Raw genomic sequence first — 110,949 nt, forward strand, 5'->3', positions numbered from 1 at the left:
AGCTTCAACTCAACGCGATCGCGAGACAATTGAACGAGAGGCCGCGCAAGACGCTCGGCTTCCATACACCCGCTGAGATGTTCAGCGAATGTGTTGCATCGACCGGTTGAATCCGCAGTCCTTCTGAGACATTCGACCTTCTTCTAACTGAAGCATCCGACAGATTATTCGCCGGCGTCGACAGCGGCGTTGCGTCGCAGCGCGTCGCGCAGCGCCAGCGCGACCACTGGGTTTCGCACTTGCTCAGCCAGTTTGTCCATGAAGGCTCGCGTGACTCTAGTGTTCTGTGACCACTTGAACGCCAGGTCCAGCGAGCCGGAGGCAACGTCATCCCGGCCTTGAGCTGCTGCCCACGCCCCCATCACGATCCAGGTATTGGTCGATTTGGGCGCTTGCAGCAGTAGCAAAGCGGGCAGCGTCTCTATCGAGGCGTAGTCGTTGATGCGGATGGAGGCGAGCCCAAGGGCCGCGAGGTTGTCGGCGTCTGCTACGTCAGCGTAAACGGCTGCCTTGGCGGCGGCCTGGCTTTGTGCCCATTGACCCGCCGACGCCGAAGCGCGACTTTCAAGCGAGTACCAGGTTGCGGCCATTGGGTCAGCATTCGACCGTGCCGCGTGCTTCGACTGCTCGAGCCAACGCAGGTGCTCATCGATCTGTGGTGAATGCCTGGCGGCGCATCCATGACTTGCCCGAAAGTTGGCCCGCCCGAGACGGTCAGGCTCTTGGCAAAGGCATCGAGGACATCGCCGCGGCCAGCGACGTAGCTCTCGGGGCTCATGCCGGCGAGGCGCTCACCTGTCAAACGCGGCACTAGCAAGGCCTTGCTAATCCAGCCGGAGCGGCCGTCTGCCAACTCGACCTGCACGAAATCGCCAGAGCTCGTACATGGCTCGACGCCGTCGCCACGATTCAGAACGACCAGCACCTTGGACTTGTCATCGCCGCTCTGACGAAAGTTCGCCTTCAGTGCGGCGTGGGGAGGCCTTTCACCCTGGGCGTATTGAAGTAAGAGTGCGAACTTCAGAAGCTGCAACAAAAAGGCCTGCCAACTCCCTGATAGCGGGCCTTTTCATCCGAAAAACCATAACTTGGCCAAATCTGGAAAAAACCATTAACGTGTTTTTCGGTCACGTAATGCCTTGTTTCCCATGTAGCAGGCTTTTCAATGCTGGCGCGGTGATTTTGGTAGGACGTACTGGATTCGAACCAGTGACCAACGGATTAAAAGGACGGTACGCGATCACTGCGAAGCGTGCTTTCCCTCTGTGCAGGGCTCGCAGGCAACGCCCTGAAAGGCCGTTTTCGCCTGCTTTGTGCCAAATTCTCCCAACCATTCGCTCTCGGTCTTCCGCCACGGGGGAGAAGGGATGAAAGACCTATTGCCGTGCCCGTTCTGCGGTGGGAAGGCCAGCATCTGCAAGAGCAAGGGCGAATCCCTGTGGTCGCACGACATCGTGACGTGGACGCATGTTGAATGCTCGGAGTGCGAGAGCCAGACGCGCCCAACCTGTCCGGGCTGGGAGCCTGACGCGATCACGACTTGGAATCGGCGGGTGGCGCTATCTGAGGAGACGTGAGAAAATGAGGGCTCCCGATGCTGGCCTCGGGTGTGTATAGACCGGACGTGGACACCTGTTCAGGGGATTGCGGGTCGGCGGTCAGCAGGTCCATCACGCTAGCGGGTTGATGGGTTGGGGCTGTCTTCGGACGTGAAACCTCGGCCCGCAGCCTGCTAACTTGATGGTGCTTCTAGGGCATAGCCCGCGACACGGCCCCTCTTGGCGGTGGGCACTGTCAGCCTCTTGAGGCTACTTCGGCTTCGAACGCGGCTTGCGCGATGTCCGCGGCTTCCTTGGCAGCGAGCCATCGCGCCGTAGCCGCCATCTGGGCATCGCCCTTGCTGGCGCAAAGATCATTCCAGGCCGCGTCGGCGGCATCGTGGGCGGCGTTGGCTTGTGTCTGTAGATTCATGGACTCGATTGTCAAGAAATCTGCAAATTCTCCACAAGCCGATAGTTTTCTCGGTCAGTGGAACCCAACACCATCCTTGACCCGCAGCTCGACCTGCTGCGCCGCGTGCTTCAGAGCCTCCTCCTCGGTCGCGTGCACCTGGTCGAAATGCAGCGTGGTCTCGTAGGTCGAATCGCCCTCGTCCCAGCGAACCTCGGCGGTGCCAAAGAATCCCTGCTGCGCCTTGATGGCTCTGGGCGTGACGGTGTATTTGCCGATTTTCATGCCCCTAGTATCCCGCCGCTTACACTGCGCCCAATGACTGAACGCGCAGAAAAAACACTCCCGGTGCTGATCGGCGACCGGACCTTCGACGTCACCTCTGACGACATCTACCTCGACAACCTGAACGGCGTTTTCGAGCCCGACAGCGTCACCCTCTTCCGCACGCTGGTGAACCCGGATGCGCTGGCGCTGGATGTCGGCGCGAACATCGGGTGCACCGGACTGCTGCTCTCGACGTTGGCCAAGAAGGTGATCTGCTTCGAGCCGTCGCCCACAACATTCGCCCTGCTCGAAAAGAACATCCGGGCCGGCACTTCAGGAAACGTCCAGGTCGTCAACGCAGGCCTGGGCCGCACCAACGAAGATCTCGAACTCGTCTTCCATCCAAGCAATCGGTCGGGCGGCTTCGTCACCACCCAGCACTTGCCAGGGCACACGGTCGAGAAGATCAAGATTCTGCAGGGCGACACCTTCATCGCGGGCGCGGGTCTCGCCCAGCCGGTCGGGTTCATCAAGATCGATGTCGAGGGCTTCGAGCTGGACGTGGTCGCCGGCCTGGCGCAGACGATCGCGACGCACAAGCCGGTCGTGACGCTGGAACTCAATCACTGGTGCCTCAACGCCTTCCGCCGCATGAGCGTGCCGGACTTCATTGACGCGCTGCGGGCGGTCTTCCCCGTGCTCTACGCTGTCGACGCGGACGAGGCGAAGAACCTTCACGACCCGAGCGAGACCTATCACGCCATGCACGAGCACATCGTGCGCTTCAAGTTTCCAGCGATCGTCGGCGCGTTCAGCGAGGACCAGATCCCGGACTTCATGGCGCGCTATGTCCTGAAGAGTCCGCGCTACCTGCGCATGGAGCAGCAGAACGCCGAGATGGCGCGCCAGATGGCGCAACTCCGATCCGAGGCAGACTCCGCTGAACAGCGGCGCCAAACCGCCGAGGAGGCGGTGCGCTCGGCAGAAAGCGCGGTCGATGCAGCCAAGGCCTCAGTCCGCGCGACCCAAGCCGAGATCTCCGCCATAAAAGCCTCCAAGATTTGGAGGGCGACTGCGCCACTTCGCGCGCTCAGACGTCGGTTCAGCTAGGGCTTCGGCCAACCGTCATGAAGCATCATGGCGTCTGAGGCGTGCCCTGAAGCTCGTTCCGCCACCGCTGAATATTCTGTTGAGCACTGATCGAGTAGTCGACCGAGGGTAGCGGCTCGCGCAAGGACGGTGCCGGAGGTATCACCGGGCAGGCCACTTGTTGCGGCGAAGATGGCGTCGCGCAGCCGGTCGCGCTCAGAACGAGCGCCAGCAGCGGCAGCACGGAGAGTCTTTTCACGCTTTGTCGCTTCATCTTGGGCTTTCGATAGATCGGCTTGCAGCTTCTGTTCCTTCGCTCGATTCGCCTCGATGGCCTTTCTTGCCGCCTCGGCATCGACCAGTCTCTGGGCATCCCATTGGTTCCGAACGGCAGCGCGACCAGACCTGTACGCGGTGAAGTGGGTGAACCCGAGGACGATGGCCAGGAAGACAGCGCCCCACAGTCTGGGAGACATCAGAGCGACCATCGGCGCCACCAGTAGAACCACATGGCCCAAGCTATCGCCATATCGAATGTCTCCACGGACAGTTTCCGGACGTGTGACCCTGCTGCCCGCACAAGCAGCACCAGCGCGGCTCGCTCATGAATCGAAGACCTCGCGCTCTGCCTTCCGGCGCCGGCGAAGGCCGTTCTCGACGTTGCTGCCCGGGCTGATCCACGAGTCGAAGGCTTCGGACGCGCCCTGGTAGTCGCGTGCGTTGAGCTTGCGCAGGAGCGTCGAAGGACGGCCATCCTTGAGGCGGATGATTCCGTCCCTGCTCGAGGAGCCGGCGCCGACATTGAAGACGATGCTCACCAGGGCATCGAACTGGCCCTGCGTGACGGGCACCGTGACGGCGTTGTTCACCATGGTCTCGCGCAGTCCAACGTCCGACGCTAGGCGCGCGTCCGCCTGTTCCTGCGTCCAGACCGTGCCGGGTCCGATGCCGGGGCCTGTCGCGCCCCACCCCACCGTCCACGGCGCGCCGCCGGTCTTCGGGTCCGGGTAAGCCTTCAGCTCACAGGATTCGAATTCCTTGATCAGGTCGAGGCCAACGGCAGAGCACTTCATCACATCTCCGTCAGATGGCCGAAGTCAGTGCTACCGCCGCTCCTGCGCGCCTTGCGGTACTTGAACGCATAGCCGGTGCACACGATCAGGATGCCGACTCGCAAGGTCAGTCCTGAATTGAAGGCAGCCGCCAGAGGCATGTCGGCGAAAGCCACGGCGGCCGACGCCAGAAGGCTCAGGATCATCACGATCATTCCGCCCTTGATCGCGAGTCCTTCATGGATGCTCGGGTGCAGCACCACGAAGGCGAGCCCCAACGCAGCGAGCACCGAGAAGAATCCGTTGAGCAGCAACATGGTCACTCCTTGCGGCGCACCCACGGCAGCACGTCGCTGAGTTGGAGTTGCTTGATCCACGTCACCGCCGTAGCGACGAAGTTCATGCCGAACAGGCCGACGGCGAAAGCCATCGCGCTTTGCATGGCCGGTGTGCCAAGCGAGAAGAACTCGGCGAGCGCGGGGCCCACATAACCGGCCATCAGCGCGCCAGACACCACGTTGAAGATCCGGATGGGCCAGGATTCGCCGGGCGCGCCGCGGAGAGCGACCAGCGAACCCAGTGCTCCGATCAGGAAGGGACTGCGCACCAGGCGCTCTGGATCCAGATCGATCATCTGCTCAACCTCCCCAGAGCCGCGCCGTGAAACCGACCGACACACCGCCGCCCGGGTTCGCGTTCGTGGTGACGACGATCTGCGACGCCGTCACGCTGCTCACCCACCATGCCTGCGCGGTTCCCCATCCAGTGACCGGAGTCAGCGTGATGTCCTGAATCCGAGGCGTGGACGGCAGGCCGTGGTTGATCGCTGTCGTCGTGCCGCCAGCTGTCAAGGTGGCCGTCGCACTGTTGTACGTCGTGACCCCTTGGTTGCCACGGATGAAGAAGGTCTGGCCGCCCGTCGCCGGCAGCGCGCCGACTGCGATCGGACCCGACGTGTTGTTGTTGAAGTCGCAGCTTTCGATATTGAAGAAGTCGACGTTCGCCCCGAGCACCAGGCCGAAGCCGCTGTTCGGGCCAAATTGCCCCGAGGAACCCGACTTCACGCCGATGAACTTGAACTTCTGCGCGTTCGCGACTACCGACAGGCCGGTCGCGTTGGCTGCGTAGTTGCCGCCCACAACGAGCACGTCGATGTTGTTCGTGCTCGCAATGTTGAGCCCAGCGCCGGCCGTGTTGTTCACGCCCGAGCAGTTGATGAACTCGCTCTTCTGCACAGAGCCAGTGCCGGCCGCACCGATCACAAAGCCATTGGCGTTCGAGGCGCTCCAGACGTTGGTGAACTTCGCCAGTTGGATCGCCGAGCCGCTCGTGGGATTGAGCTGCACGCCGGTCGAAGAACCAGAATCGAAGAACGAGTCAGTGACGTAAAGCGCCTGCACGTTGTTGCCGCCGCCCGGGTCCACGCGCAAGCCGTTCTGGCACCAGACGGTCGAGATGCGGTTAAGCGTGAGGTCGCCTGCGATCGCGATGTGGATACCTGCCGACGGCTGCGTGGCCACGCCACCACCGATCAGGATGTTCTGGAAGACGCCGTCGATCATCGGCGTCGACGTGCTGACGTCGATGCCAACACCGCCGATCACGTTCGTGCCCAGCTGGCAGTTCAGCACACGGATGAACGCACCAACGGGGCCCGTGAAGCCGATGCCGTTGAACCAGTTCGTCATGGTCAGGCCGCTCAGCGTGACGCGGCTGCCGTTGTTGACGTTGACGAAGAAGCCGCCGGTGCGTACCACCGAGGTTTCGAATGTCAGGTTCTCGACGATATTGTTGAACGAGGTGATCCGCAGGATGTCGGCCGTGCTGTGCGAGGTGCGCAGGACCGACAGGGTGCCGACGCCGTACATGCGCGCCTGCTTGTTCATGATCACGACGTTGGACACCTGATAGGTGCCAGCGGGGAAGTACAGGTCGTTGCCGGAGCCAAGTCCCGCGATGGCTGCGGTGATCGCGGCCAGGTCGTCCGTCGCGCCGTCGCCCTTGGCGCCAAACTGGCGCACGGAGAGGACCGTCGTCCTGGTGAGCTTCCACCGGCCGCCGTCGGCCGCGACGATGATCGTGCCGCCGTTGTCCGCCGATACCACGTCCGCCGCGTCGTAGTAGTAGGCCCCGCCGCCGCCGTCGCCTGGCACGTAGTAGCCAGTCACGAAGGCGTTGGGCGTGCCGGTCTTGGGCAGCAGGCGCAGCGCGGCGATGCTGCCCACGTTCTTGTTGACGCCGGCCAGCGCCGCGCCGACGGTGCCCGCTGGGTAGACCAGTGCGCCACCGTAGCCGATCATGCCGGCGCCGTGGATGTTGTTCGCCGCGTCAGCGAGCAGGCCCTGCAGCACCATGCTGTCGGTGCCGGCGTCCGCATTTTCCAGGCCGGTCGCCGCGCTGTTCCAGCGGATGAACTTGCCTGAGCTGGGCGCCGGGAAGACAAGGTTGACCGTCGCGCCGACCGCTGCCTGAAGCGTCCGGTTCGAGATTTCCTTGAGCTGCTGCGTCAGGATGGTGACGTAGTCCAGCGCATCCTCGAGCACCTGGGGCAGGAAGCGGCCAGCGTTCGTGATGTCGGTCTGCTGCTGATAGAGCAGCCCGCCAATCATCGTCAGCGACCAGCCAACTGGCAGCGGCACCGGGCCGACCAGGATGGGATAGGTGATGCTGCCGCCCGGGTTCGCGTCCTGGTCCGGGTTGAGCGTGACGCTGTAGTCGGAGTCCAGGACCAGCGTCGCCGCGTTGCCGTTGTTGTCGGTGCGAACGATCGCGATGTCGGTGTCGTCGAAGACCTTGAACGCGAAGGGGAAGACGGTGGTAACGCCGTTGCCCGCGAAAGGCCCAGCTCTGCGGGGGGTGGCGGCAACTGTCATCGTTTTGATTCCGGGCTGGGTGTTCCTGTGACCAGCCCGCGCGCAGTGTCCACAGGACCGGTGGGCGCGATTTTGTTTTCGGAGACCCCGGTCATGTACCCCAATGGCCGTGCGATGGCGGTTGCCGGAAGCCCTGTCGTCATGCTGATCAGCGTGGACAGATCGCGCACCGCCTTGCGCGCACTCCCCTGCCCTGCGATGGCCTGATAGACCGAATGAGGCGCCTGCACGGCGCTCTCGATCATGCTGATCGCGGGAGAGGTGCTGATCCGGTCGTCGTAAGGCTTCTTGTTGAACGTGTTGATCAAGGCGTTGGCCGCCTGCCCTACGCCTGGCACCATGGCAAGACCCGCCCGGACGTTGCCCATCAGCACCACCGCAGACAGCCAATCGTCGATCGTGCTGCCGTCCTTGTCCTCGTCGTCGGGGCCGCCCTTGAAGGCCTGCGCGATCAGCTCGGCCAGCATGTTCGGCACCAGGAAGCCGAAGATGAAGACATAGAGCCCGCGGCCAGCGCCCTTGCGCACGCCGAGATCGTGGTAGGTCTTCGCGAACTCGGTGCCCAGCAGGTTGGCCTGCATGTTGAAGTAACCCGCGAACTGCGTGAACATCCGGACGAAGGCATTGCCGGTCTCGATCCGGGACACGTCCTCAGGCATCGTCGAGCCTTGCGTCTCGCGCACGGCCGAGTCGGCCAGCCTGACAGCGTCCTTCTGGCTGTGCCCTTGCTCCAGAGCCTGGTTGTAGGCACCGGTCCAGACGATCGGCCCCAGGAAGTTGTCCACTGCGGATTGCAGGAAGTAGGCGTGCTGCGCTGTCCAGGCCTGCGCTTTCTCGTAGACGTTCGGGTTCAGCAGGATCTGGTCGATCGCATCCGTCATGGCGGCGACCTCGTTGTCCATGCGCGTGGCCATGTACGTCGAGTTCTCGGCCACCGTCTTCGCGGTCTGCCGCGGCGCGATGATCATCTGGGCCGTACCCTCCAGAAGGTACTTCGGCTTCACCTTGAGCGCGGCGATCGACAGCCCGGTGATCTGCTGGGCGGTGTTCGAGACGTTGGCGAACATCGCCGCGAGGCCGGCGCGCTGGCGCAGCTTCGAGAAGAAGCGCATGGTGCCGCTGTCGCCGGGCACCTTGGTCTCCACGGTCTGGCGCGCGGCGCGGTTCAGCCAAGGAGTGAGCAATGCGTCGAAGGCCTGAGGGTCGATGCGGTGCAGCGGCTCCGACACATCACGACTCGCGAGCACCTTGCGCACGTCGCGGATCGGCTGCTCCATGTGGCTGAACAGCAGCACCTTGTCGATGTGGCTGGAGAGCGTGCGCAGGTCCAGGAGGAGCGGCTTGTTGTATTCGACGCGCTTCTTCGTGAAGCCCTTCGAGGTCGACGGGAAGGCGTAGGCCAGGGTCTGGTTCTCGTCCTCCTGCAACGACCGGGTGGCGGCGTCCTTGACGATCTCCGAATCGGTCATGGCTGGCACGTAGCCACCAGCGTAGGTGCCGAACTGGTTCGTGAAGCTGTCCGCCGACACCTCGTCGAAGTAGCGCCCGAACACGTCGCGGTGCGCCTTCTGCGCCAGCGCCTTGGTGTCCTCCAGCAGGTTCCACACGCCCTGCGCGAAGTCATAGTCGGCTTTGGTGAGGACGCCCTCCTTGATCATCCGATTGACAAAGGCATCCCAGCGGCTCGTGTCGAGCTCGCCCGTCACCTCGTTCTCGGTGGCCCAGCCGCGGCCGAGCAGGAGCTTTCGCTTGTTGCTCTCGTTGCCGGTGTGCAGGATGGCGTGCAGGATCTCCTGCTTGCCGGAGCCGCCGCGGGAGTGGCCGAAGGTGTAGCCCAGTTCGGGCGCTGCGATGCGCGCCTGGCCGAGGTCGACCGAGTCGAGCAGTTCCTTGAAGCGCTTGATGTACTTTGCTTTGTCCGCGCGATAGCGGTCGGCCGCCTCTTTCACCGGCTGCCAGATGTACTTGCGGAACGGCCCCATGGCGTTGGATCCATCCTTCACGCCCACCCAGGATTCCACCCGGCGCAGCGCGGCGCGCAGCGTCTGTAGCTTGGCGAGGCGGCGCTCCCCATCGGTGACGGCCTGACCTTCACCCGGGACGCGATCCGGGACGCCAATCTCGTGCAGCCGAGTCGACAGGTCGCCCTTGACCTTCTCGATCTCCAGCATCTGCCCGTCGACCTCGACCTGGCGGGCGCGCCGGGCCATGTGCCAGAGGCCTTGGATTTCCTCGACCAGGCCGCGGAACTCGTCGACCGTCATGTCGCCGACCGGCTTGGCGTTCGCGGTGAGCGCAGCAACCTTCTCAGCCAGCACCGCGTGCATGCCAGGATCGTCCTGCGCCATGGTCTCCAGGTAGCGCTGCGCTGGCTCGCCCTTGGTGCCGATGCCGTACTCAGCCAGGATCGCGCGCGCAGCCTGCACGGTGCCGGCGTCGCGGGTCTCGCCGATCTTCTTGATGTCGCGGCCGATGATCTTCTTGAAGAACTCGTTGGCCTTGATGACCTCGGCCTGCGCGTCATACGCGGCCTTCGTGGCGTAGTTGTTCACCAGCTGGTTGCGCTTGTGCATCGCCGCTTCCTGCGTGTCTCCGAGCGACTGCTGGGCGAGCTTCGCGCTGCGCGTCTCTGCGGCAGCGTACTGCTTGGGCCGCAGGTCCTTGATCTTCAGGCGCCCGATGACGGCGTTGGCATACTCGCGCGCCGCGCGCGCCATGACGTCGATGGTGCCGCCCCGGTACAAGCTGTCGCTCGATTCGCGCACGGTGGTGGCCTTGGTCAGCGCCTTCAGTTCCGTCGCGATCACCCGGGCGCGCACCTCGTTGTGGATCGCCTCGTCGGCCGCGCGCTCCAGCGCTGCCCTGCTCGTGATGTCGCCGTGGCGCTCCAGCATGCGCTGGTCGGTCATGGCGTCGATCACCTGGTGCGGGGACTCGGCCGCAGCCAGCGCCGCGATCAGGTCCGCGCCCGACTCGTAGCCGAAAAGCTCCGCGACGATGTCCGGGTGCATGCCCTCCTTCTCGCTGGTCATCTTGCGGCGCACCAGCGTCTCGGCGGAGAACTCGTCGATCTCCTTCACGGCCGAGGTGCGCAGGCGGCCCGATTCCTGGACCGCGTCGATGTTCTCGTTGGCGACGGTGCCGGGCTGCACCCTCTCGCCCTTGCCGGTCAGGAACTGCCACGCCTGATAGATCGGCTGCGCCATCACTTCGCGGCTGACCTCGCTGCGCACCTCGGCCCGCATCGCGGCGACTTCCTTCTGGCGAGCCTTGAGCGCCCGGGCCTTGGCGCCGCTCAGCCACTTCATGTCCTTCATGAGGCGGGCGTCGAGCTCCGCATCTGCGGTGTCGGTGGCGGTCTGGCCGAGCTGCTGGTACGCGGCGTATTCCTCCGGCGACATGCCGGCCTGCTCGGCGGACTCAAAGAGCGGGCCCATGTTGCGGGCGTCCTGCGCCTGCTGCACGGCAACGTCGGTGGCAAGCATCCGGTCCATGACGGCGCGCACGTCGTCGGACAGCTTCACGTTCAGGCCGGCGAGCGTCTTGTAGACCGAGATCAGCCACGAGCGGAAGCGCTGGAAGACATCCTGCAGCGCCTGGCTGGGCGCCTTGCCTTCCATGGCATAAGCCTCGAAGCTACGGGCGAACGTCTCGTGGTGCTCGCGCTTTTCCTCCAGGCTCATCGACTGCCAGGTGGTGAGCGGCGACTGGTCGGGCGTGCCCTGGATGCCGAAGGACTCCAGCAGCGTGTTCATGTCGTCCACGATCTGCTGCTCGGCCGGCGTCACGGTGTCACCGTCGGCGATCTTTCCCTGGATGCGTGCGGCCAGATCGGCTTGCACCTCGAGGAAGAAGTGTCCGGACTCGTGGATGAAGGTCGAGAGGTCGGCACCCTCCAGCAGATGGATGACGCTGGGCGAGGTGGTGATGTCCTCGCCGAAGTTGAGCGCGCCGCGCGCTTCCTGGTTCAGCTGGCTTCGGCTGGCCGGAACGATGACCTGGTGAGGGTCGAAGGCCACCATGTGCACGGTGCCACCGAGGTGCCTGGCGTCGACGAAGAGGCCGTCGTAGCCCTGCTGGCGCAGGTTCTCGCGCCAGGCGTGCGCTTCTGCCACCGTGTCGAAGCCGGGGAGGTCTTCGACCTTGATGACCTTCGGATTGCGGAGGTCGAGATGGAAAGATTCGGTCGACCCGTAGCGGGACGCCTCGCCCTTGCTGGGCGTGAACCAGACGCCAAGGCCAGACGACGGGTTGCCGCTGGCCTTGCCGAGGCTGCCTACATCGAAGTGGTCAGCTGTGAGAGGGGTTGCTGCGCCGCGGTGGACGACAACTGGCCGTCCGTCTCGGCCTGCGCGAGTTGCGCCAGCCCACCCTTGTGCTGCACGCCCTCCGCCAACATTTGAGAGAAGGTCTTCGGGGACGCTTCCAGATCCAGGCTCGCCATGATCTCGTCGATTTCGTCCATCATTTTCTCCAGTGGCCTGATCGTACCGCTGGCGCCCGGGGAGCGCGTCTTTCCCGGCGACGCCGAGTTGGTACTTCCGCACGAATTCGTCCAGATTGATGCCGGCGCGCGACGCTTGCGTGGCATAGAAGTTGCCCAGCAAAGTGGCGTAGGCCTTGTTCACCTCGGGTCGGAACTTGCCGACGGCGTCGAGCTGCTGCTGGAACTGGTCGCGCACCTGGTCGACCTGCGCCTGGAACTCCGCGCGGTTCACCTTCTTCGAAAGCTCGGCCTCCACCTCAGCGCGGAGGGCGTCGCCCTTCACCTTCAGGTACTCGCCGGCCTCGGCGCGGCTCATGGCCTCCGGGCTCGCGCGCAGGTGATCGACCAGCGTGGCCGTGATGTCGCTTGGTGCTGCCAGCAGTTCGGACACCGGGATGCGCAGGTCTGCGCCAGGCACGAAGTTCTCAGGCTGCATCTGCTCGGCGACGCTGGGCGCCAGGGCTTGCAGTTCGGCCATCGTCACGCCGGACTGATTCAGGGTGTTCGCCAGCGTCTCGGCATTGATGTAGAGCTCGCTCGGCGCCGGGCCGCCCTCGGCCACCTGGTCGATGAAGGCCTTGAAGGTTTCGGGATCTCTCGCGCGCACCTTGCTGGCTTCGACCAGCTTGGCCAGTTCCTCGACACGCGCGGCGTTGGCCTCGGCCGCCCTGCCCTCAGCCAGGCGCTCGCGCACGGTGTTGGTGGCGATGCCGGCGACTTCGGCCGGCGCGGTGAATGCCTCACCCACGAACTCGGCCAGGATGTTGCCAGGGTCGAGATCCTGACCGGCGGCGATCTCACCGCCCGCTTCGCCCGCCGCGCCGAGCGCGCCTTGCACCGGCACCTGCGCGGCGACGTTCGCGAGCTCGCGCGTGATCGGCTTCGTCGCCATCTTGGCCGCGAATGCCTTGGGCAGCGCCAGTTTGCTCGCCATGCCGCCGCTCACAGCGTCGACACTGCCGACCACCGCGGCGTGCGCCATGGCCTGCGCGGCGACGCTTTGCATCAGCGCCTTGTCCTGCACGGCCGCCTGGAGCGCCTCGGGACTGGACACGTCCACGCCCGCCTTCGTCAGCGCCTCCACAATGCTGGATCCGTAGTCGGTGGCGAAGGAGCCGGCGCCCATGACGCTGGCCGCGCCAGCCGGACCGGCGGCCATGCCCGCTGGGATCGCCGCGACGATGCCGGGAGCGTTGGACACCAGGCTCTCGGGCCCGATGCTGGCGATGAACTGCACAGGCGCCTGCATGAAGGCGCTGAAGGCCTCGCCGAAGGTCTTGGCCTGCATCACGTTGCCGACCACATCCGGCGACGGGATCGCCTGCTTTTCCTTCTGGGTCTGGACGATGGTGGCGATGTTGCCGCCCAGCGGTGTGGTGATCGACTCGCGGTACTTGGCGCGCTGCTCCGGCGTCATGAAGGCGACACCCAGCGGGTCGTCGTTGGCGCGGATGCTGGCGGGCTTCTCGCCGGCGTCGATGCGCGCTGCGATCGCGTCGAACTGTTCCAGGGTGTTGACGTTCGAACGCATCGCCGTGGCGCCGACCACCTGCTGCAACCCGGGGACACCGCGGCGAAAGCTGTTCGTCAGCGTCTCGATCAGCCCCATGTTCGCCGTGTCGTCGTGCGAGATCGCGGCGTTGGTGGGGTCTTGCAGGAACGTCGTCGTCACCGGGCTCAAGTCGGCCAAGGCAGCCGTGTTGATGTCCGCCAGCGCCTTCTGCTGCTTCGACCAGTCGGGCAGCGCCTGCGCGCTGTCGATGGGCACGCCGATCTTCGCGGCGGTTTGGCGCCAGCCGGCGGCCTGGTCTGGGTTCTTGGTGACCGCGTCCTGCAACGAAGCACGAAGCGTGGTCTCCTGGGTCGGTCGTGCGAGGTAGCTCTGCAGCGCGGCGTCCGCGTCGAATTCGTCCGCCATCACTGACCTCCGGCGCTGCGCGCCTTGTTGCGGGCGCCCTGGCCCTCGAAATACACGCCGAGGATCTGACCGTCGGTGGGCTTGCTGATGCCGTTGGCGGCAAACGCCTTCTTGATCTTGTCGACCGTCGCGCTCGGGATGTCGCCCACCTTGGTGGACAGAAGCGGCTGACCGGTGGTGCCGCCGGTCTCGAATCCGAGGAAGGTGTTCCGGAACTGCACGTTCTGCGAGAAGGTCTCGTCGATCACCTTGGAGGTCTCGGCGTCGGTGAGCTTCCGGCCTGCGGCTTGCTGCGCGGCCATCACGCGCTTGTCCACGTAGGAGCGCATGGCGCCGATGCGCTGTTCGGCGTCGGTGTCGCGCTTGTCCGGGTTCGTCGGCAGGCCAAGGGTCTGGAGCCGCTGGTTGAACACGCGGTTGACCGCTTGCTCGTTCAGGTCGCCGGCCGTGTTGCCGCTCTTGCCGCTCAGCAGGTCGCCGCGGATGTTGCTGAAGTGCTTGAAGTCCTCTTTCGAGAGGCCGCCCTTCAACTGGTAGAACTCGGCATCGGACATCGCCTTGAGCTGCTGCGGGTTGTTCGAGAGCCGCAGGTAGAGCCGGTCGTCCGTGATGTCGTCGCCCTTGGCGATGCGCTGGCCGTAGTTCATGACCTCGTCGACCTTGTCGGGCGCGAGTTGCGTGAGTTGGCTGCGCATCTTGGCGGGCAGTTCGCTGAAGCGGCCCCCGTTCTGGTCGAGCATCTGCATGGCCTGGGTGACGGTCTCCGTCTTGCGCTGCTCGATGGCCTTGGTCTGGGCGTCGAACTGCTGGCCGATGGTGTCCACTGCCGACTTGACAGCCAGGGGCGAGGCGTTCGGTCCAAGCTGCGCACGTGCTGCCTGCTGCAGCTGCTCCAGCGTCGGGCGCTGCGGCGTGCTCGCTGCCGGGTCGGCCATCTTCTTGGAGACGGACGCCACATAGGCGCGGGTCTCGGCCGGCATGCTGGCCAGCCACGCATCGGGTGGGACCGCCTCGCCCTTGCCGGCGTTCTGGTTTGCCGCCTTCACCGCATCGTCCACGGTGCCAGGCCCTGCGTTGTAGGCAGCGGCAGCCTTGGCCACGTTGCCGTCGTAGCGCTTCACCATGGCTGCGAGGTAGTCGCGCCCGACGCGCGCGCGCTCGGCGGGGCTGTCGTCGGCTGCCGGGCGGACACCGAAGCCCGGGTCCTTGTTGGTCTTGTCCATGACCTGCATCTCGCCCTTGGCGGTGGTGCCGTCGCGCGTCACCGGGCCTTCGAGCAGCTTGCCGTCAGTGCCGAAGCGGCGGCCATTGGACTCGACACCCATGATCACGCTGGTGAGCCGGTCGAAGTCGTTCGGGTTGATCGCGGCCTGAGCCGTCCCCATGACCTGCGTCGCGACCTGGGCGCCCTTGATCGTGTCGTAGTTGTGCTGGAGCGTGCCGTCGATCTTCAGCATGTCGGCGGCCGTGAGCTGGTCGGCGTACTGCTTGCGGTAGGCCATGGCACCGTTCACGTTGCCCGCCTCCAGCGCCGACTGGATCGCGCCCAGGTGTGCACCGCTGACGGCCTCGTTGGCCTTCTCCTCAGCCCACGAGGCAGACTTCCCTGCGAGTTGCGCCGAACCGGGAATGAAGGCCCCGGTCTGCGGGTCCTTCGCGCCCATGATCGAACCGCGAATGCGCTCGGTCTGCTGGGCGACGTTCTCCGGGTTGTTGAAGTTCAGCACCAGCGCATTGCTGGCCGTCTTCACCGACGCTTCACGCACGGACAGGTCATAGACCTGCGCCTGCTGGCCGGTGTACTGCAGAGCGCCGCCAAGGAACTGCGTGCGCAGGCCGTTCACCTGCTTGTTGAACATCTCGCGCTGGCGGTCGTTGCCGAGCGACGCGGCGATGTTGCTGATCTCGCCGTCGAGCTTGCCGGTGTACTCCTCCGCGAGCGGCATCCCGCTTTCACGGTTGAGCGCGTCGTAGCCCTTGACCGAGGTGTAGCCGTCTTTCGGATCGTGCTGCAGGCGCAGCGAGCGCTCCAGCGCCTGGTTGTATGCGTCGTCGACGCGCAGCGCGTTGGCGCGGTCCACCAGCTGGCGCTGCACCGCGTCGAAGGTCGTGCCGGCACTCACCAGCGCATCGCCGGCTTGGCTGATCTGGCGATCGTGGATGCTCAGCAGCCCGGCGTCGACCGTGTTCTGTTGGCGGAAGTCGGGCGCCGCGGCAGGCGTGACGCTCGGGCCTTGAAGTTTCGGTACGGTGGCCATCAGTCTGCAATGCCTCGGTTGCCGGAGTACACGCTGCGGCTGTAGCCGTCGGCGACCCGGCCGCCTCCGGCTGATCCGCTGCCCTGATACCACCGGCTGGCCACGCTGGTCGCGCTAGTGAGTAGCGACGTGCCGGCCGACAGCCACGGGTTGATCTGGCTCGCGCCGGCGCGGGAAGCCCGCGCGGAGTCGGCGTACTGCCGGGCCTGTTGCCGGTAGCCCCATGCCTCGCGCAGCGCGTTGTTCTCCAGCGTCGCAGCGTCGGTGGCGGTGATGTAGTCGGTCGAGTCGAGCACCGCCTGCGGGGAGCCGACGGACAGATCCACGTTGTTGGCCGCCATGGCAGCGCGCTGGCTGCTCTTGACCTGCGCGCCCTTCTGGAGAGCGTTGCTCGCAGCGATCTGCCCGCGCGTGACGGCGTCCTCGGACTGCCACGTGGCGAGCGTCTCGTTGTTCTCGGCGACCTGCGCCTGCGCCTGGAGCGCGGCCTGCTGGCTCTTCGCCTGACCGTAGGCACCGACCGCAGACATCCCAGCGCCAAACGCCGAGGTCAGGCCGCCAGCGCTCAAGCCTCCAACTTCAATTCCCATTTTGTTTCACCATCGTGTAGCCGGCCAATCGGTAGCCCATCCGCTCGTAAGCGCGGACGGTGCGGTCTGCGTGAATCTCGGTGCTGACGCCGAGCGCGAGCTGGCTGATGCCCTGCTCCTGCCCCCACTGCTCGAGCGCACGCACCAGGCGGCGGAACGCCATGCCGTCGCGGTGCTCGGGCTTCACGTACATCGTCAGGTCCGTGAGGTAGCGCTCCTCGCTGAACCAGCGATCGGCGATCAGGCCGACAGTCAGGCCGATCACCTCGCCCTCGTGCTCGGCGACGAACACGCAGCCCACCTCCGTCAGGAGCGTGCCCTTCAGGTGCTCCCAGAGCCGGCGCAGCTTTTCCGGGCTGAACGCCATGCCCTGGTAGCGCGGGCTCTCGTCGTGCAGCGCCTGCCCCATCGCCACCATGGCGTCGAGGTCTGCTTCGGTGGCGCGGCGAACCGTTGCCATGTCAGTTCCCTGTGGCGACTTCGATCGCCATGCCCAGCAGCATCAGAGACAGGGGCTCGGCCTGCTGGATGCACACCGCCCCGTCCTCGGCCCACCGCGGCGAGAGCGTCAGGGGCACCTCATCGCTCACCAGGTCGGGCGGCGAACCATAGGGCTCGGAGAAGCGCGTCGGGTATTGCCGCAGCTTGTCGAAGGTGGGGCCGGCCTCGAAGCCGTTGGATGCCAGGACCCGGAGGAACACCTTGTTGACGTTCTTGCGCATGCCCTGCCCGAAGGCCTGGGTCTGCACCGAGATGGGCAGCGTCTTGATCTGAGCGACGTAGGGCAGCCCGACCTGCACCTTGGATGCCGGGGCGTCGAGCGCAATGGAGCCATTGACGACGACCTGCGGAGGCGACACGCCGCCGTCAGCGAGGATCGCAACCGTCTTGCCCTCCAGGTGGTACAGGCCGCCGATGGTGTCCGTCTCGGGCCCGTCGTAGGTCGCGCCGCTGTCGACGAAGAACTGGTCGGCCGGCGTGTCGAAGCGCCGGGTGTGCTTGCGCTCGATGTAGCGCACCGTGCGCCCGTTGATGACGCGCAGCACCACCGCGTACAGGACGTCTTCGTCCCCTTCGGCAACGCTGCAGATCGACTCGAAGGCGCCGTCGGTCACATGCTGGTGCCAGGCCTTGATCTCGTGCTCGGGAACGTAGGTCATGCCGAGCAGCCGCCCGTCATTGCGCACCGACCACAGAGAAGGAAGTGGCGAGCGGCTGAATGCGAGTTGCACCACCAGGTGGTAGTCGAACAGGTGCGGGGCAAGAATCGACGCGTTGCTGGTCTGGTAGCCCTGCTGCTCCCATGCGAACTGCAGTTCCCGGATGGCGCCGCCGCGGTCCTGGGCGAACAGGATGGTGCGGTCGGTGGTGGCCGCCTGCACTTCGCTGGAGCCGGTGTAGCCCTGAGGCTGCAGGCTGGTGTTCGACGGCGTGATGACCCCGCTGCCGTCGCCTGATGCGCACTTCCACTCGCCTCCGGACGTGAGCAGGATCAGGTCATTCATCGGCACCATGTGCCGGATCGTGTTGGCCTCGCGCGAGACCACGCGCACCGTGATGCCGTCGTCGTCGCGGGATGGGACGCTGTAGCCGAGGTTGCGCTCGGTGCCTGAGCGCGTCGTCCACATGGTCTGCGGGTTGTTGATGCTGCCGGCGAAGACGCGGCGCTGCTGGTGATAGGTGACGGCGCGCGGGTAGTTGCCGTCGCCTTGGAACGGGTCGATCTGCAGCGGAGGCGTCAGGCCCGTGTTCGGCAGGATGTTGTTGTCCACGAACGAGCAGCCGATGTCAGCCCGGCCGACGAAGCCGAAGATGCCATTCAGCGAGCGGTACACGTTGTAGAGGCTCACACCCGGCACGGCAGGCCACTTCACGGTGTTGAAGCTGCTGGCGACGCTCAGGTCATTGTTGGCCGTGACGGCACCCGATGCGAGGGATTCCTCGGTCTCACCGGTGTTGATCGACGTGACGACGTAGGTGTAGGGGATCGCCCCCGCGCCGGTCGGCACCACGCTGACGCCCGTCGTCGCTGGAACGACGGCCGTGGCCGCCGCGGTGGGCGCCGGACTCGTGCCCGCGTAGTTGACGGTGGGGTCTGAGCCGCGCGTGATGTCGTCGTCAAAGAACGTTCCGGTCGCGGCCGACCCGATGAACAGCCAGTTTCCGCCGATCAGCTTGAAGATGTAGTAGGCGACACCGCCAGGCACGCTGGACCAGCTGACGCGGTTGAAGTGCCCGGGGATGGTGAAGTCGTTGGTGGCGGAGACCGCAGCGGACGGAATCGAGAACCCGCCATTGGTCGGCGCGAGAGCCACCACGCGATAGGTGTGCAGGACGTTGTTCGGCGAGTTCGCGTTCGTCTGCGGCGCGGCGAGTGCGGAGGTGAACTGGATCCCGGACATCGTCCAGTTGGTGGCACCCAGCCGGCGCAACTCCTGCGGCGGGTAGTACGGGCTGACCAGCGTCAGGACGTCGGCCGACTGCACATACTTGATCAAGCGCAGCTGCGCCGCGTCGTAGGGCGTGGCGATCTCGTAGACGCGTGCCACGCTGCCGCTGCCGAAGAAAGCGGGCATCGCCGCCGTGCTGATCGGATTGCCGGCCAGGTCGGTCAAGGTGAACTGGTTGGGCGCTGGCGTGCTCGAAATCTTGACCCAGCGCCCGTTGAGCGCCGGCATGCTCGTGATATTGCCAAGCTGGTTCGTCTGTCCGGTCGCGTAGCCGTGGGGCACCGACGTCGTGAACACCGGGTTGGCCGAGTTCGTGATGTTCGTGATGATCAGCGAGCCCTCCAGCAGCGTGCCGCCGAGGGTGTGGAAGCGCACGTACTGGTGGCCGAACTCCAGCGCGAAGGTCTGCTGCGTGCTGAAGCTGAACGGGATCAGGACCACCGCCTTGGTGCTGTCCTTCGCCTCCAGCACCCACTGGTAGCCGGCGCGGTTCTGCACCGGGCCCTGCGGCAGCGTCTCGCAGTTCAGGCATAGCGCGAGGCCTGTCTGGAACTTGTCGAGATCGATGCGCGAGAAGAGCTGCGGCGAGATCTCCCCGCCGGCGAATGATCGGTTGAGGGTCTTGGTGGTCATGCGTTCCAATCACCGTCCCACGGCCGATCGACGAACGGGCCGCCGCGCGCACGCTGGATGTCGGGGATTCGGCGCGAGTAGGTGCTGCGCTGGCCGGTGTTCGAATCCATGGCCTTGGCGGACGCGAGCTCTAGCCCGAACCACTTGAGCTGCGCCTGGCTGACCTGGATGCCGGTCGTTCCCTTGAGGATCGGGCCGGCCAACATGCTCGACATGAGGCGCGCGAGCGCGATCACGAAGCCTGGCGTGAACTTGGTTGGGTCCTCGACCAGACGCGTGTAGCGCAGCACGGCGTTCTCGACGTTCGTGTAGACCACGCTGTCGCCATCGGGATTCACTTCCACGATGAAGTCCTCGCCCCGGCCATCCTCCAGCGCATCGGGGCGGTACACCGCGCGCGGCTTCAGGCACTTCGCCGGCAGCGCATAAGCGAATGACCACTCGGAGGGCGCAGCCGCAGCAACCAGCGCCAGCGACACACGCACCGTGGCGAAGGTCCACGGGTGCATCTCCAGCATCTGGTCTCGCGCGACCGGGTAGAAGCGCCCACAGTGCGCCGCCTGGATCGAACCGTCCGGAGGCGTGATGGCGATGACCTCTGCCTCGTCGCCGATGTTGGACAGCGCGAGGTTGCAGACGTCGATGACGGAGGCCATGGCGACCCCTTAGAGCTGGAAGCCCTGAACCGAGACGGCGGCAACCGCGTTGCCAGCGCCGAGAGACGGCATGCTGAGCTGAATCGCAGTGTTCACCGCGCTTGCTGGCAGCGGCGGGTTGAACGTGACGGCGATCTGAGGGGTGGCGAGTTGCGCGCCGGTCGGCACGGGCACCGCGAAGTTCATCGCGCCGCCCAGAACGCCGGTCAGTGATGCGCCATTGAGAGAGCCCGCCGTGGCGCCGCCAGCCGAGACTTGCAGGCCGGTGATGTACGTGGTTTTGCCAACGGCTGCCGGCAGCGTTGCGGTCACCGTGGCGGCTGCCCCGATGCTCGACGAAGCGACCGGGACGGCGCCACCGGGGTAGCCTGCTGCACCGCCGCCAGCGGGGCCTCCGCCGACCATGACCTGTTCGGCCCAGTCGCCTCTGCCCATGTCAACGAATCGACGGACTGCGCCAGTGTCGTCTGCGGAAGGAACGAGTTTGTCAGCCATGACGGCCTCCTATAAAAGAACGGGCCGCACAGTGGCGGCCCGCGGTTTGCTTCGGCAGGGCCTGGGATCAGGCCTCGTCGGGCTCCGGCTTCTTGGCGTCTTCGAACCAGCTATGCGGGTCCGTGGGGAAGGTGTCCAGGCCGAGCGTGTTGTCGAAGGTCTCGCCTTCTTCAACCAGCAGGCCGTTGTAGTAGCCGCGCTCGCGGGCGCGCACCTTGGTGGACTTGACCTTCGCGGCCTGGGCTTTTTCTGCCATGTCGTTCTCCTGAAGTTGTGGGGATCAGGCGACCGTGAAGCCGGAAGCGCCGTATTGCAGGGCTTCGACGTCCTTGACGAAGTAGGCGTCAGCCGTGCCGCCGGTCGTGGTGCCGACCGAGCGGAACACCACGCGCAGGTAGCGGCGCAGTCCGACCGGAACACGCATCTTGGCGAGGATCGCGTTAGCCGTTGCCGAGGCCAACGGAACTGCCTTGCCTCCTTGCACGTCGGCGAAGGTGGCGTTGTCGGCGCTGTCCTGGAGCACGACCTGGAGGGACGTGCCGCCAACCAGTGCCGTGGCCATCCGGGCGAAGAGCCAGAACGGTTCGCCCGCGCCAGAGTCAGCCGCAGCGCCGGTGTCGTACACGTTGGTCGAGATGACGTCCGTGCCAGCCGAGAAAGCATTCTGGCCAGCGGCCAGTTGCAACATGGAGTCGAGATACATGGTGTGTTCTCCTGAAGTTTCTGGGCCGGTCGATCAGACGACGCGGGTTTCGGTCGAGAGGAGCCGGTCGACGGTGCGGACCGGAACGCCCAGGAAGGTCGTCGTGCCGTTGCCCAGGTGACCCGGGGCGACGGAGCCGAACTGCTGGAGTGCGGGCTGGATGGCCAGCGCGGCGTTGGACTTGTCCAGTGCGGCGATCGCAAGGAATTCCTTGATCGAGCGGTTCGCATAGAACACCGGCTTGCCCATGCCCATCATGGGGATGCGGGCCATCGCACGGACCAGCAGCTTCATGACAGCGGTGGCAGCGGTCGGCGCTTGCGTGCCGGTCTGCGCGACCAGGTCGGCCATGTTGATGTTGGCGATGCGCACAACATAGCGCCAATCCTTCACGTGCAGGCCCGGCGTCCACTTCCACCAGTCGGCGTAGGCACGATAGCGGTTGTTGTTCGCGTCGAACGCGTCGATCTCGCCCAGGTCCTTGTGCATGAGGCCGGCCTGCGAACCCTTCGGGAAGATGCCCGTGACGGTTTCCGAGCCCCACACCACCAGCCAGATCGAGCTGTTGTTCGAGCCCGTGCCGCCAGCGTCGATGATGTTGCCGCCGTTCGGTGCGGTCAGGCTCGAGTAGCGAGGCGTCAGGCCGGTGATGCGCTCCGGGTTCACCGACTGGTCGCCGTAGATCAGCGAGTCGCAGAAGGTCTGGTTCATGCCTTCGATGAAGGCCTGGGCTTCCGAGAGACGGAACGCAGCGGTGTTGCCGTTCAGGTCAGCCAGGGCGACGTCGACTTCCGAGCGCGTTTCCAGCATGCCAACCGTGTCGTCGACCTGTGCACGCACAGACTTGCTGGCCGGAACGCCTTGGTACAGCTTGCGCCAGATGGCAGTCGGCAAACCGGTGCGAACCGAAGCGCGATGGCCGGTAGGCAGGTTGCCCTCGATCCACTGCATGTCGGTCAGGATCTCGTTCGACTGGCTGAGCAGCTCGGCGACCTTCGCGACGCGGCCATCGGGGTCGATGGAGTTCGCGAAGTCCACCAAAGTCACAGCGCCGGCCTTGGAGGGCAGCGTCGCGCCGATGAAGGCGAGCGACGCCGCCACATCGGCATGACCCGTGTGGAAGAGCGCGACCGCCACGATGGCGAGAAGCACCATCTGGAAGGTGCGGGAGAGAAGAATCGATTTCATGGTGAAGTTCCTCATTTCGATTGGGGGGTTCCGTAAAGCACGCTGGCCGCGTCCTTGGACGCGCTGGAGGCGCGACCGGGGATGAAGCCGTCCTGGCTGATTGCCTGTCCCGCCTTGAAGAGCAGGCGAATCACTTCGGGGTGATTGCCGAGCCGCGACTCCTTGAGGAGCGTCTTCAGTTCAGGACTGCCGAAGGTGTCGAGAGCCTTCTTTGCGACTGCCACGTTCTCGTCGAACTTCGCGCCGCCGATTTCGGTATCGGCCTTCGCGGTGCTCGCCCATTCCTGGGCGGTCTTGTCGACCTGGGTCTGCAATGCACTGGTGAACGCCTCTGCGTTGCCGGTCTGCAGCTTGGCCTGCATGTCCACCAGCTTCTGCGCAGCTTCCTGCGTGAGGTTCAGTTCCTTGGCGAGCGACTTGAACTCGCCGAGCTGTGCATCGTCGACCTTGAACGATTCCGGCAGCGTGAACGCCGCGTACTCATCGGGCGCGCCCTTGACTTCGTCCTTCTTTGCGGTGTCGTCCTTTCCATCCTTGGGCTTGTCGCCCTCGGCGTCGGTAGGCTTCGTCGCGTCGTCGGCGGTCGTGGGTGCGTCGTCGAGCAGCGTGCTCGGTGCTGCTGGTGCGGCAGCGGGTGCAGTTGCTGCGGCAGGAGCCGACGCGGCCGCGGGCGCGCTTGCGGGCGCTGCCGTGGTCAGGACGGTGTCACTTGCTGCTGGCGCTGCCGGTGCTGCTGCTGTTGCGTCGCTCATGGCTCTTTGCTTCCTTCTGCATTTCAGTGAAGCGGCCCGGGCAGTGCTGCATGACTTGGCTCGTCAGCATCAGGGCCACTGAGCGCCGACCTTCGTTGAAGGCCGTCTGGTCGAAAGAACCAGGCACGTAGCTTTGCCGATAGACACCAAACTCACTCAACTGACGCCACATGAAGCGGCGTCCGCGCGGATCGCTCATCAGCCAGAGCAGTTCGTCGATCGCGTCACGAGCTTCGCGTTCAGAGGCTTTCGCCTTCTCTTCACGAGTCGCCTGTTGATCTGGTCCCACCGCTGACATGGCGGCGAATTTAGGAGGGGGCGCGTGTGTGATGTACCCCTGATGCCGTTCCCGTCTTTCCGCTTCCGTTGTTGCCGGCTTCCAGCGGTTTGCGCATGCCCACCTCGGAAGACTGTCCTCCGGGCCAAGGTGGGTTAGCGAGAGCGAGCGTGTTAGCCAGGTGGCGGACCCGGCCCGAAAGGTAGGAAGCCCCCGAGTTATCCGTAGAGGACGGAGGCCGCATCAGGCCCGCCACCCTTCAATTCCATGTCTGTGATCTGCATGTCGCAGCGCATCTCCTTGTCGCCGTCCTGCTGCTGGTTCACGCCGGTGGAGGTGACTACCACCTTGGCAGTCAGGGTCAACTCGGTGCCGACGGCTGGAGGCTCGGGGAAGCCCAGCTTCTTGAGCAAGCTGTCGTCCAGGCACAGCATGGTGCCGTAGCTGTACATCGGGGCATTGCCTTCCGACGGAGCACAGGAGGTGTATTCCTTCGCCTCCTCCTTGGACATCTTGGTGCTGATCATGCGGGTGCTCCTGCGAAGCCCTGCACCACGTTGGTCAGAGCGTTGTCGGTTCCCATGTCGGCCTGCGACAGGGTCTTGGCGGTGTTCGCGGCCTGCTCGGCTGCCTGCGCCTTGGCTTGGGCCTGCTGCGCCTGAGCGCGTGCCTCGCGGATCTGCGCGACCTCATCGGCACCGCGTGCCTGCTCGGGCGAGATCCCGAGATAGCCCGCTGCGTCCTGGATCACCTTGTCCGTGTCGACGTTGTCCCAGACGCTCGGGTCCTGCTTCGCCGCAGCGATGGAGGCTGCTGCGCCGATCCAGCGATCGACACCGGCCATCGCGGTCGCGCGCTGAGCCGCGGCGAGCACGCTGACGAATTCGAGCTTCAGTTCCTGGCCAGCCAACTCTTCCGGAGGCGGCGGCAGGATGCCTGCCTCCATGGCGTAGGTGAAGGTCATGTCCACCAGCGGGGCGAGCAGCTCGTTCTGCTGGCGCTCAACGACCGGGCCGAGCATCAAGAGCTTCTCTTCGTGGCGCTCCTGCACCTCGCGCGCGGTGATCGGCGCGCCGCTGATCTGGTCCATGCTGAGGAACACGTCGGCGAAGAAGGCCGAGCGGATGAGCTGGCGCACGTCTTGGATGTCGAGCAGCAGGTGCTCCAGGTCCAGTTGCACCTCGAACGCGGAGCGCACACCTGCCGCCTGGCCGCCCATCGGGTCGTAGTACGTGACACCGCCCGGCAGGAAGTCGCTGTCCTGATTCTTCAGCGAAGTCGGCACCTGAAGCGGCGGGTTCGTCTGGAAGTCGATGCCCTGGAGCTTGCGCTTGTGCTCGAACTGCAGCTGCTTGATGCCGCCCAGTGCACGCATGCCCGGGCAGGTTGAGCCGTAGATGTCGTTGCCCGTGGTCTGCCAGCGGGGAGCGAGCACCGGAAAGCGCAGGTAGCCCGACTCGTTCAGGACCACGTTGCCCGCGCCACCATCCTCGACATAGACCGAGGCCCACGGCATGTTCTTGCGGTCGAGCTTGCGCGCGTCACGGTCAAGGCGCGGCTCGATCAGCTGCGTGAGCGGGATCCACGTGTCTTCCTCGTGGTTGTCCCAAAGGTTCTTGATCTGCGGCGAGGCGGTCGTCCAGTCCCACGTGCCAGATTTCTCGCGGCGTTCGCCGGTCGGGGCCACGAACTGCTTCACGATCTGCCCGACCGTGTACTGGAAGTGGCGGCTCAGCGTGTCGATCTCGTTCTTGTCGTTCGACGCCAGGCAGTATTCACCTATCGTCAGCGGGCTGTGGTGGATGACCTTGTCGAAGTCCGGCAGCACGATGCATGCCGACGTGCCGAACGCACCGAGCTCCTCGTACATCTGGTGCAGGGAGCGGTAGGTGTTCGACCGGGCGAAGATGGACAGGATCGTGCGGGTGACCGAATCGAGCCAGCGCGAGACGTTCGCGTTGTTCATCAGGTCGTCGTCCTGCGTCTCCAGGCGGACCCATGGCCTGGCCGGGCTGGTCATGCCGGACTGCATGCCGGCGCCGAGGATCGTCAGCGCACCGGTTGCGGTGTCGTCGAGGATGTCGTTGCGGCGCTCGCCCCTGTTCGTGTCGGTGACGAAGAAGCGGCCGGAGCGCGGGAGCAAGACCTCACTAATTTCGCGCCAGTGGTTGAACCAGGTGGAGCGCTCGGTCTCCATCGCCTTGACGCGGCGCAGGATTCGGTCGCGGGTGGTGATGTCTGCCATGCGCTATTGCCCGAGCAGGGTGCTGGTGCCGAGGTTCAGGCTGCCGGAATTCACGCCGCTTGAGCCCGTCAAGAGCGTGCTGTTGTTGCCGGAGAGTTGCCCTGCGGCCGCGGCGGCCATGGCGTTCTTGTTCTTGATCGCGTTGAGGTCGACGTCCTTCGCGGCCTGGGGCTTGTCGGCCTGGGTGAGCGGAGTGACCTGCGTGGTGCTTGTGGGCTGCTTGGGGGCGAGAGCCTTGGAAGCGGCTGCGCCAAGGGCTGCGGTTCCCACCGCTGTGATCGCTGCGGACGCTGCGGCGGCCGTCGAGGCCGACAGCCCGGCGCCAATGAGCGCAGTTTCGATCCCCATGGTTTACATCTCCGGCACTTGCAAGTGGCCGGATTGTGTTGAGCCGGGATCGGCTCATGTACCCCGATGGGTCAGCGGCTCGCGAGCGGGTTGTGGTCCCGGCGGTTGGACGGCGGTTTGTGCACACCCTTCGGGCTGACCGGGTAGGCGAACGACAGCGCGAGGCCATCGCCACGTCCAGGCGACGGCAGCCCGCGCGCCTTCATGTCCTTCTTCGACTCGAGTTGGATCTTGCCGTCGGCGCGGAAGACGAGCTCGGGACCGATCAAATCCTGGTAGAGCACGTCGTCCTTCGGATCGATCGCGCCACCGGCCTTGAGCCAGTCGCGGGCGCCCTTCCACATCTCGGCGCGCTTGTTCGCGCAGCCAGGGTCTGCCGACTCGCCGGCGAAGTAGACCAGCGTCCAGTTCCTGCCGAGCGTCTTGCCGGCCGAGTAGATGCCGGTGCCATAGCCGGCATCGATGAAGACAGCGTCCGCCTTGTGCTCGTCCTCCAGCCGGGCAAGCTGGGCCGCCACGGCCATGTCGTTGTCGTTCTTCGGCATGGTCTTCAGCACGTCAAAGCGCAGGCCCTGGCGCTTGTTGATCGTGAGCTCGTCGTCGCCCATCCATGCCGGGTCACACGTCAGGATCACGGGCGCGAACTTGTACTGGCTGTCATCGAGGTGCCGCGCGCGCGCCGCGTCGACGTCCTCCGTGCCGATGAACTGCATGGCGGACATGCTCGGGAACATGCCTCGGATGCGGACCTTGACGATGTCGCTGTCCTCGCCATAGGTCTCCACCATGGCGTTCAGTACGTCCTTGTTCGTGCCCTCCACCGTGCGGCTGTCGATCTGGCGGTGGTTCCACAGGTGGCGGAACTTGCGGAAGCATTCCCGGAAGCGGCCGGTGTTCCGGGTGGGGTTGCCGAACACCAGCCACAGGATTTCCGTGTCCTCGTCGGTCAGCACGCCCTCACCCACTTCCCAGACCTTATCGGCAATCGCAGACGCCTCGTCCATGATCATGATGATCCGGCTGCCCTTGTTGTGCAGGCCGGCGAAGGCCTCGGTGTTGTTCTCGCTCCACGGCGTGGCATCGAGGCGCCATGACTTCTCCGCATCCGGGTCGCCGTGATAGATCGCCGTGGCCGGCGTCTTCCACCAGTAGGCGTTCGCGGCCATGCGGAACCACTTGACGATCTCCGGCATCGTCTTGGTCTTGAGCTGGCCGTCGGTGTTGGCTGTGACAACCACGCGCGTGTTCGGGCAGGTCGACATGCCCCACTGGCTGATCATCGCGATGAGCGCGGACTTGCCGATGCCGTGGCCGGACGCGCGCGCAATGAGCATGGGCTTGTGACGCTTGGCCGGGTTAGCCAGGTGGGCGCCGATGTCCTTGAGCACGCTGCGCTGCCAATCCCGCGGCCCTTCATCCTTCTCCAGAGGCGTGCCGCGCTCGCCCCAGGGATAGGCGGCCAGCGTGTAGCCGAGCGGGTCGTGCTGGTAGGAAAGGGCAACGTCGATGTCGTCGTCGATGTTCATTCGCGCGGATGCTTAGGGTCGTCTTCGCGCGGCTCACGCCCGCAGAACCAGATCCCCAGGACAAGGAGAACGACGCCCAACGCGTACAAAAGGAAGTCGACCATGCATAACTATTGCACGGGCCAGCATCACTGAACCACCTGCTGATCGTCAGGCCCAGCCACCTTCTGCAATTGGTACATGGCCAGCACGACCTCCGCCTCCTGCTCGTAGAGGGCTAGCCATTCGGCGAGCCCCTCACTGGCGATGCGCACCATCATCTGCGCTTCGGGCGGGAAGTCGGCGACGGCGGCGCGCAGTTCGGCCAGCTTGGCCTTGGCTCGCTGCTGAGGCGTCAGCGGCTGGAGGGTCAGGACGTGCGCACCGAGCGCGGTGGGGTTGAGTTTCATCAGGAACCTTTCCTCTGCCGCATCCGCTCGGCCATTCCGAGGATGGTGGCTTCGATTTCGATCTTGTCCTTGAGAAACCCAAGGAGCTTCGCCTTTCCGAGTGTTGCTGCGGTGGCTGCTGCAGATTGCGGAACGAGCGCTTTGAGCGCCACGCCGCGGTTCTCGTCCAGTTCGGCGACGAGATCGTCGACGGTGAGCGCATGCCGCTTTCTGGCTTCGGCTTGAAGCTGGGCCACCCTTAACGCAACGTTAGGGTCAGCCAGCAGCTTCGAGGCGCTCACGACGATGCTCGTAGGCTTCGTACCAGGCCGCACGCTGAACGCGCGCCGATAGGCTTCAGCGCCGATGCCAGTCTCGACAAATGCCTGAGCGAACTTTTCACGCTTCGGGGTGAGTTCAGGCACCGCACACCTCCAGCACCACCCGCACCGGCGCCATGCCACGCGTGCGGCCTCGGCAGATAGAGCGGACGGTCATCTTTGAAATCTCGAATTTCTCGGCGAGCCAACCGTAGGTTTTGCCCTCCTCGCGGAGTTCGAGGAGGAGGCTCACCTCATGATCGGTGAGCACGGCCTTGTGATGTGTCTCACCGATGCGGCGGCCGGATTCACCGAACTGGAGCAGGCGGCGCCGGCCCAGCCGGGCCTCGACGCGGAGCTTTGCGGACAGGACAACGGAGTTCAAGAACGCTCCGTGTACCCGAAGGGCTCGTAGCCCAGGCGCTTCGCAGCGATCACCGAGGCCGGCACCGGCAGGCTTTGGAGCTCGATCACCGGCCAGGAGGCGTCGCGCTCTTTGCGGCACTGCTCGCAGAGCATCGGCCCGCCGCACTGGGCCTTCGTGCCATCGGGCCTCGGGATGATGTGGCCGTGTTGGGGTCCTGATGTCGTCATGCTGCTTCTCCTTGCGCCGTCATGGCGACTTCCACCGCGTAGTACTTCGTTGGTCCGCGGCGCTGCTCGTAGTCCCATGTGACGCGGCTGTCTCGATCATCCAGACCAAGCCAGTCGGCCACGCCGTCGCGCACCGCTTTGAGTGCTCCTCGCAAGTTGTCATCGTCCAGGGGGCGCGGCGCAATGCGAGTGAGCAAGATCGTGCACGGCAAGACCGGTGCAGTCTTTGTCGACTGCAGAGAAACGCCTGTCGCCCAGCGGTGTTCACGTGTTCGCTCGGCGCGCCTGCGCCAGTGCTCGCGTTTATTCAAAACAGACTCCGTTCTAATTTCAATCGTGGTTTTCAAAGTTTTCCTCCAGCGATCAGGAAACATGCCGTCCAGTGCTGTCCTTCCGGAGTTCCATAGCACCAGCGGCACGCTTCAATTCGTCTCAAGCCGTCCGACGCAGCGCGCTTTGCTTCCAATTCAATTAGCCGCTTTCTAGTAGCGGACAGTTGGCCGGAAGTCGACGGGTCCCCGGACAGGGGGACGGCGGAGCCGGACACCGGACATGTCCGGGGGTCCTTACGCGCGCGAGGCGTCCGGGGGTCATGTCCGGGGTAAATGTCCGGGTTGAGGTCATTTGTCCGGGGCAGACCGGACATGACCCCGGACATCGTCATTTCTGTCATTCCGTCTCCTTTGCGACTTCTGACACCAAAAACAGATGGCCGCCAGCGCCTTCGCCGATGACGTTCGTTTTAATTGCTTCTTCCAATGCGCGCTTAAATGCTTTGCGCTTGGTATCCGAATTAGCGTCGCCCATTTCGCGATAAAACTCTTTGCGGACAATTTCCTTATCCGCGAATTCGCGCACTGCGCGAACGAGTCGAGCGAAGTGACTGTCAGCGCGTTGCTCCACGGCTTTGAGCAGGGTGTCGCCGCTGGTGTCGGCGTGCGTCGCGACCAGGCTGGTGATGAGCTCGTTGTCCTCGTCGTGGCCGAGTTGCTCGATGTCGAGCATGAACGGCATCAGGTCGAGCTTGTCGCCCTCCTTCTGCTTCTGGCACTCCATGGTCGCCAGCATGGCCGTGGGGTCGCGGAAGACGCCGAAGAGGTAGTCGACGTTGGCCAGGATGGCGCTGGCGCCGCGGGGCCGCTCCGTGGCGCTATGGCCGCTGTGGTGGACGACGAGAGCGCCGCACTGCAGCGGGTCCATGATCGACAGCTTGATGCTGCGAAAGAACGCAGCGATCTCGTCGTTGCTGTTCTCGTTGCCGTGGAAGGTCTGGGACAGCGTGTCGATCACCACCAAGGCGGGCCCAGGGCAAACGCGTTCGATGCTGGCGCGCAGGGCTTCGACGCTCTTGGGATCGTTCATAACGATCGGGCGGTCGCAGACGAAGAAGCTCTCGTGCGGGAATGCGACACCACGCCGCTTGTGCCAGGCGCTGACGCGGCGCCACAGGCCCGTTCCGCCCTCGGCGGCCACATAGACGACCTTGCCCTGCCTGGTCTTCTTGCCGAGCCACGGCTGGCCATGTGCGATGTGCAGGCAAAGGTCCAATGCGATGAACGACTTGAAGGTGCCGGACGCGCCGAAGATCATGCCGAGAGCGTTCTGCTCGATGGCGTGCTTTACCTGCCAGCGGACAGCGGCTGCGCGCGCCTCGAGTTGCGTTAGCGTCTTGACGATCTCTTCGTCGCCGGAGAGAACCGCCGGGGGTAGCAACGTGATGGTGCCGACGTTGCGCCACCCTTCCCTTTGGGCCATGGCGAAGATCGTGTTGAGGGTGGTGCCGCTGAGACCACGCCGCTTGAAACTCAACCAGACCCGGGACTGGTCCTGCGCGTCAAACTTCGGGCTGGTGGCCGACCAGTCGGACCACGCACGAAAGCCTTCCGCATCGGGCCGCTCGTTGTGGATGGCCATGCCAACTTGCAGCCACGTTTCGCGCTCGTTTGCCGGGATGGCCGGCAGCGCGGCCAGGCAGTCGAGCCAGCGCGGCGTCGGCGCCATCGGCGAGTCGGTGACCGGGACAGCCGGGACGGGTGTCCGGCTCATGTCCCGAATCCATCCGGGCAGCGTCGACGGGATGCAGCCGTCGAGCGGGTTGCAGCTCGCTTCCCACTCGTAGGTCTTGCCGTTCGGGTGGATGGACGGCTCGGCGCAGATGTAGCCGTCTGCCTTCAAGTCGATGCCGCGGCCAAGGGTGCCGGGCAGGCTTTCGACGAGTTGGCTGGAGAACACCATGTGCCACCCGCCGTCGCCAGTGATCTGGAGAACGTCGGATTCCAGCTTGCCGTGCACGGCCTGCAGGTCGTCCAGGGTAGTAAACCCGTCGTGGCGCAGATCGACGTCGACGGCGACAAGGCCGGATGCCTTGAGGGCGATGCCGATGCCTGCATTGGGTTCGCCAGACCACCATGCCTCGATCGTCTCGGGATCGCGAGTGGCATTGTGGAACCCGTTGGGAACCAGTCTTGAGAAAGGCTGCTTTCCACCGGGCACGAGGGGCAGGACATGCCAGCCGAGCCGCGCATACGCAAGCGCGTGCGCCTTCATGCTCTGGCGCTGGTTGATGGGGGTCACCGAAGCGGACATTCGTTCCTTACCGTGCGACCTGCAGAATCACATCTGCTCCCTGAGCACACGGCGGAGCGCGATCACCTCTTCGCGCAGCATCCGGTTCTCGCGCTCGGTCTCGGTCTCCAGCTTGCGAACGCTGTTCAGATCGAAGCCGCGTTGATGGAGCATCCAAAGGACCGGCGTGTCGTTGCCGCAGTAGTCCATCAGGGCTTCGAACTTGGGCCAGACGACGCCCTCGCCGCCAGACAGCCAGCGCGAGAGCTGGGCCTTGTCGAGCTTCAGGTCGCCGGTCACTTCCTTGGGGTCCTTGCCGCCAATCTCCATGCAGAGCTCGATCGCGGCGCCGAGAGATCGCTTGCGCAGGATCTCCGGACGGGGCGGGTCTACTGGGAAAGCCATCTGATTCATTGGTAGCTCCTCACAAGGTTTCGAAGGGGTTTCTCAACTGCAGACATCTTTGTTGTGCGCTGTTGTGTGGCTCAAATGGGCCAAAAAAAGGGACGATGCGTGCCATGCACACATCGCCCACTTACTCAGGCAGCTTTAGCTTCCGGCTCGGCCTGCATGCGCAGAACATCCCATGCGACGTCAGGTCGCAAAGACTCGCAACTCACCGCGCCCTGCGTCACGCGTTCGATGACCGGACACTGCTCGGCCGGAACTTGGCGAACACCAGAGACCCATTGGTTCACCGCTGCTGGCGTCACGTTGAGTTCGCGCGCGAGGGCTGCTTGGCTCCCAAGCCGCTGGCAAGCGCGAAGGATGGCGTTTGGTTCGATGCTCATGACTGGAAATATAGCATCGCTATGGATTCATCGCAAGCAGAGCTATGTTGCGGTGGATTTAGCATCGCTATATGAACAACATCGAGTTGAGAGACGAGGCGCACGCTCTTATGCAACGGTTCATCGGGATCAACCGTTCAAGGTTTGCCAGGGATCACGACATCCCTGGCGGCGCGAACATGATCTATCAGCACATCAATGCGCTTCGGCCCATTTCCTTCGAAGCCGCGGCCGCCTATGCGAAGGCGTTTGGCGTGCCGATAGGCGACATTTCAGCCCGCTTCAACTCGAGTGACCTAGCGCTTCAGGCCGGTCGGACCAAGTACGAGTTCGGGGACACGGCATTTGGCATCGACATCGCCGATGGCTTGCAAACCGCGCAAAGGTATGTCCCCGTCGTCGGAACGGCGCGCCTAGGGGACGATGGTCACTACTACGAATTGGAGTATCCGGTGGGGCACGGCGACGGCTTTCTTAAATACCCAAGCAACGACAAGAACGCCTACGCAGTCCGCTGCCGAGGCGAGTCGATGTCCCCGCGCATCCGGCACGGCGAGTTCGCCATCATCGAACCGAATCACGTGGTGGTGCCAGGCGATGAGGTTCTCGTAAAGTCGCAAGACGGTCGAGTGATGATCAAGGTGCTTGCCTATGCTCGGGATGGGCTGGTGCACCTGGACTCAATAAACAACAACCATCAGATCTTCCCGAGGATCTCGCTTGCGGAAGAGGATATTGCGGCTATGCACTACGTCGCCGCGACCGCGAAGAGCGCTTTGTGGTTCGAGGCCACGGACCAGCGCGACGAACCAGCACAGGACCAAATCAAGAGCGCGCGGAGTTCGTCGGCGCAGAAAAAGCCGTTCCACCCTGGCGCTCCAGTACCTGAACAAAAGAAGCGTAAGGAGAACTGAGATGCCTTACCGTCTGATCCCCGACAACATCAGCCACGACGTGATAGAGGCTCTGGAGACGTTGCTTGCGCTTGCCAAGCAGGGGGAAGTGACGGGAATCGCCTTCGCATGCACACTCAAGAAGATGCGGTACATCACGAACGTCGCCGGGCACTGTTATCACAACCCAACGTTCGCCCGAGGCATGGTCGCGTTCTTGTCTGATCAACTCGCCGGCTTGGTGCACGGGCGCGATCCGGAGGAGACCAGATGAAAGTTCTGTATTGGATGAGCGCTGTGGTCTGGGGGACCATCGGACTGCTGTTCGGCGCCGGGCCGATGTTCTTTGGTGCGCAACATTTCGATAAGCCCGGGGGCCTGCTCGCGCTCCTGGTGGGCGCAAGCATCGCCGGCTGCGCCTACTTGCTTCATCGGCTAACTCGCTCGGTGTTGAACCGGCCGAAGAAGCAGACAACCTAATCCGCTTCCACCCACCACATGCCCGCTAGCAGCGGGCTTTTTTTGGCCTGGCCCCAAAAAAAAGATAGCGGTGCTATTGCGCCTGCTTGATAGCACTGCTATATTTCTCTCAAGCGCTGCACTTCTGCGGCGCAAGGAGATTGGAAGTGACCGAAGCCCAGCGCCGCGCGAGCATCACCCGCCACGCGCCGTTCCTGACGCCAACGGAGCGGCAGCAGTTCATGCCAACAACGGATGAGCTGATCGCGACCGAGCGCACGAACGCAATCGCCAAGGACTACGGCTCTCCCGTCCTCTCGACGATCACTGTCTACCTGATCGCCCTGCTTGTCTGCGTGCTCGTCGGTGCCTCCTGGCTGCTCGACGGGCCCAGCGAAACCGACGCGGCCGCCTCGGTCGCACTTGATCTCAACGACGCAATTGCCGACGCCCGCGCGGCGCGAAAGGACCTCCCGTGAGCCCTGACATCCAGTCCCTGATTGACGCCCTCCGCGTCGCCAAGTCCGCCGAATCCGAGGCCAAGGACAACCGCCTGGCGATCGAAGAGCAAATCCTTGCGCTATTCCCCACGCCAGATGGCGGCGAAGGCACCGAGAAGGAAGGCGATCTGTCGATCGCCTGGAAGTTGACCCGCAAGGTCGACACCGACCCGCTGCAGGACGCATGGGTCGAGCTCACTCCCAACACGCAGAAGGTTTTCCGCTGGAAAGCCGATGTCGACCTCAAGCAGCTGCGGGCGCTGCAGGAGTTGGATGCCACGGCCTACACCGCCGCGTCCAAGTTCATCACCACCACGCCCGCCAAACCATCACTCACCTTGAAAGAGAGCGCCTGACATGGCCGTAACACTTAAATCGACACGCGATGCCGCGACTTCGCAGGGCATCAAGCTCCTCGTGCACGGCCCTGCCGGCGCGGGCAAGACTCGCCTCGCGGCTACTGCGCCGGGCAAGGCAATCATCATCAGCGCGGAGGCCGGCCTGCTCAGTCTGCGTGACGTGGACATCGCTGTCATCGAGGTCACCAGCATTGGTGATGTGCACGAGGCATACGCTTTCCTGCAGAGTGATGAGGGGAAGGTGTACGACTGGGTGTGCATCGACTCCATCAGCGAGATCGCCGAGGTCGTCCTCAATACCGAAAAGAAGGCGACCAAGGACCCGCGCCAAGCCTACGGCGCCCTCGCCGAGCAGATGACCGACCTGGTGCGCGCGTTCCGCGACTTGCCCGGACGCAACGTCCTGATGACGGCCAAGCAGGAGCGCATCAAGGACGAGCAGACCGGCGCCGTGCTGTATGGGCCGAGTGCGCCAGGCCAGCGCATGTCCCAAGCCCTCCCCTACTTTTTCGACGAAGTGTTCGCACTGCGCGTTGAGAAGGACGCCGAAGGCAACACGACCCGTTGGCTTCAAACCGGCCGCGACTTCACGCACGAAGCGAAGGACCGCAGCGGGGCACTCGAGATGTTCGAGCTGCCCGACCTCGCCGCCATCGCCCAAAAGATCACCAAACCCGTCGCCGCTGCGGTCCCAGCGGACGTTTCTTAAGGAGCCATCCATGGCCTTGCTGCAATTCAACGCCGCTCAAGTCGAGCCGCAAAAAACCAACTTTGATCCGCTGCCGCCCGGCAACTACGTCGCTCAGGTGATCGAGAGCGATCTCAAGCCGCTGGCAAGCGGCAAGGGCGATGCGCTGAACCTCACTCTCCAGATCCTGGAAGGACAGTACATCAACCGCAAGGTGTGGGCGCGGCTGAACATCCGCCACGAAAACGCGCAGGCGCAACAAATCGCCCAGTCGCAACTCTCCGCGCTGTGTCACGCCGTCGGGGTGATCAACCTCAATGACAGCGCGCAGCTGCACGGCAAGCCAGTCCGCATCCGTGTCAAGCTGCGCCCGGCCGAAGGCCAGTATGCGGCGTCCAACGACGTGAACGGCTTCGAGGCTGTCGCCGGCGGTGCTATCCCGCTCGCAGCGGCGCCGGGTCGCCCCTCGTTCGCCGCGCCGGCAGCGGCTCCCGCAGCCGCTGCGCCCGTCGCTCCCTGGGCTCGCAAGGCTGCCTGAGATGGTCGCTATCGCCTCGCTCACCAACACCACGGCCAACGTCGTGATGGACGCGATCGAGCGTGCCCAGGACAGCGGCCACCGGCCGCACCTGGGGGCGAGCCTGATCGGCCACTCGTGCGAGCGTCACCTGTGGCTCGCTTTTCGGTGGGCGAAGGCGCAGCGCTTCGAAGGACGGATGCTGCGCCTGTTCGAGATCGGCCGTCGCGCGGAACTTCGGTTCGTGGAAGAACTGCGCGCCGCCGGCATCCTGGTGCACGACGTCGACGAGCGCGGTAGTCAATTCCGCGTGAGCGACGAGGACTGCGGCCACCACTTCGGCGGCAGCATGGACGGCGCAGCGCAAGGCCTGCCTGAAGCACCGAAAGCATGGCACGTCTGCGAATTCAAGACGCACAACGACAAGTCCTTCCGAGATCTCAGGGCGAAGGGCGTGCAGAAGGCGAAGCCTATGCACTATGCCCAGATGCAGGTCTACATGGGCCTGACTGGCATGGATCGCGCTCTGTACTACGCCGAGAACAAGAACGACGCAGCGCTGCATGTCGAGCGTGTGCATTTCGACAAGGCAGAGTTCGAACGGCTGCGCGCCCGCGCGCTGCGCGTGATCAAGGCAGCCGAGCCGCCCATCCGTATCAGCAACGATCCGGCCTGGTTCGAATGCAAGTTCTGTCACTTCCACCAGCTTTGCCACGGCACCGAGGCGCCCGAAGTGAGTTGCCGGACCTGCGCTCACAGCACCGCTGAGGTGGACGGCAATGGTCGATGGACCTGCGCCCGACACGAGGCCGACATCGACGTTCCTCGCCAGCGCGCAGCATGCAGCGACCACCGGGTGATCCCCATCCTGCTGGAGCGCATCGGAACCGTTGTCGATGCAACGGATGAAGCTGTGACGTACCGCATGGCCGATGGCCAGACCTTCGTCAATGGCGACCCCGAGAAAAACGTGGCGCACCTGAGCAGCGAGGAGATCCATGCGGCCGAAGACAAACGCGCCCTTGCCATTGGCGGCGATACCGCGATCGAAGTGCTGCGCGCGACTTGGGGCGCAAGGGTGGTTGCATGAACTTGCGGCCGTACCAATCCCGCGTCCTGGAAGACCTGTGGTCATGGTTCACCACGCATGAGCACGGCGACCCGATAGTGGAAGCCAGCGTCGGAGCCGGGAAGTCCGTGATGATCGCGGCACTCTGCCAGCGCGCGCTTTCGGAGTTCCCCGGCACACGCATCGTCATGGCGGTGCACGTCAAGGAACTGCTCGAGCAGAACTACGCGAAGCTGCGGGCCGTCTGGCCGGAAGCCAATGCCGGCATGTACAGCGCGGCCGTCGGCCAGCGCCAAGTGCGCGACATCACCTTTTGCACCATCCAGACGGTGCACAGCAAGGCAGTCGAGTTCGGCCGCGTCGACCTGCTCCTGGTTGATGAGTGCCACCTGATCAGCCCGAATGCCGCGAGCATGTACCAGCGGTTCATCGCTGCTCTGCGTGTGGCCAATCCCGGAATGCGCGTGATCGGATGGACCGGCACGGCTTTCCGTGGCGATGGCGTTTGGCTGACTCATCACGGCATGTTCAGCCACGTTGCTGCGCGCGTGACCATGCGCGAGCTGCTCGACGCTGGCTTCCTGTCTCCGCTGCGAAGTGTGGCCACCGGCGCCACAATCAGCGCAGAGGGCGTCACCGTGCGGCAGGGCGACTATGCCGTCGACGAGTTGGAGGCGGTCGCAGACCAGCAGGAGCTCGTACAGGCAGCATGCGCCGAGATCGTGCGCCTCGGGGCCGACCGCAAGAAGTGGATGGTGTTCGCAGTCAGTGTGCGGCATGCCTTGCATCTGCTCGCCGGCATCCGCGCCCTGGGCATTACCGCCGCGATGGTCACCGGCGAGACCGCGAGGGCCGACCGCGAGGCGTACATCCGGCAGTTCCACGCCGGCCGCATCCGCTGCCTCGTGAACGTCGCCGTCTTGACCACTGGTTTCGACGTTCCCGAAGTGGATCTGATCGCGCTGCTTCGCCCGACGAAGAGTCCGGTGCTCTATGTGCAGATCGCTGGTCGCGGCATGCGCATCGCGGAAGGCAAGACCGATTGCCTATGGCTGGACTTCACCTCCACCACGCGAGAGCAGGGGCCCGTCGATCAGATCAAAGGCCGCATCCCGGCTCCGAAGAAGCGCTCCGGCGGCAAGGCGACGGCGCCTGTAAAGCTGTGCCCGGAGTGCGGCAATCCGAGCGGCGTGCTGGCGCTCGTCTGCGGTGAGTGCGGGTTCGAGTATCCAGAAGACCTGAAGCATGGTGCCGCATCCAGCGGCGCCCACGTGCTGGCCGTTGACCAGGCACGTAGCTACGACATCACGCGTGTTGAGTACGCGCGCCACAGCAAGCCAGGGAAGCCGCAAAGCCTGCGCGCCGACTACTACGCCGGGATGCTGCAGGTCGCCAGTGAATGGGTGTGCCTGGAGCACGAGGGCTATGCGCGCGAAAAGGCGGGAACCTGGTGGGTACAGCGCGCCGACCGCCCTATCCCTTCAACCGTCGACGAAGCGCTCGCGCGCCTTGAAGAAATCGTCGACCCCATCCGAATCAGCACCCGCCAGGCCGGGAAGTACACCGAGGTAGTTCGACATGAATTTGATCCAACTGAACGCTACGCGCGCTGCGCTGCGGCAGGAGTTGCAGTCGCTGGACAACATCAAACAGGCGTGCACCAGCTGCAAGAACTACCTCGCCCCGCGCTGCACTCTGGCGAACGAGCCGCCTCCACCTCAATGGGTCTCCGGGCCGGTGGAGTGTGAGTCCTGGGAGTACGACGGAATCCCGTTTTGACCCCCACCAAATGGGTGGAGAACAGAAGTAAAGGAAATTTGTGATGAACGAACAAGAGAAGCTGGTCGTTTTGCGCATCGGCGGCAAATACAACTGGCGCAACCAACCCGAGCGACTGGCGTACATGGGCGTCCGGCGATACCCCGGCGACCGCCGCACTTGGCATCAGTTCGAGAAGGTGGACGCCCCTGGAATCGTCTGGAGCGAAGTCCTCGACAGCGACCTGCCGCAATTCGAGGAAACCGAGCCTGCCGCCACCCATCAGGAATAGGAAAGCAGACATGAAAACAGAACGTGAAGCGTTTGAGGCGCATTTCGTCAGCAAGTTCGGCGGCTACAAGCCGTTGACTTGGCTAGAAGCTGAAGGAGGCCCATATGACGTGCCGGAAGGCATGCAGGACCACTACTACGTGCGCACCACGCAGCAAGCATGGGAAGCATGGCAAGCTCGCGCCGAACTCGCAAGTCTCTACGACCGTACCGGCGACATCAAGGACATCAACACGATGCTCGTTCCTCGCGCCGCCCTTTCCGAGCAGACCCCTCTCATCAGCCGCAGAGAAGCCGCAGAGATTGCCTACGACGCTGCAATCAGGTACGCAAACGGCCAGGTGATCGACTGGGGAGCGGAGTTCTCGACCCAGCAGGGGGAGGCGCTGACGGCTGTCATGAGCTTGGAAACCGATGCCCGAATGGCAAATGCCGCGATCGACAGGGAATCGGCCTACCGCTGTGGTTTCAACGAAGCAAAGCTTGCTGCTATTGCCGCCCTCTCCGCCCAGCAGGCCGGCACGGGGGAGCCGAGCTACACCGGAGGCGTTCTGCCGCTGCCCAAACCGGCTATCAACATCTCTGCCGGAAAGTGGGAAGTGATCGCGGATTGCCGCTACTTCACCGCCGACCAGATGCACGAATACGCGGCCCGCTGCATGCTGCACGCGATTCCAGCCCCCAAGGCAGCACCGGCAGCAGTGAGCGGCCTTGAGGCGGCGTATCGGGATTGGCGCTGGATGTCTTGCACCAACTCGCAGTGGGCCGCCTTCAAAGCTGGCGCGGAGTTCGCCCTTTCGTCCCCCCCTTCCGTGGGGGAGCCGAGCACCGATGGCGCGAAGCCTGCGGGGAAGGTGCTGACTGATGAGCACATCGAGGGCCTCTTCTACCCGATGGGCACCGCGAGCGAAGCCCAGTTGCTAATCGCTCGGGGCGTCGGTAGAGCCATCGAAGCAGCAGCCCTCGCCGCTGCCCCTGATAGCCGGTCTGAGGCGGAATTGCTGCGCCGTGGCGTGTCCAACTCGCAAGGCATGTGGCGTTCGTGCTCAGGCTGTCACGAGTCGAATGAAGGTCATCCGACTGGTCCTCACAGCACGATCTTCGGTTGCGCAATGGGCAATGGGTGCAACGAATGCGGAGGAATCGGTGTCGTCTGGACCTCGGACGATGAGTTTCAGGCCATGGCCGACTTTCTCAATGGGGACGAGAGCGCTGCCCCTGATAGCCAAGGGGCACCGAAGCCCGTGGCGTTGACGGATGAGCAAATCGCGCACCTATGGGCGTTTGAATGGAAAGGCGACAGGGTCGCATTCATCCGTGCCACCGAAGCCGCTCATGGCATCGTCGATTGCGGTGAATACGGACACGACAAGGGCGTTTGCGGCAATGCCCGGTGCTGCCCCTCATCCGGTGCGCAAGCAGCAGGGCAGGCGATAAGAGCGGATCAGATGATGGCGAACTGCCCGAAGTGCGGCATTCGTCGGGCGGCGTTCAGTGCCGGCCCTCACTGCATGCAGGCGGGATGCCCCTCGACGTGTGCTTACGCTACGTCGGCTCAGCCGGCAGCAGGGCAGGAGGATGCATCGTGAGAGTTGCACACGTAGTTTGCTGGCGCTATGGCGACGGCAGCGGAGGCGGAGCCGTGAGCGTCCACTACAGTGAGGAAGGCGCAAAGAAGATGCTGGACATACTGAACGCACAGGACGGCCTGCGCCAGTACTTCATTGACAAGGTGCCAACCGACGAGCCAAACGTCGAGGCTCAGTCTCCAGCATCGGGGGCAGCATGACCCGAGACGAAATCATCGCGCTTGCGCAGAAGTGTGGAGCCTATGTCGGTCAAGGCGTGAGTTTCTACACGCACCAATTCGAAGCCTTCGCCGCCGCTATCTCCGCCCGAGCCAGCGAGGCAGAGGATGCGTGGATCACGGTTGGCGGTGATCGCTTCCCAGAGCCAGATGTTCCAGTGCTCGCCACGAACGGGCGAACCATCGGCGTCTATGCCTTCCAAAACGACGGCGACGGATGGGCATGGGCGCAGCAGAAATGGTGCTGGAACCTTGCCGATCCTGACGGCCTTGAATGGGACGACGACTACGAAATCACCCACTGGCGACCGCTCCCCAAGCCTCCCACAGGGGACGCTGGTAGCAGGGGGGAGACGAATGGCTGATCCGTTCAAGATTGATGGTCAAGCCTGCATCAGCTTCTCGGGAGGCAGGACCAGCGCTTACATGCTCTGGCGCATCCTCCAAGCGCACGGCGGAAAACTCCCAGCCGAGGCCGTAGTCGCCTTCGCCAACACCGGCAAGGAAGACCCGCGCACCTTGGATTTCGTCCAGAAGTGCAGCGATGCATGGGGCGTAGCCATCTGGTGGGTCGAGTACTCCGACAACGAGGTTAGTTTCAGGAACGTAGAGCGCGAGTACGCCAGCGAGAACGGAGAGCCTTTCTCGGCGCTCATCGCCAAGAAGAAATACCTGCCGAACGCTGTTACGCGGTTCTGCACTAGCGATCTGAAGATCAAGCCGATCAACGCCATGCTGAAGCATTGGGGTTGGGGCGAGTACGACATGATCGTCGGCATCCGAGCAGATGAGCCCCGCCGCGTCGCAAAGATGCCGCACCTGCACAAGCCGCTCGCCATCGCTGGCGTCAGCAAGCAGGACGTTCTAGCCTTCTGGAAAGCACAGCCGTTCGACCTGATGGCAGAAGACGGCAACTGTGACCTGTGCTTCAACAAGGGATTGCACCAGATCATGAGTTCTGTCCGCAAGCGCCCGGAGAAAGCGATCTGGTGGGCGCGCGAGGAAAAGAACGTGGGCGCGACCTTCGCGAAGGACAGGCCCAGCTATGAGCAGATGTACCAAAACGCGCTCGCTCAAACCGACGCCTTTGGCTACGAAAACGAGGAGGCCATCGCATGTTTCTGCGGCGACTGACCACCCCCATCGCACTACGGAGTATGAGATGAGCCAGATGCTCACCGCGGCAGAAGCTGGGGCACGCCTCGGCATCTCCGCCCGCACCATGTACGCGATTGCCAAAGCCGGCAAGATCGCCTGCCACCGTCTTGGCGTCGGCAACGGCGCTGTACGATTCGATCCCTCTGACATTGAGGCATACAAAACATCATGCCGATCACCCGCCACCACTCCGGACGTTGGCTCTTCCAATTTGACCGCGTCATCCCCGGAGCCGGGCGGCAGCGCGCTAACCGCGTACTTCCGAAAGGCTGGTCGCGGGCAGAAGCGAACGCCTACGACCAGAAGGAAAGCGCCCGACTCTACGCGCTTGCAACTGGTGTCAAGCAGCAGCGCCACCTGATCGAGGATGCCGTTTTGGTCTACCTCCAGCAGCACGCCGTGACCCTCAAGAACCACGCGGACATCATGTCTGCGCTGGAGATCCTCCAGCCGTTCTACTTGGGCAAGGCCATGGACCAACTGGCTGACGTGGCCGACGCCTACCGGGATAAGGCGATCGGTGAGAATGGCCAGCCCCTGAAGCCGGCGACGATCAAGAATCGGCTGGCGTACCTGCGGGCAGCTTGCCGGTGGGCATGGAAGAACAAGAAGATGGGCCAGCACGACCCCGCCGAGCGGATGATCCTGCCGAAGGTGAACAACGCCCGGCACATCTACCTCAGCCGCGAGCAGGCGCTACGTGTCTTCCGGACCATGGGCCTGTGCTGGTCGCGGGATGCCGCTCGCGTGGCGTTCTACACCGGCTGGCGGATCAGCGAGGTTCTGGCCGCTACGCCGGTCGAGTCGCATCGAGGGTTGGCCCTGTCCATCCCGGACACGAAGAACAGCCTCCCCCGGATGGTGCCGGTGCATCGGAAGGTCGAGCACCTGGTGCGCCGCCATTGGCCGCCACAGGTCACCAAGTGGACTGTGAGCAAGGAACTGAAGAAGGCGCTCGTAGCGCAAGGGCTAGGGCATGCGCGCCTGCATGACCTACGGCACTCGGCGGCGTCAGAGATGATCAACGCGGATGTGGACCTGTACACCGTGGGTGCCGTCTTGGGCCACAAGAGCCAAGTGAGCACCGCTCGCTATGCGCACCTTGCTCAGGACAAGCTGCGCCGTGCGGTGGACCAGATCGGAAATCGAAAAGCGGGGTAAGCTATGGCGAAATCTCCCAACCTCACCACTCTCGACATGAGGCTAGAACTGCCTCTTTTACCTATGGTAGGACGTACTGGATTCGAACCAGTGACCAACGGATTAAAAGTCCGCTGCTCTACCAACTGAGCTAACGTCCCGGTACCAATCTTTCTCGACTCGATCTTCACCGGCGTCGAATCCGGCAAAGCCTGAAATTATAGCGTGCCGGCTCGGGCAATCCTGTCCAGCACCCACCCCGCGGCACATTGACCGAAGGTCGCCGTCACGCTCACCACCGACCCGTAACCGTGGCAGTTGAGCGAGCCGTCACCCTCCAATGCGCAGGAGGCATCGGGCGGAGCAACGCTCTCGCGGCTGAAGACGCAAGTCACGCCGATCATGCGCCCCTCGCGTGGAGCACGGTGCTCCTTGCGCAGGCGCTGACGAAGCTGCGCGAGCAGGGGATCGTGCGTGACCAGTGCAAGGTCGTCGATATCGACCTTGTGCGCCAGGCGCTTGCCGCCTGCCGCGCCGACCGTGATGAACCCTGTGCCTGCCTCGCGGGCCCATGCGGCCATGGCGACCTTGGCCTTCACCTGGTCGCATGCATCGATCACCGCGGCAGCCGGCCCGTTCGTCGACTGTGCGGTGGCGAGCAGTTGCGACCAGTTGCCCGGCTCCACGAACTCGTCGAGCGCGAGCACCTTGCAGGCGGGATTGATCTGCGCGACGCGCTCACGCATCGCTTCGACCTTCGCCTGCCCTACGGTCGCATCGAGCGCGTGGATCTGCCGGTTGATGTTGGATTCGGCGATGTGGTCGAGATCGATCAGCGTCAACCGCCCTACTCCACTGCGCGCCAATGCCTCGACGGCCCACGAGCCCACCCCGCCGATGCCGGCGACCAGCACGTGTGCGTTGCGAATCGCGGACGCACCACTGACGCCGTAGAGACGCTCGAGGCCGCCGAACCGGCGGGCCAGGTCGGCATCCACCGAATCGGCGACGGAGGAAGCGGTATTCGACAAGTTGCGAACCGAAAAATCAGCGAAGTCGCGAGAGGCGCTCGCGCCCCGCCTGCGCAGCCTCGGACTGCGGATAGGCTTTCGTCAGGTCTTCGAGCGTGCGTCGCGCTGCCTTCGTGTCCTTCAGTTCGATCTGGCAATTCGCAATGGACAACACGGCTTCGGGTGCCTTCGCATGATCAGGCGCCAGCGAAAGCATGGACCTGAAGTTCGCGATGGCCTCGTTGTAGTTGCGCGTCGCGTACTGCGCATTGCCGAGCCAGAACAGCGCTGACGCGTTGTAGCCGCTCTGCGGATAGCGCTTCACGAATTCGGCGAACGCAGTCTGCGCCTGCGCGAACTGGCCGGCCCTGAAGATCCCGAGTGCCGCATCGAAGTCGGCCTTCTCCTTTGGATCGGCATTGAACTCGCGACCATCGACCGCAACCTTGGACGGCTCGTTCTTCTTGAGCCGATCGTCGACTTCGGTCTGACGCTGCTGCATCTCCGTGACGGTGCGCGTGAGCTGCTCGTTCTGGCCGGTCAGTCGCGCGACATCACCACGCATTTGCTCGATCTGGTTCTGCAGATCGAGCAGGCTGCGTCGCAACTGCGCGTTCTCGTCGTTCTGGCGCTGCTCGCCCTGGAGACGCATGGCCTCGACACGCTGACGCAGGTCGAGGATGGCGCGGCGGGCTTCGTCGTCCTCGAACAACGCGGCCTGGGCGCCCAGAGAGGCGCACAGCAAAGCGGCTGCGAGGGCGGCCCCTCGCAAGGAAACACCGCGCATCATCAACGGTAGGTGATTTCGGCGCGGCGGTTTTGCGCCCAGACGTCTTCACCCGAACCTTGCGCAGCGGGCTTTTCCTTGCCGAAGCTCACCGCTTCGATCTGGACGTCGGTCACGCCCAGGAGCACGAGCGACTTGCGCACGGCTTCGGAGCGCTTCTGGCCCAGCGCGAGGTTGTACTCGCGACCGCCGCGCTCGTCGGTATGGCCTTCGATCGAGATGCGGCGATTCGGGTTCGCCTTGAGGAAGCGCGCGTGACCGTCGATGAGCTGCTGGAACTCAGGCTTGACGGTGTAGCTGTCGAAGTCGAAATAGATGATTCGCGCCACGCCGACCGGGCCTTGCGCGGTCTGCGCATTCGGGTCGATGGTGACCGGCGCAACACCGCTGGTCGCTCCACCGGAGCCCTGGCCTGCGTTGCGGTCGACCACCGGCGTGTCGTTGAGCTTGGTACCCGACGAGCAACCTGCGATCAGCGCCACGATGGCGAGCGAATAAATCGTACGTTTCAACATTTCGAACTCCTCAAGTTAATCATTGCTTTTGAAACGGACCCCAGTCCGGTTCGCGTATGTCTCCAGCCTGTCCCGCCAGCCGAGCTTTTATTTTTCCGTCCAGCGTCGTCGTCATCAACGCTTCACGGCCTTGCAGCTTGGTGGCGTAGACGATCAACTTGCTGTTCGGGGCGAAACTGGGACGTTCATCGGCTGTAGTGTCGGTGATTGCCTGCGCGTTGCCGGTCGCCAGTTCCATCACATGGAGTTTGAACCCGCCTCCCACGCGCGAGATGTAGGCCAACCACCGGCCATCGCCGCTGATTGCCGGAGAGATGTTGTAGGTGCCGTTGAAGGTCACGCGCGTCGGGTTGCCGCCGCTGGCGCCCATCTTGTAGATCTGCGGCGCGCCGCCGCGGTCACTCACGAAGTAGATCGAGCTGCCATCCGGCGAGTACACCTGATCGGTGTCGATGAAGCTGCTCTGCGTCAGGCGTCGCGGCTCGCCGCCGCTCGCCGGGATCGTGAAGATCTGCGACCCGCCATCGCGACTGAGCGTGACGGCCAGCGTGGAGCCATCGGGCGACCAGGCTGGCGCGCTGTTGTTGCCCTTGAAGTTGGCGACCAGGCGCCGCTGGCCGCTGGCCACGTTGTGCACGTACACGACGGGCTTGCGCGCCTCGAAGGAAACGTAGGCGAGCTGCTGGCCGTTCGGCGACCAGCGCGGGGAAATGATCGGCTCCGGACTGGCGAGTGCGGCCTGGGCGTTTTCGCCGTCCGCGTCGGCGACCCAGAGCGTGTGGCGAGTGCCGTTCTTGGTGATGTAGGCAATGCGGGTCGAGAAGATGCCCTTCTCGCCGGTCAGCTTTTCATAAACGTAGTCGGCGATGCGGTGCGAAGCGAGGCGCAGGTCGGCTTGCGGCACGGTGTAGCTCTGGCCACCGAGATCCTGGCCGCGCACCACGTCCCAGAGGCGGAAGCGCACGTCGTAACGGCCGTCGGCCAGCCGGGTGACGCTGCCGACGACGAGGGAGTCGGCGGTGCGCTGGCGCCAGAGGCTCAGGTCGGGGCGGGACGATTCGTCGAGCGACTGTCCGGAGGCGTCGACGCCGCGGAACTGGCCGCTGCGCTCGAGGTCGGCCTGCACGATCGTCGAGATCTTCTGCGGAGACCCATCCTCACCTTTGAACGGGGCCAACGCAATGGGCAGCTGCGTCAACCCGACGCCCGACACCTCGACCCGGAACTGGGCGAATGAAGGGAGCGCTGGGGAGACGGCAATGGCCGCAATCAAGGCGCGGCGAGCGAAGAACGATGAAGAAAGGGTTGGGGGAATATCTTGCAACAGCTTTTTCATGCAGTTCGGAGAGGTTGCCGAGGATTAAGTTTCTTGTCTCGGTCGGAAAGTGTGCACATGGTACACATTGCGATGGTCACGGCGTCACAAAACGTGTATGAACCGGCCCGGTCCTACACATGGCGCGCCCGTAGAATGCGCCGCCATGCAGCCCTCCCCCGCCGCCGAAGAAGCGCGCCCCCCCTTGACGCGACGACTCGCGCGCCTGATGACCTGGTTCGGTGGCTCGCGCCGCTGGTGGGCTCTCGGATTTTTCACTGCGCTCATCGCGGCGCTCACCGAACCGCTGATGCCGGCGCTCGTCAAGCCGCTACTCGACCGCGGCTTCACGCGCGGGCAACTCGCATTGTGGATCGTGCCCGTGGCGATGATCCTCCTGTTCGCGGTACGCGGGCTCGCGCAGTTCATTTCGCAATACGCACTCGCGCGCATAGCCAATGAAGGGATGCAGCGGCTTCGGCGCATGCTGTTCCAGAAGCTGCTCTCGGCCGAACTCGCCCTGTTCTCGCGCCAGTCCGCCAGCACGCTCTCGAACACCGTCGTGTACGAGGTCCAGACCGGCGGCATGCTGCTGGTGCAGGCCCTGCTGGGGCTGTCGCGCGACGGCCTGACGTTGATCGCGCTGCTGTTCTACCTGCTCTACCTGAACTGGAAGCTCACGCTGATCGTCGGCGTCCTCGTTCCCGGCGTCGGCTGGATCATGAAGGTGCTCTCCAAGCGCCTCTACCACCTCACCCGGCTGGGCCAGATCGCCACCGACGAACTCGCCTACGTGGTCGAGGAGAACGTGCTGGCGCATCGCGTGGTGCGACTGCACAACGCCGAGGCCAGCCAGACGGACCGCTTCGAGCGCCTGAGCCACAGCCTCAACCGGCTCGCGGTGAAGTCGACCATCGCGTCCGCCGCGATGACGCCGCTCACGCAACTGCTCGCCGCGGTCGCGTTGTCGGTGGTGGTGGTGATCGCCCTGTGGCAGAGCAACGAGCAGGGCCTGACCGTCGGCGGCTTCGTCGCCTACATCGCGGCGATGCTGATGCTCATCGCGCCGATTCGCCGTCTCGCCGACATGGCCAATCCGATCACGCGCGGCCTTGCGGCGCTTGAGCGCGGGCTCGAACTGGTCGACAGCGTCGGCGCCGAGCCCCAGGGGCGCCACGAGGCGGACCGCGCCAAGGGACACATCGAACTGCGCAAGGTGCGCGTCAACTACCGCGGCGAGGACGAGGCCCGGGCACTCGACGACGTCGACCTGACGATCGAACCCGGCGAGACCGTGGCCTTCGTCGGCCCATCCGGCTCGGGAAAGACCACGCTCGTCAACCTGCTGCCGCGCTTCGTGTTGCCGAGCACGGGCCGGGTACTGCTCGACGGCCACGACATCGGCGAGTGGAAGCTCCAGAGCCTGCGCGCCCAGTTCGCGATGGTGAGCCAGGACGTCGTGATGCTGAACGACACGCTCGCGGCCAATGTGGCGCTCGGTGCCCGCATCGACCGCGACCGCATCAACCAGTGCGTCGCCGCAGCCAATCTGACGGTGCATGTCGACAGCCTGCCGCAGGGCATCGACACCGTCCTCGGCCACAACGCGACCCAGCTCTCCGGCGGCCAGCGCCAGCGCCTCGCCATCGCGCGCGCCCTCTACAAGGACGCGCCGATCCTCTTGCTGGACGAGGCCACCTCCGCACTCGACACCGAATCCGAACGGCTGGTACAGGAAGCCCTTCAACGCCTGATGCAGGGCCGCACGACCCTGATCGTCGCGCACCGCCTGTCGACCATCCAGCACGCCGACCGCATCGTCGTCATGGACCACGGCCGCATCGCCGAACAAGGCAGCCACGCGCAGCTGATGGCGCTCGACGGCCTCTACGCCCGCCTGCAAAACCTGGCCGTCAGAGGCGCCAAGCCCGGCCAAGACCCCACGCTCTAGAAAACGCAGTCAGCCCCGATTCGCAGGGGCCGCCGCGCCCGGCCGCCCGAAGCGGCCGGCCCGCCCCCGGCAGGGGGTTGGCGGAGCGACACGTAGTGCGCGCAGCCTGGGGGCGAGTTGCAGACAGAAGTGCGCGCAGCCTGGGGGCGAGCTAGAGGAGAACGATGTCGTACTGGCCTTGGCCCATCGCGGGCTCCGCCTGGAGCGAAATCGGCTTGCCAATGAAGTCGCTCAGCCCGGCGAGATGCTGGCTTTCCTCGTCCAGGAACAGCTCGATCACCTGCGGCGACGACACGATGCGGAACTCGCGCGGCGTGAACTGGCGCGCCTCGCGCAGGATCTCGCGCAGCACGTCGTAGGCCACGCTGCGCGCCGTCTTGACAATCCCCTGCCCCGCGCAGGCGAGGCAAGGTTCGCACAGCATGTGCGCCAGCGATTCTCGCGTGCGCTTGCGCGTCATCTCGACCAGTCCCAGTTGCGAGAATCCGCCGGCCGTCGTCTTCACGCGGTCGCGCGCCAGTTGCTTGCGAAACTCCGCCAGCACCTGCTCGCGGTGGTCGTCGCGCGCCATGTCGATGAAGTCGACGATGATGATCCCGCCCAGGTTGCGCAGCCGAAGCTGCCGCGCAATGGCTTGTGCCGCTTCGAGATTGGTCTTGAAGATGGTGTCGTCGAAGTTGCGCGCACCCACGAAGCCGCCGGTGTTCACGTCGACCGTGGTCAGGGCCTCGGTCTGGTCGACCACCAGGTAGCCGCCCGACTTCAGGTCGACCCGGCGCCCCAAGGCTTTGGCGATTTCCTCATCGATCGAATAGAGGTCGAAGATCGGCCGCTCGCCCTTGTAGAGCTGCAGCTTGCCGGCCGCCTGCGGCATGAATTCGAGCCCGAACTTGAGCAGCGAATCAAACTGCTCGCGCGAATCGATGCGGATCGTCTGCGTGTCCTCGCTGGTCATGTCGCGCAGCACGCGTTGCAGCAGGCTCAGGTCCTGATGCAGGAGCGACATGGGCGGCATGCGCGACGAGAGTTCGCGGATGCGCGACCACATCTTGCGCAGGTAGGCAATGTCCTCGGCCAGTTCGGCGTCGCTGGAATCCTCGCCGTTGGTGCGCAGGATGAAGCCACCCGTGTTCGCAGGCACCACGCCCCCGCTGTCGGCCGCGGCTGCCGCCTCGATCAGCGCCTGCATGCGCGTGCGCAGCGCATCGCGCAGATCCGGCGGGATCTTCTGGGACACGCCGACGTGGTTGTCCTGCGGCAGGAAGACGAGCAAGCGCCCGGCTATGCTGATCTGCGTCGACAGGCGCGCGCCCTTGGTGCCGATCGGATCCTTGATCACCTGCACCAGCAGCGACTGCCCTTCGAACACTTGCTTCTCGATCGGCACCATCGCGCCGCCATTGCGGTGGTCGCGATCCGGTGCAACCGCACTCGGTCGTGATCCGGGCGTGAAAGGGGCCACGATGTCGGCCACGTGCAGGAAGGCGGTGCGGTCGAGCCCGATGTCGATGAAGGCCGACTGCATTCCCGGCAGCACGCGCGAGACCTTGCCCAGATAGATGTTGCCGACCAGCCCGCGTTCCAGCGTACGCTCGACGTGCAGCTCCTGCACGGCGCCGTGCTCGACCAGCGCCACTCGGGTCTCCTGGGGGGACCAGTTGATCAGGATGTCTTGCATCTGTTTTCTTAGAGCCTGAAGCCGGCCTGGCGCAGCAACTGGGCAGTCTCGAACATCGGGAGGCCCATGATGCCCGAATGCGAGCCGCTGATGTGTTCGATGAAGGCCGCCGCCCTGCCCTGGATCGCGTACGCGCCGGCCTTGCCGAGCGGCTCGCCGCTGGCGACGTAGTCCGCGATCCGCGGCTTGTCGACCTCGGCGAATCGGACATGCGAGACATTGAGCGCCGCGAGCCGCTTGCCGCCGTCCTGCAGCGCGATGGCGGTCATCACCCGGTGCGTACGGCCGGAGAGCATGTCGAGCATCCGCTCGGCGTCGCGCTCGTCCTCGGGCTTGCCCAGGATTTCGCGGCCGAGGGCGACGGTGGTGTCGGCGCAGAGGATGGGCGCTGCAGGCAGACCCAACCGCCCATGCCGCGCCACGGCCGCGTCGAGCTTGAGCCCGGTGACCCGCTGCACGTAGGCCGTCGGCGCTTCGCCCTGCAGCACGGCTTCCAATGCCTCGGCGTCCTCGTCGGGCGCGGCCAGCAGGAGTTCATGGCGGACGCCAAGCTGCCCCAGCAACTGCGCGCGGCGTGGGCTTTGCGACGCGAGATAGATGAATTCGGCGCTCATTCGCGGTGATACGGATGACCGGCATTGACCGACCACGCCCGATACAGCTGCTCGACCAGCAGCACCCGGGCCATCGCATGCGGCAGGGTCAGGTCGGAGAGCCGGATGCGTTCGTTGGCGGCAGCCTTGAAGGCCGGATCGAGGCCGTCGGGTCCGCCGATCACCAGGGCGACGTCGTCGCCCTCGCCCTGCCACGCTTGCAGCCGCGCGGCGAGCGCCTTGGTGGTGAGGGCGGTGCCGCGCTCGTCCAGGGCGACGATGCGCATGCCTTTCGCGATGGCGGACTCGATCCGCTCGCGTTCGGCGGCATACAGGGTTTCGAGCGTCTTCGAGCCGCGCGGCTCGGTCTTGACGGCGCGCAGTTCGAGCTTGAGTTCGGGCGGAAAGCGCTTGGCGTAATCGTCCCAGGCGGTCTGCGCCCAGTCGGGCATGCGCTGCCCGACTGCGACCACCAGGAGCTTCATGACCGGGCGGAGGCGGTCTTGCGCGCGGGCTTCCTGACCGCGGGCGCAGCCTTCTTCGATGCCGCGGTTTTCTTGGCGGGCGCCTTGTTCACCACCACCGTCTTCACCGGCTTCGGTGCTGCTACCTTCTTGGCCGGAGTCTTCCTGGCAGGCGCCTTCTGTTGCTTGGCCTCCTGCTCGGCGGCCCGGATCGCCGTCTTCGCGGCACTAGAGCGGCGCAGGGACGTGTTCTTCGCAGCCGGCGCCTTCTCTTCCGTGGCCTTGGCGACGGTGGGTTTCGTTGCGCCCAGCTTGGTGCGCACCGGCTTGTCGCCCCAGATCTCCTCGAGGTGGTAGTACTGGCGGATGGCCGGCTGCATGATGTGCGCCACCGCCGAACCGCAGTCGACGATGATCCACTCGCCGTTGGCCTCACCCTCCACCCGCGGCTTGCCGAACCCTGCCTCGCGCACCGCATCGCGCACGCTGGCGGCCAATGCCTTGGTCTGGCGGTTGGAGGTGCCCGAGGCGACGATCACACGCTCGAACAGCGGGGAGAGATGCTCGGTGTCGAATACCTGGATGTCCTGCGCCTTGACGTCCTCGAGGCCATCGATGATGGCTCTCTGGAGTTTCTGGGTGTCTTTCTTGGCGGCGGCTTCAGTGGTCATCAGGTGGAGCGGTAGAGGTGGTGTTGGTCAATATAGCGTGCAACCGCCGGCGGAACCAGACCGTCGAGGTCTTCGCCACGCGCTGCGCGCGCCCGGATGTCGGTCGCGCTGGTGTCCATCGGCGGGAGTTCGAGCTTTTCGAATCGCGCGGCAGGAGGGAGGGACGGCAGGGTGCTGGGGTCGAATGAACCGGCAGAGCCCATGGATGTTGCGCGAAATGCTACGGAAATTATAGCGGTCGAGAGAATCTCCTCCCAGCCGTGCCAGCGCGGCAATGACGATGCCTGGTCCGCGCCCATGATCAGCACCAGTTGCGCGGCAGGCTGCTCGCGTTGCAGTTCGCGCAGGGTGTCGAGGGTGTAGGTGGGCCCGGCACGCAAGATCTCGCGCGCGTCGACGACGGTCTTCGCGTTGCCATCGAAGGCCAGTCGCGCCATCGCAAGACGGTCATCGGCGGCGCTCAGCACGCGATCCTTGTGCCATGCCTGCCCCGTCGGGAAGACGCGCAACTCGGCCAGATCGAGTTGCGCCAGCGCCGCCCGGACCAGCGCCACGTGCGCGTCGTGCGGCGGATCGAAGGCCCCGCCGAAGATGCCGAGCCGTGGCTTGTTCAGAGCCATTCGCGACGCACGAGGAAATCGCTGTAGAGTGCCGCCTCCGCGCTTCCCGGCTCGGGCTCCTTGCGGTAGGCCCAGCTTGCGAGCGGCGGCATGGAGAGCAGGATCGACTCGGTACGCCCGCCCGACTGCAGGCCGAAGTGCGTGCCGCGATCCCACACCAGGTTGAACTCGACATAGCGCCCGCGCCGGTAAAGCTGGAACTCGCGCTCGCGCTCGCCATAGGGCGTGTCGCGACGTTGCGCCACGATGGGCAGGTAAGCGGGCAGGAAGGCATCGCCCACCGAGCGCAGCATCGCGAAACTCCGCTCGAAGCCGAGTTCGGAGAAATCATCGAAGAACACACCGCCGACGCCGCGCTGCTCGTTGCGGTGTTTCAGCACGAAGTACTCGTCGCACCATTGCTTGAAGCGCGGGTACTTGTCTTCCCCGAACGGCGCCAGCGCATCCCGGCATGCCCGGTGGAAATGCACCGCGTCTTCCTCGAAGCCGTAGTAGGGCGTGAGGTCCATGCCGCCGCCGAACCAGCAGACAGGGGCCGCATCCTGCGGCAACGCCGCCAGCATCCGCACGTTCATGTGAACGGTCGGCACGTAGGGATTGCGGGGGTGGAAGACCAGCGAGACACCCATGGCCTCGAAAGGCGCGCCCGCAAGTTCAGGGCGATGCTGCGTCGCCGAAGGCGGCAGCCGGGGCCCCTGCACCTGCGAGAACCCGCACCCGGCACGTTCGAACAACGAACCGCCTTCGAGAATGCAGGTCAGGCCGCTGCCCTGCAATGGCTCGTCGGGCGCCTTGCGCCACTCGTCGCGGACGCTCTGGCCGCCGTCCGCTGCCTCGACCGCCGCGACGATTTGCTGCTGCAGGCCGCGCAGGTAGGTGCCGACCTCTTGCGGGCTTGTGCCAGGCAAGCTCTGCATCAAGCCTGCGAACCGCGCGCGTGGACGGCGCGGTGCCCGATGTCCTTGCGGTATTGCGCACCGTCGAACTGGATGCGCGCCGCGACAGCGTAGGCCCGTTGCTGTGCCTGCTTGACGCTGTCGGCCAGCACGGTCACGCACAGCACGCGACCGCCGCTGGTCTTGAGTTCGCCGCCGTCGAGTGTCGTGCCCGCGTGGAACACCAGCGCGTCCGGCGCTTCGGGCGGGATGCCGGTGATGCGGTCGCCCTTGCGCGGATCGAGCGGGTAACCATGGGCCGCCATCACCACGCCGAGCGCGACGCGGCGGTCCCAGTCGAGCTCGACCTGGTCGAGCGTGCCGTCGGTCGCATGCCAGAACACCTCGAACAGGTCGGACTTGAGCCGCAGCATGATCGGCTGTGTCTCGGGGTCGCCCATGCGGCAGTTGAATTCGAGCGTCTTCGGATGGCCGGCCGCGTCGATCATGAGACCGGCATAGAGGAAGCCGGTGTAGGGGATGCCGTCCTTCTCCATGCCGCGGATCGTCGGCAGGATGATCTCACGCATGGCGCGCGCGTGCACCTCGGCCGTCACCACCGGCGCCGGCGAATAGGCGCCCATGCCGCCGGTGTTCGGACCTTCATCACCGTCGAGCAGGCGCTTGTGGTCCTGGCTGGTGGCCAGCGCGGTGACGTTCTTTCCATCGCACAGCACGATGAAGCTGGCTTCCTCGCCTTGCAGGAATTCCTCGATGACGACCCGCGCGCCGCCCTCGTTGTGGGACACGCCGAACTTGTTGTCCAGCAGCATGAAATCGATCGCCTCGTGCGCTTCGGCCAGGGTGGTCGCGACGACGACGCCCTTGCCCGCCGCAAGACCATCGGCCTTGATCACGATCGGCGCACCCTTGGCATCGACGTACGCGTGCGCCGCGGCCGCATCGGTGAACGCCTCGTACTCGGCCGTCGGGATGTTGTGCCGCTTCATGAAGGCCTTCGAGAAGGCCTTGGAGCTTTCGAGCTGCGCCGCGGCCTTGGTCGGCCCGAAGATGCGCAGGCCATGCGCGCGGAACTCGTCGACCACGCCGGCAGCCAGCGGCGCCTCGGGGCCGACCACGGTCAGCGCGATCTTTTCCTTCTGCGCCCAGGCTCGCAGCGCTGCAGGTTCCGAGATGTCGACGCACTCGTAGCGCGAATCGGCGCGCGTGCCGCCGTTGCCGGGCGCGACATAGATCCTCGATACGCGATCCGACTGCGCCAACCGCCATGCCAGTGCGTGCTCGCGGCCCCCTCCCCCGATGACCAGTACCTTCATTCGCAGTCTTTCGTTCGCGCTTCCGTCATTCGGACAGCGCTGCGTTGTGATAGACATCCTGCACGTCGTCCAGGTCTTCCAGGACGTCGAGCAGCTTCTGCATCCGGGCGGCGTCTTCGCCGGCAAGGTCGATGGTGTTCTCGGCGCGCATGGTGACTTCGGCCACCTCGGGCTTCAGGCCTGCGGCTTCGAGGGCGTTCTTGACGGTCTCGAAGTCGCCGACCGCCGTGAGCACTTCGATCGCGCCGTCGTCATCGGTGACGACGTCCTCGGCACCGGCGTCCAGCGCCACTTCCATCACCTTGTCTTCGCTCGTGCCCGGTGCGAACACGAACTGCCCGCAATGCTTGAACTGGAAGGCCACCGAGCCTTCGGTGCCCATGTTGCCGCCGTGCTTGGAGAAGGCATGGCGCACCTCGGCCACGGTACGCACGCGGTTGTCGGTCATGGTGTCGACGATGATGGCCGCGCCGCCGATGCCGTAGCCCTCGTAGCGGATTTCCTCGTAGTTGACGCCTTCGAGGTTGCCGGTGGCCTTGTCGATGTTGCGCTTGACCGTGTCGGCGGGCAGGTTGACCGCCTTGGCCTTTTCGACTGCCAGTCTCAGGCGCGGGTTGGCGCCGAGATCGCCGCCGCCGGTGCGCGCGGCGACCATGATTTCACGGATGGCGCGGGTCCAGAGCTTTCCGCGTTTTTCGTCCTGGCGGCCCTTCCGGTGCTGGATGTTTGCCCATTTGCTGTGTCCGGCCATGGCTCTGTTTCTCGCAGTCTTGTGATTTCAAAAAGCAAGCAGCGAGTTTACTGTCCGCCGCGCACAACGGCCGGGTTCGTCCGACAGGAGCGCCAGTGCCTTTTTGGGATACTCGGGGGGTCCCCCCTGATCAATCCCGCCGACGCGCATGAATATCCCTATAACTAAATCGGAAACTTCCGCGCCTGTGTCGGAGGCGTGCGACGTGCTCGTGATCGGCGGCGGACCGGCGGGCGCCACCGCGGGCGCACTGCTCGCCAGGCAAGGACGCAAGGTCGTTCTGGTGGAGAAAGCCCATCACCCCCGCTTTCACATCGGCGAGTCGCTGCTGCCGGCCAATGTGGCCCTCTTCGACAAGCTGGGGCTGCGCGACGAGATCGAACGCATCGGCATGCCCAAGTGGGGCGTCGAGTTCGTGTCGCCCGATCACGATCACGTCACCCGGCTCGAATTCGCCGAAGCCTGGGACAAGTCGATGCCCTACGCATGGCAGGTGCGGCGCTCCGAGATGGACGAGATCCTGTTCCGCCATGCCACTGCCGAGGGCGCCGAGACCCTCGAAGGCTGCCGCGTCCGCGACGTGAAGTTCGACGATGACGGCGCCACCGTGCAGGCGGTGCTCGACGATGGTGCCCAGCGCACCTGGCGCGCCCGCTTCGTGATCGACGCCTCGGGCCGCGACACCTTCCTGTCGAACAAGTTCAAGGCCAAGCAGAAGAATCCACGGCACAACAGCTCCGCGCTCTTCGGCCACTTCACCAACGCGGAGCGCCAGCCGGGCAAGCTGGAAGGCAACATCACGATCTTCTGGTTCCAGCATGGCTGGTTCTGGTACATCCCGCTGGCCGACGGCACGACCAGCATCGGCGCCGTGTGCTGGCCCTACTACCTCAAGTCGCGCACGAAGCCGTTGAAGGAATTCTTTGCCGACACCATCGCGATGTGCGAGCCGCTGGCCCAGCGCCTGAAGGACGCCACGCTGGTCGACGACGCTGTCTACGCCACCGGCAACTATTCGTACACCAGCACGCATTGCAGCGGCGAGCGCTACCTGATGCTGGGCGATGCCTTCACGTTCATCGATCCGGTGTTCTCGTCGGGCGTGTACCTCGCGATGCACAGTGCCTTCGAGGGCGCGGACGTCGTGGCGGCGGCGCTGGACCAGCCTGCGAAGGTCGCCTCGGCGGCCCGCCAGCGCTTCGAGCGCGACATGCGTAAGGGGCCGCGCGAGTTCTCGTGGTTCATCTTCCGCGTCACGAATCCGACGATGCGCGACTTTTTCATGTACCCCCAAAACCCGTTCCGGGTAAAGGAAGCTCTGATGTCACTCCTGGCCGGCGACATCCACGGCAAGACGCCCATCTGGCGCTCGCTGCGGGTGCTGAAGACCATCTACTACGCAGTGTCCGCCGGCCATCCGCGCCGGACGTGGGATGCGTGGCGGCGACGGCAACGCAACATCCGCGACCTCGGGCTCCTTGCGGGCGAGAACATCGTCGAGGCCAAGTGACAGCGCGCGTACCCCTGGGGGCGCCGCCCCTGCGCGTCGAGCGCGTGTCCCTCTCCGAAAGCCTGACCATGGCCGCCAACGGGCGCTCGCCCTTCGGCGCGCTGGGCTACGGCACACCCGACGATCTCGCATGGATGCCGACCGTGAATGCGCGGGTGCTTTCCGACGCGGGCGCGATGGCGGACGTATGGCACGCCAGCGAACACGTCGAGTCCGGCACGACCGGCGTCGTGCGCTGGCGCTGCGACGGGCACTGGATGCTCGGCGCGATCGATCTCGACGAAACGGTCGAGAAGCAGGGGCTCGCAGCGCTCGCCCAGCTGGCCTATCGCGATCTCTTCGCCGCGCTGGAACAGACGGGCTGCACGCATCTGCTGCGCGTGTGGAACTACCTGCCGCAGATCAACGGCGACGGCGGCGGACTCGAACGCTACCGGCAGTTCAATCTCGGACGCCAGGAGGCGTTTGTCCAGGCAGGTCAGGCGGCCTTCGAAGGTGCGCCTGCGGCCTGTGCACTCGGCATTCACCAGGGCGCGTTGTGCATTCGCTTCCTGGCGGGTCGCGTCGCCCCGCTGCCCATCGAGAACCCGCGGCAGGTGTCGGCCTACCGCTATCCGACCACCTATGGCCCGCGCGCGCCGACTTTCTCGCGTGCCGCGCTGGCGGAACTGGGTGGCGGCGATGTCGCGCTGTTCATTTCGGGCACGGCGAGCATCGTCGGGCACGAGACGGTGCACGTGGGCGAGGTGATCTCGCAAACCCAGGAAACGCTTCGCAATCTTGCGGCAGTGATCGCGGCGGCCAATGAGCGCACGAGCGCGCGATTCGACGTGGCGAAACTGGATTGCGTGGTCTACGTCCGCCATGTGGCCGATGCGCCGCTGGTGCGCCAAGTGCTCGAAGAGGCGCTGGGCCCTGCCGCGCACTCGGTGAGCCATGCCGTCTACCTCGAAGCCGATATCTGCCGCCAGGACCTGCTGGTGGAGATCGAAGCGCATGCCGTCGCCGGCGGCGCCTTGCATCCCTGAGGCCATGAGGGCGCGATGAACCGGCTGCTTCGTCTGGGGCTTTCCCTGCTCTTCGCGCTGCCCCTCTACGCGTTGCTGGTGCTGCTCGGGAGCATTTCGCTGGTCTGGAACCTGGTCGCGATGTTGCTCTACCCGGTCCTGCCGGTCGAGACGGGCCGTGCCCTGGGGCGTGCGGTGATCGCGCGCGCCTATCGCTTCTTCTGGGCGGCCGCGTCGGCCAGCGGGATGATGCGCATCGACGCTGCCTGCCTCGACGCGTTGAAGGAGGAGCGCGGGCTGATCGTCGTCGCGAATCATCCGACCATGCTCGATGCCTTGTTGCTGGTGGCGCGCCTTCCGCGCAGCGCCTGCATCATGAAGGCAGACTTGATGCGAAACATCTTCCTCGGCGCGGGCGCGCGTCTGGCGCGCTACATCCGCAATGATTCGGCGCGGACGATGGTGCGGCTGGCGGTGGACGATCTGAAGAAGGGTGGCCAGCTGGTGATCTTTCCGGAGGGCACGCGAACGGTGGCGCCTCCATTGAACAGGTTCAAGCCGGGTGTCACGCTGATCGCGAAGCTGGCGCAGGCGCCGATCCAGACGGTGTTCATCGACACGGATTCGCCTTATCTCGCCAAGGGCTGGCCGCTGTGGCGCGTGCCGCCCTTCCCTATCGTTTTCACGCTGAGGCTGGGCCAGCGCTTTGCACCGACGCAGGACAGCGACGCGCTGCTGCGGCAGATCGAACAATACTTTCGCCAATCCATGGAACAGCGCGCGCCCGACGCGCAGCCCGCATGCCAGACGTCTCGCGCACCCACCTTGTCTTGATCCCCAGCTACAACACGGGCGAACGCCTGTTCTCAACGGTGAGTGCGGCGCGTGCCGAATGGAACCCTGTGTGGGTGGTGGTGGACGGAAGCACTGACGGCACGGGCGAGCGCTTGCAGCAGATGGCGGCGTCGGACCCGGGTCTGCGCGTTTGGTTGTTGCCGGAAAACCAGGGCAAGGGGGCGGCGGTCCTTCACGGTCTGCGTGCTGCGCAGGAGGCTGGCTTCACGCATGCGTTGACGATGGATTCGGACGGGCAGCATCCGGCGGATCTGATTCCGGCTTTCATGCAGGCTTCGAAGGCGCGGCCGGAGACCATGGTGCTGGGACGTCCTGTGTTCGATGCGAGCGCGCCGCTGTTGCGGGTGCGGGGGCGGCGTGTCTCCAATGGATGGACTCAGCTTGAAACGCTGTTCGCGGGGATCGGCGATTCGCTCTACGGGTTTCGCGTGTATCCGGTGGCTGAACTGATCGCGGTGATGAAGCGGCAGCCGTGGATGCGGCGCTTCGACTTCGATACCGAAGCTGTGGTTCGGTTGGCATGGCGGGGGGTCAAGCCGGTCAATATCGATGCGCCGGTGAAATACCTCACTGCTGAAGAGGGCGGGGTTTCGCACTTTCGGTATGGGCGGGATAACGTGCTGCTGACCTGGATGCATGCGCGGTTGATGGTGGAGTTTGTGTTGCGGCTGCCTGGGTTGCTGTGGCGCAAGGGGCGAGGGTTGCCTCCTTTTCAGGGGTGAGTTTTCTGCTTCGTTTGGGGGGGCGCCCGGTAGGCGGTGCGGGCCGGTCGACCCCGCTACACCGGCCCTTCGGGCTGCCCTGCAGTGCTCGCTTCAGGCGGGGTCCGCGCAAACTCGCTTCGCTCAAACACGCGCGGCCCTTTTTCCGCCTGAAGCTGCGCGCTTCGGCGGCGTAGAGGGGTCGCCCAACCCGCACCGCCTACCGGGCTCTGTGAGTGGACAACGGTTGCGGGCGTCTCTAACGTTGCAGCCTGCGCGCAATCACAACGGTTGCGGCGGACAGTTCAACCACAGCGTCCCAGCGTCGTCGGGCGGTGTGCCCGGTGCCGGCCGTTGAGGCACCGCCGAGCAGCGCAGCGGTACGCGGAAAAAGGGCCGCGCGTGTCTGAACGGAACGAAGTGGAGTGAGTTTGCGCGGACCCCGCGTACCGCGAGCAGCGCAGGGAAGCCGCGAAGCGGCCGGTGACGTCGGCCGGCACCGGGCACACCGCCCGACGACGACGCCCACGAACGCTAGATCATCCCGCCATTGATCGATATCACCTGCCCAGTGATATACGCCGCCTCGTCGCTCGCCAGAAAGCCAGCAAGCGCCGCCACCTCTTCCGGCTTCCCGGCGCGTTTCACCGGCACCATCTGATTGATCATCGCCGCATCAAACACCCCATCCGCCATCGGCGAGGCAATGATGCCCGGCGCAATGGCATTGACCGTCACGCCACGCGCAGCCACTTCCAGCGACAACGCCTTCGTCGCACTGTTGAGCGCTCCCTTGGCCGCAGCGTAGTTGACTTGCCCCCGATTGCCCGTCAACGACGCCACCGAGGAGATGTTCAGAATGCGCCCCCAGCGCGTGCGAAGCATCGGCAACAACAACGGCTGCGTCACGCGGAAGAAACCGTTGAGCGACACGTCGATCACCTTGTGCCATTGTTCCGGCTGCATGCCCGGAAGCACCGCATCGTCATGCACGCCCGCGTTGTTCACGATCACCTGCACCGGCCCGCCTTCGAGCATGCGCTCGCAGGCCGCGCGCGACGCATCGTCACTGCGCAAGTCGAACACCACGCACTCGGCCTTGCCGCCCGCAGCGGCGATCGTCGCAGCCAACTGCTCGACGGATTCGGGACGAGAGTTGGCGTGCAACAGCACGGTGGCGCCGTCACGTGCAAGGCGCTGCGCGATGGCCGCGCCCAACGCGCCGCTGGCGCCCGTGATCAGTGCGCGTTTTCCTGTGAGACTCATGAAGAAGCTTTCGTGGCAAGCGGTGTGTTCAGGACGACGACCGCACGGCCTTCGGCCAGCGAGCGATCGTGTGCGTCCTTCACCGCGAATTCATAAAGGATCTGGCTGACGTCGCCGGAGATCCGCTGGGCATGCACGTGCAGCGTGCCTTCAATGTCGTCGATACGCTCCACCGAGAGCCGCACGTTGCGCGCACTCGCCAGGAAGCCCGCCGAAGGCTCGCTGCCCTCCACGGCGAGCAGCCCGCCATGCAGTGCCATCGCCTGCGCCGCGTATTCGATCAGGTTCGGCGAGAGCAAGCCGCTCGCGGTGCGCAACGGATTGTCCGCATGCGCGTGCGTAGCGGTCGTGCAGTGGATGGCATTCACATCCCATGATTCGAGGCGCTCCAGCAAGCACATCGTGCCGCTGTGGGGGATGCGCCGGGCGATGCCGGCCCGGTCGAGTGTCTGTGGCGAAGTCATTCCGTTTCCTTGAGATCGGCCACCAGCAGCACATTGGCGAAGGGCGTGCCCTTGCTCATCGGAATGCTCTGCACGGTGAAGCCGAGACGCTGCAGCAGCGCCATCCAATCCTTGAGCGGGCGCCCCCACGTCGGTGACACGCGATGCCCGCGAACACGCGTCACCGTGCGGTCGACCCACTGGCTGATCGCAAAGCCGCGGCGGCTGTCCGCATCGCCGACGCGCAGGAGCAAGCGCCCGCCCGCCTGGAGCGCATCGCGCACACGGCGCAGCACACCCTCCTGGGCTTCCAGGTCGACGTAGTGCAGCACGTCGAGGATCACCACGAGGTCGGTCGGCGGCAGTTCGGCCGTGCACATGTCGGCGCAGATGAAGCGCGGCTCGGGTTGCAGATGCCCGACCGAGGCCTCGGCCCGCGCCACGTCCTTCGGCATCAGCTCGATGCCCGTATAACGCGCGCCGGCTGGGATGATCGGCCAGTTCGAGGGCCATTCGTCCGCCCGCGACTGCATGACGCTCATGGCCGACAGGAGGCTCACGAACAGACCCTGCCCGCAACCGATGTCCACCACGCGCGCATGGCGCTCGCCGATCAGCCCGCGTTCGATGAGCCCGCGAAACACTGGATCGCGCCCCAGCTTGCCGCGCGCGAAATGCCAGGCGAACTTGCCGGCCTTCCTGTAGGGCGCGGTCGCGCGCTCGTGCAGTCGACGCCACGCGGCGTCCGTCGAGATCTGGGCGCTCATGCCGCGAACGATTCCGGGAGAGTCACGGCCCGCAGGCCTTCGGCGCGGATCTTCGCCAGCAAGGGCGGCAATACATCCAACACCACGGCGCGTCCCGCGGGGGTGCGCGCGGCATGGCCGTCGTGCAGCAACAGGATGTCGCCGGCCTGCAGTTTGTGTGTCAGGCGCGCGAGCACGGTGTCGGCATTGCCCTCGCGCGTATCGAAGCCGCGGCGCGTCCAGCTCACCAGGGAGAGGCCCAGCCGATGCAGCACCGGGCCGAGGAACGGGTTGCGCAAGCCTGCCGGCGCCCGGAAGCATGTCGCGCGCTGGCCCGTGACCTCCTGCAGCACGCGCTGTGCACGCGAGATCTCGTTCGCAAAGCCGCGCGGGCCCAGGAAGGAGAAGTTGTGACGATGTCGCGCCGTGTGGTTCTGGATGCTGTGGCCGCGCGCGACGATTTCGCGTGCCAGCGCCGGGTGTTCGAGCACGCGGTCGGCGATGCAGAAGAAGGTGGCGCGCTGGCCTTGCGCATCGAGCAGGTCCAGCACCTGCGGTGTGACTTCCGGATCGGGGCCGTCGTCGATGGTGATCGCGATTTCGCGCCGGGCCACGGCGGCCGCCGGCAGCCGCGAGACATTGGGCCCGAGCAGGCTGCTGCGCGGCGTCAGGCCGGCCGCCGTGATCAGCGCGTGGTTCAGCACGATTCCGCCAATCGCCCAGGGCGCCGCACCGGGCACCAGCACGGCGACGCCGCCGGCGAGCAGATGCCAGCCGACACTGGCACGAATCATCGGCGGCCAGGGCCAGGACGGCGGAACGGGGACGGGTGCGACTTGCGACATGCGGGGGTTGATAAAGCGCGGCTGGGCGGATTTTCCCATCAGTCCCGCTTCGGGGCCATCGGGGCCGACGCGCGCACGAATGCGGCCGACAGCAGCAGCGCAAGAAAGGCGCCGGGCGCAACCACCCGGCCGATCGATGAAAGCGCCGGAATGTTGGAAATGGCGATCAGGCCGAACGAGACGACCGTCGTCAGGTTGGCCAGCATCAGCGATGCCAGCGTGTCCTCGTCGGCGCGCCCGGTTTCACGCAACTGGTCGAAGAACAGCGCGTAGTTCGATCCGACGGCCACGATCAGCAGCAGCCCCACCAGGTGCAGGATGCCCAGCGGCACCTGCAGCGCGGCCATCCCGCCCAGCGTGAGCACCACCGCCATCACCAGCGGCTGACAGACGGCCAGCAGCCGGCGCCCGGACCGAAGGTAGACGGCGAGCAACACAACCACCGCCAGCGCGCCCAGCATGACCTGCACGAATGCCTCGTGCAGGTAGCGCGTGTAGAGGCTGGAAAGCTCCTGGCCGACATTGACGACCTGCACGTCGGGCAGGCCATCGAGCGCCGAGGCGAGTCGCGCGTCGTCGAAGCTGGCACCCGGATGCAGGGAGATCAGCGTCGACCACCCACCGCCCTGCCGCTCGAACATCAGCGCGCTGACCACCGCATCGAGCGGACCGCCGCGCAGGTCGGCGCGCTGGATCATCGGCTGCGTTTTCGCGGCCTGCACCTGGGCGATGAAAGGTTCGAGGCGCGTCGCCGGCAGCGGCAGGCCACGGGTCGCTTCGGCGAGCCGGGTATGCAGCACCTGGGCATCGGGCAGGCTCGCGATGCGTGCCGCCTGCGCCGCCTCACTGGGCAACAGGCGGGCAACGGTTTCGAATCCGGCGAGATCGCCCTTGTCCACGAGCGCATCGAGACGGGCGCCGGCGGCTTCGGTGTTGCGCAGGGCCGCCTGCAAGTCCGCGCCGCGAACCACGATCAGCGTGCCGCCGTCGCTCGCGCCGATGTCCTCGCGCAGTTCGGCGTCGAGTTGCTGGGCCGCCCTCGGCACGGGGCTCATCGCGCCGAGGTTGGCGCGCCAGAGGTGGCCGCCCTGCCAGATCACCAGCGCCAGGGCAGCAACGCCGAGCGCCGCGAACACGTAGCGCAGTCGCGGCAACGCACGCATGAGGACGCCGGCAACCTGCGCCATCTGCTTGCGCATGCCCATGCCGGTCGCGCCGTCCGGGGCGAGCACCGGCAGCACGTGCCGCGCGACGAGCGCCGCGGCGATCAGCCCGGCGAGCGAGAACACGCCGAGTTGGGCAAGCCCCGGAAATCCCGAGAACACCAGCGCCGCGAAGCCGCAGACCGAGGTCAGCAGGCCCAGCCTCACCGTGGGCCAGTGGATGTCGCGCCAACGCTGCCAGCCGGTGCCCGGCACGGCCGCGCCGCGCGCCTGGATCAGGTAGTAGATCGCGTAGTCGACGGTCTCGCCGATCAGGGTGCTGCCGAAGCCCATGGTCAGGCCGTGCACGCCGCCGAACACCAGGCTGACCGCGGCCGTGCCGGCGACCACGCCAGTGGCGACAGGCAGCAGCGCGATCACCAGCGCGCGCGGCGATGCGAAGGCCAGCAGCAGCAGCGCGCCCATGACGAAGCCGCCGACGACGGCCAGGTGGATCGCCTCGCTCTTGATCTGGTCGCGGCTCTGCACGGAGAAAACAGGCGCGCCGGTCATCTGCAGCCGCGGCCCCGCGCCTGCCAGGTTCCGCGTCGCAGCATCGAAGGCGTCCTGCACGCGCGCGATGGCCGAGGCGATCGCATCGAGGTCGCTGCCGGGCGCGTGCGTCGTCGCGAGGATGAGCGCGCGCGGCGCCGTTCGCGACGCCCAGACGCCCTCCTCGCTGCGCGGCGCGCTTGCCGGTATCAGGCCCTCGGCGATGCGTTGCGTCTCGCCGGTCGGATCGCGTTCCAGCAGCGGCTTGAGCGCGTTGCCGGCGGGGGTGCCGAGCATCGACAGGCTGTCGACGATCGCATCGCGCAGCCCCTCGGCGGTGAAGCGCTCCGGCGTCACGGCGGGAGACAGCCGGTAGCGGTGGTCGAAGACCCAGGTGCCGGCGTCCTTCCAGTCGCTGGTGTCGCCGTTCTGGACCTGGTCGAACAGCTTGCTCTCGCGCATCGACGCGGCCACGGCGCGCGACACCGCTGCGCGCTGCGCCGCATCCTTGCCGCCCTCGATGCCGATGAAGATGGTGCGCGACGCGATGCCGCTTTGCAGTTGCTCGATCAGCACGCGTTGCCGCGCATCGGGGCTCGCCGGCAGGAAGGCCGAGAGGTCTGCGCTGAAATGGGTGCGCGCGATCAGGACGATGCCGGCGAGCAGCAGCGCCAGCCAGATGCCCAGCGCCAGTGCGGCGCGGCGACGATCGAACCTGGCTGCGACGGGTGTCACGGCGCGGAACGGGCAGGCGTCCGCGCCGCCCCCCCGGCACCGCGTTCGGGCGTAATGTTCATCACTGAGCGATCGCCACCGATGAACTCCATCTCGATGCCGAGCACCTCGCCGCCCCGCCCGCTCAGCCGCATGCTGCGCACCTGGGCCGCGAGGCGTTCGTCGACCGGCTGCAGGTCGAGCGCCCAGTTGCTGGCGGAGCCCGAGAGCGTGCTTCGGAAGTAGCGCTGCAGGCCCTGCGAATTGCCGCTCAGCGTGCCGCGCATGGCCTCGACCAGGCCTTGCAGTTCCGGCATGCTGTCCAGTTGCACCGTGCGGGTCCGACCGCCGCGCGACAAGGTCAGGGTGTTGCCTTCCACGCTCATGCTCTCCGGGCGCGGCGTGAGCGTGCGGCGCACGAGCTTGTCGGGCGCAGTGAAGCTCAGCGCCCCGCTCGCCTCCAGCGGCCCCTCCAGGCCGTGCACGAAGCGCTGCTCGGTGAACTTCGCTTCGCCGCTCTTCTGCTGTGCCAGCAAGGCCATCAGTTCCTGCAGGTCGAAGGCCCAGGCCGACGAGGCCGACAAGGCGAGCGCCGCCAGCAAGGCCCTGCACCAGCGGTCAAACCGAATCTTCGAGCCAGAAGTCATGGAAGTTGAACCAGTTGTACGGGTAGGCCCGGCACAGCGCCTCGAGCCGGGCCACGTAGCTTTCCAGCGCAGCGCGGATGCGCCGTTCTCGCTCGGCAGGATCGCTCACCCTTTGGCTGAAATCGGCGAGCGGCTCGAACAGCACATCGTAGCGGGCGCCGCCTGCGTAAAGCCCCGCCATGAAGAACACTTTGCGCCGCAGCAGGGCCGCGAGCCGGAACGGTCCATCGTTGAACAGCGCCGGCTTGCCCAGAAATGGGATTTCGATGCTGCTGCCGCGCTGCTGTCCCGCTTCCTCGGGTCCGGCCAGCGTGCGATCTGCGAGCAGCCCGGCCAGTCCGCCGCCATCGAGCCAGTCGCGCAGGTCGAGCATCGAATGCGGCCGGCCCAGCGCGATGATGTGCGGCCGCAAGCCCGGAAGGCTGATCGCGTCGAGCACCGCGTTGATCTGCTGCGCGTTGTCCGGGTACATCACCATCGCGGCGCGCAGGTGGTCGGGGGCGGCGCTGTGGTTCGTGGTCGCACCCACGGCTTCGAAGCTGCCGACGTGCGCGCCGAGCATGAAGGCCCCTCGTCCGGCGTTCGTCTCGGCCTCGACCGGCTGGTTGCCATAGACGCGGATGTCGAACAGGTCCAGCCGTCCGCGCAGGAAATAAAGGCGGTCCAGCACCGTCGATGCGAACGCATGCAGCAGGCGATACCCGTCGCTCCGCCCGGCCTTCGGGCCGATGGCGCGGAACAGGTAGCGCTTGATGTGCCGCCGGGGCGTGGGCGAGAACAGCAGGAAGTAGAGCGAGATCGGATGGAGGATCAGGCGCGTCAGGGGTCGGCCGCACTGGATCGCGATCCAGCAGATCACGCGCAGCGCCAGCATGTTGCTGCGCTCCGGCGCGCGCGACCATTCGGCCCTGCGGGCTTTCAGGTCGCCGGCGTCGGGCGACCGGTCCTCTGTCACTCTGTCACCCCCGTGCTTCGCACCGCGGTGCGAACGCCTTCGGGCAGCCGCGCGGCGCTCACGGCTGCGCGCCGGCGCCGGGTGTCCATCGCCCGCTGACCGCGATCACGTCGCCGCAACGCACTTCGAAACGCAATCCCCGCGATGCGCCGGTTTCAGGGATGAGATCGATCACCAGCGTGCTGCCCGGGCGCACCGGCGCCAGGAACTTGGCGGCGGCCAGCGTGGGTTGCGAGCCGATACGCCCGGCAAGCGCCGGAACGCTGCGCACGGCTTCAAGCACCTCGGACACCAGCAGCGCCCCGGGCATGAGGGGCTGGCCGGGAAAGTGGCCGGCGAACGCGGGATGGTCCTCCGGCACTTCGCGCGTGAGTTGCACGGGCGTGGTGTCCGAGGCCAGATGCGCGAGCGCGAACTCCCGCAGCGATCGCACGGTCAGCTTGCCCGTGCCCTCGCGCGGAAACGCCGCCACGTGCACCACCCGGCGCGGCACGAAGACCGCTTCCAGCCGCTCGCGGAGCGCCGCGATGATGGCGTGCGCGTCGAGCGTCGGCGCCACGACGAAGGCCACCGGACGCACCACGCCGTCGGCGACGTCGTCCGGCAGCCAGAAGGCGCCGTCCTCGACACCGGGAATGCTGTTGAGATGATGGTTGAGGTAGCCCAGCGAACTGCGCCGGCCCGCGACGTGGATCAGGTCGTTGGCACGGCCCAGCAGCCGGAAGCGGCGCTCGTCGACGAGTTCCAGCACGTCGGCCATCGGCGTCGGCTCGGGGATGAAATCGCCTTCGAAGATGAAGCGCTCCCCGCCGTCGTCGCCGTGCTCGGCGTGCACGCGGATCTCGCCGAAGGTCTCCCAGACTTCGCTCTGTGTCGGACGGCGCGTCGCGACCTGGCCCGATTCGGTGCTGCCGTAGATCTCGATCAGCATGCCGCCCATGGCCTGCTCGGCCTGCGCGGCAAGCTGCGGCGACAGCGGCGCGGTGGCCGACAGGATCAGCTCCACCGGCGGCAAGGCGATGCCGGAAAGCAGCAGCGTCTTCAGGTGGAACGGCGTGGTCACCAGCGCGCGAGGCTGCGGCACCGAGGCCAGCGCCTGCGCGACGTCAGCCGGGAAGAAGGGACGGCCGCTGTCGAAGGCGGCGCCACCGAGCAGCGCCAGCAGCGCGGACGACTCCAGGCCATAGCTGTGCTGCACGGGCACCGTCGCGACCAGCGTCAGGCCGGCCAGCGAGGGCCGCCCGAGCAGGCTGGACAGCCGTCCGACCGCCGCCTGCACATCGCCGACCAGCGTGCCCCAGGTCTTGGCATGCGGTTGTGGCGCGCCGGTCGATCCCGAGGTCAGCAGGCTCACGGCGTGCAAGTCGCGCGCGATCAGGGGCACGTTCGCATCGGCCGCGCCGGCTGCGGCGGGCTCGCGTTCGACGAGCACGCGCGGCAGGCCGGGGGTTTCGACGTGCGTGTCGTCGGTCACCGCGAAGGCCGGGTCGCCGATCTCATGCACGCGGGCCAGCGTGTCGGGCCGGGCGTCCGGCGGGAGCAGGCTTGTTTCGCCGCGCACCAGGGCGGCCGCGAGGCTCACGGCGAAGGCGTAGCGATCGCCGCACAGGTTCACGACCGGTCCGCCCGGAAGCAGGCGCGGCGCGAGGCGCTCGACGTCCGCGAGGAATTCGCGCGCGCTGACGGGCACGCCGGAGCGCCAGGCGAGCGGCTGATCCAGGTCGCGATCGGCCAGTAGCGGCAGAGAGGGGATGAAACTCACCGTGAAATCCGGTTCAATGCCGGGCCGCGCGATCCACCGGCCCGCTGTAGAAGGCACGCACCGCATCGATCAGCCGGTAGCGCTCGAATTCGGGATGCAGCCGATAGCGCAGCAGGTACTCGCCGATGAAGAGCGCGCCGATCATCACCGGCGTCAGCAGGTTGGCCAGCACCGACCAAGTGGCGAACGGGAGGGTCGCATAGACGACCACGGAGGCCACGGCCATGGCGGCGAAATACAGCGTCCAGACCGTCGTGACGTGCGAGGTATAGGTCAGCATGGCCGGCGACAGCGGGTGCACGCGCTCGGCGAACTGGCCGATGAGCGACAGCCGTCCGCTGCGCAGCGAGCCGCCGAACCATCCGCACAGCAAGGCATTGATGGCGACATGCTGGAACATGTAGATCCGGTTCGGATCGCCGGCCTCGCCACGCAGCACGAGCACGAACAAGGCCACGCCGCCAAGGCCGGCCAGCGCCAGCCCCCAGTTGCCGAAGCGGCTACCTGCGATGCCCAGCGCGGTCAGCCACAGGGGGCCCAGCAGCACGGCGAGCGCCCACGGCTCCGCCGCGTGGTAGAGCATCATCCAGTGGGAAAGGCAGGCATAGGTCACTCCCGCCAGCAGCAGGAGCGCCAGGCGCCATCGGGACATGGATCAGGAAGCCCGATTCTGCGCAACGTGGGTGGCAAGGCTGCGCAGCGACGAGAAGATCTGCTGGTTGCGCTCGTCGTCCGAACGCAACTGGAACCCGTACTTGCGGGAAACCTCGAGCGCGACCTCGAGGATGTCGATCGAATCGAGGCCGAGTCCTTCCCCGTAGAGCGGTGCCGTCGGCACGATGTCGGCCGGAGCGACCTCCAGATTGAGCGATTCGACCAGGAGGACGGCCAATTCATTCTCGAGAGGTGACTGTTCGGATGCGTCGCCGGCGGCGGGAATGGGGGAATGGGCAGTCGATGACAAAAGAAAACTCCGGGAACGTAATAGGAACTATCGCACGGGGTCGCGATTATAGGAGGCCGGCTTCGCTAGACTGACTCCTGTCCCAACGACCGGAAACCACCATGGCCGACCCTTTGCTGATCGCCCGCCACGACGCCATCGAATGCAGCCTGCTGCCGGGCCTGACGAATCGCCACGGTCTCATCACCGGCGCGACCGGCACCGGCAAGACCGTGACGCTCCAGACCATCGCCGAAAAGCTCTCGAGCATCGGGGTGCCGGTGTTCATGGCCGACGTCAAGGGCGACCTGACCGGCGTCAGCCAGAAAGGCAGCATCGGCGCCAAGTTGGCCGCCACGCTCAAGGAGCGGGGCCTGGACCAGCCCGAATCCCTCGCCTGCCCCGTCACGCTGTGGGACGTATTCGGCGAACAGGGCCATCCGGTGCGCGCCACCGTGTCCGACATGGGGCCCCTGCTGCTGGGCCGCATGCTGAACCTCAATGAGACCCAGGCCGGCGTACTGAACCTCGTCTTCAAGATCGCGGACGACAACGGCCTGCTGCTGCTCGACCTCAAGGACCTGCGCGCGATGCTGCAGCACGTCGGCGACAACGCGAGCCAGTTCACGACCACGTACGGCAACATCAGCGCCGCGAGCGTGGGCGCGATCCAGCGCGGCCTGCTCCAGATCGAGTCCCAGGGCGGCGACAAGTTCTTCGGCGAGCCGATGCTCAACATCGCCGACTTCATGCAGACCGAAGGCGGCAAGGGTGTGATCAACATCCTCACGGCCGACAAGCTGATGAATTCGCCGCGCCTCTACGCGACCTTCCTGCTGTGGCTGCTGTCGGAACTGTTCGAGCACCTGCCCGAAATCGGCGATCCGGACCAGCCCAAGCTCGTGTTCTTCTTCGACGAGGCGCACCTGCTGTTCAACGAGGCGCCCAAGGCGCTCGTCGAACGCATCGAGCTGGTGGTGCGGCTGGTGCGCTCCAAGGGCGTGGGCGTGTTCTTCGTGACGCAGAACCCGCTGGACATCCCGGATTCGGTGCTCGCCCAGCTAGGCAACAGGGTGCAACATGCGTTGCGGGCCTTCACGCCGCGCGACCAGAAGGCCGTCAAGGCCACGGCAACCACGATGCGGCAGAAGCCTGGGCTGGACATCGAAAAGGCCATCACCGAGCTGGCCGTCGGCGAGGCGCTGGTCAGTTTTCTCGATGACAAGGGGCGCCCGACCATCACCGAGCGGGTGTACGTCCTGCCGCCGGGCAGCCAGATCGGGCCGATCACGCCGGCGCAGCGCCAGGCGCTGATCGCGAACTCGCTGGTCGCCGGCGTGTACGAGAAGACGGTCGACCGCGAATCGGCCTACGAAAAGCTGAAGGGGCGCTCCGAGACGGCGCCGGACGCGCCCACCATCACCGGAAAGGCCGGAGCGGGCACGGCCGCGACGCAGGAATCCGGCGGCGTGATGGGCAGCCTCAACGAGATCCTCTTCGGCACGACCGGGCCGCGCGGCGGCAAGCACGACGGACTGGCGCAGACCATGGCCAAGTCCGCCGTCCGCACCATGGGCACCACGATGGGCAAGGAAATCCTGCGCGGCGTGCTCGGCGGCATCTTCGGCGCGAAGAAGCGCTGAGCCGCCACCGCCCTCAGACCAGTTCCGTCAGCGCGTTCTCGAAAGCCGTGCGCGCAATGCCGGACCGTGCGCTGGAGCGTGCATGGCAACGCTCCAGCGCCGCGGCCACCGTGGCGGACACATCGCTGAAGATCGCCGCATCGGAAATCTCGGCATCGTCCTGCATCAGGAACGCGAAGGCGCGCGCCATCCCGCAATTGGCGATGAAGTCCGGGATGACCGCGACTTGCGAATCCGCCTTCTCGTAGATCGGGCCGTAGAAGATCTCGCGATCGGCAAACGGCACGTTGGCGCCGCTGGCCACCACTTCGAGGCCGCCCTTGACGAGCGCATCGACCTGCGCCTGCGTCACCAGCCGCGAACCGGCGCAAGGCAGGAAGACCTCGGCACCTGCGCTCCAGACCAGCTCGTTGATCTCGTCGAAGCGCAGCATGTACTTGGCCGAAAGCTGGTTGCCCTTCTTCTCGAGAAAGAGCTGACGCACCTGTTCGAGCGTGAAGCCCTCCGGATTCAGCACCCCGCCCTCGCGGTCGATGATGCCGACCACCCGCGCGCCGGCCTGCGCCAGGTAGTACGCGGCGGCCGAGCCCACATTGCCCCAGCCCTGTACGATGACGCGCTTGCCGGCGACCTGCCCCCCGTAGAGCCGGTAGTAGTGCAACACCGATTCCGCCACGCCCCAGCCCGTGATCAGGTCGGCCACCACGTACTTGCGCGTGATGTCCGGCGAGTAGAGCCGGTCCTCGACGACCTTGGCCACGCCCATGCGAAGCTGCCCGACCTTCTGGATGCGCTCGCTGTCGCTCGGCGCGAAATGCCCGTTGACCACACCCTCCTGCGGATGCCACAGGCCGTAGCTCTCGGTGATCGGAATCACCTCGTGCACCTCGTCGATGTTCAGGTCGCCGCCGGTCCCGTAGTAGCTCTTGAGCAGCGGCGTCACCGCCTTGTACCAGCGGCGCAGCACGTCGTTCTTGCGCGGGTCGGCCGGGTCGAAGTCGATGCCCGACTTGGCCCCGCCAATGGCGGGCCCGGAGACGCTGAACTTGACCTCCATGGTCTTTGCCAGCGACTCGACCTCGCGCCGGTCGAGCCCGGCGCGCATGCGCGTGCCACCGCCCGCAGCGCCACCGCGCAGCGAATTGATCACGACCCAGCCCTTGGCCGGCGTCTCGGCGTCGTGCCACTCGAAGACGATCTCGGGGGCCTTGTTCTCGAAGCGATTCAACAGTTCTTTCATCTCGATCTTTCAGTTATTGGGTGTCGGTTTCAGGCCAGCAAGAGCTTGTCGTCATCTAGTTTTTCGCCGCGGGTCTTCTCGAACATGTGCAGCAAGTCGGGGACATCCGTGCCTGCGCGCTCGGCGCCCTTGACGTCCAGGATTACTCGGCCTTCATGCAGCATCACCGTGCGCGTGCCGTAGTCGAGCGCCTGGCGCATGCTATGCGTGACCATCATGGCCGTGAGCTTGCCGGCCTCGACGATGCGCGCGGTCAGTTCGAGCACGAAGGCGGCCGTCTTCGGATCGAGCGCCGCCGTGTGCTCGTCGAGCAGCAGGATGCGCGACGGCTGCAGCGATGCCATCAGCAGGCTGACGGCCTGCCGCTGTCCGCCGGAGAGCAGCCCCATGCGGTCTGCCAGCCGGTTCTCGAGTCCGAGGTTGAGGATGCTGAGCTTCTCGCGGAAGAGTTCGCGCAGGCTTCGCGTCAGCGAGAAGCCGAAGGTGCGGCGCGCACCGCGCTTCCACGCCAGCGCCATGTTCTCCTCGATCGTGAGCGCCTCGCAGGTGCCGGCCATCGGGTCCTGGAAGACACGGGCGACGAGGTTCGAACGCTCCCACGCCGGGCGGCGCGTGACGTCTTCCTCGTCGATGCGGATGCTGCCGCGATCGACCATCAGGTCGCCGCTGACGGCATTCAGGAAGGTCGACTTGCCGGCCCCGTTCGAGCCGATGACGGTGACGAACTGCCCCGTCGGAATCTTCAGGTCCAGACCTCGCAGCACCCGGTTCTCGATCGGGGTGCCGGGATTGAACGCGATCTCCAAACCTTTGGCGTGCAACATCAGCGAGCCTCCTTGACAGTGGGCGCCGCAGCGATGCGGCGAGCGCCCGGCATGAGCCCGGCCAGCTTCCGCCTGTAGCCCGGGACGAGCAGCGCGAAAGCGACCAGCACGGCGGTGACCAGGTTCAGGTCCTGCGCCTTCAGGCCGATGAAATCGCTGTTCAGCGCAAGCGCGATGAAGAAGCGGTAGAGCACCGCCCCGAGCACGCAGGCCAGCGTCGTGACGATCAGGCTGCGCGCCGGCAGGATGGTCTCGCCGATGATGACCGCCGCGAGGCCGACCACGATCGTGCCGATACCCATCGAGATGTCCGCGCCGCCTTGGCTCTGCACGAACAGGGCGCCGGCCAGCGCCACCAGCCCGTTGGACAAGGCGAGGCCCCACACCGTCTGGCGATCCGTCGAGATGCCCTGCGCCCGCGCCATCCGCGGATTGCCGCCCGTGGCACGCATCGCCAGCCCCGCCTCGGACGCAAAGAAGAGATCGAGCAGCAGCTTCGCCGCGACCACGATCACCAGCAGCACCAGCGGCTTGAGCACGTAGTCGGGCATGCCGCCGAACGCGACCATGCTGAAGACCGTCGGCTCGTCGATGAGCGCGATGTTGGGCTTGCCCATCACGCGCAGGTTCACCGAGTAGAGGGCGATCATCACCAGGATGCTGGCGAGCAGCTGCATGATGCGCAGCCGCACGTTCAGCCATGCGGTGAGGTAGCCGGCGAGCGCGCCCGCCAGGATGGCCGCCGCCGTCGCGGCGAACGGATTCCAGCCCGCCACGATCAGCGCCGCGGCCACGGCCCCGCCCAGCGGGAAGCTTCCGTCGACCGTGAGATCGGGGAAGTTGATGATGCGGAAGGACAGGAAGACACCCAGCGCGACCAGTCCGAAGATCAGGCCGATCTCGATGGCGCCGAGGGAAGCAATGAGCGACATGTTGGCGATGCCTGCTTACTTGACGACGACCTGCGCGGACTTCAGCAATTCATCCGACAGCGTCACGCCTTGCTTTTGCGCGGCCCCCGGATTGACGTGCAGTTCGAAGGTGCTGCTGGTCTGCGAAGCGATCGTTCCCGGCGCCTGGCCCTGGAGGATGCGCACGACGATCTTGCCGGTCTGGTGGCCGATGTCGTAGTAGTTGAGGCCCAGCGCCGCGACGGCACCGCGCTTGACCGCATCGGTGTCCGCCGCGACCACCGGGATCTTGGCCTGCTGCGCCACCTTGACGATGCCTTCGAACGCCGACATCACATTGTTGTCCGTGGGTGCGTAGATCACGTCGACCTTGCCGACCAGGCTCTGCGCCGCACCGGCCACGTCGACCGTGCGTGCGGCGGCGCCTTCCACCAGCGTCATGCCGGCAGCCGGCATGGCCTTCTTCAGCGCTTCGATGATCGAGACCGAATTAGCTTCGCCCGGGCTGTAGATCACGCCGACGCGCTTGGCGTTGGGCACCACGCGCTTGATGAGTTCGAGGTGCTTGTCCAGCGGCGACAGGTCGGACACGCCTGTGACATTGGTGCCCGAAGCCTCCCAGCCCTTCACCAGCTTGGCGGCGACCGGGTCGGTGACCGCGCTGTAGACCACCGGGATTTCCTTGCTGGCGGCGACCACGGCCTGGGCCGACGGCGTGGCGATCGCGACGATCACGTCCGGCCGTTCGCCCACGTACTTGCGGGCGATCTGCGCCGCCGTGCCGTTGTTGCCCTGCGCGCTCTGGTATTCGTACTTCAGGTTCTTACCGGCTTCGAAGCCGGCGGACTTCAGTTCGTCCTTGACGCCGTCCCGCACGGCATCGAGCGCCTTGTGTTCGACGATCGAGGTGACTGCGACCGATACGGTCTTGTCGGTGGCATGGCTGGGAGCGGCAGCGCCGGCAAGCGCGACGGCAAGCAGGGTCAAGGAGGAACGCAAGAAAGAATATTGCACTTTGGAGTCCTGATGAGAAATAGTCGGCAGGGTTCAATTTCGCGAGACGCCCCGATCGGGCGCCTGCCAGGTCGGCGACGATGAGCCGCGTTCCATGGGACTAAGTGTGATTTTTCGCACGAACAATCTGCTTTCATCCGGCGTCGGGGCGAACCCTCGGAAGCGAAAGATAATTTCGCTTTATCACCCAACAAGGAGATGAACTTGCAAGAGCCCGATTTCGACCGCGTCGACCGCAAGATCCTCGGCTTCCTGCAGGAGCACGGGCGCGCGTCCAACCTGGAGGTGGCCGCGGCCGCCGGCCTCTCGCCCGCGCAGTGCCATCGCCGCCACAAGCGGCTGGAGGAAGCGGGATTCATCGCGCGCTACGAGACGCGCCTGGACGCCGCAAGGCTGGACCTGCACGTCGTGGCCTTCATCCTCGTCGCGATGGAAAAGGGCCACATCCGGGACATGTCGAAATTCACCGACGTGGTGACCGACCTGCCGGAGGTCCTGGAGTGCTATTCGATCACCGGCGACTACGACTTCGTGATCAAGGTCATCGCACGTGATTTGAAGGGGCTGTCGCAATTCCTGATCGACAAACTGATGCGCCTGCCGGGCGTCGACGGGGTGCGCTCCAGCGTCTGCCTCGACGAGTTCAAGTGCACCAGCGCCCTGCCCTTGCCGGACTGAAGCCGGCTCGGATTCACCAGCGAAGGACCCTCGGCCCGATCAGGGCGCCCGCAACCACCGGCAACGCGATGCCCGCGACGTACCAGACCGCCACGAACGGCGCCGCCAGTTCAGGGCAATGCAGGGCATAGACGGCAGCCCCAGCGCCGCCGGCCATCGCGCCCGCTGCGGCACCGGCCAGCGCGAGGCGCGTCGGCGCGAGTCCCTTCAGTGCCAGCAGCACGGCCACGAACACCGGCAGTGCAATCATCGCGATGTTCAGCGTGCAGACGCGCCATGTCTGCCCCATGACGAGCGTCGGGCGCTCCTCCGCGGGCGACGACATCAGCACCATCGCCGCCAGCCCCCAGAGGACCAGCAACGGCACCGCAATGCCCAGCCAGGCTTTGCGGACGCGCACGCCGGGCCGCGCAAGCCGCTGGACGATCACGTAGCCCGCGATGGCCACGCAGATCGGAAACAGCAGCCGCACCCAGAACATCGGCCAGAACATCATCTCGATCAGGTCGCGGCGCGGGCCGAACGCGGACAGCATCCAGGCGAGCGACAACGGCACGCTGACCAGCAGCGCCGCCTGCAGCCGGCGCGAAGCCGAACGCCGCGGCACCGGCGCCGAACCCGCGGCGAGCATGTCGACGAGATCGTCGGTCTTCACCGGGCCACCTCCTTGATCTTCTGGGAGAGCGCCTTCAACCCGCGATGGATGCCCACCTTGACCGCCGATTCCGACATGCCGGTCAGCCTGGCGGTCTCCGCGACCGAGAGGCCTTCGAGCTTCACGTGCACGATGGGCAGCCGGTGCCGGTCCGGCAAGGTGTCCAGCAGGCCGGCCAGGTCGCGGCGCGCATCGCTCGCCTCGGTGGCGGATTCAGCGAAGACCGCGAGGTCGTCGTCCAGCGGCTCATGCAAGGCCTCGCGGCCCGCCTTGGCGCGCAGCAGGTCGATCATCTTGTAGCGCGCGATCGCATGCACCCAGGCCGTGAGGGGCTGGTCTCTCTGGTAGGTATGGCGCTGGTTGTGCATCGCGAGTAGGCATTCCTGAACGAGATCTTCCACTTCATCGGGCCAGCCGAACAGGCGCCGGCCCAGGAACGCGCGAAGGTGCGCGCTGAGTTTCTGCAGGAACGCACGGTAGGCCGCGGCGTCGCCGTCGAGGCCGCGCACGAAGAGGTCGCGCAGCCCGCGCTCCGCATCGCTCTTCGCCAGCGGGCTCTCCTTGGTCATTCGTGCTTTCGGTTCTGCCGGTTACAGGCGCGTCCACAAAAAGAATTTCCGGCGGATTGTGCCGCCCGCGCGGACCCCGTGGCGCTTACGGCGAATGGCGTACGCCCCGGCTTGCCAGTTGTGGGAGCCCTCGGTACATTGCGGTTTTTGAGGGCCTGCAATGTCTGTTGACACCGTTCCGACTCCATCTTCCCCTTCGCTTTCCTCCACGTCTCCCGAGCCCTCCCCTGCCGCCGCGCCGCCCGAGTCGGTCTCGATCTCGCCGGTCTATCCCGGTTCAGCCCCCCAGCGCAGCCACATCCGCCTGACCTCGCATGCAGGCGGCTTCGGTGCGCTGCCGATCCAGTGGGGCGCGGCCACCGCGGCTGAGCGGGGCCCGGTGGTCGGCACCACCACCAAGCGCGCGCATCGCAACGTGATCGGTACGCACAGCGGCTCGTACAGTGTCTATCGTGCGCTGGCGGTGGCCTCGGGGGCGCTGTCGCCGAACCACAAGGCCGACCTGACCAACACGGCACCGACCGACGCCATCGGCCCCTATCCGCAATGGAGCGAGCCCGGCAAGATCGTCTCGCTCGATCCCTGGGGCGCCGTGGTGGCCGACGTGTTCTCCGGCGAACTCGCGGCCGGCTACGACATCCGCCCGACCATCGCGGTCACCAAGGCGCACGTGATCCTGCCGGAGGTCATCGAGGCCCTGCAGAAAGGCCGGCTGAAGGCCGACGGTAAGTTCCTGACGGCCGGCGGTGCGGCAATGGTCACCAAGGCGGCGATCGAGCCCGTGTGGTACCTGCCCGCGGTCGCCAAGCGCTTCGGCTGCTCCGAGACGGACCTGCGCCGTGTGCTCTTCGAGGAAACGGGCGGCATGTACCCCGAGCTGGTGACGCGCTCCGACCTGGAAGTGTTCCTCCCGCCGATCGGCGGCCAGACCCTCTACATCTTCGGCAACGCGCGTGATCTCGCCAACCCGGACGTCGAGCTCACGGCGCGCATCCACGACGAGTGCAACGGCTCCGACGTGTTCGGCTCCGACATCTGCACCTGCCGGCCCTATCTCACGCATGCCATCGAGGAGTGCATCCAGGGTGCGCAGCGCGGTGGCGTCGGGCTCATCGCCTATTCGCGCAAGGAAGGCCGCGCGCTCGGCGAAGTGACCAAGTTCCTCGTCTACAACGCGCGCAAGCGCCAGGTGGGCGGCGACACGGCGGATCAGTATTTCGCGCGCACCGAGTGCGTGGCCGGCGTGCAGGACATGCGCTTCCAGGAACTGATGCCCGACGTGTTCCACTGGCTCGGCATCCGCAAGATCCACCGCCTGGTGTCGATGAGCAACATGAAGTTCGACGCCATCACCGGCTCCGGCATCGAAATCGGAACGCGCGTGAACATCCCCGACGAACTGATCCCGGCCGACGCCCGTGTCGAGATGGACGCCAAGATGGCCGCCGGCTACTTCACGCCCGGCGTGGTGCCGGACGCGGAGGAACTCAAGAAGGCCAAGGGCCGGAAGCTGGACCAATGACAAAGGAAAACTACGGGTTGGATCCGGAACGACCCACGCACAATCCTGCGGTCCGCAGCGCTGACGCCGAAGGGCACGTCGACCCCGCCGCGGAATTCGTGCCGGACACCGAGCACCCCGCCGGCGCAGCCGCGTACTTGCGCACGACCCAGGCGGTGCGTAGTCGTGCGGCAGCACTGCTGGCCCGGGCACGCGCGGGCGAGTCGCGGTGGTTCACGATCGGCGGCGACGACGCGATGGAAGACACCGCGCGCACCGTGGGCGAAGTGACGCGCGACCGCTACCCGTGGAGCCCCATCCCGTACCACAGCCGCTGGCGTCACTTCGAGGCGGGTGGCCTGAACCGGCCCAAGATGCTGGATGAACTGCTAGGCAAGGCCGACGCGCGTCAACGCGCCCGCGCCCACATCGACCTCGTGCTGGTGAGCGTGCTGCTCGATGCCGGCGCCGGCCCCGACTGGCACTACGTCGAGGCCGCCACGGGCCAGCGCTTCACGCGCTCCGAGGGGCTCGGCGTCGCGAGCTTCCATGCCTTCACGAGCGGCCTGTTCTCGTCGAATCCCGCACAGCCCCTTCAGGCCGACGCCGCCGGACTGCGCGCGCTCGTCACCGACCGGCTGGGCGACGCCTTCCAGGTCAATGCGGTCAACCCGCTGGTCGGATTGGCGGGCCGCGCGACCCTGCTGCGCCGGCTGGGCGAAGCGATGAGCGAGCAGCCGGAAGTCTTCGGCGACGACGGACGGCCGGGCGGAATCTTCGATGCGCTGGTCGGACCCTACGGGCCTGCCGCGCCGCCGACCGCCGAGATCACCGCGCACGAGATCCTCTCGCTCCTGCTCGAATCGCTCGCCGGCATCTGGCCGGCTTCCAATTCGATCGACAGCATCGCCGCCGACGGCAGCGACACCATCGGCTCCGGCAACCCGGCGCATGCGCTGGGCGACTGCTGGCGCCACAGCGCGGTGAGCGGCCCCGGGCTGACCAACGGCTGGATGCCCTTCCACAAGCTGTCGCAGTGGCTCACCTATTCGATGCTGGAACCCTTCGAATGGGCCGGGGTCAAGGTGCGCCATCTCGAAGCGCTGACCGCCCTGCCCGAGTACCGCAACGGCGGCCTGCTCATCGACAGCGGCATGATCGTGCCCAAGGACCCGGCCTTCCTCCAGCGCGACTGGAAAGTGAGCGACGAATTCATCGTCGAATGGCGTGCACTGACCGTCGCCCTGCTCGACGAACTGGCGCCGCGCGTGCGCAAGGTGCTCGGCCGCACCGACGAAGACCTGCCGCTCGCCCGCGTGCTCGAAGGCGGCACCTGGGCGGCCGGCCGCGTGATGGCACAACGCTTGCGTGAGGGTGCGCCACCCTTGCGTATCGAAAGCGACGGCACCGTCTTCTAGACTCCACCACCTTTTCCACAACGACAAGAACGCCCAGCCGCTTCTCGACCACTCATGAGCAACGTCCACCTCGTCGACCATCCCCTCGTCCAGCACAAGCTCACGCTGATGCGCCGCAAGGAGGCCAGCACCAACAGCTTCCGGCGGCTCCTCAACGAGATCAGCATGCTCATGGCCTACGAGGTCACGCGCGACATGGCGATGCAGGACATCGAGATCGAGACGCCGCTCGAGACGATGCACGCCAAGGTCATCGACGGCAAGAAGGTGGTGCTGGTGTCGATCCTGCGTGCCGGCACCGGCATCCTGGACGGGATGCTGAGCGTGATTCCGGGTGCGCGCGTCGGGCACATCGGCCTGTACCGCGACCCGAAGACGCTCACCGCCGTCGAGTACTACTTCAAGATGCCCGGCGGCATGGAAGAGCGCGACGCGATCGTGGTCGATCCGATGCTGGCGACGGGCAATTCGGCCGTTGCAGCGGTGGAGCGTTTGAAGGAACTCAACCCTAAATCCATCAAGTTCGTCTGCCTGCTGACCTGCCCCGAAGGCGTGAAGACGATGCAGGATGCGCATCCCGATGTGCCGATCTACACCGCCGCGATTGACCGCGAGTTGAACAGCCACGGCTACATCCTGCCGGGCCTCGGCGACGCGGGAGACCGCATCTTCGGGACGAAATGAGGCTCGCCCCCAGGCTTGCTCACTTTGTGTAGCCGCCTACCCCCTACCGGGGGCAACACCAGCCGCCCGGCTAAGCCGGTTCCGCGGTGTTTCACGAATAAGAAGCTGGATTTTTCAACCGAGGAGAAGCACCGTGACAGCACGTCGTCAGATCATCATTCGTTCGGTCGCCATTGCCACCGCGTTTGCGGCCGGGGCGCCGGGCATTGCGCTCGCGCAGGCCAAGCTCAAGGTGGCGGCGGTGTACACCGTGCCATTCGAGCAGCAATGGGTGGGGCGCATCCACAAGGCGCTGAAGGCGGCGGAGGCGCGTGGGGAGATCGAATACACGGCGACGGAGAACGTCGCGAATGCCGACTACGAACGCGTGATGCGCGAGTACGCGACGGCCGGCAACCAGCTCATACTGGGCGAGGTGTTCGGCGTGGAAGCGGCGGCGCGCAAGGTGGCGAAGGACTTTCCGAAGACGGCTTTCCTGATGGGCTCGTCGCTCAAGCCGCAGGCGCCGAACTTCTCGGTGTTCGACAACTACATCCAGGAGCCGGCCTACCTGTCGGGCATGGTCGCGGGCGGGATGACCAAGACGAACAAGATCGGCATGGTCGACGGCTTCCCGATTCCGGAGGTGAACCGACTGATGAACGCTTTCATGGCCGGTGCGAAGGAAGTGAATCCGAAGGTGGAGTTCAGCGTGAGCTTCATCAACAGCTGGTTCGATCCGCCCAAGGCCAAGGAAGCGGCCTTCGCGATGATCGACAAGGGTGCGGACGTCATGTATGCCGAGCGCTTCGGCGTGAGCGATGCGGCCAAGGAAAAGGGCAAGCTCGCGATCGGCAACGTCATCGACACGCAGGACAAGTACCCCGAGACGGTGGTCGCCTCCGCGCTCTGGAATTTCGAGCCTTCGGCGGATCGCGCGATCAAGCTGGTGAAGGAAGGCAAGTTCGCCGCAGAAGACTACGGCCCTTACTCGATGATGAAGTACAAGGGCTCCGAACTGGCGCCGCTCGGAACCTTCGAGAAGAAAGTGCCTGCCGATATCGTCGCCAAGGTGAAGGCAAAGCAGGCGGACATCCTGTCGGGCAAGTTCACCGTGAAGGTAGACGACAGCCAACCCAAGTCGACGGCCAAGTGAGGAGCACTGAAAGCCGCCGTTGACAGTCCTGTTCCTGCGCGGCATCACCAAGCGCTTCGGCGCGCTGGTCGCCAATGACGGCATCTCGCTCGACCTGCAGGCCGGCGAGGTGCTGGCGCTGCTGGGTGAGAACGGGGCGGGCAAGTCGACCCTGATGTCGATCCTGTTCGGGCATTACGTGGCCGATGAGGGCAGCATCGATGTGTTCGGGCGGCCGCTCGCGCCGGGCAATCCGAAAGCGGCGCTGGCGGCGGGTATCGGCATGGTGCACCAGCACTTCACGCTGGCCGACAACCTCAGCGTGCTGGACAACGTGCTGATGGGCACGGAATCGCTGTGGCAGCCTTTCTCGCGGCGCGGCGCGGCGCGCGCCCGGCTGCTGGAAGTGGCGCAGCGCTTCGGGCTGCCGGTGCAGCCGGATGCGCTGGTGGGCGACCTGTCCGTGGGGGAGCGTCAGCGGGTGGAGATCCTGAAGGCGCTGTACCGCGACGCGCGCATCCTGATCCTCGACGAGCCCACGGCCGTGCTCACGCCGCAGGAGAGCGAGGCGCTGTTCCACACGCTGGGGCAGATGGTGGCGCAGGGCCTGTCGATCATCTTCATCAGCCACAAGCTGGCCGAGGTGCTGCGCGTGTCGCATCGCGTCGCGGTGCTGCGCGGCGGCAAGCTGGTGGCCGAGGCGCGCACCGGCGACACGACGCAAGCGCAGCTCGCACTTTGGATGGTCGGGCATGCGATCGAAGGCACGGTGCGCCGGCCTGCCCAGCGCGTCGGCGATGCGGTCTGCGTGCTCGACCACGTACGGACCGCCGGCAGCGGGCATGACCGGCTCGAGGACGTGACGCTCACGCTCAAGGGCGGCGAGATCATGGCGATCGCGGGCGTCTCCGGCAACGGCCAGGTGGCGCTGGCCGAACTGTTGAGCGGCACCCGGCGCGCAACCGCTGGCACCGTCAAGCTGATGGGGCGCGACCTGCCCGCCTCGCCGGCCCGGCTGGTGCAGCGCGGCGTGGCGCGCATTCCAGAGGACCGGCATGCGGTGGGCGTCGTGGGCGACCTGCCGGTCTGGGAGAACGCCGTGTCGGAACGGCTGCGCAGCCGGGCGTTCTCGCGCTGGCTCTGGGTCCGGCGCGGCGTCGCAAAGGCCCATGCGCGCAGCGTGGAGAAGGCCTACGACGTGCGCGGGGCCGGCCTCGAATCGCCGGCGCGATCGCTGTCCGGCGGCAACATGCAGAAGCTGATCCTCGGGCGCGCGCTGCTCGCGCCCGCATCGTCGCCGGCGAAGCATCGCATCGCCCGGTTGATCGTCGCGCACCAGCCGACCTGGGGGCTGGACATCGGCGCGGTCGCCTACGTGCAGCAACAGTTGATCGCGGCGCGCGATGCGGGCGCGGCGGTGCTGCTGATCTCGGACGACCTCGACGAGGTGCTGACGCTCGGCGACCGGGTCGCGGTCATGCACGGCGGCCAGCTGGGCGAGCCGCGACCCGCAGCGGCATGGACGCGCGAAGCCATCGGCCTGGCCATGGCGGGTTCGAAGGCATGAGGCTGGAGCGCCGCCACGAGACATCCCGCATGGCGCTGGTGCTCGCGCCCATCGGCGCGGTCGCGTTCACGCTGCTGGTGAGCGCGCTGCTTGTCCTCTGGGCCGGTGCACCCGTGGGACGTACCTACGCGCTCCTGCTGCAAGGCGGCTTCGGCTCGGTGTTCGCATGGAGCGAGACGCTCACCCGCGCCATTCCCCTGATCCTGACCGGACTGTCCGCCACGGTCGCCTTCAAGGCCCGGCTCTTCAACATCGGCGCCGAGGGCCAGCTCTACGCCGGCGCGCTCGCCGCCGTCGCCATCGGCGGCATGCACGGCGGCACGGGCTTCGAATGGCCGCTGTGGCTGCTGTATCCGCTGATGATGCTGGCCGCGGCGACCGCGGGCGCCCTGCTGCTGCTCGGCCCCGCGCTGATGAAGAACAAGCTCGGCGTCGACGAGGTGGTGACCACGCTGCTGATCAACTTCATCGTGCTGCTCGGTGTCTCGGCGATGCTCGACGGGCCGATGAAGGACCCGACGGCCATGGGCTGGCCGCAGAGCGTCTCGCTGCAGTCCGAACTCGAACTCGGCAAGCTGGTCGCGCAGACGCGGGTGCATACCGGGCTGCTGTGGGCCGTCTCGCTGTCGGTCATCGTGTGGGCGCTGTTCAAGTACACGGTGATCGGCTTCGACATTCGCGCGGTGGGTGCGAACGCGCGCGCCGCGGCGTTCGCGGGCGTGCCGGTCACGCGCACCGTCGTGCTGGTTGCCCTGCTCTCGGGCGCGCTTGCCGGTTTGGCGGGCGCCATCGAGGTGGCCGGCCGCACCAGCTATGTCACGCTGGACATGTCGCCGGGCTACGGCTACAGCGGCATCGTGATCGCGATGCTGGCCGGGCTGCATCCGCTCGGCGTGCTGGCTGCCGGCGTGTTCGTGGCGGGCGTGCTGGTTGGCGCGGACACGATGAGCCGCGCGATCGGCGTGCCGACATACATCGCGGACGTGATCGTCGCTGCGTCGCTGATCGCGGTGCTGGTCGCAACCTTGCTCACGCAATACCGGGTCCGCATGAAATGAGCGACGTGGCGGACATCCTTTCCAACCTCTCTTTCTGGGTGGCCGTGCTGCGCATCGCCACGCCGCTGATCTTCGGCACGCTCGGCGTGCTGCTGTGCGAGCGCGCGGGCGTGCTCAACCTCGGCATCGAGGGAATCATGGTGGCCGGCGCCTTTGCCGGCTGGCTGGCGGTGTATGCGGGCGCGCCGCTGTGGGTGGGCGTCGGCGTCGCGGCGCTCACGGGGGCCGTCTTCGGGCTGCTGCACGCGTTCCTGACGGTGGGGCTGGCGCTGTCGCAGCACGTATCGGGACTCGGCATCACGCTGCTCGCGACGGCCCTGAGCTACTACGGCTATCGCGTCAGCTTCCCGAAGGTGAACACGCCACCGACCGTCACGCCCTTCGCGCCGATGGAATGGCTGCACGTGCCGGTGCTCGATGCGCAGACGCCGCTCACCCTGCTGGCGCTGCTGATGGTGCCGGTTGTGGCGTACCTTCTCTACCGCACGCCGGCGGGGCTGGCCGTGCGCATGGTCGGCGAGAACCCGCAGGCGGCCGAGGGCCAGGGCGTGTCTGTCGCGGCGACGCGCACGGGCGCCATCGTCGCGGGCTCGGCGTTGATGGGCGTGGCGGGGTCCTTCCTGACGCTGTCGGCCTTCAACGCCTTCTTCTTCAACATGATCAACGGTCGCGGATGGATCTGTGTGGCGCTGGTGGTGTTCGCATCGTGGCGACCCGGCAAGGCGCTGCTGGGGGCGCTGCTGTTCGCCTTCTTCGACGCGCTGCAGTTGCGCTTGCAGCAGTCGGGCGATGCGGTGCTGCCCTACCAGATCTACCTGATGCTGCCGTACCTGCTGTCGATCCTGGCCTTGGTGCTGGTGGCCCGCAAGGCAAGCTACCCCCAGGCGCTGATGAAACCCTACAGAAAAGGAGAACGCTGATGCTCGACCTCCTCGTCCACAACGCCACCTTCCCTGACGGCCGCGCGAACATGTCGATCGCCGTGCAGGACGGTCGCATCGCGGAAGTGACGGCCGGCCTTGATGCGCCTGCCGCGCAAAAGCTCGACGCGCAGGGCCTGCTCGTCTCGCCGCACTTCATCGACCCGCACTTCCACATGGACGCGACGCTCAGCTACGGCCTGCCGCGCGTCAATGAAAGCGGCACGCTGCTCGAAGGCATCGCGCTGTGGGGCGAACTCAAGCCGCTGCTGACGGCGGATGCGCTCGTCGAGCGTGCGCTCGCCTACTGCGACTGGGCGGTCGCCAAGGGACTGCTCGCAATCCGCACCCATGTGGACACCAGCGACCCGAGCCTGCTCGCGGTCGATGCGCTGCTCGAAGTGAAGCGCCGCGTCGCGCCCTACCTCGACCTGCAACTCGTCGCCTTTCCGCAGGATGGCGTGCTGCGCTCGCCCGGTGGCGTCGAGAACCTGAAGCGCGCGCTCGACAAGGGCGTCGACGTGGTCGGCGGCATTCCGCATTTCGAGCGCACGATGGCCGACGGCGCGGCCAGCGTGAGGCTGCTGTGCGAGATCGCGGCCGAGCGCGGGCAGCTGGTGGACATGCATTGCGACGAGTCGGACGATCCGCTCTCGCGCCACATCGAGACCTTGGCCTTCGAGGCGCAGCGCCTCGGGCTGCAAGGCCGCGTGACGGGATCGCATTGCACGTCGATGCATTCGATGGACAACTACTACGTGAGCAAGCTGCTGCCGTTGATCGCCGAAAGCCGCGTCAGCGTGATCGCGAATCCGTTGATCAACATCACGCTGCAAGGGCGGCACGACACCTATCCCAAGCGCCGAGGCATGACGCGCGTGCCCGAACTCATGGCCGCCGGTGTGAACGTCGCCTTCGGGCATGACTGCGTGATGGACCCGTGGTACGGCATGGGATCGGGCGACATGCTGGAGGTCGCGCACATGGGCTTGCATGTGGCGCAGATGACCAGCCAGCGCGGCATCCGCCAGTGCTTCGACGCAGTCACGACGAATGCCGCGAAAGTGTTTCACCTCGACGGCTACGGGCTCGAAGCAGGGTGCGACGCGAGCTTCGTGCTGCTGCAGGCGCGAGATCCGGTCGAGGCGATCCGATTGCGTGCGACGCGGCTCAAGGTGTATCGCAAGGGGAAGCTGCTGGCGGAGACGCCTGCTGCCACGGCGGCGCTGCACCTGTCCGGCCGCGCAGCCGAAACCGCATGGATGAGCCCGACAGGACGCGCATGACTCCCTCTCCCTCTGGGAGAGGGTTGGGGTGAGGGCTCCGGGCCTGCGTTGCGGGCGCCGCGCCTGATCAACCGCCCGGAGCCCTCACCCCTGCCCTCTCCCAGAGGGAGAGGGAGAAAGAGCGACGCTGAAGCCTACCGTCGTAATGCCGTCCCGCGACCGCGCGAACACCGTCCCGTTATGCATCACCGCCACCGCCTTGACGATCGACAGTCCGAGCCCATGGTTCTCGCCGCTGTTCCGGCGCGAGGTATCGACGCGATAGAAGCGGTCGAACAGCCGCGGCAGTTGCTCCGCCTCGATCGGCGCACTCGGGTTCGAGAAACTCACTTCCGCCGAGCGCGCGCCCTGCCCGATCTGCACGACCACCCGCGCACCGGGCCGCGAATGCTGGATCGCGTTCTGCAGCAGGTTGGTCAGCGCACGTCGGAACAACGAGGTCTCGATGGGTGCGACCGCATCGCCTTCCACCTCCACCGTCATGCCGGCCTCGTCGAGCAGCAGGTCGAGGAATTCGACCGTCTTGCCGACTTCCTGTGCGATAGACGACGCCACCAGGCCACGCGCACGCACGCCTTGCTCGGCTCGCGCCAGGAAGAGCATGTCGGCCACGATGGCACGCAGTCGCTCCAGCTCTTCGAGGTTGGACTGCAGCACTTCGCGCAGTTCGGCGGCATTGCGCTCGCGCCCGAGGGCGACCTGAGTCTGGCCGATCAGGTTCGCGAGCGGCGTGCGCAATTCGTGGGCCACGTCGTCGCTGAAGGTCGCGAGTTGCCGGTAGGCCGCATCGAGCCGGTCGAGCGCGGCGTTGAACGACGCGCCGAGGTCGGCCAGTTCGCTGGGCAGCGCGGGGAGCTGCAGCCGCTGTGCCCGGTTGTCGGGCCCGACGCGCTGCGCATCGGCCGACAGGCGCTGGACCGGGCCGAGCCCGATCCGTGCGATCCAGTAGCCGAGCCCTGCCGACAGCGCGGTACCGGCCAGCGTCAGCAGCGCCAGCGCCGTCTCGAAGGTGCGCAGCGTGACGCGGAACGGCTCGGCATCCACGCCCGCCATGTACCGCACGGCAGGCCGCAGTTCGCTGGCGGGCAGCAGGCCGCCACGCACGTGCATGCGCATCGGCCGGGGCGGCGTGCCGACCTCCAGTTCGACGCTGTCCTTCCCAGCCTCGACCGCGGCCTCCACCAGCGGCAGGTCCTCTCCGTAGCGGAAGGCGGGATCCTCGCTCCACATCCAGGAGCGGGTGCGTGCATCGGCCGAGTTCAGCGTGTCGAGCTTGTCGCGGATGCGCTCGCCGAGGTTGGGCGCGCGGCCGTGCTGCAGCATGTAGGCCATGTCTTCGAGCCGCGCATCGATCTGTTCCTGCTGGTGACGCGCAAGTTCGTTCGACAGCACGCGATGCAGCGCGCCGCCCAGCAGCGCGAACCCGGCCAAGGCCGCGATGGCGAACATGAGGGCCAGTCGGATGGCAATCGAATTCTTCATTCCGGCGACCCGCTACCACGGTCTTCCAGCACGTAGCCCATGCCACGGATGGTGTGCAGCAGGTTGTGACCGAAGGGTGCATCGATCTTGGCGCGCAGGCGCTTGATGGCGACTTCGACCACGTTGGTGTTGCTGTCGAAATTCATGTCCCAGACCAGTTCGGCGATCACGGTCTTGGAGAGGATTTCGCCCTGGCGGCGTGCCAGCACCGCGAGCAGCGCGAATTCCTTGGCCGTGAGGTCGATGCGCTGTTCCTGCCGGATGGCCTTGCGCCCCAGCATGTCGACCCGCAGATCGCCGACACGCAGCAGCGTGGACTCGTGCGCGCGCCCGCGCCGGGTGAGCGCCTGCAGCCGGGCCAGGAGTTCGAGAAAGGAAAAGGGCTTGACCAGGTAGTCGTCCGCACCGGCCTGGAGGCCGCGCACCCGGTCCGCGACGCCGTCGCGCGCGGTCAGCATGATGACCGGCGTGTTCTTCACGCTGCGCAGCGACTTGAGCACCGAGAAACCGTCGAGCCCCGGCAACATCGCGTCGAGCACGATCACGTCGAAGTCGTAGTGCAAGGCCATGTGCTGCCCGTCGATGCCGTCGAAGGCGAGGTCCACGGCGCAGCCCTCCTCGGTCAGGCCCTGGTAGAGGTAGTCGGCCGTCTTGCGCTCGTCTTCGACGATCAGGACTTTCATTCGGCGATGGCTCCGGCCGGTGCATCCGGCAATTCCGGCAGATCAGGCGCCTCGCGCTGCCGCCGCGCTTCCTTGCGGCGCACGTACCAGTGGTGGGCGCGGTCGAGGTACAGGTAGATGACCGGCGTGGTGAAGAGCGTGAGCATCTGCGAAAGGATGAGGCCACCGACCATCGCATAGCCCAGCGGCCGGCGCAACTCCGAGCCGGCGCCGTGGCCCAGCATCAGCGGCAGCCCGCTCAGCAGCGCGCACATGGTGGTCATCATGATCGGGCGGAAGCGCAGCACGCAGGCCTCGAAGATCGCGTCGCGCGGCGACATGCCCCTGTCCCGCTCGGCGTGCAGCGCGAAGTCGACCATCATGATGCCGTTCTTCTTCACGATGCCGATCAGCAGGATGATCCCGATCAGCGCGATCACGCTGAGATCGTATCCCCCGGCCATCAAGATCAGCAACGCGCCCACGCCGGCCGAAGGCAGGGTCGACAGGATGGTCAGCGGGTGGATGTAGCTCTCGTAGAGCAGGCCCAGCACGATGTACACCGAGATCAGCGCCGCCGCGATCAGGTAGGGCTGCGTGCGCAGCGAATCGCCGAAGGCCTGGGCCGTGCCCTGGAAGTTGCCGCTCAAGGTCGCGGGCACGCCCATCTGCGCCTGCGCCGCGTCGATCGCGTCCACCGCCTGGCCGAGCGAGGCGCCCGGCTTGAGGTTGAAGGACAGCGTGACCGCCGGGAACTGCCCCTGGTGGCTGATCGCGAGGTAGCCGGTCTTGCTTGTGTCGAGCTTGACGAAGGTCGACAGCGGGACCTGCTGGCCGTTGATCGGCGAGGTGAGGTAGAGATGGTCGAACAGCGAGGGATCGCGCTGCAGGGCCGGCGTGACTTCCAGCACCACGTTGTAGCTGTTGAGCTGGGTGAAGTACTGCGCCACCTGCCGCTGGCCGACGGCGTCGTAGATCGTCGCGTCCACCATGGCCGGCGTGATGCCGTAGCTCGACGCACGCTGGCGGTCGATCGTGACCATGGCGGTCGGCGCCGAGTTCTGCTGGTCGGTGGTCACGTCCGTGAGTTCGGGCAGCTGGCGCAGCCGCTCCAGCAGCTTCGGCGCCCAGGTGTTGAGTTCGTTCAGGTCCGGGTCGGTGAGCGTGTACTGGTACTGCGTGCGCGAAAGCCGCCCGCCCACGTTGATGTCCTGTCCCGCCTGCATGAACAGCGCGATGCCCTGGATAGGCGCGAGCTTCGGCCGCAGGCGCGCGATCACCTCGTCGGCAGTGGCGGTGCGGCCTTCGTCCTTGGGGCGCAGGCCGATGAAGAAGTTGCCGGAATTGAAGGTGCTCGCACCGGCCTGCATGCCGAAGCTCGTGACGTCCGGGTCCTCGCGGATGATGTCCGCGACCTTGAGCATGCGTTCGCGCATCGCCTGCGAGGACGAATCCTGCGCCGCGTCGGCCGAGCCGAAGAGGAAGCCGGTGTCCTGCTGCGGAAAGAAGCCCTTGGGGATCGTGATGAACAGCAGCACCGTCGCCGCGACGGTGACGATGAAGCTCATCAGCGTGATGAACGGATGCCGCAGCACCACACCGAGCCCGCGCTTGTAGCCGTTGAGCATCGCGTCGAATCCGCGTTCGAGCAGCATGTAGACGCGCCCGTGCTTCTCGTTGGCGACGTGCGGCTTCAGGAAGCGCGCGCAGAGCATCGGCGTGAGCGTGAGGGAGATCAGCACCGACACCGCGATGGTCAGCGTGACGGTGACCGCGAATTCGCGGAACAGCCGCCCGACGATGCCGCCCATGAGCAGCAAGGGAATGAACACCGCCACCAGAGAGACCGAGATCGAGATGATGGTGAAGCCGATCTCGCCGGCACCCTGCAGGGCCGCCTGCATCGGCTTCATGCCGTCCTCGATGTGGCGGTAGATGTTCTCGAGCATCACGATCGCGTCGTCCACCACGAAGCCCACCGCGATGGTCAGCGCCATCAGCGAGAGGTTGTCCAGGCTGTAGCCGACGACGTACATGACGGCGGCCGTGCCGAGCAGCGCGAGCGGCACCGTCACGCTGGGAATCAGCGTCACCGTGACGTTGCGAAGGAACACGAAGATCACGGCCACCACCAACGCGATCGACAGCAGCAGCGTGAACTCGACGTCCTTGACCGAGGCGCGGATCGTCTGCGTGCGGTCGACCAGCGTGTTGACGGTGACGCTCGGCGGAATGGCCGCCTTCAGCTTGGGCAGCGCGGCCTGGATGCGGTCCACCGTCTCGATCACGTTGGCGCCGGGCTGCTTGGTGATGGCCAGCATGATCGCGCGGCCGTCGGTGATGTCGCTGCCTTCGGGCGCGGCCTTGCCCGCGAAGCCCCAGGCGGCCACCTTGCTGTTCTCCGGGCCATCCACGGCCACGCCGATGTCGCGCACGCGGATCGGCGCGCCGTTGCGCCAGGCCAGCACCATGTCGTTCCATGGCGCGGCCTTGAGCAGCTGGTCGTTGGTGTAGACGTTGAAGGCCTGGCGCTCGCCGTCGATCGTGCCGGTCGGCTGGCTCACGGTGGTGGCGGCGATCACGCCGCGCACGTCTTCCAGGCTCATGCCCACCGCCTGAAGCTTGGCCGGATCGACCTGGATGCGCACCGACGGCTTCTGCACGCCGAAGATGTTGACCAGCCCGACGCCCGAGATGCGCGAGATCTGCTGCGCCAGCACGTTGTCGGCATAGTCATTGACCTGCACCAGCGGCAGCACCTTCGACTGCACGCCGAGGATGAGCACCGGCGAATCGGCCGGGTTGATCTTGCGGAAGCTCGGCGGGCTCGGCAGGTTCTGCGGCAGTTGCCCGCCGGCGGCATTGATCGCGGTCTGCACGTCGAGCGCGGCGCCGTCGATGTTGCGGTCGAGGTCGAACTGCAGGGTGATCTGCGTGAGGCCGAGCGAACTGCTGGAAGTCATCTGCGCGAGGCCCGCGATCAGCGAGAACTGGCGCTCCAGCGGTTGCGCCACGTTCGCGGCCATGGTTTCAGGACTTGCGCCGGGCAACCGCCCCGTGACCTGGATCGTCGGAAAGTCCACCTGCGGCAAGGGCGCCACCGGCAGCAGGGGCCAGGCGACCAGGCCGATGAGCAGCAGCGCCGCGGCGAGCAGCGAGGTGCCGATCGGGCGCTTGATGAAGGCCGCGGAGATGTTCACTGTTTCACCCCCGCGTTGGAGGCCACCGGAGGATTGACGGGCTTTTCGAGGACGCGCGCGCCGGGCGTCATGCGGTACTGGCCGTCGAGCACGACCCTGTCGCCGGCCGCCAGACCGGACTCGATGACGGACTTGCCCCTGACGCTGTCTGCGACGGTGACCGGCTGCACACGCACCTTGTCATCGGGCCCGACCACATAGGCGAAGAAGCCGTCCTGGTTGCGCTGCACCACGGCCGAGGGCACGGTGAGCGCATCGGCGCGCTCGCCGAGCACGACGCGGGCATCGACCGACTGGCCCGGCCAGAGCCTGTGCTCGGGATTGGCGAACTGCGCCTTCAGCGAGATGGTGCCGGTGGCTGCGTCGATCTGGTTGTTGAGCAGCACCAGCGTGCCGGGCGCGAGCACCTCGTGCGTGTCGCGATCGATCGCCTCCACCTTGAGCGGCTCGTGGCTGGCGTTGAGCGCACGGTTCACGGCCTGGAAGCTGCTCTCCGGCAGCGTGAACTGGACGGCGATCGGGTCGATCTGGTTGATGACCAGCAGCCCGTTCGCATCCGCGGCATGCACGATGTTGCCCGGATCGACCAGGCGCGCTCCAATGCGCCCGCTGATCGGCGCGGTGATGGTGGTGAAGCCGAGTTGCACCTTCGCCATGTGGATCTGCGCTTCATCGCTCTTGAGCGCGGCCTGGAGCTGGTTCACCAGTGCGCGCTGGGTGTCGAGCGTCTGCTGCGTGGTGGCGTCTTCCTTGATCAGGTCGCCGTAGCGTTGCAGGTCGGCGCGCGCGTTGGCCAATTGGGCTTCGTCCTTGGCCTTCTGCGCGACGATCTGTTCGAGCTGCGCCTGCAAGGTGCGCGGGTCGATGCGCACCAGCACCTGGCCCGCCTTGACGTCCTGGCCTTCCTTGAAGTCGACGCTGTCGAGCTGGCCGTCGACGCGCGGACGCACCGTGACCGACGCCACGGGAACGACGGTGCCCACGCCGCTGCGCGCGATCGGAACCGTCTCGCTCGCCACGCGGACCGTGGTGGCCGGCACGCCCGCAGGCCCGGCGGCCGGCGCTGCGGCATGCGTCGTGAACTTGCGCCAGGCGCCGGCAGCTACGAGCACGGCAATCAGCACGAGCGCGGCGACGAGCCACCAGCGCTTGCGCCGGTGAGGATGGGTTGTAGAGAGATCCATGACGTTCACTTGTTCATTGAAACCTGGGGACCGCCCGCGGTGGGGCTGGCATCCGGGCTGGGCTGCAACTGGCTGGCGTTCCAGCCGCCGCCGACGGCCTTGACCAGGGCCACGTTGGCGGCGAACTGCCGGCCCTGCAGTTGCAGCGCGGTCCGTTCGTTGTTGAGGGCCAGGGTCTGCGAGGCGATCACCGTGAGATACGGCGTGGTGCCCGCCCGGAACTGGCTCAACGACACCCGCTCGGCGTTGCGCGCCGACTGCACCGCACCGTCCTGCACGGTGCGCTCCTGAGCGAGCAGGTCGAGCGCGGCGAGGTTGTCCTCGACCTCCCGGAAGCCCGCGAGGACGGTCTGCCGGTACTTGGAAGCCGAGGCATCGAAGACCGCGCGCGCCTGCGCCACCTGCGACTCGCGCAAGCCGCCGTCGAAGATGTTGCCCGCCAGCGCAGCGCCGAGCGCCCAGACGCGGTCCGGCGTGGCAAACCAGGGGCCGAAGCCCGGTCCGGCGAAGCCGCCGGCCGCGCTGAGCGACAGCGTGGGGTAACGGGCGGCCTGTGCCTCGCCGATGCCTGCATTGGCGGACGCCACGCGCCGTTCGGCGCCGGCGATGTCGGGCCGGCGTTCGAGCAGCTCCGAGGGCAGGACCGAGGGGAACCGCGGCAGGTTCAGCGCGAATTCCTCGGGCGGCAGCGAGAACTGCGAGGAGGTCTTGCCCAGAAGCACCGCGATCGCATGCTCGAGCTGGCGCCGCGTCAGTTCGTTGTCGATCGCCTGCGCCTGGGTCTGCTGGAGCGTCGCGTTGGCCAAGTCGACGTCGGCGCGGGATGTGACGCCCACGCGGTACTGGCTCTGGGTGATCTGGAGGGACTTGCGGTAGGCCTCGACGGTGCGTTCGTAGAGGCGCTGCTGGGTGTCGGCCACGCGCAGCTGGATGTAGTCATTGACCACCTCCGCCTGTATCGCGAGGCGCACCGCGGCGAGGTCCGCTTCGCTCGCCTGCGCGCTGTCGCTGGCGCCTTCGACCGTTCGGCGCACCCGGCCCCAGAGATCCGCCTCCCAGCCGGCCTGCAGCGACCACGCATGCGCGTTGCCGAGCGTCGAGCCTTGGGCGGTCTGGCTGCGCGCGCGGCCCACCGACGCGTTGGCATCGAGCGTGGGGTACCAGGCGGACTGCGCGCCCTGCACCAGGGCCTGCGCCTCGCGGAATTGCGCCTCGGCCACACGGAGGTCCTGGTTGGCGGCACCGGCTTCCTTCACCAGGGCATCGAGCCGGGCATCGCCATAGGCCGTCCACCATGGGTTCTCGGAATCGACGTTGCCGGGCGTTGCCGCTTTCCAGCCGGCGCTTTCCTTGAAGGTCGGCGCAAAGACGCCTTCGGGCAATGAGGGCCGCTGGTAGTCGGGCCCGACGGCACAGGCGGTCAGGGACGCGGCCAGTGCCAGACACAGTATTCGCATCCCGCCCACTGTAGGGAGCGGGCGGGGACGCCAGCCTGACCGTCAGATGACAATCCTGTCAGCTTCGGCGTCCGGCGTCGACGCGGCGCGTCAGCCCAGCGGGGCGACGGGACACCACATGTGGACTTTCGAGAGATAGGCGCCATCGAGCGCGACGGCAAAGGGTTCCACACCGAAGGACACGAAACCGCATTGCTCGTAGAGCCGTTGCGCGGCGACATTGCCTTCGGTCACGGTCAACTGGACGAGCTTGACGCCATCCCGCGCCGCGGCGAAGGCCAGTGCAGCCGACACCAGTTCACGCCCGAATCCGCCCTGGCGCGATGTGGGATGGACATACATGCCGAACAGGTTCGCCTTGTGCCGGGCCTTTTCGCGCGGCTCGAACTGCAGGCCGGCAGCCCCGACGAGCCGCTCGCCATCGAAGGCGCCGAGCACGATCTGGTCGGCGCGCGGCGAAGCGTCGAGGCGCGCCTCCCACCACGACAGTCGAAGCGCGGCACGCTCGGCGGCGCTGGATGTGAATGCATCGGGATGACGCTCGTAGCCTTCGAGCATCAGCTCGCGGTAGTCGGCGGCATCGGTGGGAACCAGGCGGCGTACGGTCATGGCGTGTGGGGTTCAGAGAGCGGGCGCAATGGCCTCGGCGTATTCGTATAACGCGCCGAGTATCTCCTCCGCGCGCGCGTCCGCGGTCTCCGCGAGCGTGTCGATCTCGGCGAACAGTTCGTCGACGTTGCGGACGCCGCCCTCGCCTTCGAGCAACCGTGCCACGCGGTGCGCCTCCCAGCGTTCGGCCTCTTCCTCGTTGAGCGTCTCGACGAAGTTGCGCGCGCGGTAGCGGAACAGCAGCTCTTCGAGACGCGGGTCGTCGAAGCCGGTGCGTGCCTGCGCGAGCTGGGTCGGCGACAGGCTGCGCAACTGGGTCAGCTTTCGCCGATCGCCGTTGCCGACGAATCCGCCGTAGAGGTCTTCATCGACATCGGGCGTGCCCTCCCTCGGCCGCTCGTAGACCTGGGGCCAGATCGCGCTCATGTCGGGCAGCCCGGCAGCGATGGCGGCGTTGCGCATCGCCGCTCCCATGTCGATGGCCCAACGGTCGGCCATGGAGGGTGACAGGGTCTTGAGGTTGCCGACCACCATCGGCGACTTGTTCAGGTGCACGCCCTTGACCGGTAGGCGTGCGACGCCTTCGGGCAGGTCGGCGGTGCGGGTGAAAAGGCGAAGGCGCAACGTCGCCACGTCCAGATCGCGCAGTTCCGAGGGGTCGTGCGCCAAATCCCAGGCGAGCAGTTCGTTCTTGTTGGTCGGATGGCTCGCGAGCGGCCACATGACCGCCAGGCAGCCGCGCTCCGCGGGGAACATGCCGGAGACGTGCAGGAAGGGACGGGCCGATTCGCGCGTCGCGGGCAGCCCGAGTTCGGAAGCCACGCGGTCCTTGCGATGCAGTCCGAACGCGAAGTCGAAGAGCTTGGGCTGCTTCTCGCGAATGAGCCGCGCCAGCGCGATGGTCGCGCGCACGTCGGACAGCGCATCGTGGGCCGCCTCGTGGAGCAGCCCGTTGGCGCGGGCCAGATCTTCGAGCTTGAAGCTCTGGCTGCCATCGGCCTTCTTCGGCCACTCGATGCCGTCGGGACGCAGCGCATAGGTGAGGCGCACCACGTCGAGCAGGTCCCAGCGGCCGCAGTCGTTCTGCCATTCGCGCGCATACGGGTCGATGAGGTTGCGCCAGAACAGGAAGCGCGTGACTTCGTCGTCGAAGCGGATCGTGTTGTAGCCGACGCCGATGGTGCCGGGACGGGCGAAGGCCTGCTCGATCTGCGCCGCGAACTCGTATTCGGGAACGCCGCGTTCCAGGCATTGCTGGGGCGTGATGCCGGTGATGAGGCAGGCCTCCGGGCTCGGCAGGTAGTCGGGTGCAGGCTTGCAATAGATCATCAGCGGCTCGCCGATCTCGTTGAGCTCGGCATCGGTGCGGATGGCGGCGAACTGCGAAGGCCGGTCGCGGCGCGGCACGGCACCGAAGGTCTCGTAGTCGTGCCAGAGGAAAGTGTGAGGGGCCATCGTCAAAGCAAGGGGGAAAACAGGCGGGCGACCGAGTCGCCGAAGCGTCGAATGAAAGGTTGAGGTCGGCTGGCCCGCACCGGAGAGGCGCTGGTCAGGTCGGTTTCGAATTGCTCGACGAGCGGCGCGGCCAGCGTCGGCCCGTAGATCACGGCGCAGACCTCGAAGTTGAGGCGGAAGCTGCGGTTGTCGAAATTGGCGGTGCCGATCATGGCGCAGTTGTCGTCGACCACCAGGGTCTTCGAATGAAGCATGCGCGCCTTGTACTCCCACACCTTGACGCCGGCCGCGATGAGTTCGTCGTAGTAGGAGCGCGCCGCGGCGCTCACGACGATCGAATCGCTGCGCCGGGGCACGAGAAGGCGCACATCCACGCCACGCAATGCGGCACTCGTGAGCGCCATCAGCGCCGGCTCGCCGGGCACGAAGTACGGCGTGGTGAGCCAGGCTCGATGCACGGACGATTGGATCGCCGCGAGGTGCATGCGGTGGATCGGCTCTAGCAGGTTGTCGGGGCCGCTGGTCACGATCTGCACCGGAATCCTGCCGGCGCCCTCGCTCGGGGGAAGGCGGGGGAGCAGATGCAGAAGGGTCCTGTCGATGTGACGCGGGTCCTCGCCGGTTGCGTAGGTCCAGTCCTCGAGGAAGGTCGTCTGCAGCCAGCGGACCGCACTCCCCTCGATGCGAAGGTGGACGTCGTGGTAGGCATCGGGCCGGGTGCGGGAGTCTTCCTCGTCGGTGATGTTCACGCCGCCCGTGAAGCCTACGCGCCCGTCGCAGACGATGATCTTGCGGTGGGTGCGGTAGTTGGTCACCGGGCGCAAGCGGCGGCCGATGCGCGTGTCGTGGAAAAGCCCGACATGAATGCCCGCGGCGTGCATCGGCGCCATGAACTTGCGGCCGATGCGCTTCGATCCGAGCGCGTCGAGCAGAAGCCGCACCGAGACGCCATCGCGTGCACGCTCAATCAGCAGGTCACGCAGCGCGGTGCCGATCTTGTCGGGCTCGAAGATGTAGTACTCGAGGTGCACATGGTCGCGTGCGTTCCGGATCGCCTCGAAGATGGCGTCGAAAGTGCGCGCGCCGCCGGAAAGCAACTCCGCTGAAGTCGCACTCGACACCGGCAGGCCGCAGGCAGCCGTACCGAGGTCGGCCATCTGCCGCAGCGCGGGCGGCGCCTGCTCCCTCGCATCGCGCAGCAGCGCGAGATCCCCCGGCGCCTGCGCCCGGCTGCGCAAACGTTTGAGCCGCTGCTTCTTCAGCCGCTGCGGTCCGAGAAAGTAGTAGATGACGAACCCGGCGAACGGAATCAGCGCCAGCGACAGGATCCAGCTCATCGTCGACACCGGCGCGCGCTTCTGCATCACGATCCAGACGGAAAGCACCGCGATGTAGCCGCTCCACGCAAGGGAGAGGCCGGTCTTCCATTCCTGGCTGAGCTCGGGGACGATCAAGGGGGAAAAGCGGTTCTGGAAATGAAAAAAGCCGGTAGCGATGCTACCGGCCTTTCTTCCCTATCCAGGAATACCGCGGATCCGGCTCGGCCGGTCCGCAGGTATTGCCCCCTGCAAGGGGGTAGGCGGCCACACGAAGTGGGCAAGCCTGGGGGTTAGCCGATCAGCCTGTCGCTGCTTCCTCGGCCTCAGGCTTCGCCTTGCCTTCCTTCTTGGCAACCGGCTGGATGTCGAGCTGCACTTCTTCCTTGTCGTCCAGATCGACGGTCAGGCGACCGCCTTCCTGCAGGCGACCGAAGAGCAGTTCGTCGGCCAAGGCACGACGGATCGTGTCCTGGATGAGGCGCTGCATCGGACGCGCACCCATCAGCGGGTCGAAGCCCTTCTTGGCGAGGTGCTTGCGCAAAGCGTCGGTGAATGTGACATCGACCTTCTTCTCGGCAAGCTGGGTCTCGAGCTGCAGGAGGAACTTATCCACCACGCGCAGGATGATCTGCTCGTCGAGCGCCTTGAAGCTCACCGTCGCGTCTAGACGATTGCGGAACTCCGGCGTGAACAGGCGCTTGATATCGGCCATCTCGTCGCCCGCCTGACGCGGGTTGGTGAAGCCGATGGTCGCCTTGTTCATGGTCTCGGCACCCGCATTGGTGGTCATCACGATGATCACGTTGCGGAAGTCGGCCTTGCGTCCGTTGTTGTCGGTCAGCGTGCCATGGTCCATGACCTGCAGCAGCACGTTGAAGATGTCCGGGTGCGCCTTCTCGATCTCGTCGAGCAGCAGCACCGCGTGCGGCTTCTTCGTGATGGCCTCGGTCAGCAGACCGCCCTGGTCGAAACCGACGTAGCCCGGAGGCGCGCCGATCAGGCGGCTCACCGCATGGCGCTCCATGTACTCCGACATGTCGAAGCGGATCAGCTCGATGCCCATGATGTAGGCGAGCTGCTTCGCTGCTTCGGTCTTGCCGACGCCCGTGGGGCCGCTGAACAGGAACGAGCCGATCGGCTTGTCCTCGCGACCGAGACCGGAACGCGCCATCTTGACCGCCGAGGCGAGCACTTCGAGGGCCTTGTCCTGGCCGAACACGACGCTCTTGAGGTCGCGCTCGATGGTCTGCAGCTTGCCGCGGTCGTCGTTCGAGACGTTGGCCGGGGGAATGCGCGCGATCTTGGCGACGATTTCCTCGACCTCGGTCTTGCTGATAGTCTTCTTGCGCTTGTTCGCAGGAAGGATGCGCTGGGCGGCGCCGGCTTCATCGATCACGTCGATCGCCTTGTCGGGCAGATGACGGTCGTTGATGTACTTGGCGCTCAGCTCGGCCGCAGCCTGCAGTGCGGCCACGCCGTACTTCACGCCATGGTGCTCCTCGAAGCGCGACTTGAGGCCCTTGAGGATGTCGACCGTTTCCTGCACCGTCGGCTCGACCACGTCCACCTTCTGGAAGCGACGCGACAGGGCCGCGTCCTTTTCGAAGATGCCGCGGTATTCGGTGAAGGTGGTCGCACCGATGCACTTGAGCTGTCCGCTCGAGAGCGCCGGCTTGAGCAGGTTCGATGCGTCGAGCGTGCCGCCCGAAGCCGCACCGGCGCCGATCAGCGTGTGGATCTCGTCGATGAACAGGATCGCGTTCGGCTTGTCCTTGAGCGACTTGAGGACGCCCTTCAGGCGTTGCTCGAAATCACCGCGGTACTTGGTACCGGCCAGCAGCGCGCCCATGTCGAGCGAGTAGACGTTCGACTCGGCGAGGATTTCCGGCACGTCATTCTGCGTGATGCGCCATGCAAGGCCTTCGGCGATCGCCGTCTTGCCGACGCCGGCCTCACCCACGAGGAGCGGGTTGTTCTTGCGCCGGCGGCACAGGATCTGGATCACGCGCTCGACCTCGTACTCGCGGCCGATGAGCGGATCGATCTTGCCTTCCTTGGCAAGCTGGTTGAGGTTCTGGGTGAACTGCTCGAGCGGCGAGGACTTCTCGTTCTTTTCGCCGCCGCCCTCTTCGCCTTCGCCCGAAGACGCGTCGCTGCTGCCCTTTGCGGCTTCCGGCGGATCGCTCTTCTTGATGCCGTGCGCAATGAAGTTCACCACGTCGAGGCGCGTCACACCCTGCTGATGCAGGTAGTAGACGGCATGCGAGTCCTTTTCACCGAAGATGGCGACCAGCACGTTCGCGCCGGTGACCTCCTTCTTGCCGTTGCCGGTGGACTGCACATGCATGATGGCGCGCTGGATCACGCGCTGGAAGCCCAGCGTCGGCTGGGTGTCGACATCGTCGGTACCCGCCACCTGGGGCGTGTTGTCCTTGATGAAATTGGTGAGCGACGCGCGAAGGTCGTCGACGTTGGCCGAGCATGCGCGCAGAACCTCTGCGGCGCTCGGGTTGTCCAGCAAAGCGAGCAGCAAGTGCTCCACCGTGATGAACTCGTGGCGCTGCTGCCTGGCTTCGACAAAAGCCATGTGCAAGCTGACTTCCAGTTCCTGGGCAATCATGTGATTTCCTTTTGCCTTGCTGTAAATAATTTCTCAGATGGGTTGGAGAGCGATTTATTCAACCGGTTCACTGACGCATTGCAACGGGTGCCCGGCCTGATGGGCCGCTTCCATCACCTGATTGACCTTGGTCGCCGCCATGTCGCGGGAGTAGACCCCGCACACGCCACGACCGTCGAGATGGATCTTGAGCATGATCTGCGTGGCGGTTTCCCGGTCCTTGTTGAAGAACTCCTGGATCACGACGATGACGAATTCCATCGGCGTGTAGTCGTCGTTCAGCATCACGACCTGGTACATCTGGGGCGGCGCGGTCTTCTGCGGCCGCCGTTCGAGAACGACCGCATCGCCATCGTCCCGCCCCGGCTTGGCGGCCGGCGGCGTCTTGGGGGTCGAGGGGATTCTGGTAGCCATGAAAATCATTTTATAGAGCAGCCGCGAGTTGCACTTGCTGTAGTAGGACAACTGGAGGCAGCTTTGTGACATTCAAGGCGGACGGGAAGGGAACGGTGCTGCTCGACGCATGCAAACTGCATGCCCTGTCTCCCCCTGACAACGTACGCGTGGCGGACGACATCCGCAAGGGGAGCAAACAAAAATGCCCCGGCGCCTGGTGGGCTCGGGGCATTCGCGGCGAGGCGTCGGGCGACGCTTCGGAAAATTACATGTTATCGATCATCACCTGCCCGAAGCCTGAGCAGCTCACCTGGGTGGCGCCTTCCATCAGGCGCGCGAAGTCGTAGGTGACCTTCTTGCTGGCGATCGACTTCTCCATCGAACTGATGACCAGGTCGGCGGCCTCGGTCCATCCCATGTGGCGCAGCATCATTTCGGCGGAGAGAATCTCGGATCCGGGGTTCACGTAGTCCTTGCCGGCGTACTTCGGGGCCGTGCCGTGGGTGGCCTCGAACATGGCGACCGTGTCGCTCAGGTTCGCGCCGGGGGCGATGCCGATGCCGCCCACTTGCGCCGCCAGAGCGTCCGACACGTAGTCGCCATTGAGATTCAGCGTGGCGATCACGCTGTATTCGGCCGGGCGAAGCAGGATCTGTTGCAGGAATGCATCAGCGATCGAATCTTTTACGGTAATTTCTTTGCCCGATTTCGGGCTCTTGATCCGCATCCAGGGGCCCCAGTCGATCAGTTCGGCGCCGAATTCCTTGGTCGCCAGACCGTAGGCCCAATCGCGGAATGCGCCTTCGGTGAACTTCATTATGTTGCCCTTGTGCACGATCGTGACGCTGGGCTTGTCGTTGTCGATGGCGTACTGGATCGCCTTGCGCACCAGGCGCTCGGTGCCTTCCCGCGAAACGGGCTTGATGCCGATGCCCGAGGTGTTCGGGAAGCGGATCTTCTTGACGCCGAATTCGTCCTGCAGGAACTTGATGAGCTTCTTCGCCTTGTCGCTTTCCGCTTCAAATTCGATGCCTGCATAGATGTCTTCCGAGTTCTCGCGGAAGATCACCATGTTGGTTTTCTGCGGCTCCTTCACGGGACTGGGCACACCTTCGAAATACTGTATGGGCCGCAGGCAGACGTAGAGGTCGAGTTCCTGGCGGAGCGCAACATTCAGCGAACGGATACCGCCCCCGACCGGCGTGGTCAAGGGACCCTTGATCGAAACGACATAGTCGCGGACGGCGTGGAGCGTTTCCTCGGGAAGCCAGACGTCGGGACCGTAGACCTTGGTCGACTTCTCGCCGGCGTAGACCTCCATCCAGTGAATCTTCCGCTTGCCGCCGTAGGCCTTCTCCACGGCGGCGTCGACCACCTTGAGCATTACGGGCGTGATGTCCAAGCCGGTCCCGTCGCCCTCGATGAACGGAATGATCGGCTGATCCGGCACATTGATCGAGTTGTCGGCATTGACCGTGATCTTCTGGCCTTCGGCCGGGACTTTGATGTGCTGATAGCTGGACATGAGAACGAGGACTCCGCGGGAAATGAACGCTGGAAGACATTACGTTTCCAGCCGGCTGAATACCCTTAGAATTTTAGACGCAACCGGAGGAGCCTGAAGTATCTGTCAACCACGGCCATATTGGCTCCGTTGTTGACTGACCTTCTGCTGGCCGGGAGGCGTTTTCAACCATATCCATTGAGGAATCCGTAATGAGCAAAGTTCTCGCAGTAACGATGGCCGGCCTGATCGCAGCCGGTGCAGGTCTGTTCTCGGTTAGTGCGTCCGCACAAGGCGGCTCGACCTCGCAAGAAGCCGCCCCCCCGACCAACACCAAGCCCCAGCAGCGCGCAACCGAACGTCGCGCTTCCAAGCCACAAGGTGAAGTCCGTCCTCAGGGTGGTGACACGCCCAACACCGCCGAAGGTAGCGGTGGCCTGACCTCGAACAAGGCAACTGCCGCCGGCCAGGCGCGCGCGAACACCCGCAGCGATCGCCGCCGCGACAAGAGCGGAAACGTCCGCAAAATGAATCCGCAAGGCGGCACGCCCAACTGATCGGTTCGATCCGGCCACCCAAAAAGGCGTTCTTCGGAACGCTTTTTTTTGTCCTCTTGCCGCCCAATGCGCCCATCTGCGCCAACACCGGCAACCGAACAAGCAATTCGCCGGAATAAGAGGTAAGCTTCCCGGTCAATTGGCCATGCCCGCTTCCGCGGGCATTCTTGTTTGTGTTGCCGTCCTGAAAGTCGACCCATGTTCCAGCGTTTTTTCACCTTTTTAGCGCTCTCGGCCGCATTACTGACTATTGCGCAGGCCCAGGAGCCTCAAAGCAATCTTCAGCGCACCCGAATCTCCGCCGGCATGTATCAAATCGACGCGCAGGTCGCGCAGACGCCGGTGCAGCGCCAGATCGGCCTCATGTTCCGCAAGGAGATGCCTCAGACCGAGGGAATGATCTTCGTCTTCGAGCAACCGGCCACCCAGTGCTTCTGGATGAAGAACACACTGCTGCCGTTGACGGCGGCGTTCGTGGCCGACGATGGCCGGATCGTGAATCTCGTCGACATGAAGCCCATGACCGAGGATTCCCATTGCTCCAAGGAGCCGGTGCGCTTCGTGCTCGAAATGAATCAAGGCTGGTTCGCGCACAAGAACATCAAGGAAGGCAGCAAGCTCGGCGGCGAACTCTTCGCCAACCGGCGCTGAACTTCCGCTCGCCATGAAAAAAGCCGACCCTCGGGTCGGCTTTTTCATGAGTAAAGGATTGGTATCAACCGAAGTTCTTCGCGGCGAAGTCCCAATTCACCAACTTCGCCAGGAAGGTCTCGACGTACTTCGGGCGCAGGTTGCGGTAGTCGATGTAGTAGGCGTGTTCCCAGACGTCCACCGTCAGCAATGCCGTGTCGGCCGTCGTGAGCGGGGTGCCGGCGGCGCCCGTGTTGACGATGTCGACCGAGCCGTCGCCCTTCTTGACCAACCAGGTCCAGCCGGAACCGAAGTTGCCCACGGCCGACTTCACGAAGGCTTCCTTGAACGCCGCGAAGTTGCCCCACTTGGCGTCGATCGCCTTGGCAAGCGCACCGGCGGGCTCACCGCCGCCCGCGGGCTTCATGCAGTTCCAGAAGAAGGTGTGGTTCCAGATCTGCGCTGCATTGTTGTAGATGCCACCGCTGGACTTCTTGACGATCTCTTCGAGCGTCATGTTCTCGAACTCCGTGCCCTTCTGCAGGTTGTTCAGGTTCACGACGTAAGCATTGTGGTGTTTGCCGTAGTGGTATTCGAGCGTTTCCTTCGAATACTCGGGTGCCAGCGCGTCCAACGGGTAGGGCAGAGGCGGAAGAACGTGTTCCATGTTTTATCTCGCGGGTTGGTTGTGGGATGGCCGATTCTAGAAAGGAATTACGCGCCCGGCGTCGGACGTGGTCCCTTTGTCCCTGCTTGGATCACCGTGAGATCGATCGCGCCATCGGCGAGGCGCGCCTGCACCTCGTCACCGGGAGCGACGCCGTTCACGCTTGTTACCGCGTGGCCGTCGGCGTTCGTGAGCCACGCGTAGCCGCGCTGCAGGACCAGCGCAGGATCCAGCAACTGCAAGCGCAGCGCTGCCCGGTCGAGGCGCTCGTGTTGTCGGAGCAGCGCCGCGCGAAACCTCTGGGGCAACTCGGCTTGCAGGGTCTGCTGGGCCTGTGCAAGACGGCCCGTCCTGGCCGTGACGGCGTAGTGCAGACGTTGCGCATGGTGCGCAAGGCGCAGCTTCTGGCGTCCCACCAGCGTCGACGGCCGCCCGAGCCGGCCAGCCGCCACATCGAGGCGCTGGCTCGACGCATCGACGCGCGCCATGATGGATTCGCGCAGCCGCTCATCGAGCAATTCGAGCGCGCCCAGCCACAGATCCCGTGGCGCCGCGACGAGTTCGGCGGCGGCGGTCGGCGTCGGGGCTCGCACGTCGGCGCAGAAGTCGGCGATGGTGAAGTCGGTCTCGTGGCCAATGCCACTGATCACCGGCACCGGACTCTGCACGACGGTGCGCGCCAGTTGTTCGTCGTTGAATGACCAGAGATCCTCGATCGAGCCGCCGCCGCGAACCAGCAAGATGACATCGACTAGCGGCTGCGCCAGGTACAGCGATTGCAGCGCGCCGACGAGTTCGCCCGCCGCGTAGGCGCCCTGCACGGCCGCAGGTGCCAGCACCACCGGAATGTGCGGAACGCGACGTCGCAACGCGGTGACGACGTCATGGAGCGCCGCGGCGCCGAGCGAAGTCACCAGCCCGATGGCGCGCGGCATGGTGGGCAGCGGCCGCTTGCGAGCGCTGTCGAAGAGTCCTTCCGCCTCGAGCTTGGCCTTGCGCTGAAGAAACTGTTCGAACAACGCGCCCTGACCCGCTCGGCGCAGGCTCTCGACGACCAGTTGCAGATCGCCGCGCGGCTCGTATACGGCCAGCCGTCCGCGCACTTCGACCTGGTCGCCGTCACGCGGCGAGAAATCGAGCAGGCTCGCGGCGCGGCGGAACATGGCGCAGCGGAGTTGTCCGAACTCGTCCTTCAGCGCGAAGTAGCAGTGCCCGCTTGCGGCGCGGGAAAAGCCGGAAATCTCGCCGCGTACCGTGACTGGGTTGAAGCGCGCCTCCAGCGCATCCGCGACCGCGCGGCACAACGCGCCCACAGCCCAGATGCGCGTTCCGGACGCAGGTGTTTGCTCACGTTCGTTCATGCAGGGACCGCGTAACAGGGGGTGATTCGTCCACAAGAGGGCTCTGAGTCGCCGATTGGCCCACTGGGCAGGCATCCGAGGCGCAAGTCCACGTGCAAGCTGTTGATTTGATTGGGAAAAGTGCTGCTCAAAATTCGGTCTAAGCAATGAAACGCCCATCCGGTGCGGGCCCGGACATGTTGCGCGGCGTGTTAATCACAAAGTTATCCACAGTTTCTGTGCGTCTTCGCCTACGTGAAAGACATGTCGGGTGAGGGCGCCGGCTCGGTGGATAATCGCCGCGCATTTGCAGTCCATGGGCCGGAGGAATTCTTGTTTTCCATCATAGTTGCTGCGGGCTGGCCGATCTGGCCGCTGCTCGCCTGTTCGGTGATCGGGCTCGCGCTCGTTATCGAGAGATTCACCAGCTTGAAGACCTCCAGAGTCTTGCCTCCCAAGTTGCTCGACGAGGCCATCACCGTGTCGCGCAATTCGATTCCCGGCCCGGACGTGGTGACCAAGCTCGAGAAGAATTCAGGACTCGGCGAAGTGCTGGCCGCAGGATTCCGCGCCCTCAACACCAATCCCATGTCGAGCGAGGATGATCTCCGCGTTTCGATGGAGGCCGCCGGTCGCGTCGTGGCCCATCGGCTCGAGCGCTACCTGCCTGCGCTGGCGACCATCGCCTCGGCCGCGCCCTTGCTGGGGCTCCTGGGCACCGTGATCGGGATGATCGAGATCTTCGGCTCGCAGTCGCCTTCCAGCGGCGCCGTCGGCTCGGGCAATCCGGCGCAGTTGGCGCACGGTATCTCCATCGCGCTCTACAACACCGCCTTCGGCCTCATCATCGCGATTCCGGCACTCATCTTCTGGCGCTATTTCCGCAGCCGGGTCGACGAGTACCTGCTGAACCTCGAACTGGCCGGCGAACGCTTCGCCCGCCACCTGAACACGCTGCGCCGATGAGAATGCATTTCCGCCACGGGTCGCGCGATGAGCCGGAGATCAACCTGATCCCGTTCATCGATGTGCTGCTGGTCGTGCTGATCTTCCTTATGCTGTCGACCACCTACAGCAAGTTCACCGAGATGCAATTGCGCCTCCCGGTCGCCGATGTCGAGGCGCAGCGCGACTACCCGAAGGAAGTGATCGTCGCCGTGTCCGCCGACGGCCGCTACGCGATCAACAAGACGGTGCTGCCGGACCGCAGCGTCGAAGCGGTCGCTGCCGCGCTGGCGGCGGCTGCCGGCGGAAGCAAGGACAACGTCGTGATCATCAGCGCCGATGCCAACGCGGCGCACCAATCCGTGATCACGGTGATGGAAGCGGCCCGACGGGCCGGCCTCATGCAGATCACCTTCGCCACGCAGTCGGCCGCGCAGGCGGGACGCTAGCCTTGGCGTCGTTGCGGCAGGCCTGGCTGCAACGCGGCATGACGGCGCGACTGCTGTGGCCGGTGTCGCAACTGTTCGGTGCGCTGGCCGGCTTGCGGCGCACGCTCTACCGGTCGGGTGTCCTGCGGACCGAGCGGGTTCGGGTGCCTGTCATCGTCGTGGGGAACGTGATCGCCGGCGGCTCGGGAAAGACACCCGTGGTCATGGCGATCGTCCGGCACCTGCAGGCGCGCGGCATCCGGGCCGGCGTCGTGTCGCGCGGCTACGGGCGAAAGACCGACGATTGCCGCGAAGTGGTCGACGGTGCCGATCCGCGCGACGTTGGCGACGAGCCGGCGCTGATCCGCCACGCGACAGGCGCGCCGGTCTTCGTCGCGCGGCGGCGAGTCGAAGCGGCCTACGCCCTCCTCGACCGGTATCCGGACACTCAAGTCATCGTCAGCGACGACGGACTTCAACACCTCGCGCTCGCACGCGACATCGAGATCTGCGTCTTCGACGACCGCGGCATCGGCAACGGCTGGCTGCTGCCGGCCGGCCTGCTGCGCGAACACTGGCCGCGCTCGTGCGACCTGGTGATCCACACCGGCGAACGACCAGCCTTCGATGGCTTCACCGTACGCAAGGGGCTTGCCGATCACGCATTGGGGCGCGACGGGACGCAGTTCCCGCTCGATAGCCTGATCGGTCGGAGACTCATCGCCGTTGCAGCCATCGCCAAGCCCGAGGCCTTCTTCCAGATGCTGCGCGAGCGCTCGCTGGAGCTCGTCCGATGCATCGCGCTCCCCGACCATGACGATTTCGACGGCTGGACCTCACCGACGGACGCCAGCCACACGCTGCTCTGCACCGAAAAAGACGCCGCGAAGCTGTGGCGCAAGGCCCCGGACGCCTTGGCGGTGCCCCTTGTTTTCGAACCCGCCGAAGCCTTTTTCACGGCACTCGACGCAAAGCTATCATCGCTCGATGGACACCAAGCTGCTTGAATTGCTCGTCTGCCCCGTGACCAAAGGGCCGCTTACCTGGAACGCCGAAAAGCAGGAGCTTTCGTCACGCAGCGCTCGCCTCGCCTACCCCGTGCGCGACGGCATTCCTGTGCTGCTCGAGACCGAGGCGCGCACGCTTTCCGACGAAGAGCTGGGCCTTTGAACACGTCCTTCACCGTCCTGATTCCGGCGCGGCTTGCTTCGACGCGGCTGCCCGACAAGCCTCTGGCCGACATTGCCGGGCTGCCGATGGTCGTGCGCGTCGCTCGGCGCGCCATGGAATCCAGTGCTGAAAGCGTCGTCGTCGCCGGAGACGATCCGCGCATCGTTGCCGCCTGCCAAGCCCACGGCGTCCAGGCCCTGCTGACGCGCACCGACCACGCCAGCGGCAGCGACCGTCTCGCCGAAGCATGCACCCAGCTCGGCCTTGCGGACGACGCGATCGTCGTCAACGTGCAAGGTGACGAACCCCTCATCGAAGCGGCCCTGATCGACGCCGTCGCGCAAACGTTGGCGGACCATCCGGATGCGGCCATGAGCACGGCCGCACACGCCATCGATTCACCCGAGGAGTTCAACAACCCGAACGTCGTGAAGACGGTGCTCGATGCGAACGGCAACGCGCTCTATTTCAGTCGCGCGCCGATCCCCTGGTGGCGCGACGGCTTCACCGAAAAGGGTGCGCAGGCCGTGCCAACTTCGCCTCCGGCGCTGCGGCACATCGGCATCTATGGCTATCGTGCGAGCTTCGTTCGCGGATTTCCCGCCCTGCTCCCGGCGCCCGTCGAGGCGACCGAAGCGCTGGAACAACTCCGCGCACTGTGGCACGGCCACCGGATCGCAGTGCACGTCAGTTCGCATGCACCCGGTCCCGGAATCGACACGCCGGAAGACCTCGCCCGCGTTCGAGCCCTGCTCGCCACACCCTAGTTTTCGCGTCTTCCCAGTCCCGAATGCCCGGGGGGCGCGTGCTATCCTCGAAGCAAATCCGCCCTGTGGCGCGCCTCGGGGCGCCCCCTGGCGCGACAGAAAATCAAAGAACCTTCCGAGGACACCATGAGACTGATTTTGTTGGGCGCCCCCGGGGCGGGCAAGGGAACGCAGGCAGCTTTCATTTGCCAGAAGTACGGCATCCCGCAGATTTCGACCGGCGACATGCTGCGCGCTGCCGTCAAGGCCGGTACGCCGCTCGGGCTGCAGGCCCAGGCCGTCATGGCTTCCGGCGCACTGGTGAGCGACGACCTGATCATCAATCTCGTCAAGGAGCGCATCGCCCTGGCGGATTGCGCCAATGGTTTCCTCTTCGACGGCTTTCCCCGCACCATCCCGCAGGCCGAAGCCATGCGCGCGGCCGGCGTCAAGCTGGATTACGTGCTCGAAATCGACGTGCCCTTCTCGGACATCATCGAACGCATGAGCGGAAGGCGTTCGCACCCGGCATCGGGACGCATCTACCACGTGAAGTTCAATCCGCCGAAGACCGATGGCAAGGACGACATCACCGGTGAAGACCTGATCCAGCGCGAAGACGACAAGGAAGAGACGGTGCGCAAGCGCCTCGAGGTCTACAGCCAGCAGACGCGGCCGTTGGTTGCCTACTACTCGGACTGGGCCAAGGCCGAACCTGCCGCCGCACCAAAGTACCGCGCCATCAGCGGTGTCGGAACGGTCGACGAAATCACCCAGCGCGCGCTCGCGGCACTCGGCAGCTGATCAGGCCGGGCTGGACCGCAGCCCATAGGCCTTGCCGTCGACGAACAGGTAATCGACGCGCATCACGGCATCCCCTTTTCCTCCTTCGCGGCAAAGCCGACAGCGGAGACGCGGGCGCCAACCAGCGCGCCGAGCATGCTTTCAGACGGGTGGTGCGCCGGTCAGGCATTCAAGGACCAGCGCGATGCGCGCCTTGACCGGAGTCAGCGCTCCCGCGTCACGCAGCACTTCGTTTTGCCTCGGCAGAATCCGCCCCTGTGAGCATCGCGTCGCGCGGACGACCGTGACCCCGTCCGCCTGCGCGCGAAGCGCAGCCGCTTCGAGCGCGTGGTGCAACGTGCCGTTGCCGGTGGCGGCAAGCACCAGCCCCTGGACAGAGTCCGCGCCGCCCCGCTTTCGCTCTTCCAGCAATGCGTCGACGATCGAGCCGCGTGCCTCGGCGTGGCTCACGAGGATTTCGACGCGCGGCCAGGACGTGACTGCTTCCATTCGAGCGAAGGCGAGTTGGGCTGCGGGCGGCGGCACCGGCCAATCCCTCAGGACACGCACCGCTCCTTCTTCAACGTATGCCACCGGCCCCGCATCCCCCGAATCGAAGGCGTCGAGCCTGTAGGTATGGACCTTCTGGACATCGAACGCGCTGTGAACGGTGCCCGCGCAAACTGCCACGACACCCCGCGCTCCGGACGTCGCCGCCACGACGATGGCATCGCGCACGTTTTGTGGCCCGTCCGGCGCCAGCGCCGTGGACGGGCGCATCGCGCAGGTGACCACCACCGGCTTCGACGGCCCCAACACGGATTGCAGGAAGTAGGCTGTCTCCTCCAGCGTGTCGGTCCCGTGGGTGATGACGATGCCGGCAACTTCGGGATCCGCGAGCCAATGGGCGCACCGCTGCGCCAACGCTCGCCAGATCGAGAAAGACATGTCCTTGCTGTCCACCTGCGCCACCTGCTCGGCCAACAATGAAACACCGGACGGCGCCTCGATGCCGCCAAGCAGCT

114 protein-coding genes, 1 tRNA gene and 1 pseudogene (1 of these 116 only partly in view) are annotated in these 110,949 nt (G+C 65.7%); 41 read left to right on the plus strand and 75 right to left on the minus strand.

Annotated features, from left to right (window positions below):
• Window positions 1-164 precede the first annotated feature (164 nt).
• Complete coding sequence (locus tag ACSFBL_RS14575; RefSeq protein ID WP_435516504.1) at window positions 165-590, minus strand: hypothetical protein; 426 nt, start codon at window positions 588-590, stop codon at window positions 165-167.
• 777 nt (window positions 591-1,367) lie between these two features.
• On the opposite strand from ACSFBL_RS14575, the gene ACSFBL_RS14580 reads away from it, so the two are divergent.
• Window positions 1,368-1,577: a Lar family restriction alleviation protein gene (locus ACSFBL_RS14580; protein ID WP_435516505.1), complete on the plus strand. Its 210-nt coding sequence runs from the start codon at window positions 1,368-1,370 to the stop codon at window positions 1,575-1,577.
• 217 nt (window positions 1,578-1,794) lie between these two features.
• On the opposite strand, the gene ACSFBL_RS14585 is transcribed toward ACSFBL_RS14580, so the two are convergent.
• Window positions 1,795-1,971 (minus strand): hypothetical protein, encoded by a 177-nt coding sequence (locus ACSFBL_RS14585; protein WP_435516506.1) that lies wholly within the window; start codon window positions 1,969-1,971, stop codon window positions 1,795-1,797.
• Window positions 1,972-2,025: 54 nt separating this feature from the next.
• Window positions 2,026-2,235, minus strand: a complete 210-nt coding sequence (locus ACSFBL_RS14590) for a hypothetical protein (RefSeq protein ID WP_435516507.1) — start codon at window positions 2,233-2,235, stop codon at window positions 2,026-2,028.
• A gap of 33 nt (window positions 2,236-2,268) precedes the next feature.
• On the opposite strand from ACSFBL_RS14590, the gene ACSFBL_RS14595 reads away from it, so the two are divergent.
• Complete coding sequence (locus ACSFBL_RS14595) at window positions 2,269-3,327, plus strand: FkbM family methyltransferase (protein ID WP_435516508.1); 1,059 nt, start codon at window positions 2,269-2,271, stop codon at window positions 3,325-3,327.
• Here the strand turns inward: ACSFBL_RS14595 and ACSFBL_RS14600 are convergent.
• From ACSFBL_RS14600 to ACSFBL_RS14740, 29 genes are all read right to left on the minus strand, one after another.
• Window positions 3,324-3,794, minus strand: coding sequence for a hypothetical protein (locus ACSFBL_RS14600; RefSeq protein WP_435516509.1), 471 nt, complete (start codon window positions 3,792-3,794; stop codon window positions 3,324-3,326). The genes ACSFBL_RS14595 and ACSFBL_RS14600 overlap by 4 nt on opposite strands.
• A 114-nt stretch (window positions 3,795-3,908) precedes the next feature.
• Window positions 3,909-4,379, minus strand: a complete 471-nt coding sequence (locus ACSFBL_RS14605) for a lysozyme (protein ID WP_435516510.1) — start codon at window positions 4,377-4,379, stop codon at window positions 3,909-3,911.
• On the minus strand, window positions 4,379-4,675 hold the full coding sequence (locus tag ACSFBL_RS14610; protein ID WP_435516511.1) for a hypothetical protein: 297 nt from the start codon (window positions 4,673-4,675) through the stop codon (window positions 4,379-4,381). The genes ACSFBL_RS14605 and ACSFBL_RS14610 overlap by 1 nt, the downstream gene beginning before the upstream one ends.
• A 2-nt stretch (window positions 4,676-4,677) precedes the next feature.
• On the minus strand, window positions 4,678-4,992 hold the full coding sequence (locus tag ACSFBL_RS14615; RefSeq protein ID WP_435516512.1) for a hypothetical protein: 315 nt from the start codon (window positions 4,990-4,992) through the stop codon (window positions 4,678-4,680).
• A gap of 4 nt (window positions 4,993-4,996) precedes the next feature.
• Entirely contained in the window at window positions 4,997-7,231 is a 2,235-nt protein-coding gene (locus ACSFBL_RS14620; RefSeq protein ID WP_435516513.1) for a glycosyl hydrolase family 28-related protein, read from the minus strand.
• A complete protein-coding gene (locus ACSFBL_RS14625) occupies window positions 7,228-13,635 on the minus strand; it encodes a hypothetical protein (protein WP_435516514.1) in 6,408 nt (2,135 codons plus the stop codon). Before ACSFBL_RS14625 ends, ACSFBL_RS14620 begins: the two co-directional genes overlap by 4 nt.
• Complete coding sequence (locus ACSFBL_RS14630; RefSeq protein ID WP_435516515.1) at window positions 13,635-15,893, minus strand: transglycosylase SLT domain-containing protein; 2,259 nt, start codon at window positions 15,891-15,893, stop codon at window positions 13,635-13,637. Before ACSFBL_RS14630 ends, ACSFBL_RS14625 begins: the two co-directional genes overlap by 1 nt.
• Entirely contained in the window at window positions 15,893-16,483 is a 591-nt protein-coding gene (locus ACSFBL_RS14635) for a virion core protein, T7 gp14 family (RefSeq protein ID WP_435516516.1), read from the minus strand. The genes ACSFBL_RS14630 and ACSFBL_RS14635 overlap by 1 nt, the downstream gene beginning before the upstream one ends.
• Entirely contained in the window at window positions 16,473-16,943 is a 471-nt protein-coding gene (locus ACSFBL_RS14640; RefSeq protein WP_435516517.1) for a GNAT family N-acetyltransferase, read from the minus strand. The genes ACSFBL_RS14635 and ACSFBL_RS14640 overlap by 11 nt, the downstream gene beginning before the upstream one ends.
• Before the next feature lies 1 nt (window position 16,944).
• Entirely contained in the window at window positions 16,945-19,566 is a 2,622-nt protein-coding gene (locus ACSFBL_RS14645) for a phage tail protein (RefSeq protein WP_435516518.1), read from the minus strand.
• Window positions 19,563-20,222, minus strand: a complete 660-nt coding sequence (locus ACSFBL_RS14650) for a phage connector family protein (RefSeq protein WP_435516519.1) — start codon at window positions 20,220-20,222, stop codon at window positions 19,563-19,565. The genes ACSFBL_RS14645 and ACSFBL_RS14650 overlap by 4 nt, the downstream gene beginning before the upstream one ends.
• Window positions 20,223-20,231: 9 nt before the next feature.
• Window positions 20,232-20,717 (minus strand): hypothetical protein, encoded by a 486-nt coding sequence (locus tag ACSFBL_RS14655; protein ID WP_435516520.1) that lies wholly within the window; start codon window positions 20,715-20,717, stop codon window positions 20,232-20,234.
• A 67-nt stretch (window positions 20,718-20,784) separates the two neighbouring features.
• Window positions 20,785-20,973 carry a hypothetical protein gene (locus ACSFBL_RS14660; RefSeq protein ID WP_435516521.1) on the minus strand — a complete coding sequence of 63 codons (189 nt, stop codon included), beginning with the start codon at window positions 20,971-20,973 and terminating at the stop codon, window positions 20,785-20,787.
• Between the two features lie 24 nt (window positions 20,974-20,997).
• On the minus strand, window positions 20,998-21,420 hold the full coding sequence (locus tag ACSFBL_RS14665; protein WP_435516522.1) for a Bbp16 family capsid cement protein: 423 nt from the start codon (window positions 21,418-21,420) through the stop codon (window positions 20,998-21,000).
• A gap of 33 nt (window positions 21,421-21,453) precedes the next feature.
• Window positions 21,454-22,608 carry a major capsid protein gene (locus tag ACSFBL_RS14670; protein ID WP_435516523.1) on the minus strand — a complete coding sequence of 385 codons (1,155 nt, stop codon included), beginning with the start codon at window positions 22,606-22,608 and terminating at the stop codon, window positions 21,454-21,456.
• Between the two features lie 11 nt (window positions 22,609-22,619).
• On the minus strand, window positions 22,620-23,360 hold the full coding sequence (locus ACSFBL_RS14675) for a hypothetical protein (protein ID WP_435516524.1): 741 nt from the start codon (window positions 23,358-23,360) through the stop codon (window positions 22,620-22,622).
• Window positions 23,314-23,658 (minus strand): Bbp19 family protein, encoded by a 345-nt coding sequence (locus tag ACSFBL_RS14680; protein WP_435516525.1) that lies wholly within the window; start codon window positions 23,656-23,658, stop codon window positions 23,314-23,316. The genes ACSFBL_RS14675 and ACSFBL_RS14680 overlap by 47 nt, the downstream gene beginning before the upstream one ends.
• Before the next feature lie 197 nt (window positions 23,659-23,855).
• A complete protein-coding gene (gp10, locus tag ACSFBL_RS14685; RefSeq protein WP_435516526.1) occupies window positions 23,856-24,164 on the minus strand; it encodes a capsid staple protein in 309 nt (102 codons plus the stop codon).
• Window positions 24,161-25,882 (minus strand): portal protein, encoded by a 1,722-nt coding sequence (locus ACSFBL_RS14690; RefSeq protein ID WP_435516527.1) that lies wholly within the window; start codon window positions 25,880-25,882, stop codon window positions 24,161-24,163. Before ACSFBL_RS14690 ends, gp10 begins: the two co-directional genes overlap by 4 nt.
• 3 nt (window positions 25,883-25,885) lie before the next feature.
• Window positions 25,886-26,230, minus strand: coding sequence for a hypothetical protein (locus ACSFBL_RS14695; protein WP_435516528.1), 345 nt, complete (start codon window positions 26,228-26,230; stop codon window positions 25,886-25,888).
• Between the two features lie 71 nt (window positions 26,231-26,301).
• Window positions 26,302-27,756, minus strand: coding sequence for a terminase (locus ACSFBL_RS14700; RefSeq protein WP_435516529.1), 1,455 nt, complete (start codon window positions 27,754-27,756; stop codon window positions 26,302-26,304).
• Between the two features lie 128 nt (window positions 27,757-27,884).
• Complete coding sequence (locus ACSFBL_RS14705; RefSeq protein ID WP_435516530.1) at window positions 27,885-28,145, minus strand: hypothetical protein; 261 nt, start codon at window positions 28,143-28,145, stop codon at window positions 27,885-27,887.
• Window positions 28,145-28,549 (minus strand): terminase small subunit, encoded by a 405-nt coding sequence (locus tag ACSFBL_RS14710; RefSeq protein WP_435516531.1) that lies wholly within the window; start codon window positions 28,547-28,549, stop codon window positions 28,145-28,147. The genes ACSFBL_RS14705 and ACSFBL_RS14710 overlap by 1 nt, the downstream gene beginning before the upstream one ends.
• Complete coding sequence (locus ACSFBL_RS14715) at window positions 28,542-28,829, minus strand: hypothetical protein (protein ID WP_435516532.1); 288 nt, start codon at window positions 28,827-28,829, stop codon at window positions 28,542-28,544. Before ACSFBL_RS14715 ends, ACSFBL_RS14710 begins: the two co-directional genes overlap by 8 nt.
• On the minus strand, window positions 28,826-29,038 hold the full coding sequence (locus ACSFBL_RS14720) for a hypothetical protein (protein WP_435516533.1): 213 nt from the start codon (window positions 29,036-29,038) through the stop codon (window positions 28,826-28,828). The genes ACSFBL_RS14715 and ACSFBL_RS14720 overlap by 4 nt, the downstream gene beginning before the upstream one ends.
• Window positions 29,035-29,457, minus strand: coding sequence for a hypothetical protein (locus ACSFBL_RS14725; RefSeq protein ID WP_435516534.1), 423 nt, complete (start codon window positions 29,455-29,457; stop codon window positions 29,035-29,037). The genes ACSFBL_RS14720 and ACSFBL_RS14725 overlap by 4 nt, the downstream gene beginning before the upstream one ends.
• Before the next feature lie 250 nt (window positions 29,458-29,707).
• Window positions 29,708-31,624: an AAA family ATPase gene (locus tag ACSFBL_RS14730; protein ID WP_435516535.1), complete on the minus strand. Its 1,917-nt coding sequence runs from the start codon at window positions 31,622-31,624 to the stop codon at window positions 29,708-29,710.
• A gap of 27 nt (window positions 31,625-31,651) precedes the next feature.
• Window positions 31,652-32,017 carry a hypothetical protein gene (locus ACSFBL_RS14735; protein WP_435516536.1) on the minus strand — a complete coding sequence of 122 codons (366 nt, stop codon included), beginning with the start codon at window positions 32,015-32,017 and terminating at the stop codon, window positions 31,652-31,654.
• 125 nt (window positions 32,018-32,142) lie between these two features.
• Entirely contained in the window at window positions 32,143-32,394 is a 252-nt protein-coding gene (locus ACSFBL_RS14740) for a helix-turn-helix domain-containing protein (protein ID WP_435516537.1), read from the minus strand.
• Between the two features lie 71 nt (window positions 32,395-32,465).
• Between ACSFBL_RS14740 and ACSFBL_RS14745 the strand changes: the two genes are divergently transcribed.
• The 16 genes and pseudogenes from ACSFBL_RS14745 to ACSFBL_RS14820 all read left to right on the plus strand — a co-directional run bounded on the left by ACSFBL_RS14745 (window position 32,466) and on the right by ACSFBL_RS14820 (window position 43,054).
• Entirely contained in the window at window positions 32,466-33,308 is an 843-nt protein-coding gene (locus ACSFBL_RS14745) for a S24 family peptidase (RefSeq protein ID WP_435516538.1), read from the plus strand.
• A 1-nt stretch (window position 33,309) separates the two neighbouring features.
• Window positions 33,310-33,561 (plus strand): hypothetical protein, encoded by a 252-nt coding sequence (locus ACSFBL_RS14750; protein WP_435516539.1) that lies wholly within the window; start codon window positions 33,310-33,312, stop codon window positions 33,559-33,561.
• Entirely contained in the window at window positions 33,558-33,767 is a 210-nt protein-coding gene (locus tag ACSFBL_RS14755) for a hypothetical protein (RefSeq protein WP_435516540.1), read from the plus strand. Before ACSFBL_RS14750 ends, ACSFBL_RS14755 begins: the two co-directional genes overlap by 4 nt.
• A 146-nt stretch (window positions 33,768-33,913) precedes the next feature.
• Window positions 33,914-34,225 (plus strand): hypothetical protein, encoded by a 312-nt coding sequence (locus ACSFBL_RS14760; protein ID WP_435516541.1) that lies wholly within the window; start codon window positions 33,914-33,916, stop codon window positions 34,223-34,225.
• Entirely contained in the window at window positions 34,222-34,602 is a 381-nt protein-coding gene (locus ACSFBL_RS14765; protein ID WP_435516542.1) for a DUF7173 family protein, read from the plus strand. Before ACSFBL_RS14760 ends, ACSFBL_RS14765 begins: the two co-directional genes overlap by 4 nt.
• A gap of 1 nt (window position 34,603) precedes the next feature.
• A complete protein-coding gene (locus tag ACSFBL_RS14770; RefSeq protein ID WP_435516543.1) occupies window positions 34,604-35,314 on the plus strand; it encodes an ATP-binding protein in 711 nt (236 codons plus the stop codon).
• A 10-nt stretch (window positions 35,315-35,324) separates the two neighbouring features.
• Window positions 35,325-35,831, plus strand: coding sequence for a DUF669 domain-containing protein (locus tag ACSFBL_RS14775; protein ID WP_435516544.1), 507 nt, complete (start codon window positions 35,325-35,327; stop codon window positions 35,829-35,831).
• A 1-nt stretch (window position 35,832) separates the two neighbouring features.
• Window positions 35,833-36,900, plus strand: a complete 1,068-nt coding sequence (locus tag ACSFBL_RS14780) for a PDDEXK family nuclease (protein ID WP_435516545.1) — start codon at window positions 35,833-35,835, stop codon at window positions 36,898-36,900.
• On the plus strand, window positions 36,897-38,627 hold the full coding sequence (locus tag ACSFBL_RS14785; protein ID WP_435516546.1) for a DEAD/DEAH box helicase: 1,731 nt from the start codon (window positions 36,897-36,899) through the stop codon (window positions 38,625-38,627). The genes ACSFBL_RS14780 and ACSFBL_RS14785 overlap by 4 nt, the downstream gene beginning before the upstream one ends.
• A 74-nt stretch (window positions 38,628-38,701) precedes the next feature.
• Window positions 38,702-38,929 carry a hypothetical protein gene (locus tag ACSFBL_RS14790; RefSeq protein ID WP_435516547.1) on the plus strand — a complete coding sequence of 76 codons (228 nt, stop codon included), beginning with the start codon at window positions 38,702-38,704 and terminating at the stop codon, window positions 38,927-38,929.
• Window positions 38,930-38,939: 10 nt separating this feature from the next.
• Window positions 38,940-40,517, plus strand: a complete 1,578-nt coding sequence (locus tag ACSFBL_RS14795) for a hypothetical protein (RefSeq protein ID WP_435516548.1) — start codon at window positions 38,940-38,942, stop codon at window positions 40,515-40,517.
• A 53-nt stretch (window positions 40,518-40,570) separates the two neighbouring features.
• Window positions 40,571-40,717: a hypothetical protein gene (locus ACSFBL_RS14800; RefSeq protein ID WP_435516549.1), complete on the plus strand. Its 147-nt coding sequence runs from the start codon at window positions 40,571-40,573 to the stop codon at window positions 40,715-40,717.
• Window positions 40,714-41,100 (plus strand): DUF551 domain-containing protein, encoded by a 387-nt coding sequence (locus ACSFBL_RS14805; RefSeq protein ID WP_435516550.1) that lies wholly within the window; start codon window positions 40,714-40,716, stop codon window positions 41,098-41,100. The genes ACSFBL_RS14800 and ACSFBL_RS14805 overlap by 4 nt, the downstream gene beginning before the upstream one ends.
• On the plus strand, window positions 41,093-41,869 hold the full coding sequence (locus ACSFBL_RS14810) for a phosphoadenosine phosphosulfate reductase domain-containing protein (protein WP_435516551.1): 777 nt from the start codon (window positions 41,093-41,095) through the stop codon (window positions 41,867-41,869). The genes ACSFBL_RS14805 and ACSFBL_RS14810 overlap by 8 nt, the downstream gene beginning before the upstream one ends.
• 88 nt (window positions 41,870-41,957) lie before the next feature.
• Window positions 41,958-42,005: pseudogene (locus ACSFBL_RS14815) on the plus strand (hypothetical protein); the annotation flags it as partial.
• A 56-nt stretch (window positions 42,006-42,061) separates the two neighbouring features.
• Window positions 42,062-43,054 carry a tyrosine-type recombinase/integrase gene (locus ACSFBL_RS14820; protein ID WP_435516552.1) on the plus strand — a complete coding sequence of 331 codons (993 nt, stop codon included), beginning with the start codon at window positions 42,062-42,064 and terminating at the stop codon, window positions 43,052-43,054.
• Between the two features lie 64 nt (window positions 43,055-43,118).
• On the opposite strand, the gene ACSFBL_RS14825 is transcribed toward ACSFBL_RS14820, so the two are convergent.
• From ACSFBL_RS14825 to tolB, 5 genes are all read right to left on the minus strand, one after another.
• A tRNA-Lys gene (locus ACSFBL_RS14825) sits at window positions 43,119-43,194 on the minus strand.
• Between the two features lie 57 nt (window positions 43,195-43,251).
• Entirely contained in the window at window positions 43,252-44,064 is an 813-nt protein-coding gene (locus tag ACSFBL_RS14830) for a tRNA threonylcarbamoyladenosine dehydratase (protein ID WP_435516553.1), read from the minus strand.
• 16 nt (window positions 44,065-44,080) lie between these two features.
• Window positions 44,081-44,830, minus strand: coding sequence for a tol-pal system protein YbgF (ybgF, locus tag ACSFBL_RS14835; RefSeq protein WP_435516554.1), 750 nt, complete (start codon window positions 44,828-44,830; stop codon window positions 44,081-44,083).
• Between the two features lie 2 nt (window positions 44,831-44,832).
• Complete coding sequence (gene pal, locus ACSFBL_RS14840; RefSeq protein WP_435516555.1) at window positions 44,833-45,345, minus strand: peptidoglycan-associated lipoprotein Pal; 513 nt, start codon at window positions 45,343-45,345, stop codon at window positions 44,833-44,835.
• Between the two features lie 19 nt (window positions 45,346-45,364).
• Window positions 45,365-46,681 carry a Tol-Pal system beta propeller repeat protein TolB gene (tolB, locus tag ACSFBL_RS14845; RefSeq protein WP_435516556.1) on the minus strand — a complete coding sequence of 439 codons (1,317 nt, stop codon included), beginning with the start codon at window positions 46,679-46,681 and terminating at the stop codon, window positions 45,365-45,367.
• Window positions 46,682-46,826: 145 nt separating this feature from the next.
• Here tolB and msbA point away from each other — a divergent pair, with 145 nt between their 5' ends.
• Window positions 46,827-48,611, plus strand: coding sequence for a lipid A export permease/ATP-binding protein MsbA (msbA, locus tag ACSFBL_RS14850; RefSeq protein WP_435516557.1), 1,785 nt, complete (start codon window positions 46,827-46,829; stop codon window positions 48,609-48,611).
• A 151-nt stretch (window positions 48,612-48,762) separates the two neighbouring features.
• Here the strand turns inward: msbA and rng are convergent, their stop codons facing one another.
• From rng to ACSFBL_RS14890, 8 genes are read right to left on the minus strand one after another with little or no spacing between them, the layout of a single operon-like run.
• A complete protein-coding gene (rng, locus tag ACSFBL_RS14855; RefSeq protein WP_435516558.1) occupies window positions 48,763-50,289 on the minus strand; it encodes a ribonuclease G in 1,527 nt (508 codons plus the stop codon).
• A gap of 8 nt (window positions 50,290-50,297) precedes the next feature.
• Window positions 50,298-50,903, minus strand: coding sequence for a Maf family protein (locus ACSFBL_RS14860; protein WP_435516559.1), 606 nt, complete (start codon window positions 50,901-50,903; stop codon window positions 50,298-50,300).
• On the minus strand, window positions 50,900-51,367 hold the full coding sequence (gene rlmH, locus ACSFBL_RS14865; protein ID WP_435516560.1) for a 23S rRNA (pseudouridine(1915)-N(3))-methyltransferase RlmH: 468 nt from the start codon (window positions 51,365-51,367) through the stop codon (window positions 50,900-50,902). The genes ACSFBL_RS14860 and rlmH overlap by 4 nt, the downstream gene beginning before the upstream one ends.
• Window positions 51,364-52,017, minus strand: coding sequence for a ribosome silencing factor (rsfS, locus tag ACSFBL_RS14870; RefSeq protein ID WP_435516561.1), 654 nt, complete (start codon window positions 52,015-52,017; stop codon window positions 51,364-51,366). Before rsfS ends, rlmH begins: the two co-directional genes overlap by 4 nt.
• Window positions 52,017-52,637, minus strand: coding sequence for a nicotinate (nicotinamide) nucleotide adenylyltransferase (gene nadD / locus ACSFBL_RS14875; RefSeq protein ID WP_435516562.1), 621 nt, complete (start codon window positions 52,635-52,637; stop codon window positions 52,017-52,019). The genes rsfS and nadD overlap by 1 nt, the downstream gene beginning before the upstream one ends.
• The gene (gene hemF / locus ACSFBL_RS14880) at window positions 52,628-53,554 is read right to left on the minus strand and encodes an oxygen-dependent coproporphyrinogen oxidase (RefSeq protein ID WP_435516563.1); all 927 of its coding nucleotides are present in this window, start codon (window positions 53,552-53,554) and stop codon (window positions 52,628-52,630) included. The genes nadD and hemF overlap by 10 nt, the downstream gene beginning before the upstream one ends.
• The gene (gene purD, locus ACSFBL_RS14885; protein ID WP_435516564.1) at window positions 53,554-54,849 is read right to left on the minus strand and encodes a phosphoribosylamine--glycine ligase; all 1,296 of its coding nucleotides are present in this window, start codon (window positions 54,847-54,849) and stop codon (window positions 53,554-53,556) included. Before purD ends, hemF begins: the two co-directional genes overlap by 1 nt.
• 25 nt (window positions 54,850-54,874) lie before the next feature.
• Window positions 54,875-55,600, minus strand: coding sequence for a YebC/PmpR family DNA-binding transcriptional regulator (locus ACSFBL_RS14890; RefSeq protein WP_435516565.1), 726 nt, complete (start codon window positions 55,598-55,600; stop codon window positions 54,875-54,877).
• A gap of 148 nt (window positions 55,601-55,748) precedes the next feature.
• Here ACSFBL_RS14890 and ACSFBL_RS14895 point away from each other — a divergent pair, with 148 nt between their 5' ends.
• The 4 genes from ACSFBL_RS14895 to ACSFBL_RS14910 are packed head-to-tail and all read left to right on the plus strand — an operon-like array spanning window position 55,749 to window position 59,694.
• Complete coding sequence (locus ACSFBL_RS14895) at window positions 55,749-57,110, plus strand: NAD(P)/FAD-dependent oxidoreductase (RefSeq protein WP_435516566.1); 1,362 nt, start codon at window positions 55,749-55,751, stop codon at window positions 57,108-57,110.
• The gene (locus tag ACSFBL_RS14900) at window positions 57,107-58,138 is read left to right on the plus strand and encodes a chorismate transformation FkbO/Hyg5 family protein (protein WP_435516567.1); all 1,032 of its coding nucleotides are present in this window, start codon (window positions 57,107-57,109) and stop codon (window positions 58,136-58,138) included. The genes ACSFBL_RS14895 and ACSFBL_RS14900 overlap by 4 nt, the downstream gene beginning before the upstream one ends.
• Window positions 58,139-58,153: 15 nt before the next feature.
• Complete coding sequence (locus ACSFBL_RS14905) at window positions 58,154-58,951, plus strand: lysophospholipid acyltransferase family protein (protein WP_435516568.1); 798 nt, start codon at window positions 58,154-58,156, stop codon at window positions 58,949-58,951.
• Window positions 58,918-59,694, plus strand: a complete 777-nt coding sequence (locus tag ACSFBL_RS14910) for a glycosyltransferase family 2 protein (protein WP_435516569.1) — start codon at window positions 58,918-58,920, stop codon at window positions 59,692-59,694. Before ACSFBL_RS14905 ends, ACSFBL_RS14910 begins: the two co-directional genes overlap by 34 nt.
• Window positions 59,695-60,207: 513 nt before the next feature.
• Here ACSFBL_RS14910 and fabG read toward each other — a convergent pair.
• From fabG to ACSFBL_RS14960, 10 genes are read right to left on the minus strand one after another with little or no spacing between them, the layout of a single operon-like run.
• On the minus strand, window positions 60,208-60,939 hold the full coding sequence (fabG, locus tag ACSFBL_RS14915) for a 3-oxoacyl-ACP reductase FabG (protein WP_435516570.1): 732 nt from the start codon (window positions 60,937-60,939) through the stop codon (window positions 60,208-60,210).
• Entirely contained in the window at window positions 60,936-61,403 is a 468-nt protein-coding gene (locus ACSFBL_RS14920) for a hotdog family protein (RefSeq protein WP_435516571.1), read from the minus strand. Before ACSFBL_RS14920 ends, fabG begins: the two co-directional genes overlap by 4 nt.
• On the minus strand, window positions 61,400-62,149 hold the full coding sequence (locus ACSFBL_RS14925; protein WP_435516572.1) for a class I SAM-dependent methyltransferase: 750 nt from the start codon (window positions 62,147-62,149) through the stop codon (window positions 61,400-61,402). Before ACSFBL_RS14925 ends, ACSFBL_RS14920 begins: the two co-directional genes overlap by 4 nt.
• Entirely contained in the window at window positions 62,146-62,973 is an 828-nt protein-coding gene (locus ACSFBL_RS14930) for a polysaccharide deacetylase family protein (RefSeq protein ID WP_435516941.1), read from the minus strand. The genes ACSFBL_RS14925 and ACSFBL_RS14930 overlap by 4 nt, the downstream gene beginning before the upstream one ends.
• 38 nt (window positions 62,974-63,011) lie before the next feature.
• Window positions 63,012-65,402 (minus strand): MMPL family transporter, encoded by a 2,391-nt coding sequence (locus ACSFBL_RS14935; RefSeq protein WP_435516573.1) that lies wholly within the window; start codon window positions 65,400-65,402, stop codon window positions 63,012-63,014.
• Window positions 65,399-66,028 (minus strand): LolA-related protein, encoded by a 630-nt coding sequence (locus ACSFBL_RS14940; RefSeq protein ID WP_435516574.1) that lies wholly within the window; start codon window positions 66,026-66,028, stop codon window positions 65,399-65,401. Before ACSFBL_RS14940 ends, ACSFBL_RS14935 begins: the two co-directional genes overlap by 4 nt.
• Window positions 66,000-66,983: an acyl-CoA synthetase gene (locus tag ACSFBL_RS14945; RefSeq protein ID WP_435516575.1), complete on the minus strand. Its 984-nt coding sequence runs from the start codon at window positions 66,981-66,983 to the stop codon at window positions 66,000-66,002. Before ACSFBL_RS14945 ends, ACSFBL_RS14940 begins: the two co-directional genes overlap by 29 nt.
• A 58-nt stretch (window positions 66,984-67,041) precedes the next feature.
• Window positions 67,042-68,745 carry an AMP-binding protein gene (locus ACSFBL_RS14950; protein ID WP_435516576.1) on the minus strand — a complete coding sequence of 568 codons (1,704 nt, stop codon included), beginning with the start codon at window positions 68,743-68,745 and terminating at the stop codon, window positions 67,042-67,044.
• A 13-nt stretch (window positions 68,746-68,758) separates the two neighbouring features.
• Entirely contained in the window at window positions 68,759-69,397 is a 639-nt protein-coding gene (locus ACSFBL_RS14955; RefSeq protein WP_435516577.1) for a COG4648 family protein, read from the minus strand.
• 3 nt (window positions 69,398-69,400) lie between these two features.
• Window positions 69,401-69,709 carry a phosphopantetheine-binding protein gene (locus ACSFBL_RS14960; protein WP_435516578.1) on the minus strand — a complete coding sequence of 103 codons (309 nt, stop codon included), beginning with the start codon at window positions 69,707-69,709 and terminating at the stop codon, window positions 69,401-69,403.
• 101 nt (window positions 69,710-69,810) lie between these two features.
• Between ACSFBL_RS14960 and ACSFBL_RS14965 the strand changes: the two genes are divergently transcribed.
• Window positions 69,811-71,331 (plus strand): helicase HerA-like domain-containing protein, encoded by a 1,521-nt coding sequence (locus tag ACSFBL_RS14965; RefSeq protein WP_435516579.1) that lies wholly within the window; start codon window positions 69,811-69,813, stop codon window positions 71,329-71,331.
• A gap of 13 nt (window positions 71,332-71,344) precedes the next feature.
• Here ACSFBL_RS14965 and ACSFBL_RS14970 read toward each other — a convergent pair whose 3' ends face one another.
• Genes ACSFBL_RS14970 through ACSFBL_RS14985 form a run of 4 tightly spaced genes read right to left on the minus strand, consistent with a single transcriptional unit; the run spans window position 71,345 to window position 75,320 of the window.
• Window positions 71,345-72,571 (minus strand): Glu/Leu/Phe/Val dehydrogenase dimerization domain-containing protein, encoded by a 1,227-nt coding sequence (locus ACSFBL_RS14970; protein WP_435516580.1) that lies wholly within the window; start codon window positions 72,569-72,571, stop codon window positions 71,345-71,347.
• A gap of 29 nt (window positions 72,572-72,600) precedes the next feature.
• Window positions 72,601-73,395, minus strand: coding sequence for an ABC transporter ATP-binding protein (locus ACSFBL_RS14975; RefSeq protein WP_435516581.1), 795 nt, complete (start codon window positions 73,393-73,395; stop codon window positions 72,601-72,603).
• The gene (locus tag ACSFBL_RS14980; protein WP_435516582.1) at window positions 73,395-74,327 is read right to left on the minus strand and encodes an ABC transporter permease; all 933 of its coding nucleotides are present in this window, start codon (window positions 74,325-74,327) and stop codon (window positions 73,395-73,397) included. The genes ACSFBL_RS14975 and ACSFBL_RS14980 overlap by 1 nt, the downstream gene beginning before the upstream one ends.
• A 15-nt stretch (window positions 74,328-74,342) precedes the next feature.
• Window positions 74,343-75,320 (minus strand): ABC transporter substrate-binding protein, encoded by a 978-nt coding sequence (locus ACSFBL_RS14985; protein WP_435516583.1) that lies wholly within the window; start codon window positions 75,318-75,320, stop codon window positions 74,343-74,345.
• 198 nt (window positions 75,321-75,518) lie between these two features.
• Here ACSFBL_RS14985 and ACSFBL_RS14990 point away from each other — a divergent pair, with 198 nt between their 5' ends.
• The gene (locus ACSFBL_RS14990) at window positions 75,519-75,998 is read left to right on the plus strand and encodes an Lrp/AsnC family transcriptional regulator (RefSeq protein WP_435516584.1); all 480 of its coding nucleotides are present in this window, start codon (window positions 75,519-75,521) and stop codon (window positions 75,996-75,998) included.
• A 13-nt stretch (window positions 75,999-76,011) separates the two neighbouring features.
• Here the strand turns inward: ACSFBL_RS14990 and ACSFBL_RS14995 are convergent, their stop codons facing one another.
• A complete protein-coding gene (locus tag ACSFBL_RS14995) occupies window positions 76,012-76,653 on the minus strand; it encodes a DUF1109 domain-containing protein (RefSeq protein WP_435516585.1) in 642 nt (213 codons plus the stop codon).
• Window positions 76,650-77,222: a sigma-70 family RNA polymerase sigma factor gene (locus tag ACSFBL_RS15000; protein ID WP_435516586.1), complete on the minus strand. Its 573-nt coding sequence runs from the start codon at window positions 77,220-77,222 to the stop codon at window positions 76,650-76,652. The genes ACSFBL_RS14995 and ACSFBL_RS15000 overlap by 4 nt, the downstream gene beginning before the upstream one ends.
• A gap of 160 nt (window positions 77,223-77,382) precedes the next feature.
• Here ACSFBL_RS15000 and ACSFBL_RS15005 point away from each other — a divergent pair, with 160 nt between their 5' ends.
• The 8 genes from ACSFBL_RS15005 to ACSFBL_RS15040 all read left to right on the plus strand — a co-directional run bounded on the left by ACSFBL_RS15005 (window position 77,383) and on the right by ACSFBL_RS15040 (window position 86,770).
• Entirely contained in the window at window positions 77,383-78,744 is a 1,362-nt protein-coding gene (locus ACSFBL_RS15005; protein ID WP_435516587.1) for a GTP cyclohydrolase II, read from the plus strand.
• Window positions 78,741-80,141, plus strand: coding sequence for a URC4/urg3 family protein (locus ACSFBL_RS15010; RefSeq protein WP_435516588.1), 1,401 nt, complete (start codon window positions 78,741-78,743; stop codon window positions 80,139-80,141). Before ACSFBL_RS15005 ends, ACSFBL_RS15010 begins: the two co-directional genes overlap by 4 nt.
• Before the next feature lie 54 nt (window positions 80,142-80,195).
• Complete coding sequence (gene upp, locus ACSFBL_RS15015; RefSeq protein WP_286367663.1) at window positions 80,196-80,825, plus strand: uracil phosphoribosyltransferase; 630 nt, start codon at window positions 80,196-80,198, stop codon at window positions 80,823-80,825.
• 133 nt (window positions 80,826-80,958) lie between these two features.
• A complete protein-coding gene (locus tag ACSFBL_RS15020) occupies window positions 80,959-81,960 on the plus strand; it encodes a BMP family protein (protein WP_435516589.1) in 1,002 nt (333 codons plus the stop codon).
• Window positions 81,961-81,979: 19 nt separating this feature from the next.
• Complete coding sequence (locus tag ACSFBL_RS15025) at window positions 81,980-83,506, plus strand: ABC transporter ATP-binding protein (RefSeq protein ID WP_435516590.1); 1,527 nt, start codon at window positions 81,980-81,982, stop codon at window positions 83,504-83,506.
• Window positions 83,503-84,564, plus strand: a complete 1,062-nt coding sequence (locus ACSFBL_RS15030) for an ABC transporter permease (protein ID WP_435516591.1) — start codon at window positions 83,503-83,505, stop codon at window positions 84,562-84,564. The genes ACSFBL_RS15025 and ACSFBL_RS15030 overlap by 4 nt, the downstream gene beginning before the upstream one ends.
• Window positions 84,561-85,484, plus strand: a complete 924-nt coding sequence (locus ACSFBL_RS15035) for an ABC transporter permease (RefSeq protein ID WP_435516592.1) — start codon at window positions 84,561-84,563, stop codon at window positions 85,482-85,484. The genes ACSFBL_RS15030 and ACSFBL_RS15035 overlap by 4 nt, the downstream gene beginning before the upstream one ends.
• The gene (locus ACSFBL_RS15040) at window positions 85,484-86,770 is read left to right on the plus strand and encodes an amidohydrolase family protein (protein ID WP_435516593.1); all 1,287 of its coding nucleotides are present in this window, start codon (window positions 85,484-85,486) and stop codon (window positions 86,768-86,770) included. Before ACSFBL_RS15035 ends, ACSFBL_RS15040 begins: the two co-directional genes overlap by 1 nt.
• Window positions 86,771-86,854: 84 nt before the next feature.
• On the opposite strand, the gene ACSFBL_RS15045 is transcribed toward ACSFBL_RS15040, so the two are convergent.
• The 11 genes from ACSFBL_RS15045 to icd form a co-directional block, all read right to left on the minus strand.
• A complete protein-coding gene (locus ACSFBL_RS15045; protein ID WP_435516594.1) occupies window positions 86,855-88,252 on the minus strand; it encodes a heavy metal sensor histidine kinase in 1,398 nt (465 codons plus the stop codon).
• On the minus strand, window positions 88,249-88,935 hold the full coding sequence (locus ACSFBL_RS15050) for a heavy metal response regulator transcription factor (protein WP_435516595.1): 687 nt from the start codon (window positions 88,933-88,935) through the stop codon (window positions 88,249-88,251). The genes ACSFBL_RS15045 and ACSFBL_RS15050 overlap by 4 nt, the downstream gene beginning before the upstream one ends.
• Window positions 88,932-92,114 carry an efflux RND transporter permease subunit gene (locus ACSFBL_RS15055; RefSeq protein WP_435516596.1) on the minus strand — a complete coding sequence of 1,061 codons (3,183 nt, stop codon included), beginning with the start codon at window positions 92,112-92,114 and terminating at the stop codon, window positions 88,932-88,934. Before ACSFBL_RS15055 ends, ACSFBL_RS15050 begins: the two co-directional genes overlap by 4 nt.
• Window positions 92,111-93,298: an efflux RND transporter periplasmic adaptor subunit gene (locus ACSFBL_RS15060; RefSeq protein ID WP_435516597.1), complete on the minus strand. Its 1,188-nt coding sequence runs from the start codon at window positions 93,296-93,298 to the stop codon at window positions 92,111-92,113. The genes ACSFBL_RS15055 and ACSFBL_RS15060 overlap by 4 nt, the downstream gene beginning before the upstream one ends.
• Before the next feature lie 5 nt (window positions 93,299-93,303).
• Window positions 93,304-94,755 (minus strand): efflux transporter outer membrane subunit, encoded by a 1,452-nt coding sequence (locus tag ACSFBL_RS15065; protein ID WP_435516598.1) that lies wholly within the window; start codon window positions 94,753-94,755, stop codon window positions 93,304-93,306.
• 90 nt (window positions 94,756-94,845) lie between these two features.
• Complete coding sequence (locus ACSFBL_RS15070; protein WP_435516599.1) at window positions 94,846-95,364, minus strand: GNAT family N-acetyltransferase; 519 nt, start codon at window positions 95,362-95,364, stop codon at window positions 94,846-94,848.
• Between the two features lie 12 nt (window positions 95,365-95,376).
• A complete protein-coding gene (sbcB, locus tag ACSFBL_RS15075; RefSeq protein WP_435516600.1) occupies window positions 95,377-96,819 on the minus strand; it encodes an exodeoxyribonuclease I in 1,443 nt (480 codons plus the stop codon).
• Between the two features lie 2 nt (window positions 96,820-96,821).
• Window positions 96,822-98,273: a cardiolipin synthase gene (gene cls, locus ACSFBL_RS15080; protein WP_435516601.1), complete on the minus strand. Its 1,452-nt coding sequence runs from the start codon at window positions 98,271-98,273 to the stop codon at window positions 96,822-96,824.
• A gap of 163 nt (window positions 98,274-98,436) precedes the next feature.
• On the minus strand, window positions 98,437-100,758 hold the full coding sequence (gene clpA, locus ACSFBL_RS15085) for an ATP-dependent Clp protease ATP-binding subunit ClpA (protein WP_028250144.1): 2,322 nt from the start codon (window positions 100,756-100,758) through the stop codon (window positions 98,437-98,439).
• Window positions 100,759-100,812: 54 nt separating this feature from the next.
• A complete protein-coding gene (gene clpS, locus ACSFBL_RS15090; RefSeq protein ID WP_435516602.1) occupies window positions 100,813-101,172 on the minus strand; it encodes an ATP-dependent Clp protease adapter ClpS in 360 nt (119 codons plus the stop codon).
• Between the two features lie 247 nt (window positions 101,173-101,419).
• Window positions 101,420-102,679, minus strand: coding sequence for an NADP-dependent isocitrate dehydrogenase (gene icd / locus ACSFBL_RS15095; RefSeq protein ID WP_435516603.1), 1,260 nt, complete (start codon window positions 102,677-102,679; stop codon window positions 101,420-101,422).
• 215 nt (window positions 102,680-102,894) lie between these two features.
• Here icd and ACSFBL_RS15100 point away from each other — a divergent pair, with 215 nt between their 5' ends.
• Window positions 102,895-103,215, plus strand: coding sequence for a cell envelope biogenesis protein TolA (locus tag ACSFBL_RS15100; protein ID WP_435516604.1), 321 nt, complete (start codon window positions 102,895-102,897; stop codon window positions 103,213-103,215).
• 198 nt (window positions 103,216-103,413) lie between these two features.
• Entirely contained in the window at window positions 103,414-103,866 is a 453-nt protein-coding gene (locus ACSFBL_RS15105) for a DUF192 domain-containing protein (protein ID WP_435516605.1), read from the plus strand.
• Between the two features lie 64 nt (window positions 103,867-103,930).
• Here ACSFBL_RS15105 and ACSFBL_RS15110 read toward each other — a convergent pair whose 3' ends face one another.
• Both ACSFBL_RS15110 and xseA read right to left on the minus strand, forming a co-directional pair.
• A complete protein-coding gene (locus tag ACSFBL_RS15110) occupies window positions 103,931-104,512 on the minus strand; it encodes a superoxide dismutase (RefSeq protein WP_435516606.1) in 582 nt (193 codons plus the stop codon).
• Between the two features lie 47 nt (window positions 104,513-104,559).
• On the minus strand, window positions 104,560-105,873 hold the full coding sequence (gene xseA, locus ACSFBL_RS15115; protein WP_435516607.1) for an exodeoxyribonuclease VII large subunit: 1,314 nt from the start codon (window positions 105,871-105,873) through the stop codon (window positions 104,560-104,562).
• A gap of 312 nt (window positions 105,874-106,185) precedes the next feature.
• On the opposite strand from xseA, the gene ACSFBL_RS15120 reads away from it, so the two are divergent.
• From ACSFBL_RS15120 to adk, 6 genes are all read left to right on the plus strand, one after another.
• The gene (locus tag ACSFBL_RS15120) at window positions 106,186-106,818 is read left to right on the plus strand and encodes a MotA/TolQ/ExbB proton channel family protein (protein WP_435516608.1); all 633 of its coding nucleotides are present in this window, start codon (window positions 106,186-106,188) and stop codon (window positions 106,816-106,818) included.
• A 2-nt stretch (window positions 106,819-106,820) separates the two neighbouring features.
• Window positions 106,821-107,246, plus strand: coding sequence for an ExbD/TolR family protein (locus tag ACSFBL_RS15125; protein ID WP_435516942.1), 426 nt, complete (start codon window positions 106,821-106,823; stop codon window positions 107,244-107,246).
• A 38-nt stretch (window positions 107,247-107,284) separates the two neighbouring features.
• Window positions 107,285-108,232, plus strand: coding sequence for a tetraacyldisaccharide 4'-kinase (gene lpxK, locus ACSFBL_RS15130; protein ID WP_435516609.1), 948 nt, complete (start codon window positions 107,285-107,287; stop codon window positions 108,230-108,232).
• Window positions 108,213-108,395 (plus strand): Trm112 family protein, encoded by a 183-nt coding sequence (locus ACSFBL_RS15135; protein WP_286609246.1) that lies wholly within the window; start codon window positions 108,213-108,215, stop codon window positions 108,393-108,395. The genes lpxK and ACSFBL_RS15135 overlap by 20 nt, the downstream gene beginning before the upstream one ends.
• Entirely contained in the window at window positions 108,392-109,162 is a 771-nt protein-coding gene (kdsB, locus tag ACSFBL_RS15140) for a 3-deoxy-manno-octulosonate cytidylyltransferase (protein WP_435516610.1), read from the plus strand. The genes ACSFBL_RS15135 and kdsB overlap by 4 nt, the downstream gene beginning before the upstream one ends.
• A gap of 126 nt (window positions 109,163-109,288) precedes the next feature.
• Window positions 109,289-109,945 (plus strand): adenylate kinase, encoded by a 657-nt coding sequence (gene adk, locus ACSFBL_RS15145; protein WP_435516611.1) that lies wholly within the window; start codon window positions 109,289-109,291, stop codon window positions 109,943-109,945.
• A gap of 141 nt (window positions 109,946-110,086) precedes the next feature.
• On the opposite strand, the gene ACSFBL_RS15150 is transcribed toward adk, so the two are convergent.
• Window positions 110,087-110,949, minus strand: partial view of an asparaginase gene (locus ACSFBL_RS15150; RefSeq protein WP_435516612.1) — the 3' portion only. The gene runs 127 nt beyond the window's last position; 863 of the gene's 990 nt are visible here — the last part of the coding sequence; its start codon lies beyond the right edge, outside the window — the gene reads right to left on this strand; it ends in the stop codon at window positions 110,087-110,089.

The sequence above is a fragment of the Variovorax glacialis genome (assembly GCF_051216375.1).
Classification (GTDB): Bacteria; Pseudomonadota; Gammaproteobacteria; order Burkholderiales; family Burkholderiaceae_C; genus Variovorax.

Excerpts from the sequence above, each read along its gene's own strand:
- ACSFBL_RS14625 (WP_435516514.1), bottom strand. The coding sequence starts at position 13,635 with ATGGCGGACGAATTCGACGCGGACGCCGCGCTGCAGAGCTACCTCGCA.
- clpA (WP_028250144.1), bottom strand. The coding sequence starts at position 100,758 with ATGATTGCCCAGGAACTGGAAGTCAGCTTGCACATGGCTTTTGTCGAA.
- ACSFBL_RS14785 (WP_435516546.1), top strand. The coding sequence starts at position 36,897 with ATGAACTTGCGGCCGTACCAATCCCGCGTCCTGGAAGACCTGTGGTCA.
- hemF (WP_435516563.1), bottom strand. The coding sequence starts at position 53,554 with ATGCAGAGCTTGCCTGGCACAAGCCCGCAAGAGGTCGGCACCTACCTG.
- ACSFBL_RS14780 (WP_435516545.1), top strand. The coding sequence starts at position 35,833 with ATGGTCGCTATCGCCTCGCTCACCAACACCACGGCCAACGTCGTGATG.
- ACSFBL_RS14670 (WP_435516523.1), bottom strand. The coding sequence starts at position 22,608 with ATGAAATCGATTCTTCTCTCCCGCACCTTCCAGATGGTGCTTCTCGCC.
- ACSFBL_RS14605 (WP_435516510.1), bottom strand. The coding sequence starts at position 4,379 with ATGAAGTGCTCTGCCGTTGGCCTCGACCTGATCAAGGAATTCGAATCC.
- xseA (WP_435516607.1), bottom strand. The coding sequence starts at position 105,873 with ATGAACGAACGTGAGCAAACACCTGCGTCCGGAACGCGCATCTGGGCT.
- ACSFBL_RS14600 (WP_435516509.1), bottom strand. The coding sequence starts at position 3,794 with ATGGTCGCTCTGATGTCTCCCAGACTGTGGGGCGCTGTCTTCCTGGCC.
- ACSFBL_RS14805 (WP_435516550.1), top strand. The coding sequence starts at position 40,714 with ATGACCCGAGACGAAATCATCGCGCTTGCGCAGAAGTGTGGAGCCTAT.
- ACSFBL_RS14955 (WP_435516577.1), bottom strand. The coding sequence starts at position 69,397 with ATGTCCCGATGGCGCCTGGCGCTCCTGCTGCTGGCGGGAGTGACCTAT.
- ACSFBL_RS14920 (WP_435516571.1), bottom strand. The coding sequence starts at position 61,403 with ATGACTTCGCCACAGACACTCGACCGGGCCGGCATCGCCCGGCGCATC.
- ACSFBL_RS15100 (WP_435516604.1), top strand. The coding sequence starts at position 102,895 with ATGGCCGGCCTGATCGCAGCCGGTGCAGGTCTGTTCTCGGTTAGTGCG.
- ACSFBL_RS14820 (WP_435516552.1), top strand. The coding sequence starts at position 42,062 with ATGCCGATCACCCGCCACCACTCCGGACGTTGGCTCTTCCAATTTGAC.
- ACSFBL_RS15070 (WP_435516599.1), bottom strand. The coding sequence starts at position 95,364 with ATGACCGTACGCCGCCTGGTTCCCACCGATGCCGCCGACTACCGCGAG.
- nadD (WP_435516562.1), bottom strand. The coding sequence starts at position 52,637 with ATGGCTCTGAACAAGCCACGGCTCGGCATCTTCGGCGGGGCCTTCGAT.
- ACSFBL_RS14595 (WP_435516508.1), top strand. The coding sequence starts at position 2,269 with ATGACTGAACGCGCAGAAAAAACACTCCCGGTGCTGATCGGCGACCGG.
- ACSFBL_RS14645 (WP_435516518.1), bottom strand. The coding sequence starts at position 19,566 with ATGACCACCAAGACCCTCAACCGATCATTCGCCGGCGGGGAGATCTCG.
- ACSFBL_RS14660 (WP_435516521.1), bottom strand. The coding sequence starts at position 20,973 with ATGGCAGAAAAAGCCCAGGCCGCGAAGGTCAAGTCCACCAAGGTGCGC.
- ACSFBL_RS14890 (WP_435516565.1), bottom strand. The coding sequence starts at position 55,600 with ATGGCCGGACACAGCAAATGGGCAAACATCCAGCACCGGAAGGGCCGC.
- ACSFBL_RS14860 (WP_435516559.1), bottom strand. The coding sequence starts at position 50,903 with ATGAGCGCCGAATTCATCTATCTCGCGTCGCAAAGCCCACGCCGCGCG.
- ACSFBL_RS14740 (WP_435516537.1), bottom strand. The coding sequence starts at position 32,394 with ATGAGCATCGAACCAAACGCCATCCTTCGCGCTTGCCAGCGGCTTGGG.
- ACSFBL_RS14905 (WP_435516568.1), top strand. The coding sequence starts at position 58,154 with ATGAACCGGCTGCTTCGTCTGGGGCTTTCCCTGCTCTTCGCGCTGCCC.
- ACSFBL_RS15110 (WP_435516606.1), bottom strand. The coding sequence starts at position 104,512 with ATGGAACACGTTCTTCCGCCTCTGCCCTACCCGTTGGACGCGCTGGCA.
- sbcB (WP_435516600.1), bottom strand. The coding sequence starts at position 96,819 with ATGGCCCCTCACACTTTCCTCTGGCACGACTACGAGACCTTCGGTGCC.
- rng (WP_435516558.1), bottom strand. The coding sequence starts at position 50,289 with ATGCAAGACATCCTGATCAACTGGTCCCCCCAGGAGACCCGAGTGGCG.
- ACSFBL_RS14970 (WP_435516580.1), bottom strand. The coding sequence starts at position 72,571 with ATGAAAGAACTGTTGAATCGCTTCGAGAACAAGGCCCCCGAGATCGTC.
- ACSFBL_RS14755 (WP_435516540.1), top strand. The coding sequence starts at position 33,558 with ATGAAAGTTCTGTATTGGATGAGCGCTGTGGTCTGGGGGACCATCGGA.
- ACSFBL_RS14655 (WP_435516520.1), bottom strand. The coding sequence starts at position 20,717 with ATGGCTGACAAACTCGTTCCTTCCGCAGACGACACTGGCGCAGTCCGT.
- ACSFBL_RS15125 (WP_435516942.1), top strand. The coding sequence starts at position 106,821 with ATGCATTTCCGCCACGGGTCGCGCGATGAGCCGGAGATCAACCTGATC.
- ACSFBL_RS14720 (WP_435516533.1), bottom strand. The coding sequence starts at position 29,038 with ATGACGACATCAGGACCCCAACACGGCCACATCATCCCGAGGCCCGAT.
- ACSFBL_RS14680 (WP_435516525.1), bottom strand. The coding sequence starts at position 23,658 with ATGTCAGCGGTGGGACCAGATCAACAGGCGACTCGTGAAGAGAAGGCG.
- ACSFBL_RS14590 (WP_435516507.1), bottom strand. The coding sequence starts at position 2,235 with ATGAAAATCGGCAAATACACCGTCACGCCCAGAGCCATCAAGGCGCAG.
- upp (WP_286367663.1), top strand. The coding sequence starts at position 80,196 with ATGAGCAACGTCCACCTCGTCGACCATCCCCTCGTCCAGCACAAGCTC.
- rlmH (WP_435516560.1), bottom strand. The coding sequence starts at position 51,367 with ATGAAGCTCCTGGTGGTCGCAGTCGGGCAGCGCATGCCCGACTGGGCG.
- ACSFBL_RS14730 (WP_435516535.1), bottom strand. The coding sequence starts at position 31,624 with ATGTCCGCTTCGGTGACCCCCATCAACCAGCGCCAGAGCATGAAGGCG.
- tolB (WP_435516556.1), bottom strand. The coding sequence starts at position 46,681 with ATGAAAAAGCTGTTGCAAGATATTCCCCCAACCCTTTCTTCATCGTTC.
- ACSFBL_RS15010 (WP_435516588.1), top strand. The coding sequence starts at position 78,741 with ATGACAAAGGAAAACTACGGGTTGGATCCGGAACGACCCACGCACAAT.
- ACSFBL_RS15105 (WP_435516605.1), top strand. The coding sequence starts at position 103,414 with ATGTTCCAGCGTTTTTTCACCTTTTTAGCGCTCTCGGCCGCATTACTG.
- ACSFBL_RS14910 (WP_435516569.1), top strand. The coding sequence starts at position 58,918 with ATGCCAGACGTCTCGCGCACCCACCTTGTCTTGATCCCCAGCTACAAC.
- ACSFBL_RS14585 (WP_435516506.1), bottom strand. The coding sequence starts at position 1,971 with ATGAATCTACAGACACAAGCCAACGCCGCCCACGATGCCGCCGACGCG.
- ACSFBL_RS14790 (WP_435516547.1), top strand. The coding sequence starts at position 38,702 with ATGAACGAACAAGAGAAGCTGGTCGTTTTGCGCATCGGCGGCAAATAC.
- ACSFBL_RS15035 (WP_435516592.1), top strand. The coding sequence starts at position 84,561 with ATGAGCGACGTGGCGGACATCCTTTCCAACCTCTCTTTCTGGGTGGCC.
- ACSFBL_RS14695 (WP_435516528.1), bottom strand. The coding sequence starts at position 26,230 with ATGGGGATCGAAACTGCGCTCATTGGCGCCGGGCTGTCGGCCTCGACG.
- ACSFBL_RS14895 (WP_435516566.1), top strand. The coding sequence starts at position 55,749 with ATGAATATCCCTATAACTAAATCGGAAACTTCCGCGCCTGTGTCGGAG.
- ACSFBL_RS14640 (WP_435516517.1), bottom strand. The coding sequence starts at position 16,943 with ATGGCAACGGTTCGCCGCGCCACCGAAGCAGACCTCGACGCCATGGTG.
- ACSFBL_RS15050 (WP_435516595.1), bottom strand. The coding sequence starts at position 88,935 with ATGAAAGTCCTGATCGTCGAAGACGAGCGCAAGACGGCCGACTACCTC.
- adk (WP_435516611.1), top strand. The coding sequence starts at position 109,289 with ATGAGACTGATTTTGTTGGGCGCCCCCGGGGCGGGCAAGGGAACGCAG.
- gp10 (WP_435516526.1), bottom strand. The coding sequence starts at position 24,164 with ATGATCAGCACCAAGATGTCCAAGGAGGAGGCGAAGGAATACACCTCC.
- ACSFBL_RS14795 (WP_435516548.1), top strand. The coding sequence starts at position 38,940 with ATGAAAACAGAACGTGAAGCGTTTGAGGCGCATTTCGTCAGCAAGTTC.
- fabG (WP_435516570.1), bottom strand. The coding sequence starts at position 60,939 with ATGAGTCTCACAGGAAAACGCGCACTGATCACGGGCGCCAGCGGCGCG.
- rsfS (WP_435516561.1), bottom strand. The coding sequence starts at position 52,017 with ATGACCACTGAAGCCGCCGCCAAGAAAGACACCCAGAAACTCCAGAGA.
- ACSFBL_RS14705 (WP_435516530.1), bottom strand. The coding sequence starts at position 28,145 with ATGAAACTCAACCCCACCGCGCTCGGTGCGCACGTCCTGACCCTCCAG.
- ACSFBL_RS14975 (WP_435516581.1), bottom strand. The coding sequence starts at position 73,395 with ATGTTGCACGCCAAAGGTTTGGAGATCGCGTTCAATCCCGGCACCCCG.
- msbA (WP_435516557.1), top strand. The coding sequence starts at position 46,827 with ATGCAGCCCTCCCCCGCCGCCGAAGAAGCGCGCCCCCCCTTGACGCGA.
- ACSFBL_RS14980 (WP_435516582.1), bottom strand. The coding sequence starts at position 74,327 with ATGTCGCTCATTGCTTCCCTCGGCGCCATCGAGATCGGCCTGATCTTC.
- ACSFBL_RS14930 (WP_435516941.1), bottom strand. The coding sequence starts at position 62,973 with ATGTCGCAAGTCGCACCCGTCCCCGTTCCGCCGTCCTGGCCCTGGCCG.
- ACSFBL_RS14610 (WP_435516511.1), bottom strand. The coding sequence starts at position 4,675 with ATGTTGCTGCTCAACGGATTCTTCTCGGTGCTCGCTGCGTTGGGGCTC.
- ACSFBL_RS15045 (WP_435516594.1), bottom strand. The coding sequence starts at position 88,252 with ATGAAGAATTCGATTGCCATCCGACTGGCCCTCATGTTCGCCATCGCG.
- ACSFBL_RS14620 (WP_435516513.1), bottom strand. The coding sequence starts at position 7,231 with ATGACAGTTGCCGCCACCCCCCGCAGAGCTGGGCCTTTCGCGGGCAAC.
- ACSFBL_RS14575 (WP_435516504.1), bottom strand. The coding sequence starts at position 590 with ATGGCCGCAACCTGGTACTCGCTTGAAAGTCGCGCTTCGGCGTCGGCG.
- ACSFBL_RS15000 (WP_435516586.1), bottom strand. The coding sequence starts at position 77,222 with ATGACCAAGGAGAGCCCGCTGGCGAAGAGCGATGCGGAGCGCGGGCTG.
- ACSFBL_RS15005 (WP_435516587.1), top strand. The coding sequence starts at position 77,383 with ATGTCTGTTGACACCGTTCCGACTCCATCTTCCCCTTCGCTTTCCTCC.
- ACSFBL_RS14630 (WP_435516515.1), bottom strand. The coding sequence starts at position 15,893 with ATGGCCACCGTACCGAAACTTCAAGGCCCGAGCGTCACGCCTGCCGCG.
- ACSFBL_RS14775 (WP_435516544.1), top strand. The coding sequence starts at position 35,325 with ATGGCCTTGCTGCAATTCAACGCCGCTCAAGTCGAGCCGCAAAAAACC.
- ACSFBL_RS14965 (WP_435516579.1), top strand. The coding sequence starts at position 69,811 with ATGGCCGACCCTTTGCTGATCGCCCGCCACGACGCCATCGAATGCAGC.
- ACSFBL_RS14700 (WP_435516529.1), bottom strand. The coding sequence starts at position 27,756 with ATGAACATCGACGACGACATCGACGTTGCCCTTTCCTACCAGCACGAC.
- ybgF (WP_435516554.1), bottom strand. The coding sequence starts at position 44,830 with ATGCGCGGTGTTTCCTTGCGAGGGGCCGCCCTCGCAGCCGCTTTGCTG.
- lpxK (WP_435516609.1), top strand. The coding sequence starts at position 107,285 with ATGACGGCGCGACTGCTGTGGCCGGTGTCGCAACTGTTCGGTGCGCTG.
- ACSFBL_RS14675 (WP_435516524.1), bottom strand. The coding sequence starts at position 23,360 with ATGAGCGACGCAACAGCAGCAGCACCGGCAGCGCCAGCAGCAAGTGAC.
- ACSFBL_RS14810 (WP_435516551.1), top strand. The coding sequence starts at position 41,093 with ATGGCTGATCCGTTCAAGATTGATGGTCAAGCCTGCATCAGCTTCTCG.
- ACSFBL_RS14735 (WP_435516536.1), bottom strand. The coding sequence starts at position 32,017 with ATGAATCAGATGGCTTTCCCAGTAGACCCGCCCCGTCCGGAGATCCTG.
- pal (WP_435516555.1), bottom strand. The coding sequence starts at position 45,345 with ATGTTGAAACGTACGATTTATTCGCTCGCCATCGTGGCGCTGATCGCA.
- ACSFBL_RS14745 (WP_435516538.1), top strand. The coding sequence starts at position 32,466 with ATGAACAACATCGAGTTGAGAGACGAGGCGCACGCTCTTATGCAACGG.
- ACSFBL_RS14925 (WP_435516572.1), bottom strand. The coding sequence starts at position 62,149 with ATGAGCGCCCAGATCTCGACGGACGCCGCGTGGCGTCGACTGCACGAG.
- ACSFBL_RS14650 (WP_435516519.1), bottom strand. The coding sequence starts at position 20,222 with ATGGCCTCCGTCATCGACGTCTGCAACCTCGCGCTGTCCAACATCGGC.
- clpS (WP_435516602.1), bottom strand. The coding sequence starts at position 101,172 with ATGGCTACCAGAATCCCCTCGACCCCCAAGACGCCGCCGGCCGCCAAG.
- ACSFBL_RS14690 (WP_435516527.1), bottom strand. The coding sequence starts at position 25,882 with ATGGCAGACATCACCACCCGCGACCGAATCCTGCGCCGCGTCAAGGCG.
- ACSFBL_RS15065 (WP_435516598.1), bottom strand. The coding sequence starts at position 94,755 with ATGCGAATACTGTGTCTGGCACTGGCCGCGTCCCTGACCGCCTGTGCC.
- ACSFBL_RS15135 (WP_286609246.1), top strand. The coding sequence starts at position 108,213 with ATGGACACCAAGCTGCTTGAATTGCTCGTCTGCCCCGTGACCAAAGGG.
- ACSFBL_RS15060 (WP_435516597.1), bottom strand. The coding sequence starts at position 93,298 with ATGGATCTCTCTACAACCCATCCTCACCGGCGCAAGCGCTGGTGGCTC.
- ACSFBL_RS15040 (WP_435516593.1), top strand. The coding sequence starts at position 85,484 with ATGCTCGACCTCCTCGTCCACAACGCCACCTTCCCTGACGGCCGCGCG.
- ACSFBL_RS14990 (WP_435516584.1), top strand. The coding sequence starts at position 75,519 with ATGAACTTGCAAGAGCCCGATTTCGACCGCGTCGACCGCAAGATCCTC.
- icd (WP_435516603.1), bottom strand. The coding sequence starts at position 102,679 with ATGTCCAGCTATCAGCACATCAAAGTCCCGGCCGAAGGCCAGAAGATC.
- ACSFBL_RS14665 (WP_435516522.1), bottom strand. The coding sequence starts at position 21,420 with ATGTATCTCGACTCCATGTTGCAACTGGCCGCTGGCCAGAATGCTTTC.
- ACSFBL_RS14615 (WP_435516512.1), bottom strand. The coding sequence starts at position 4,992 with ATGATCGATCTGGATCCAGAGCGCCTGGTGCGCAGTCCCTTCCTGATC.
- purD (WP_435516564.1), bottom strand. The coding sequence starts at position 54,849 with ATGAAGGTACTGGTCATCGGGGGAGGGGGCCGCGAGCACGCACTGGCA.
- ACSFBL_RS14750 (WP_435516539.1), top strand. The coding sequence starts at position 33,310 with ATGCCTTACCGTCTGATCCCCGACAACATCAGCCACGACGTGATAGAG.
- ACSFBL_RS14940 (WP_435516574.1), bottom strand. The coding sequence starts at position 66,028 with ATGACTTCTGGCTCGAAGATTCGGTTTGACCGCTGGTGCAGGGCCTTG.
- ACSFBL_RS14635 (WP_435516516.1), bottom strand. The coding sequence starts at position 16,483 with ATGGGAATTGAAGTTGGAGGCTTGAGCGCTGGCGGCCTGACCTCGGCG.
- ACSFBL_RS15030 (WP_435516591.1), top strand. The coding sequence starts at position 83,503 with ATGAGGCTGGAGCGCCGCCACGAGACATCCCGCATGGCGCTGGTGCTC.
- ACSFBL_RS14580 (WP_435516505.1), top strand. The coding sequence starts at position 1,368 with ATGAAAGACCTATTGCCGTGCCCGTTCTGCGGTGGGAAGGCCAGCATC.
- ACSFBL_RS14770 (WP_435516543.1), top strand. The coding sequence starts at position 34,604 with ATGGCCGTAACACTTAAATCGACACGCGATGCCGCGACTTCGCAGGGC.